Source organism: Acidocella sp. (assembly GCF_027352905.1).
GTDB lineage: Bacteria > Pseudomonadota > Alphaproteobacteria > Acetobacterales > Acetobacteraceae > Acidocella.
In genome coordinates, this window is record NZ_DAIEIF010000029.1 from 1 (window position 1) to 112,781 (window position 112,781).

Here is a 112,781-nt window from a genome sequence, read left to right on the forward strand (position 1 = left end):
GCCCGCCGGCGCGGGCGCGGCGGAGGCGGGGGCGGCGGCAGGCGCGGCGCCCGGCGCCGGGCCGCGCTTTTTGCGCACCTCCACCTGCACGACCTTGGAGCGGCCATGCGAGAAGCTTTGCCGCACGGAACCGGCATCGACCGTGTGTCCGGCATCGCCGCGCGCGGCAGGGCGCAGCGAAAGCCGGCCCTTGGGTTCATTTTGTTCTTTGCCGTCACTCATGCCTTATCCGGTCCAATCTCACGTCGCGGCCGCACCAACCGGCCTGTTGGCGGGCTTACTGCCCGCTTACTCCGTCCTTCGCAACACCTTGCAGGCGCCGCGTCTCGATTCCGATCATCCGCGCCAGGCGGCCCGGCGCGACAATCGCGTGCACCGCCTGTTCCCGGCCGAAAATCCGCCCCAGCGTGGCGGCGGAAAGCACCGCCGCGCAGGGAATCTCCCGCCCAGCGGCAAAGCGCGCGCGCTCCGCCGGGCTGCCATCCGCGGCCTGGACGATGAGTCCGCCCCGCCCCGCCCGCAGCCATTCCCGCGCCTTCTCGAAGCCGGAGACCGCCGCACCGCCCCGCCGGGCCAAGCCCAGCAGCTCGCCGATGCGCCGGGTGAGCGCGGCCTCCACCTGGGCCCGCAAATCCTGCGGCACGTTCAGCTGGGTTCGCGCCGCCCGGGAAAACACGCCGCGCTTGACCGCCAATTCTATCACATCGCCATCCGCGCTCAACCACAGCCCACGTCCGGGCAGGGTTGCGCCGGGATCGAAAACCAGCCCGCCATCCGGCGCGGCGACGAAACGGAGCATCTCCTCCCGCCGGCCCTGGGCGCGGGTGACGAGGCAGCGCCGGAGCGGCCCGCGCTCCGGTTCCTCCGTCACGGCGGGATCGGGTTCAGGCGGCGTTGCCATCCTCCTCCGCGAACCAATGCGCCCTTGCGGCCATGATGATCTCGTTCGCCTGCTCCTCGCTGATCGCGTCCTCGCCCAGCATCTCCACCAGCTCATCCCCGGCGAGATCGGCGAGATCGTCGAGCGTTTTCACCCCCTTCTCGCCCAGAGTGATGAGATCCTTGGCCGAGAAGGCCTCGATGGCGGCGATCTCGTCCGAGACGCCGAGCGCCTTGCGCTCCTCCTCCTGCGCGACGGCCTGCTGCTCCAAATGGGCGCCGGCGCGGCGCAGCAGCTCGGCGGCGATGTTCTCGTCGAACCCCTCGATGGTGGCGATCTCCTCCTCCGGCGTTCCGGCCAGATCCTCGATGGTCTCGAAGCCTTCCTGCACCAGCAGCCCGGCGATCATATCGTCCACATCCAGCGCCTCGACGAAGAGGCCGGTCTTGCGGCGGAATTCCTCCTGCCGGCGCTCGGATTCCTCGGCCTCGGTGAGGATGTCGATATCCCAGCGGGTGAGCTGTGAGGCGAGCCGCACATTCTGCCCGCGCCGGCCGATGGCGAGCGAAAGCTGGCTGTCCGGCACCACCACCTCAACACGCCCGGCCTCCTCATCCATCACCACCTTGGACACCTCCGCCGGGGCGAGGGCATTGACCACGAAGGTGGCGACATTGGGCGACCAGGGAATGATGTCGATCTTTTCGCCCTGCAACTCGGCCACCACCGCCTGCACGCGCGAGCCGCGCATGCCCACGCAGGCGCCCACCGGGTCGATCGAGGAATCGCGCGAGGTGACCGCCATCTTGGCGCGGGAGCCGGGGTCGCGCGCCACCGCCTTGATCTCGATGATGCCGTCGTAAATCTCCGGCACCTCCTGGGCGAAGAGCTTGGCGAGAAACCCGGGATGGGTGCGGGAGAGAAAGATCTTCGGGCCGCGCGGCTCCTCACGCACATCGTAGATATAGGCGCGCACGCGGTCGCCATTCTTCAAATTTTCGCGGGGGATGCACTCGTCGCGGCGCAGCAGCGCCTCGGCCCGGCCGAGATCCACCATGAGGTTGCCGTATTCGGTGCGCTTGACCACGCCGTTGATGATCTCGCCCACCCGGTCCTTGAACTCGTTGTACTGCTTGGCCCGCTCATATTCGCGCACGCGCTGCACGATCACCTGCTTGGCGGTCTGCGCGGCGATGCGGCCGAAATCGATCGGCGGCAGCGGATCGACGAGGAAATCCCCAACCTCCTTCTCGGGCGCGAATTTCTTGGCGATGGCGACGGGGATCTGCGTCTCCTCATTCTCCACCTGCTCGACGATCTCGGTCCAGCGGGAGAGGCGCACATCCCCGGTCTTGCGGTCGATGACGGCGCGGATGTCCTTCTCATGCCCGTATTTGGCGCGGCCGGCCTTCTGAATGGCCTGCTCCATCGCCTCCAGCACGTCCTCGCGCTCGATCTGTTTTTCCCGGGCTACGGCGTCGGCGACGAGCAGCAATTCCGGGCGGTTGACGGAGGTGTCCATGTAATCCTCTTAATTGGTCACTTTGGGTTGGGAGGTGAAGGCGATCAGCGCGTCGGTGAGGACGAGCCTGGCCTTCCTGATATCGGCGCGGGGCAGCTCGGCGATCTCCCCGCTCTCCAGCCGCAGCCGCGCGGTCTGGGCATCCGCTCCCACCAGCTGGCCGGTGAAGCGCTTGCGGTTGCCCGGGCCGGGGAAATTCAGCTCGATCCGCGCCTCGAACCCCGCATAGGTGTTGAAATCCTTGGTGCGGGTCAAAGGCCGGTCGATGCCGGCGGAGGAGACCTCCAGCGTCCAGGCGCTCTCGATCGGGTCTTCCACATCCAGCACGGCGGAGAGCAGGCGCGAGATTTTCTCGCAATCCTCCAGCGTCAGGGACGCGCCATCGGCACGGTCGGCCATGATCTGCACGGTCGGGTTCTCGGTGCCGATGATCTGCACGCGCACCAGCTCATAGCCTTGGGCTTCCAGCGGCTCGATTATGATCTCGGCGATGCGGCCTTCCAGGCCGGTATGGGTCGGGCGGTTGTCTGACAAACCTAAAATCCAATAAAAAAGGCGGCCGGTTAGGGCCACCCTGCGGAACAGCGGGTCTTTTATTGGTCCTTTAGATAGGCGCATCCCGGCCGGACGGCAAGGGGGTATGGTGAGGATAGTCCGGGTCGAGGGCGAGTTCGTCGCAATCCACGCGCATCGCCTCCTCCATCCGGGCCAGCCGGTCCATGGTAGCGTCGTGAGCCTGGAAGGATTCGCGCGGCGCGGAATGGCCGGTGAAACTAGCGGCGAAGCAGCGCATCACGTGATCCACCCCGGCCGGGGTCACGCTGCGCTGATCCGCGGCGAAGTAATGGGGCGTCGCGGCGCTGGTGATGATCTCGTAGGCGGGGAAATAGGCTGAATCCTCGCGTTGCGCGACGGCCATTTGCGCGGCCACGCGCAGCACCGCCTTGGAATAATCCGAGGCCACCATCACATGCGCATCCCGGCGCGCCGTGGCGACCAGCGGCACGGGCGAGACGGTGAAAATGAACCGGCAGGCCGGGTTCCGCCGCCGGATGGCGTCGATGAACCGCAAAAGATCGGCCATGACCTCATCCACGGTGAAGTTATGGAATTCATGCCGCGCTGGGTCATAGACCCCACCCGCCACTCCGGGGCAGAGCGGAAACACCGCGCCATCCGCCCGGGCCCGCCAGCATTCCGTCAGGCCGAGGGTGAAGATGAACACGTCCATCGTCTCGAAAGCCTCGCGCACGGCGGCGAAATGGCGGTCGCGGTCCGCCTCGTATTCCTGGGCGGTAAGAAAGCCGCGCGGCTGGATACGCGGACGGAACGGATCGATCCAGGCGCCGTCCTGGCCGCTCCACACATCCTCCCGCGGCTGGAACATTCCGTAAACCCGGTCGCAAAGCTGCAATAATTGCCGCGCGGTGTAGAGATTGCCGTAGCGCGCGGAGAATAGCCCGTAGCCGAATCGCGCCGCCAGCGCCGCGGGAAAAATGGGGTGGGCGGGTTCCGTCACCAGAAAATGCAGCCCCATGCCGGGCAGCCGCGGGCTGATGTTTTGGGCAAAGCAGCTGCCGGCGGTGACGATCTTGTCGCGCGGCGAGAGCGTGAAGGGGGCGGGCAGGGCGGGGTTGATGTCACGAGGGTCGTGCGCCGCCACGCCCCGGCTCCAGAACGCCTCGTTGCCTTGTTGCCGGTACGGGTGGCTCATGCGGTAAACTCCAGCAGCGCTTTCAAGACATGGCCGCCATAAAGAGCGTTGCCGTGGGTGGCGTCGGGATGGCAGCCGAAGGGCAGCATGATGCCCGAGGGGTCACGCATGGCCAGGGGCGAGGGCAGGAGATCGACGCCGAGGCGCGCGCAAGCCTCGCGGTAGAGCCCGGAATGGAGCCGCCATATTTTGTAGCGCAGCAGCGCGGGCGCGATGCCCAAGGCGGCGATCTCATCCGCGAACGGCGCGGAGTGGCGCCGGATATGGTCCTCCGGCAGGGGAGGGGGCGACTCGATATGCACGACTCGTCCCGCCACGGCGGCGCGCAGCAGGGCCAGGGCCCGCAAATGCGGCGCGATGCGGCGTTCCAGCTCCTCGCGCAGCATCTCCGCCGGCACCAGTCGGGCCTGGCGGTCGAGCGGCAGATCCGGCTCATCCGGGAGCACGAAATCGAAACCGGGCGGATGCGCCACCAGGCCGATCATCGAATGGTCGTTTCCGCCGAGAACCGAGACATGGATTTGGGCGGCGCTGGTCGCAAGGGCGCGCCCGACCTCCGGATGAAACGCGCCCTCCGGCGTGAAAAGCGGCTCGTAACGCTGGGATTCGAGCTGAAGAAACGTCATCCGCGTGCCGGGCGCCACCAGCGGCGCGTGGGCGTAGGGCTGAGGAGGCGGGCCGCCCGCCTCCGCCTGATTATGCCACGCATACCACAATGCCGTGAGGTGGCTGCGGCCCATCAGGAAGTAGGAGCGGCTCATGACCCTGTTTCTTTAGCAGGGCCGCCCCTGCCCGGCCATCTTGAAACGAAAAAGCCCCGGACCTCCGGCCAACGGCCGAAGAGTCCAGGGCGTTCTTGTCCCGCGCCCGGTTCAGGCGGAGTAGTACATCTCGAATTCAACCGGGTGGGGCGTATGCTCGAACCGGTAGACTTCCTTCCATTTCAGCTCGATATAGCTCTCGATCTGCTCCTCGGTGAACACGTCTCCCGCCAGCAGGAATTCATGATCCGCCGCCAGCGATGTCAGCGCCTCGCGCAGGCTGCCGCAAACGGTGGGGATGTCCTTCAACTCTTCCGGCGGCAGGTCGTAGAGATCCTTGTCCATCGGGTCGCCGGGATGGATCTTGTTCTTGATGCCGTCGATCGCCGCCATCAGCAGGGCCGAGAAGGAGAGATACGGGTTGCAGGTCGGATCGGGGAAGCGGACCTCCACGCGTTTCGCCTTCGGGCTGGTGGTGTAGGGAATGCGGCAGGAGGCGGAGCGGTTGCGCGCCGAATAGGCGAGCAGCACTGGCGCCTCGAAGCCCGGGATCAGCCGCTTGTAGCTGTTGGTGGAAGGGTTGGAAAACGCGTTGATCGCCTTGGCGTGCTTGATGATGCCGCCAATGGCGTAGAGGCAGGTCTCGGAGAGGTCCGCATAGCCATTGCCCGCGAAGAGCGGCTTGCCGGCCTTCCAGATGGAAAGATGGGTATGCATCCCCGATCCGTTATCGCCATAAATCGGCTTCGGCATGAAGGTCGCGGTTTTGCCGTAGGAATGGGCGACATTCTGGACGCAGTATTTATAAATCTGCATCTGGTCGGCCATGGTGGTCAGCGTGCTGAACTTGGTGCCGAGCTCGTGCTGGGACTGTGCGACCTCGTGGTGATGCTTCTCGATCGGCAGGCCCATCTCGCCCATGGCGGAGAGCATCTCGGCGCGCAGATCGCTCTCGCTATCCACGGGCGGCACGGGGAAGTACCCCCCCTTCACGCTGGGGCGGTGGCCCATATTGCCTTCCGGATAGTCCTTCATGTTGGAGCCCGGCCCCTCGATCGAATCGAGTTGATAGGTGCCGAAATTGCCGCCCGTGCCGAATTTCACGCTGTCGAAGACGAAGAATTCCGCCTCGGCGCCGACAAAGGCGGTATCGCCGATACCGGTGGATTTCAGATAATCCTCGGCCTTCTTGGCGGTGGAGCGGGGGTCTCGCGCATAGCCCTGGCCGGTGGCGGGTTCGACGATGTCGCAGAACAGGATGAGGCTCGGCTTGGCCGAGAAGGGGTCCAGCACCGCCGTCTCCAGATCCGGCTGGAGGATCATGTCGGATTCGTTGATCGCCTTCCAGCCGGCGATGGAGGAGCCGTCGAACATGAAGCCATGCTTCAGCGTGTCCTCATCCACGGTGCTGACATATTGCGCGGTATGCTGCCATTTGCCCCTGGGGTCGGTGAATCGCAAATCCACGTACTCAACCCCGTTTTCCTTGATGAGGTTGAGAACCCTCGCGACGCCGTCGCCGCTCTCGGCCTTCTTAGCCATGTGTATCCCCGTTGTGTAAGGTTGCGTTTTTGATACGGGCGCCCGATGCGCCCGGCAGACGCCAAGCCGCCCGGATGTTAATCACACCGGGCGGCTTGGCAATGGGATCGCTCAGACCGCGGCTTCGCCCTTCTCGCCGGTGCGGATGCGGATCGCTTCCTCGATGGAGGAGATGAAAATCTTGCCGTCCCCGATCCGGCCGGTGCGGGCCGCGTTGGTGATCGCCTCGACGGCGCGTTCGACCACGGAATCCTCGCATACGACCTCGATTTTCACCTTGGGGAGAAAATCAACCACATATTCGGCGCCGCGATACAGCTCCGTATGCCCTTTCTGGCGCCCGAACCCCTTGGCCTCGATGACGGTGATGCCTTGCAGGCCAACCTCGTGCAGCGCCTCCTTCACCTCGTCGAGCTTGAACGGCTTGATGATCGCTTCGATCTTCTTCATCTGGTCCACGCCGGGCCGGGGCCCCGCGTCCTCCTCTGTTCGTCGGACAGCACACCGAAACCCCGCCCCGGTCAGCCGGAGGGCAAGTGCGCGCCAGCCACTGGGCTGACGATATTCGCTCTTGCATGCTCCATGCCAGAATGGATTTTTCGCGCCGGCCCTTGGTTGCGTCCGGGGCATCAAAGGCCAAAACCGGCATTTGCTCAAGAGGCGGCGGGCAAAGCTTAATTTTTAAGCAATATTGCCGCGCCCTCCGCGCGCGGGTAAACACGGCCCCTGTCAAGCTCTGGGGATCATCACGTGAAGCCAGCCAATTCCCTGCTCTCGGCCGCCGGCACCACGATTTTCACGGTCATGTCGGCGCTGGCCATGCGGCACCAGGCCATCAATCTCGGCCAGGGCTTTCCGGACACGGAAGGCCCGCGCGATGTGGTGGAGGCGGCCGCCGCGGCGCTTCTCGACCAGCGCAACCAATACCCGCCCTTGACGGGCCTGCCGGAACTACGCGAGGCGGTGGCCGCCGCCAACCGGCGTTTCTACGGGCTGGAGATCGACCCGGCGGCGGGGGTCGTCGTCACCTCCGGCGCGACGGAGGCGATCACCGCCTGCCTGATGGCGCTGCTCAACCCGGGCGACGAGGTGGTGCTAATGGAGCCGCTCTACGATACCTATATGCCAGTGGTGCGGCTGTTGGGCGCCACGCCCCGGCTGGTGCGGCTGCAACCCCCGCATTGGGACCTGCCGCGCGCGGAGCTGGCGGCGGCGTTCGGCCCGCGCACCAAGCTGCTGCTGCTCAACACGCCGATGAACCCCACGGGCAAGGTCTTCACCCCGGAGGAGCTCGGCTTTCTCGCCGGGCTGCTGCAACGGCACGACGCCTATGCCGTGTGCGATGAGGTTTATGAGCATCTCGTCTTCGCCGGAGCGCGGCACGTGCCGCTGATGACCTTGCCGGGCATGGCGGGGCGCTGCCTGCGCATCGGCAGCGCCGGCAAGACCTTCTCCCTCACCGGCTGGAAGGTGGGGTACGTCTCGGGGCCGCCAGACCTCGCCGGGCTGGTCGCCAAGGCGCATCAGAACCTCACCTTCGCCACCCCGCCCAACCTGCAGCGCGCCGTGGCGCTGGGGCTGGCCAAGCCCGAGGCCTATTTCGCGGAGCTGGCGGAGGATCTCCGCCGCCAGCGCGACCTGCTCGCGGCAGGGCTGGAACGGCTTGGTTTTCGCACCCTTCCCGCCCAGGGGAGCTATTTCATCACCGCCGATTTCGCGCCGTTGGGTTTCGCGGGCGGCGATCTCGCCTTTTGCGAGGCGATCACCGCCTAGGCCGGCGTCGCCGCCATCCCTCTCTCCGCCTTTTATGCCGCGGACGCGCCCGGCCATTATGTCCGCTTCGCCTTCTGCAAGCGCCCGGCGGTGCTGGAGGAGGCGCTGGCGCGGCTGGAGGGCTGGCGGGCGGCGCGGCCATTGACGGCCCTGGCTTGACCGCGTTAGACGCCCGCTACCTGGATGGCGGACGTAGCTCAGTTGGTAGAGCGCCGGTTTGTGGTACCGGTTGTCGCGGGTTCGATCCCCGTCGTTCGCCCCAGGCCGCCCTCTTTGTAAAATTTTACGCTGCATGCGCGAAGGCGGTGTAAAATTTTACCTATTTACCCGGTTTTTTCACGAATTCCTCTGACACGCCTTGCCCCGCCGCGTATGTCACCCCCGTGACAATTTCCGGAATTTTAGCGGAGCAGCCAATGTCGTACCAAGATAGCATACGCAGCCTGAATGACCTGATCGCCGCCAAGGGTGGTGCCTGGGATGGAATCTCACCCGAGGCGGTGGCCCGTATGCGGCTGCAGAACCGCTTCAATACCGGGCTGGACATCGCCCGCTACACCGCGAAGATCATGCGGGAGGATATGGCGGCCTATGATGCCGACCCCGCCAATTACACCCAATCCTTGGGCTGCTGGCACGGCTTTATCGCCCAGCAGAAGATGATCTCCATCAAGAAGCATTTCGGCTCGACCAAGGGGCGCTACATCTATCTTTCCGGCTGGATGGTCGCCGCCTTGCGCTCCGAGTTCGGCCCGTTGCCCGACCAGTCCATGCACGAGAAGACCTCCGTGCCGGCGCTGATCGAGGAGATCTACACCTTCCTGCGCCAGGCGGATGCCCGCGAGCTCGGCCTGTTGTTCCGTGACCTGGATGCCGCCCGCGCCGCGGGGGACCTGGCCCGCCAGAAGGAGATCCAGACCAGGATCGACAATTACGAGACCCATGTCGTTCCCATCATCGCCGATATCGATGCCGGGTTCGGCAATGCCGAGGCCACCTATCTGCTGGCCAAGAAGATGATCGAGGCGGGCGCCTGCGCCCTGCAGATCGAGAACCAGGTTTCCGACGAGAAGCAATGCGGGCATCAGGACGGCAAGGTCACCGTGCCGCATGAGGATTTCGTCCAGAAAATCCGCGCCTTGCGCTACGCCTTCATGGAGCTGGGCGTGGAGGATGGCATCATCGTCGCCCGCACGGACAGCCTGGGAGCGGGGCTGACCAAGCAGATCGCCTTCTCCAAGGAGCCGGGCGATATCGGCGACCAGTATAACGCCTTCCTCGATTGCGAGGAGGTCGACCCCTCCGCCATCGGCAATGGCGATGTGCTGATCACCCGCAACGGCAAGCTGATGCGGCCGAAGCGCCTGCCCTCCAATCTCTATCAGTTCCGTCCCGGTACCGGGGCCGAGCGCTGCGTGCTTGATTGCATCAACGCCCTCAATAATGGCGCCGATTTGCTGTGGATCGAGACCGAGAAGCCGCATATCGAGCAGATCGCCGGGATGATGGACAAGATCCGCGAGGTTTGGCCAACGGCCAAGCTGGCCTATAATAATTCGCCGTCCTTCAACTGGACGCTGAATTTCCGCCAGCAGGTTTACGATGCCTGGAAAGAGCAGGGCAAGGACGTCTCGGCCTATGACCGCGCCCGGTTGATGAGCGCCGATTACGACCGGACCGATCTCGGCGCCGAGGCGGATGAAAAGATCCGCACCTTCCAGCGCGACGCGGCCAAGCGGGCGGGCATTTTCCACCATCTCATCACCCTGCCGACGTACCACACCGCCGCCCTTTCCACCGACCATCTCGCCAAGGAATATTTCGGCGATATGGCGATGCTGGGCTACGTGGCCGGGGTGCAGCGCAAGGAGATCCGTGAGGGAATCGCCTGCGTCAAGCACCAGAACATGGCGGGCTCCGATATCGGCGACGATCATAAGGAATATTTCGCCGGCGAGGCCGCTCTCAAGGCGGGCGGCAGCCACAACACGATGAACCAGTTCGCGGCCTGACGCCCCGCGCTGATGCTTGAGAACGGCCCGGGCCAAGCCCGGGCCGTTTGCCGTTCCTTGTCCGGTTTGCCGGTGGGGCACCCCTATGTTATGGCTGGGTAACATGGCGGGCCGGTTCCGCCATCCCTCCGGTGCGGTGGATTGGGCAGACGAGCAATGGCAAAAAAACTGGTTTGGGGCCGGGCCTGGCATGGCCGTTCCTATGATCTCGGGCGCATGTCCCTCGCCGAGCTATGGGGGGCCTATCTCACCAACCCCGCCATCAATCTCTACGCCGCGCTGGCCTTGCTCTCCGGGGCCTATGCGCTGCTCACCGTCCGGCATTGGCCGCAGCTGGCCTGGCCCGCCCTCGCGGTCTTCATCGTCTATCCGCTGGTCTGGTACGGGCTGCACCGCTATGTCCTGCATGGCCGCTGGCTCTACCGCATGCGCTGGAGCGCGGGGTTGTGGAAGCGCATCCATTTCGACCATCATCAGGACCCGCACCGGCTGGAGGTGCTGTTCGGCTCGCCGCTCAACACCATCCCCACCATGGCGGTCATCACCGGTCCCATCGGCTATGCTCTGGCGGGCTGGACCGGGGCCGCCGCCGGCTTCGCCACGGCGCTATTCATAACCTGCGTTTATGAATTCTTCCATTGCATCCAGCACCTCAACTACAAGCCGCGCAACCGCTTCATCCAAAAGCTCAAGCGCGACCATTTGCTCCATCATTTTCAGAGCGAGCAGGTGAATTACGGCATCGTCAGCTTTCTGCCAGACATGCTGTTCCATACCTATGCCAGCCAGGCCAAGGATTGCCCGAAAAGCCCAACGGTTTTCAATCTAGGTTACGATCTTGAGGAAGCGCGGCGATATCCCTGGGTGATGCGGAAAACCGGCGCGCCGCCCCTGGATAAACCCCCGCCCGCCATGGAGGAAACCGCCAGGCGCGGTTGCTGATGCCGGGGGTCGAGATTGTCCCCGTCACGGATAAGCGCCTGCTCTCCCGTTTCATCCGCCTGCCAGAGCGGCTGCACGCCACGGACCCCGCCTATATCGCGCCGCTGCACATGGAGCGCGCGGAGGCATTGAACCCCGGAAAAAACCCGCTTTTCGGCCATGCCGAGGCGCAATACTGGCTGGCCGTGCGGGAGGGGCGGGATGTCGGGCGCATCAGCGCCCAGATCGACCGGCTCGCCCTCAAGCTGCGCCCGGACGAGCCCGGCCTGTTCGGCCTGCTGGCGGCGGAGGACGACGCGGAGGTTTTCACCGCTCTGCTAGACACCGCGGCGGACTGGCTGCGCGTGAGGGGCATGAAGGCGATGCGCGGGCCATTCAGCCTCAACATCAACGAGGAGACCGGCCTGCTGGTGGACGGGTTTTCCGCCCCGCCCATGCTGATGATGCCGCATGACCTGCCTTATGTGGCGGGGCAGGTGGAAAAACGGGGGCTGGTCAAGGTCAAGGATGTCCTCGCCTATCTCTACGATATCCGGGTGGAGCTGCCGGATGCCGTCCGCCGCCTGCTCGCGCGGGAATTGCCGCCGGGGCTGAAGGTGCGCCGGCTCGATCTCAAGCGGATCAAGGAGGAGATTCGCAATGTCACCGCTATTTTCAATGATGCCTGGTCGCAAAACTGGGGCTTCGTGCCGCTGACCGAGGCGGAGACCGATTACCTTGCCAAGGCTCTGAAGCCGCTGCTTCATCCCCGCCTCACTAGCCTGGTGGAGCGGGATGGCGAGCCGGTGGCCTTCATGATCGCCCTGCCGAATCTGAACGAGGCGATCAAGGGCCTCAAGGGCCGCTTGCTGCCTTTCGGCTGGGTCCGGCTGTTATGGCGGTTGAAGGTGGCGGGGGTGAAAACCGCGCGGGTGCCATTGATGGGCGTGCGCCGCGCCGCCGCCCGGGACATGATCGGCGGGCTGCTGCCCTATTTGATGATAGACCAGGTGCGCCGGGAGGGTCTCGCCATGGGCTATACCCATATCGAACTCTCCTGGATTCTCGAGGATAACCTGCCGATGCGCCGGATGATCGAGGGGCTGCGCGCCGCGCCCTACAAGACCTACCGGGTCTACGAAAAGCCGATTTAGAGCCAGCCGCTCGCGCGATACCAGGCGGCGGTCTCGGCGAACCCCGCCGCCAGGCCGTAGCGGGGCGAATAAACCGCGGCGGGCAACAATTCCGCCAGGGGCACGGACCAATCCGGATGCAGGAGTTCCCGCGCCTTGCCGAGGGTGAGGATCGGCGGCTCCGCGCGCAGCCGCCCAGCCAGCCCGCAGGCGAGGCCCGCAGCCAGCACCGCTTGGCCCGGCATGGGAAGCAGCAAGGGCCGTCCGCCCGTGGCCCGCGCCGCTTCCTCGAGCAGGGCGCGCGGGCTGTAGCCCTCCGGGCGGGAATCGGCGAGGGCGAAGCGGCCGGGACGGAAAGCCTCCCCCGCCAGGGCGGCGATGGCCGCCGCCGCGTCCGCGGCATGGATCACCGCCACCCGCCCGGCGCCGAACACCGGCGCCACCCGCCACAGGCTGGCGCGGAAGAGCGCCAGGGTTTCCCGGTCCCATGGCCCGTAAATCGCGGGCGGGCGGAGAATGGCGAGCTGTTCCGCCGCCCCGGCATACGCCTCCCGCGCTGCCTCCTCGCCGGCGCGCTTGCTGGCGGCATAGGCGGAGAGCCCGGCCTCCCGCGCGGCGAGGGAGGAAACCAGCAGGAAGCGCGCCCCCGGCGCGAGGCGCCGCACCGTGCCAGCCAGCAGGGCGGTGCCGTCCCGGTTGACACGGAAGAATTCGGCCCGGCTGCGCGCCTTGATGAGACCCGCCGCGTGGATCACCACATCCGCGCCGCGCACCAGCGCCTCCACCGCTCCAGCATCGGCCAAATCGCCGCGCAGCGTCTCGAAGGCGAGGCCGGCGAAGGCGGGATGCGCGGGGTCGCGCCGCGCCAGCAGGCGCAAGCGGAAGCCGGCGCGCGCCAGAGCGGGGATGAGATGCAGGCCGAGAAAGCCAGTGCCGCCGGTGACGGCGGCGAGGCGCGGGGTCACTCCGCCGCGGTGGCGGCGGGGCGCGGCTCGAAGGCGCCCTCCAGATACATGGCGCGGGCGCGCGAGCGGCTGAGCTTGCCGGAGGAGGTCAAGGGCAGGCTGTGCGGCGGCACCGGCACCACCCGCGTCTCCAGCCCGTGCCGCCCGCGGAAAAACCGGGCGAGGTCGAGGGCCAGGGTCTCGCGCGCGGCGGGGTCGACCAGCCGGCATTGAACGAGGACCACGACCTCCTCCTCCTCCCCGTCATCAACCGAGAACACCGCGACATCACCGCTGCGCAGCGAGGCGAATTCCGCCTCCGCCGCCCATTCGAGGTCTTGAGGCCAGACATTGCGGCCATTGGCGATGATGAGATCCTTCGCCCGACCGGTGATCACCAGCTGGCCATTGGCGAGATAGCCGAGATCGCCGGTATCGAGCCAGCCATCCGGGGAGAGGACGCGCGCGGTTTCCTCCGGTGCGCCGTGATAGCCCAGCATCAGGCTGGGGCCGCGCACGAAAATGCGCCCCACCTGCCGCTCGGGCAGTAAGTTTCCCGCCTCGCCGCGCACCTGCGCCTCGTGCCTGGGCAGCATCTGGCCGCAAATCACGAAGCGGCGGGTGCGCTCACTGCGGCCATTGGCGGGCACGGCGCGGTGCTCGCGTTCCAGGATCATGCCATCCACCGCGTCCTCGCGAGCGCCATGGCCATCCGGGCTGAAGCTGAGCGCCAGCGTCGCCTCCGCCATGCCGTAGCAGGGAATGAAGGCGTTGGGAGAGAAGCCGCTGGCGGCGAAGCGTTCCGCGAAGCGGGTGAGCACGGCGGGGCGGATCATGTCGCCGCCGATCCCCGCCCGCCGCCAGGAGGAAAGATCGAGCTCCTCGGTGGAGACCGTCTGCGCCCGGCGCGTGCAAAGCTCATAGCCGAAGGAAGGGCTGAAGGAGATGCTGCCCCGGTTGCGGGTGATGAGTTGCAGCCAGAGCAGGGGGCGGCGGGCGAATTCCCGCGTCGGCAGAATATCGACCGAGAGCTGGCAGGCCATCGGCATCAGCAGGAAGCCGACCAGGCCCATATCGTGATAATAGGGCAGCCAGGTGGTGCAGCGGTCGCCATCGCCCACCTGCAATCCATATTTCGCCATGTAATGGGCGTTGGCCATGAAGGCGCGCTGGGTGACGGCGATGCCGAGGGGAAAGCGGGTGCTGCCGGAGGAGAATTGCAGATAGGCGAGGGAGTCCGGCGCGGCCGGCGGCGTGGCCTTCGCCAAGGGGGCCTCGGCCAGGGCGGAGATGACCCCCGAGCATTTCAGGCCGAGCCCGGCGACGGCCTGGGCCAGCCAGTCCGCGAGAATGGCGGGGCCAAACACGGCATGCGCGTCCGCGCCCTGGATCATCCGGCGCAGGAAGGCGATATAACCATCCTTGCCGCCGAAGGCGGTGGGAAGAGGCAGCGGCGCGGGAACCAGCCCGGCATATTGGCAGGCGAAGAAGGCGCGGGCGAAATCGCCATCGCTCTCCGCGAGCAGGCCGACGCGCTCGCCGGGTTTGAGCCCCAGGCCGAGCAGCCTCCGGGCGAGCAGCATCGCCTCGGCCCGCAGTCTCGCATAGGGTAATATCTCGGTGAGAACGCCTTTGCCTGAATAGAAGTTGAGGCCGGTCTGGCCTTGGGCGGCGTAATCGAGAGCCTCGGCAATGGTTCCGAAATCGGCGAAGCGCTTGGCCAGACCTGGGTGGCGAGTCGGGGTCGGCTCAGTCATTTTGCCTGGAATCTACCTTTGCCATGATCCATGGGCGCTAACAGAGTCAAAAGAGAATGGCAATGGCTTTGCCGTAAAGGCGCAGGCACTCCTTGCCAAATCGTGCTGAACCGGCTTGGCCTTCCTTCCGCCGGCTTTCCGAGCCCGTAATCTCCCGGCGCATGGGAGCCGAGTCCCGCACCGCGCATTGGGCTGGACCTTTCCAGCTCCGTCATCCGTCCCGGCGAGATCATGGGAGGCGAGGCCGGAGCGCCACGATTCGCGCTTTGCCGCGCATGGCTGCCATACCGGGAACCCGCCAAAACCCGCCATTGACGCGGGCGCGCCGCCCGCCCAGCGCTTCCCCCGCCCTGATCCGCCGGTTGCTCCCGATCTTATCGCCTATTCCCTGTCATGCTTGCGACACATAATGGAAAGAGCTAGGAAACTGACTCACCACGCAGAGTTCGGGCTCGCCCAGATTCTTCCGCGTTAGAGCCTTGAAGCTTCTGGCGCTGTCCCGCGGGGTGCGGCTGCAGGAGGCTTGAGAGCGGTTGATGGATGAGGGTGAGGTTCCGGTCGGAGGGGCAAAGGCGGGGTTCCGCTCTTTCGCTGGTGGTGCAATCCGGCCGGATGGAAAAGCGTTCCGCTCTTCCGGCGGCCTTAGCGACAAACGAGGTTGATGATGGCGAAAAACGGCATCCGCATCGCGATTGCTGGCGTCGGCAATTGCGCGAGTTCCCTGATCCAGGGGTTGTATTATTATACGCCGGAGCGTTGCGCCACCGATGTTGTCGGCCTCATGCACACCGAGATCGGCGGGTACCGGCCCTGCGATATCAGCGTCGTCGCCGCCTTCGACGTGGATGCCCGCAAAGTCGGCCAGGATGTGAGCCGCGCCATCTTCGCCAAGCCCAACTGCACCAAGGTATTCCAGGCGGATATTCCGGAGATGGGGGTGGTGGTGCGGATGGGCCAGGTGCTGGACGGCATCTCTCCCCATATGGCGGATTACGATGACAACCGCACCTTCGTGCGCGCCGGGGCGGCTGAATTGAGCAAGGCGGAGATCGTCGCCAGCCTCAAGGAGAGCCGGGCCGACATCCTGCTGAATTATATGCCGGTAGGCTCGGAGCGGGCGGCCCGGTTCTATGCCGAATGCGCGCTGGAGGCGGGCTGCGGTTTCATCAACAACATGCCGGTCTTCATCGCCAGTGACCCGGCCTTCGCCGCGCGGTTCACCGCCGCCGGGCTGCCGATCATCGGCGACGACATCAAATCCCAGCTCGGCGCCACCATCACCCACCGGGTGCTGACGGATCTGTTCGCCAAGCGGGGGGTGAAGCTGCTGCGCACCTACCAGCTCAATACCGGCGGCAATACCGATTTCCTCAACATGAAGAATCAGGAGCGGCTGGCCTCCAAGAAAACCTCCAAGACCGAGGCTGTGCAAGCCGTGGCCAAGAGCCGGATGGAGAACGAGAACATCCATATCGGCCCCTCGGATTACGTGCCCTGGCAGAACGACAACAAGATCTGCTTCATCCGCATGGAGGGGCTGCTTTTCGGCGATGTGCCGATGGACCTCGAACTGCGTCTCTCCGTGCAGGACAGCCCCAACTCCGCCGGCGTGGTCATCGACATGATCCGCTGCTGCAAGCTGGCGCTGGAGAATGGCATTGGCGGGGTGCTCGCCGGCCCCAGCGCCTATTTCTGCAAGCACCCGCCGGCGCAATACACCGATGACGTGGCCTATGAGATGACGGAGGAATTCATCCGCTCTTGCCGGCCGGCCTTGGCGGCCACCGCCGCCGAATGAAATGCCTCATCGCCGCGGCGGGCCAGGGCACGCGCCTGCGCGAGAAGGGAGAGCTGAAACCGCTCATCCCCATTCGCGGCGTGCCGCTGATCGAGCGGGTGATCATGAACGCCCATGCCGCCGGGGTGGAGGAGTTTCTCGTCGTCACCGGCTACCGGGCGGAGGAGTTGCAGGCGCGGCTCGGCGAATTCTCGCGCCGCACCGGCATCCACGTCACCCGCATCCATAACCGCGCCTGGACACGGGCGAATGGCGTTTCGGTGCTGACGGCCAGGCAATATCTGGACGAGCCGTTTCTGCTGACCATGTGCGACCATCTGGTCGATCCCGAGATCCTGCGCCGCATGATCGAGGCCCGGCAGGAGGCGGACACCGTGATGCTCGGCGTCGATTTCAATATCGACAACCCGTTGAACGACCCGGATGATGTGACCCGCGTGAAAAGCGAGGGCGCGCGGCTCCTGCATATCGGCAAGGTGATCCGCGACTTCAACGGTTTCGATACCGGCGTTTTCCGCTGCACCCCCGTCATGTTCGCGGCGCTGGAGGAATCCCAGGCGCGCGGGGATGACAGTATTTCCGGCGCCATGAACGTGCTGGCCGAATGGGGCAAGGCGCGGGTCTTTGATATCGGCGACCGGCTCTGGGTCGATGTGGACGACCCGGTCGCCTTCGGCAAGGCCGAGGCGCTTCTCGATTCCAAGCGGCTCTGAAGGGGCGGTGAGAATGAGCGATGCCGCTCTGGGCGGGGCTGAGCCGGTTCGCCGGACGGAGGAGATCGAGGATCCCTCCAATCTGTACTTCATCCACCCGCTCTCGGCCCGGCTCGTGCCGCTCTGCGCCCGGCTGGGCGTCAAGCCCAACGCCGTATCGCTCGCCGGCATGGCCTGCGGGCTGCTGGCCGGCCTCTCCTATTATTTTTACCAGAATACCGGCTGCGCCATTCTCGGCTTCGCGCTGATGCTGGCCTGGCATGTGCTGGATGGGGCGGATGGCCAGCTCGCCCGGCTGACCAAGAGCTATTCCGAGCTGGGCAAGGTGCTGGACGGCATTTGCGATTACGTCACCTTCACCGCCGTTTATGCCGGGCTGGCGCTGGCTCTCAGCCATCAGCTCGGCCCCTGGGTCTGGGCGCTGGCGGCGCTCTCCGGCCTGGCGCATGCTGTGCAATCAGCGGCTTACGAGATGCAGCGCCAGGAATATAATTTCTGGGGCTGGGGGCGGAACTCGGCCGCTCTGCCAGAGCTGAGGGCGCGGCCGCGCGGTCTCGCGGGCTGGCTGCATCATCTCTATGCGCGGGTGCAGGTCTGGGCCTCCGGCGGGGCGGCGGAGTTCCACACGCGCTTCGCCAGGATTTTTGCCGCTCGTCCGGCCCAGCAGAAGGCGCTGCGCGCCGCCTACCGCGCGGCCTTCGCGCCGCTGGTCCGGCGCTGGGGGGTGCTCAGCGCCAATTACCGCACGCTGGCCATTTTCATCGCCGCGCTGCTCAAACTGCCGGTGCTCTATTTCGTTTTCGAAATTCTCGGGCTGGGCGCGGCGATGCTGGTGCTGCTGGAGGCCCAGAGGCAACAATACAAGGCGTTTCTGGCGGGACTCACCCGCTGAACAGGGTTTGCAGGCGGTTATGGCCGCGCGCCAGCAACCAGGCGCCCAGCGAGACGAGCAAAAGCGGGGGGGTGAGAGCGGAGATGGCGGGGTTGACCGCCATCAACAGCCCGGCATAGCCGGTGATCTCCTGGATCAGCAGAAACCCTATGCCGATGACCGCGCCGGTCACGGTCTGCCAGCCCGCATGGCCGGAGCGTTGCGTGCCGCCAAAGACGAAGGGCGCGGCGATGAGAACCATGCCGATCAGCGAGACCGGGACCGCCACCATATTCCAGAAGCTTTGCTCGTAAATCAAAGCCTCTTGATGCTGGCGCTTGAGTTCATGGACATAGGCGAACAAAGCCAGAGGCGGCATGGTTTCCGGCGGGATGGCGAGAAGCTGCAATTGCTTGTCGGAGAGAAAAGGCCGCCAGGCGAGCGAGGCGGGATGGTCGGTCTCGATCTGGCCGTTAGAGACGGCGTCCCGCTCGACCCCGGTGAGTTGCCATTCTCCATCCGGCAGGGGGCGGGCGGTTTCCGCCCGGATATGGCTTTGCAACGTGCCATCCGGATTGAACGCGAAGATCTCCACCCCCCGCAGCGTGTGCCGCCCGGTGTAATTCTGCACGTTGAGGAAGACGCCGTTTTTCTGGGCCCAGAAGCCGCCATTCGAAAGCCCGGGCAGGGCATCGCCCAGCGCGGCGGCCTGCTCGCGCTGGGCTTTTTGCTGGGCTGGGGGGACGACGAATTGCGCGATGAGAAACAGGCCGAGGATGACCGGCAGGCAAAGCTTGACCACCGCGCCCATCATCCGCGCCTCGGAGACGCCGAAGCTGCGCCAGGCGGTGAGTTCCGAATACCGGGCGAGGCCGCCCAGGCCGATGAGGCTGCCCAGCAGCATGGCGATGGGAGCGATTTGTAAAAGCCGGTCGGGCGCGGTGAGGAGGGCGCTGCTCAGCGCATCGCGCAGCTGGTAGCGCCCGTAGCCGATCAGGCTCAGCTGCTCGATGAAGTCGAGCAGGCTGAACAGCGCGGTCAGGCCAATGGCGACGAGCAGGAAGGCACGAAACACCGCCCAGCCGAGATAGCGGTCGAGCAGGGTCATGCTAACCCGCTAAGGAGCGCAAGGCAGCGGGGTGCAGGCGCCGGGCCGAAGCCGCGCCGGGCGGCGGCCGCCGCGCTTGCCGCCGCCAGACCGGCACGTACCAGATGATGGCGATGGCCAGGGCGAGCATGGCGGGCGCCCACCATAAGCCGGGGAAACCGCCGATCAAGCCGTGCTGCACCCAGCTTCGCGCCGTGCTGCACGCGAAAAAATAGGCGGAATAGGCGAGGATCGCCGGACCGAATCTGGTGTAGCGGCCCTGGCGCGGCTGCCCCCGGCTGAGCAGCGCGCCCAACAGCGCCAGCAGCATGGTGGAGACGCCGGTGGACAGGCGCCATTGCCGCTCGGCCACATCGGGAGGGCTGGAGGAGGAGAGCAGATGCTCCATGCCCGCCGCCACCGAGCTATATTTGTAATTCGTCGTAATCTCGCTATCGGGGCTGACATTGATCTGAGCCGCGTCGAGAACCTGGTCTTTGGCCGGGGCGTCCGGGTAAAACTGATAGACATGGGCGCCGAAGAGATGGACGACGCGGCGTCCATCCGTCCCGGTGGCGGCGGGTGTCGCGTTATCGGCGTAGATCACCTCGATATGATCACGCTCGCGCTGCGCCACGAAAACCCGCAGGGCCGGGGCGTGCGGCCCGGCGCGGCTGCCGAGGAAAATGACACGGTCGCCATCGGAGCTGGCGTAGAACGTTCCCGCCTCCATGGCGTTTACATTCATCATCGCCGCGGCGCGGTGGGAGATGTCATGCGTGGCCAGATAGGCTTTGGGCCGGGCGAAGACCGAGAGGCCGACGACGAGCAGGGCGAGCGCCAGCGCCACCCCCATGACGGGGGCCAGGAATTCGCGCGGCCCCATGCCGAGCGCCTGCATGGCGGTCACCTCGTCATCCATTTGCAACCGGCCGAATCCCGTCACCACGGCCATGAACAGCGAGACCGGGAGGATGACATCCATGGAGATCAGCAGCTTGAGAAAGGTGAGGGCGAAGATGGAGCCGACCGGCAGCAGGCCGCTCACCGCGTCCGAGAGAATCTGGGCCAGGCTGTAGCCAGAGAACAGCAAGGCGAGAATGCCGAGGATCACCGCGAAGGGCCGTAGAATCTCCCGGATGATATATGCCGTGACGATCAATTTCCTGGACCCATCCATCTTCGCCCGCCCGCGGGTGCCGCGGTTTTGCCCGGCCCCCCGTGACAATGCGATGCCGACTCTTTAATAAGGAGGCTTAGGACTTGTATAGGTTTAAATTTCCGCCCGCCATGGGCCGCCCATGCGGGGCTGGCTTGCGGCGGCGGGACAGAGGAGCGGCGGTCCGCCAGATGCCCGAAGACAATGAGGATATCCGTGAGGTGATTTTCGGCGCGCTGCGCGCGGCCCTGCCGCAGGCGCGCCCGCTCTCGGACGAAACGCATATCATTGAGGATCTCGGGCTGGATTCCGTGGCGGTGATGGATTTTGTCATGGAGATCGAGGACAGGCTCGATATTTCCGTGCCGCTCGACCAGATCGCCGAGGTCGAGACGCTGGGGGATCTCGTCGCGACAGTGCAACGGCTGAAGGCCGCGCGGTGAGCGATGGCCCTGTTCGATAAATACGCGGCCCTGGCTGAACAGTATCGCCGGCTGGAGGAGGCGGGAGCCAACCCCTTCAATGTTCCGTTCGACGAGGTGCTCTCCCCCACCGAGGCGGTGATCGCCGGGCGGCGGACGCTGTTGCTTGGCACCAATAATTATCTCGGACTCACCTACGACCCCGCCGTGATCGAGGCGGCCCGCCAGGCGACGCGGGCGCTGGGCACCGGCACCACCGGCTCGCGCATCGCCAATGGCAGCTATGGCGGCCATGCGCGGCTGGAGCGCGCCCTGGCGGCGTTTTATGACCGCGCCCATGGCATGGTGTTCTCCACCGGTTACCAAGCCAATCTCGGCATCATCTCCGCCCTGGCGGGCAAGAACGATCATCTGCTGCTCGACGCCGATTCCCACGCCAGCATCTATGACGGCGCCCGGCTCGGCCATGCCCAGGTCATCCGCTTCCGCCATAACAGCCCGGAGGATCTCGCCAGCCGGCTGCGCCGCCTGCGGCACGAGCCGGGGGACAAGATCATCGTCGTCGAGGGCATTTACTCGATGCTGGGCGATACCGCGCCGCTCAGGGAATTCGCGGCGGTCAAGCGGGAATATGGGGCCTATCTGGTGGTGGATGAGGCTCATTCCCTGGGCGTGCTGGGGGAGACGGGACGCGGGCTGGCGGAACAGGCGGGGGTGGAGCCGGATGTCGATTTCATCGTTGGCACCTTCTCCAAGAGCCTCGCCGGGGTGGGCGGGTTCTGTGTCACCGATATCGCCGGGGCGGAGATTTTACGGGTCGTCAGCCGGCCCTATATGTTCACCGCCTCGCTGCCGCCGGGGGTCATCGCCGCCGCCGAGGCCGCCTTGCACGAGCTGCGCATGCGCCCCGCCTTGCGCCAGCGGCTGAACGAGAACGCGGTGCGGCTTTATCGGGGGCTGGAGCGGCTCGGCTTCGAGCTGGGGCCAGAGCCGAGCCCGGTGGTTTCCGCGATCATGCCTTCGCCGGATGCCGCCTTCGGCTTCTGGGCGGCCTTGCTCAAGGCCGGGCTCTACACCAATGTCAGCCTGCCTCCGGCCACGCCCGGGGGGCTGGCCTTGCTGCGTTCCAGCGTCAGCGCCGCGCATAGCCCGGCGCAGATCGATCATGCCATCGGCCTGTTCGCCGAGCTGGGCCGCGCGCAGGGGCTGCTGCCGAGCCGGGCCGCCCTGGCGGTGAAATAACGCTTAATCACCCGGCGCCGATGCGTGAGGTCGCGATCTACCGGCACAACCTGTTCAGGGTGTCGGAACCGTTCATCACCCAGCAGGCGCAGGGCCTGCAACGCTACCGGCCGGTTTATCTAGGGCGGCTGCGCATGGGTCCGGCGCCGCCAGGCGCGGAGTTCCTGGCGCTGGAGGATCTCGCGCCGCCGCGGCTGAAGCTGCTGCCCGCCGGCTGGCACCTGCTTTCCGCCAGCCCGCATCCCTATCTCTATATGCTGGAAGGGCGGCGGCCCGCCCTCATCCATGCCCATTTCGGCGTGGACGGTCTGCACGCCCTGCCGCTGGCGGCGCGGCTCGGCGTGCCGCTGGTCACCACCTTTCATGGGTTCGACGCCACGCTCGGCACGCCCGGCCTGCTCGCCAACCCGGCCTGGGCGCGCTATGCGCTGCGGCGCGGGCGGCTGGCGGCGCAAGGCGGGCTTTTTCTCGCCGCCTCGGCCTTTCTGCGCCGCAAATTGCTGGATCTCGATTTCCCGCCGGAGCGGGTGCGCGTGCATTATATCGGGGTGGATACCCGCGCGATCATGCCCCGCGCCCCGGCGGAGGAAGAGGAGGTGATCCTCCACGTGGCGCGGCTGGAGCCGGTGAAGGGAACGGAAATTCTGATCCGCGCCTTCGCCCAATTGGCGCCCCGCTATGCCCAGGCCCGGCTCGTTATCATCGGCGAGGGCGGGCTGCGCAAATCCTTGCAGCGCCTGGCGCGGGAAAGCGGCGCGGGTGAGCGGATCGTCTTTCTCGGGGCGCGCCCTCATCCGGAGGTTCTCGCCTGGATGCGCCGGGCCGCCATGCTCGTTCTGCCCAGCGTGCGCACCTCATCGGGCCGGGAGGAGGGGCTCGGCATGGTGCTGCTGGAAGCCGCCGCCACTGGCGTGCCGGGCATCGGCTCGCGCGTCGGCGGCATCGCCGAGGGCATCGCCGAGGGCAAAAGCGGCTTCGTGGTGCCCGAGCGCGATCCCGACTCGCTGGCCCACGCCATCGCCACCCTGCTTGCCAACCCTGGCTTGCGCCAGCGCATGGGGGCGGCGGCGCGCCAGCAGGTGGAGCGGTATTTCGACCTCAGCCGCCAGACCGCCGCGCTTGAGGATCTTTACGACGCCATGCTGGACGGGCGCGGATGACCCGCGCCGCGCTGGTGGCCGCCCATCCCGATGATGAGATCCTTTGGCTCAGCCCGGCGGTGGCGGCGGCTGACCCGCTGGTGCTCTGCTTCGGCGCGCCATTTGCCAACCCGGCCAGGGCGGCCAGCCGCGCCCGCGCCGTGGCCGCTTTGGGCCTGCCGCGACTCGTCAACCTGAACCTGCCGGAAAGCGGGGCGCGGCCCCATGTGGATTGGACCCCGCCCCATCTCACACCCTTCGGGATCGGGATCACCGACCTCGCCGCGCGGGCGCGCTATGAGGCGAATTTCCATAGCCTCGTGGAGCGGCTGCGGCTGGTGCTGCAAGGGGTGGAGGCGGTCTATACCCATAATCCCTGGGGAGAATATGGCCACCCGGAGCATATCCAGGTGCATCGCGCCGTGGGCACCCTGCAAGCGGAGCTGGGCTTTACGCTATGGTTTTCCGGCTATGTCGCGCCGCTGAGCCTGGGGCTGGCGCGCCAGCTGGGGGCGGAGCCGCTCTGGCGGGAGAAGCGGGTGGCCGCGCCGGATGTGCGCCTCGCGCGGCGTTTGCGCGGCGTGTATCTGCGCTACCGGGCCTGGACGTGGTCGCCTTTTCATGTCTGGCCCGCCTGGGAGACGCTCTATGCCCAGCCGCCCGGCCCGCGCGCGGGCTGGCGGGGCCTGCGTGGCGAAACCTTGCTGGATGCGACGCGGCTGCGCTGGTGGGTGGCGCCGGCGAAGGCGAAATGCTTAATCTAGCCGTCTAAGGAGGGATGCCATGAATAAAACCGGGCTGGATCATCTGCTGCGCGAGGCCGCCGCCAAGGGACGCGTGGCGGGGGTGGTGGCACTGGCCGCCGACCGCAACGGCCCGATTTACGAGGCGGCCTTTGGCGAGCGCGTGCGCGGCGGCGGCGTGGCCATGACGCTGGATACGGTGTTTCACATCGCCTCGATGACCAAGGCCATCACCGCCGCCGCCGCGATGCAGCTGGTGGAGCAGGGAAAAATCTCCCTGGATGAGCCGCTGGGCCGGCTGCTGCCCTATCTGGATCAGCCGCCCGTGCTGGAAGGGTTCGAGGCCGCAGGCCAGCCCCGCCTGCGTCCGGCTCGCGCGCCGGTCACGCTGCGCCAGCTTCTCACCCATACGGCCGGCTTCGCCTATGATATCTGGAACGCCGATCTCAACCGCTATCTCAAAGCTTCGGGACTTCCCGGCGCGCGGTCGGGACGGCTCAAGGGGCTGGAGCAACCGCTCGCCTTCGAACCGGGAACGCGCTGGGAATACGGCATCGGCATAGACTGGGCCGGGCGGGTGGTCGAGGCGGTGAGCGGCCAGGATCTCAATTCCTATGTCCTGGATCATATCCTCCGCCCCCTGGGCATGAAGGATGCGAGCTACGTTCCGGACGACGCGCAGGCCGGGCGCGGGGCCGGGCTGCATGTCCGCCATCCGGATGGCACGCTCTCCGGCCAGGATTTCCGCAAGCCGAGCTTTCCTGAATTTTTTCCGGGTGGCGCTGGCCTCGTTTCCACCGGGCCTGATTATCTGCGTTTCCTCCAGGCTTTATTGGCGGGCGGCGGCGGGGTTCTGCGCCCGGAGACGGTGGCGATGATGCTGCAAAACCAGATGGGCGCGCTCGACGTGCTGCCGCTGCGCACCGCCGAGCCTGGATTGTCTCATGATTTCGAGTTTTTTCCTGGCCAGCCGAAGAAATGGGGGCTGAGCTTTCTCATCAATACCAAGGCGGTGCCCGGCCGCCGGGGGGCGGGCAGCGCGGGCTGGGCCGGGCTGTTCAACTGCTATTACTGGCTCGACCCCGGCGCGGGTGTGGCGGGGGTGATGCTGACCCAGAGCCTGCCCTTCGCCGATCCCGTTCTGCTCGACCTGTTCGGTCGATTCGAAGCCGGGGTTTACGCGGCCTAAACCCCCATCCAGTCACGCAGCCGGTACCACCAGGAGCCCATGACGGTCAGCGGCACACGCAGGCGCTGCCCGCCGGGGAAAGGAAAATAGGGCAGGCTGGCGAAGACGTCGAAACGCGATGGATCACCCGTCACCGCCTCGGCCAGCAGCCTTGCCAGCAGATGCGTGGTCGTTACCCCATGGCCGCTATCGCCATGGGAGAAATAGACGTTCGGGGCGAACCGCCCGATTTGCGGAAACCGCGTGAGGGTGAGGGCGAAATTGCCGCTCCAGGCGAAATCGATGCGCGCTTCCTTGAGGCTGGGAAAGGTCTTGTGCATCAGCGGCAGGATCTTGGCGCGCACGCTCTCCGGATCATGCCCGCCATAGACGGTGCCGCCGCCATAAAGAATGCGGTTATCGGCGGTGCGGCGGAAATAATCGAGGAAGAAATTGCAATCCTCGACGCAGAGATCGGTGGGCAGGAGGGCGGCGGCCTCCTCGCCCAGCGGCTCGGTCGTCAGCACCTGGGTGGAAACGGGCATGATCCGCCCTTCCAGCTCCGGTAGCACCCCGCGCAGATAGGCATTGCCGCAAACCAGCACGGTCTTGGCCCGCACCTCGCCCTGCGCGGTTTTCACCGCCACCGTCTCGCCCGGGGTGACGGCGGTGACCGGGGAATTCTCATAGATCGCGACGCCTAAGGATTCGGCGGCCTCGGCCTCGCCCTGCACGAGGTTGAGCGGGTGCAGATGCCCGCCCTTGCGGTCGATGAGACCGCCGACATAACGCTCGGTTTTCACGTGGCGTTGCAGCCCCGCCTTGTCGAGCAGTTCGAAATCGCGGAAGCCGTACTCCCCCCAGAGTTTCTGATGCCGCTCCAGCCCGCGCAGCTGGGCGTGGTTGAGCGCGGCAAAGAGATTGCCGGGCTTGAGATCGCATTGAATGTTATATTTGGCGGCGCGGGCGCGGATGATGTCGCCGCCCTCGCAGGCCATGGCGCCGATCTTGCGGCCCGCCGCCTAGCCATAACGTTTGGCGATGACATCGAGATCGCGGGAGTAGCCATTGACGATCTGGCCGCCATTGCGGCCCGAGGCGCCGAAGCCGATTTTTACCGCCTCCAGCAGCACGGGCCGCCGGCCACGCTCCGCGAGCTCCAGCGCGGCGTTCACCCCGGTGAAGCCGCCGCCGATGACACAGATATCGGCCTCGATGCCGCCCCGCAGCGGCGGTCTCGCATCCTTCCGGTGCGCGGTGGCGGCGTAATAGGAATTCACATGGTCAGTCATTTTTATCCGGTCCCATCAACATGACGGCGAAGATCGCGCCCAATACGCTCATGGTGATGACCATGAGTCTGATCCGGTAGGCTTCCGCCCTGGCCTGGGCCAGCGCCTCCTGCCGCATATGCCGCTCGGCGGCGGCGACGCGGGCCGCCAGTGGCCCGGCGTCATTGGCGACGATGGCGGCGGTATCCGGGTCCACGGCGTTTGGCAGCGCGGCGATCGCCGCCTGCGCCGCGGCCGGGTTCGGCGCGTCCCGCACCTTATCCAGCGCCGCCTGCTGGTGCAGCAGATCCACCAGCGGGGCGGGAATGGAGAAGCTGGCGAAGCAGCCGATGAGAGCCGGCAGCAGGAAGCAGCACAGCATAAAGCCGATGCGGGAGGGCGAAACCTGGCGGGCCATGCCGCCCCGCATCAGGGGAAAACGCGCCGATGTCAAATGAAAGGATGGCGGCCGGTCAGGCGGCGGTGGCGGCCTGCCGGGAGGCCGGGCCGACGGGAGGATCGTCCGGCGGCGGTTTCAGCGCCGCCAGCAAGGCCTGGCGGAGATGGGTCAGCTTGCGCTCGTTTTCCACCTTCATGCCGAACACGTCCTTGACGTAAAAGACGTCCACGGCGCGCACGCCATAGGTGGTCACATGGGCGGAGGCAATTTGCAGCCCCTCCGCCGAGATCGCCGCCGTCACGTCGTGCAGCAGGCCGGGCCGGTCCCGCCCGTTCACCTCGATGACGGTGTGGCGGTTGGAGGCGCGATTATCCACCACCACCCGCGGCGGCACGTGGATGGCGCGGGTGCGGCCCGGCACCAGACTCTTGGCCGCCTTGCGAATCTCCGCTGCCAGTTTCAGCCGCCCGGTCAGCGCCTGTTCGATCACGGTGGAGAGCCGCGCCAGACGGTGCGGGGATTCGAAAGGCCCGCCGCTGGCGTCTTGAATCCAGAACGTGTCGAGCGCCATGCCGTTGGTGAGGGTGTGAATCCGCGCATCCACGATCGAGGCGCCGGCGATGGCGAGAGCGCCGCTGATGCGGCTGAACAGCCCGGCATGGTCGGCGGTATAAACCACCACCTCGGTCACGGCGCGCTCGGGCAGGGGTTCGGTCTGGATGGTGAGCGGCGCGTGGCGGGCATCGGCGTCCCGGATCATGCGGGCATGACGCTCGATGCTTTCCGGGTCGAAGCCCAGCCAATAGCTCGGATAGCCGAGGGAGAGAAATTCCTCCAGCTCTTCCGGCCGCCAATCGGCCAGCATCGAGCCGACGATCTCCTTCACCCGGGCGATGCGCGCGTCGCGCTCCGTGGTGGAAAGCCCGCCCTCCAGCACCTCCGCCACGCGGGCGTAAAGTTCGCGCAGTAAGGTGGCCTTCCAGCCATTCCATACTTTGGGGCTGACCGCGCGGATGTCGGAGACGGTGAGGATCAGCAGCAGGCGCAGCCGCTCCGGGCTCTGGATCGTATCGGCGAGATCGAGAATGGTCTTGGGATCGTCGATATCGCGGGAGAAGGCGGTCTGGCTGAGCAGAAGGTGGTGGAGCACCAGCCAGGAGACCATCTCCGTCTCCTCCTGGTTGAGGCCGAGCGCGGGGCAGATGGTCAGCGCCAGGTCGGCTCCGAGCACGGAATGATCCCCGCCCCGCCCCTTGGCGATGTCGTGCAGCAGGAGGGCCACGTAAAGCGCGCGGCGCGATTGAATCTGGCCGATCAGCTCGGAGGCCACCGGGGCGACATCCTTCAGCCGCCCGGCCTCGAGATTATTGAGGTTGCGGATGGCCTGGATGGTATGAACGTCCACGGTATAGACGTGATAGGTGTCGAACTGCATCTGCCCGACGATGCGCCGCCAATCCGGCAGATACCGGCCGAGAATGCCGCTATCGTTCAGCACCGCCAGCCAGTCTGCGGAGGCGCGCTGGGCCGCCGGCATATCCTCATCGCCGCCGCAGAGCAGGTCGAGAAACAGGGCGGCCGCCTGCTTGTCGCCACGCAATTCCGCGCCGAGTGGGGCGGAACGGATCAGCGTGCGCCAGCCCAGCGGATGCAGGGAAAGGCCCCGGTTACGCGCCTCGATCAGGATGCGGAAGATCGAGGTCGGGTCAGTGGCCGGGTCATGACCGGGGGCGAAGAGAATCTGCCCGTCCGCCAGCACGAAACCGGCGCTGACCAGCGAGGCGTCGGCGGCGGGGGCGATGGCGGGCGGGCCCAGCGAGGCGCGGATCAGCGCGGGCTCCAGCACGCCGGTGACCCGCGCCACCTCCCGCACCACGAGAAAATAATGGCGCATGAACCGCTCGACCCCGTTCTGGCGGCCATGGCGGGTATAGCCCATGCGCGCCCCCACCACCGGCTGAAGATCGAAGGTCAGCCGCTCTTCCGCCCGGCCGGAAATGTAATGGAGATGAAACCGCACCGTCCAGAGATATTCCCAGGCGCGCTTGCAGGCGCGCGCCTCGGTGACCGTGAGGATCCCGCCCCCCGGCGCGTCCGGCCCCACCAGCTCGGTCATGGCGAAGGTATTGAAAACGTAGCGGGCGAGCCAGTACAGCGTTTGCAGATCGCGCAGGCCGCCCTTGCCCTCCTTCACATTGGGTTCGACCATGAAAGGCGTCTCGCCGAAGCGCTTATGCCGCGCCGCGCGCTCGGCCTGCTTCGCCTGGATATAGGCCGAGGGGCCCTCAGCGGCGCAATCGGCCCGGAAGGCGGTGTGGAAATCGGCGAAAAGGGCGCGGTCCCCGGCGAGGCAGCGCGCGTCGAGCATGGAGGTGCGGATGGTGGCGTCGGCCTGGGCCTCTTCCAGGCATTGGGCCAGCGTGCGGGTGGCGTGGCCAACCTTGAGGCCGAGATCCCAGAGGAAATAGAGGATGAATTCCACCCCGGCCTTGAGCGAGGCGGAGGGCGAGGCGCTGGTGAGAAACAGCAGGTCGATATCTGAGAACGGGGCGAGGGTGGCGCGGCCATACCCGCCCGTGGCGGCCATGGCCAGCCGGTCCTTGGCCGCCAGGGGCAGGATGCGCAGCGTGTAGGCGTAGAGCCCGCCCAGGAGATCATCCATGAGCCTGGCGTGCAGCCGCGCCGCTTGCAGACCGTTGAGCCCATCCGTTTCGAAACAAGTCTGCACGTGAGCCTGGAGGCGTCCCAGCTGGCGGCGGAAGGCGGCGAGTGCCTCATCGCGCGGCGGCGGGGCGTCCGCTTCCAGCAATTCGGCCAGGGCGGCGGCGATGTCGGGCAGTTTCCGGGCGGAGGACATGGGTAACAAGCTAGATCAATCCCAGACAGGAAGGAACGCGGGAACACACGGATCAGCCCCTGCTTTCCATGGGATCGGCGAGGACTTTCCGCGCCTCGTCGCGCAGGCGGTAGAGGCTGGCCAGCGCCTCGCGCGGCGAGAGCGCGTCCGGGTCGAGGCGGGCGAGGCTCGAGAGCAGGGTATCGCGCGCCTCGTCCTCCGGCGGGCGGGAGCCGGCCGCGAAGAGGGGGAGAGGCTGGGCCGCCATCTGCTGGCGTTCGGCGTTTTTCAGCAAGGCGTCGGCGCGGCCCAGCACCGCCTCGGGCACCCCGGCCAGACGGGCCACGTGCACGCCCCAGCTTTTTTGCGCCGCGCCCGCCACGACCTCATGCATGAACACCACATCCCCGCGGAACTCCTTCACCCGCATCGTGTGGGATTTGAGGCGTGGCAGGGCTTCCGTGAGCTGCACTAGCTCATGGAAATGTGTGGCAAATATGGCGCGGCAGCGATTGCCGCCATGCAGGCTCTCCAGCACCGCCTGGGCGATGGCGAGGCCGTCGCGCGTGCCGGTGCCCCGGCCGATTTCATCGACGATGACGAAGCTGCGGGGACCAGCCTGATGGAGAATGGCGGCGGTTTCGGTCATCTCGACCATGAAGGTCGAGCGCCCGGAGGCGAGATCATCCGCCGCGCCGACACGGGAGAACAGACGGTCCACGAGGCCGAGCCGCATCGCCTCGGCGGGCACGGGCAGCCCGGCCTGGGCCAGGACCACCAGCAGCGCGTTCTGGCGGAGAAAGGTGGATTTGCCCGCCATGTTGGGGCCGGTGAGCAGCATCAGGCGGCGGGCGGAAGAAAGATCGCAGTCATTGGCGATGAAGGCGGCGCCGGGCGGCAGGGCCGCCTCCACCACCGGGTGCCGCCCCGCCCGGATGCAGAAAGCCTCGTCCTCGCTGAGGTCCGGGCGGACATAGCGGCCCGTGGCGGCGAGATGCGCCGCGGATTGAAGCACATCCGCGAGGGAGAGCGCCCCGGCGCAGCGGGCCAGCGCCTCGGCCTGATCCAGCACCTTCTGAACGAGCCAGGAGAAGACCAGCCTCTCCCGCGCGGCGGCGCGGGCGGCGGCCTCGGTGATGCGCCGGTCGAGATCGGCGAGCTGGGGGTGGGAAAAGCGCGCGCCATTGGCCATCCCCTGGCGCAGCTGCAATTCCGGGCGTTCGCGCAAGGCTGCCACGGCCCCCGCCGGGGCTTCCAGCACATAGCCAAGCTGGGCGTGATGGCGGATTTTAAGGGCGGCGACGCCGTAATGCTGGGCGAGTTCGGCTTGCAGCGCGGCGATGACTTGGCGGGTGTCGTCGCGCAGCCGCCGCTCGGCGTCGAGTTCGCCATCGAAACCGGGGGCGATGGCCCCGCCTTCCTCCAGGCGCAACGGAGCGGGCTCGGCGAGGGCGGCTTGCAGCGTGGCGAGCAGCTCTGGCGCCGGGGTGAGGGCGGTGGCGGCCTCCTCCAGCAACGCCGCGCCCGGGGGCAGGAGGGGCGCCAGGCTGGCCGCAGCCTCCAGCCCGGCGCGGATGGCGACGAGGTCGCGCGGGCCGGCGCGGCCGATGGCGATGCGGCCGAGGGCGCGCGCCATATCCGGCACGCCGCGCAACGCTGCCCGTACCGGCTCCGCTTGGCCGGAATCGCGCAGCAGCACCCAGCCCTGTTGCCGGGCGAGAAGCGGCGGCAGGGTATTGAGCGGGGCCGTGATCCATTCCGCCAGCAGCCGCGCCCCGGCCGGGGAGACGGTGCGCTTGATCGCGCCCAGCAGGCTGCCCGCCTCCGCCCCGCCCCGCGCCGCGGCCAGCTCCAGGCTGGCGCGGGTGGCGGCGTCCATGGCGAGCCGCCCGGCCAGCCCGGCGCTCACCGGGCGGGCGAGGCGCGGCGTCGCCCCCATCTGGGTCGCCTGGATATAAGCGAGAACGAGGGCGGCGGCGCGCGCCTCCGCGCCGGAAAAATCCCCGAACGCGTCCAGGCTGGCGGCGCCAAAGGCGCGGGCCAGCTCCCGCCGCGCTATCGCCTCGTCGGCGGTGGAGGCAAGGGCGAGGCGCTTTGCCTCCACCCGCCGGGCGGCAAATGACCCGAGGGGAATGTCCGCCGGGGCGAGAATTTCCGCCGGATCTAGCCGCCCAAGAATGGCGGCGAGCCCCTCCGGCCCGGCTTGCTCGGTTTCGAACTGGCCGGTGGAAATATCCGCCCAGGCGAGGCCAAACCGGCCCTCATGCGTGACGATGGCAAGGCAGAAATTGGCCCGGCCGGCCTCCAGCAGCGCCTCCTCGGTTAGCGTGCCGGGGGTGACGAGCCGCACCACCCCGCGTTTGAGCGGCCCCTTGGCGCCGCGCGCCCGGGCGGCGGCGGGATCTTCCAACTGCTCGACGATGGCGACCCGGAAGCCCCGGCGGATCAGCCGGGCGAGATACATCTCCGCCTGGACTACCGGCACGCCGCACATCGGCACCTTCTCTCCCTGATGCTGGCCGCGCGCGGTGAGGGCGATATCGAGCGCGGCGCTGGCGGCCACGGCATCGGCGAAGAACAGCTCATAAAAATCGCCCATGCGGAAAAACAGGAGCGCGTCCTCATGCTCCGCCTTGAGAGCGAACCATTGCGCCATCGCCGGCGAGGCTCCCGCTGCATCCTTCATGGAAAGGTAATTTAGCCGCGCCCCGCCCCGCAGGCCAAGAGCGGAAGAGCGGAAGCTAAACCCCATCCGGCATGCGCCGTGGCGAGGCCGTTTCCCGCGATGCGACGAGCCGGGCGAAATCCTGCCCGCTCATCGGTTGATAAAACAGGAACCCCTGGGCTTGGGCGCAGCCATAGGAACGCAGCAACTCCGCCTGCGCCGCGGTTTCCACACCCTCCGCGGTCACCAGCATGTTCATCTGCTCGGCCAGCCGGATGATGGTCAGGACGATGGAATCGTCCCGGTCCTCCTCGCCGAGGTCACGGATGAAGGAGCTGTCGATCTTGAGCTTGCCGAAGGGAAAGCGGCGCAGATAGGAGAGGGAGGAATAACCGGTGCCGAAATCATCCAGGGCGATGCGTACTCCGAGCCGGTGCAATTGGCGCAGCGTTTCCTCGGTCGGGCTGCCTGATTCCAGCATGGTGTTTTCCACCACCTCCAATTCCAGCCGGGAGGCGGGCAGGCCGGAGGATTTGAGAATGCCCGCGATGAGGGGAACAATCCTCGCCTCGCCGCTTTGCAGGGGGGAGAGATTGACGGCGACGGTGAGCTCAGGCGGCCAGGCGGCCGCCTCGCGGCAGGCCTCGCGGAGAACGAACTCACCGATCTCCTCCATTATTCCCCCTGCCTCGGCAAGGGGAATAAATTGCGCTGGCGGAATGTTGCCGCGTTCGGGATGGGTCCAGCGGAGCAGCGCCTCGGCCCCCGCGATGCGCTGATCCACCAGGTTGACGATGGGCTGGTAGACTACCGAGATCTCGCCCCGCGCCAAGGCCTGGTGCAGAGAGGTTTGCAGAACATGGCGGACTCGCATGGTCTCGTCCATTGCCGGGTCGTAGACGCGTACCGTGCCGCGCCCGTCTCCTTTGGCGCGGTAGAGGGCGAGATCGGCATTCTTCAAAAGTTGAGTGGGGGTGGAGCCGTCAACCGGCGCCATGGCGATGCCGACGGAGATGCCGATCTGCAGGGTCTGGCCGTCGAACCGAAATGGGCGGCTGACCCTCTCGATGATGCGGCCGGCGACGGCTAAAGCCTCATCGATGTCCGTGGTGAGGACGATAATGGCGAACTCATCGCCACCCAGCCGCGCGGCGATGTCGAAGTCGCGGATGCAGCTGCGCAGCCTCTCCGCTACGGTGACCAGCAGGGCATCCCCCATGGCATGGCCGAGCGTGTCGTTGATGGCCTTGAACTCATCGAGATCCATGCAGAGCAGGGCGAAACCCGCCTCATGGGCCGTCTCGCAGAATTGAGAGAGGGTTTCCGAGAACAACACCCGGTTGGCGAGGCGGGTCAGGCTGTCGTGGCGGGCGAGAAAGGAAATATGCTCCTGCTGGCGGCGCTGGCGGGTGATGTCGGAACCGACGCCATGATAGCCGCTGAAGCGGCCCTGCCTGTCGAGTATGGGCTTGCCGGTCAAGGACCAGTAGCGCTGCTCGCCGTCCAACACGACCGGGACGACGAGATCGCGGAACGGAGCGCGATCCGCGATGGCTTGCCGCAGGCGGTCCAGAGCCGAGCCCGGCAAACTATCCCGCAACGCTTCCTCTCCCAGCAGGGCCTCGGGAAACCGGCCCCGCAGGCTCTCCGCCGGGCGGCGTGCCACTTGCACCAGGCGCTGGCTGGCGGGCTGCATCTCCATTTGCGCGTTGGTTTCCCACAGCCAGTCGGAGGCGTTTTCCTCGAAGTCGCGCAGCAGCAGCCGGATAAGCTCGGCGTTTTCCTCGAGACGGATGGCGCTGATCGCCCGCTCGTTCATCCGCCGGTTGAGATAGAGGATGCAAAACCCGGTGAGCCCCGCGAAAGCCAGCAGATCGCTGATGGCGTAGATATCCGGGTTGAACAGCACCAGGCTGAGCAGGGCGCCCAGCGACATCGGCGCCCAGAAGGCGATGGCGCTGGCAGGGGGGGAGACGAGAACGGAGGTGGAGATGCTGCCGACGGCGATAGCGTAGAGCAACGCCCGCTCTTCCGCCGGGCTGGTCTGCATGAGCAAAATGACGAGGACGCCCCAAAGCACGCCCAGGCCGAAAAGGAGACCGCAGGCGACACGAAAATAACGCCGCGCATCTGCGCCTGAGGCGTCACTCCGGCGGAGCCAGCGCCAGCCATGCCAAATAATGAGGGTATATATACAGGCGAGCCCGAGCAAGACGCTGTTACGGTAAAAACCATATGGGTTGTGGCGAAAATAGAAAAAAAGGAGCCCGAGCGTGGTAAGGCCCATCACGGAAATGGCGCGGATGACGTAGCTGAAATCCCTCGCCTGGTCGAGAAACAACCTTTGGCTGAACTCTGGCGGGATATGAGAGACCAAAGATAACCGTTCAAGCATCTTACGCCACCGCCGCCGCAAATTTCCCAGCCAGGAACGGCTTTGCGTCTCGGAAGCAGAATGGGGAAACGAATCGGTCATAGGAAGGCGAGAGGCTTTTCGTGCAAAAAATAACACCCCGCGCCGGGTAAGGGACGCAACCTCCCGTAATATATATTTTTTTGGAAATTGCCACCGTTAATTGATTAATTACCGCTTGCTGGCGCTTCTGGTCATGCCAGAGTATCGAAAGCGTTTTACTTTGTAAACGCGGCGAAAATTGTAACGATAAAAAAATGTGGGTGCCTTTCATATTCATAGAGGTAAAGGCTTTATCAGAGTTTTTTTACGCCATGGACGAAGCGGAAAGAATAGCCCATCCGCCGGCCGGGTTTTACTTTGAAGTTTTTCAATCATTTATCGAGAGTTTTCTCTACATATTTTTGGGAAATTCGTTTCTACTCTCTCCCGTTTCCTCTTATAAAAAGGAGTTTTGCCTTGAGCACACTTAAATCTCACACCGCCGGGCTGGTACGCGGCGAAATGATGCGCCAATCCCCCAGCGGGCTGACGGCCCGCCTGGCTCTGGATGAGCAAACGAAAGCGGATGCCTATGCGATCCGCCATGCGAGCTATCTGGCCGGCGGCTATATCGATCCGATGCCGGGCGGCTTGTTTTCCGACGCGGATGATTTGCGGCCCAATAACCGCTCCGTCGTCATCTACCGGCACAATCGTCCCGTGGCCTCGGTGCGCATGTCGGTCTACGATCGTGATCGCGGCCTCGCCGGGTTTGACGAAATTCCGGCCTCGCGCATATTTCCAGACGAGGTGGCGGCGCTGGCGGATGAGGTAGCGACCGGCCGGCCAGCCAAATTCATCGAGATCAACCGGCTGGTGCGTCACCCGGATTTCGCCACGGATTACGAGCTGGTCTTCGTTCTTTACCGCTTCGTCGGGTTTTTCGTTGCGGAGGAAAAGGCGGATATGACGCTCTCCTGTGTGCGGCGCAACCATACGCCGTTTTATAAACGGCTTCATTTCGAGTATGTCGCCGGGCCGCGCCGCTATGCCGGAGTGAAATTCGAGACCAATTTGATGCGCTGCCCCAACTCCTCCTATGCCAACGTGCTGAAGGATATTCCCGTGGTCAATGCCGGGGCCGGTCCTGGCAGCGCCTATGCCGGGTTGCTGCGGGGCGAAACCGTGCGGGTCTTCGCCTGACCCTTCGCATCCCGCCGGCCTGGCTGAAAAAAACTCAATCATATTCACCAAAAGGTGCCAAAATGCATATCATCTCCACGAGTCTCACGATCTCCGACGCCTCCCTCTGCTTTGCCGCCTTCTCCTGGGGGGTGAAAAAGCATTTCCGCTCCACCGGTGCGATGCCGCTGGGCATGAAAATCACCAGCCTGCTCAGCTTGGCTTTATTCGCCGCGTTTCTCTGGCGCGCCGCCCAGGGCGTATCCTTCACTTGGGTCCTCGCCATCGCCTTGTTCAGCGCCTCGCTCGCGGTATTCGCGGCTGCCATCGCCGCCAGCCGCCGGACACCGCCCACACTGGCTTTTGACACGGACCGCCCGGCTTTTCTGTTGCAAAACGGTCCCTATCGTTTCGTCCGGCACCCCTTTTATCTTGCTTATGTCCTGTTTTGGCTGGGCACCGCAGCGGCAACGAACGGCTGGCTGGGCTGGCTCGCTCCCGCCGTGATGACCGCTCTTTATATCGAGGCCGCCGCGCGCGAGGAGCGCAAATTCGCCGATTCCAGCCTGGCCCAGGCCTACCGGGCCTATCGTATCCGGGCCGGCATGTTCTGGCCGCGGCCGCTGGCGCTGCTCGCCGGTTGAAAAGCCGCCTGGCCGGGGGCGCAAGACCGTCCCCGGCGTGAGGCCAACGAAAAACCCGGCCTTCGCCGGGTTTTTTTGAAAATCACAGGAAGAGCCAGCTCAGCCCTGGCGGGCCTTCATGCGCGGGTTCTTCTTATTGATGACGTAAACCCGGCCGTGACGGCGGACGACGCGGCAGTTCTTGTCGCGAATCTTCGCGGATTTCAGGGAGTTGCGGATCTTCATCACGGGTCTCGGGGTTGGAAATGGAACAATGGGTGGCCGATATGCCGCCCTGGCGCGCGCCTGTCAACCGCCGCCGGGGGCGGGCGGGGGAGGGCCGGGGTACTGCCTGCGGATGATATAGGCTGGGCGTTGCTTGGTCTCCACATAGATGCGCCCGATATATTCACCGAGAATGCCGATGGAGATGAGCTGCACCGAGCCGAAGAAGGTGACCGCGACGAAAAGCGAAGGATACCCCGGCACCGGATTGCCATAGATGAGCGTGCGCAGGAGGATAAGCGCCCCATAGGCGAGGGCGAGGGCGGCTCCCGCCAGGCCCAGATAGGTCCAGACCCGCAGCGGTGCGGTGGAGAAGCTGGTGAATCCCTCGAGGGCGAAATTCCACAAGGCGAAGCCGGAAAATTTCGTGTTGCCCGCCGCCCGGGAAGGCCGGACGTAATCGATGGTCACGGTGCGGAACCCGACCCAGGCGAACAGCCCCTTCATGAAGCGCTGACGCTCCGGCAATTGTCTCAGCGCCTCGACCACGCGACGGTCCATGAGGCGGAAATCGCCGACATTCTCCGGAATCCTGGTTTTGGAGAGGGCGTTGTGCAGCTTGTAGAACAAGGCGGCGGTCTGGCGTTTGAGAAGGCTGTCAGTGGAACGGTCCATACGCCGGGCCAGCACCACCTCCGCTCCAGCGCGCCAGGCCTCGACCATCGCCGGAATGAGTTCCGGCGGGTCCTGCAGATCGGCGTCGATGGGAATGACCGCCTCGCCCCGGGCCACGTCCAGCCCGGCGGTCATCGCCGCCTCCTTGCCGAAATTGCGGGAGAATTCCACGATTCGGAAGCGCGGGTCGGTCTCCGCCAGGGCGATGAGCTGGCTCAGCGTGTCGTCCCGGCTGCCATCATCCACGCAGACGATCTCCCATTCCGTTCCCGGAATCGACTCTAGCACCGGCAAAACCGCGGCGGTGAACACCGGGAGGGATTCGCTTTCGTTATGGCAGGGAACGATGAGGGATAGGAGCTGGGTCATGCGGTGGTGTCACTGGTCTGAGGAGGTGGCGCGGTAAATTCGCCAATCTCCAGGCTTCTCGGCTGCCAGGCGGTAATAGGGTTCAGGGGTCGAGCGCGGCAGCGTCCATAAAGCATCGCCCGGCGTCACGAGCAATGTGCGGCACTCATAAACATCCCGCAGCGTTTTGAAATCTTCCGGCTGCGGTGCGCCATTAAAGACCGTTTGCGCCAGGGCTGACAGCTCCGCCTGCTGTTGCGGCGGAACGCCCGAGGCAAACGCGGCGAGATAGGCGGCAGGCGGCGTGCAGCTGCTCCGGTTGCTGAGCATGGCCCAGGAAATATTGCCCGCCCAGGGTGTCAGGCTTTGCTCGTAAAGCGGGTTGCTCGCCACGGCCTCGCGCGGCGGCGTCAGGGCATCCACCGCGCGCCACATCTCCCGGTCGACGGCGCGAAACCGGCGCGCATCCGGGCTGGGCGTGCCGTACAGGGCCTGGGTGGCGGTCATGCCGGTGGCATAGGCGAGGCCGGAAACCAGGCCAGGGCCGAGCAGTGCCGCGCCGAAGACCAGCACCCAGGCCTTGCCGCGCAATTCGGCAAGCCAGGCGGCGGAGACGATGGTCATTGCCAAAACGCTGACGAGAACGCAGCGCCAGCCCAGATCATTGGTGGCGATGACGCTGTGCAAACTCTCCGCCACCAGAAGCGGAACGAAGCAGGCGGCGACCAAGCCCCGTTCAGCCGGGCGCATCCGGCCCTTGCGTGCTAGCCGCGGTGCGGCCCAGGCTAGGGCGCCGATATAAAGGGCGCCGAAGAACAGGGGCAGAAGCAAAAACCAATAGCCGAATAGATTGAGAAGGGTGTTCGCGGATGCCGCAAAAACGGGAAACAGCCAGAAGCCGATCACCGGGCCGGTATGGAGCCGCCCCGCCTCCTGAAGGGCGAGAGCGGCGGCGGCGGCGAGACAAAAACCGCCCGCCAGGCTCATCTGAGCCAGCCAGAGGCCCCGCCGGTTCCAGGTGAAACCGGCCAGGGCGGTGACGGCCAACACGGGCAAAAGCCCGGTCAACCCGACCCAAACCGAGGCGTTATAAGAGAAGCCGACCAGCGCGCCGATCAACAGGCAAAGAACCGGGTCCACCCGCCGGCTTTCCATCAGCCGCAGCAACGCGATCAGCGCCAAACCGGCCAGAACGGCGGCGAAGAGATGTTGCGGCACCCAGGCGCTCTGGATGATCCAGCTTTCCAGGCCGTGCTCATTGGCAAAGATGTGGCCGAAAGCGGGGCCGATGATGAAGCCGAGGATGGGAAACAGGGTCGAGGTGAGGCTGAGCGGCAAGACCAGCCAGGCGGCTAGGGCGCGGCCGCTCAAACGCAGCGCCGCCCAGCCCATGAAGACAAGGGAGACAAAGGCGGTGAGGCCGGTGAAGACGATATCCGCGCTCCAGCCATTGACACCGGTGAGGAGCGCCGCCTGCGCCGCCAGGAAATACCAGCCATAATAATAGCTGAGCCAGGGCGAAACACCGGTTTTGGAGAAAAACGGATTGAGCGGAGGGATGCCGGTCCTGACCATCGCGTCGATCAGCGCCGCTTTTTCATGGTCGAAAATCGGCGCGGCAAAGCCGATTCCGTCATGAAAGACATGGGGCGCGACGCTGTAAGCCGGAATCAGGCTCACCAAACCGGCGATGGTGATCCACGGCCAGCTCAAGCGCGGCGAGGCTGTCTCCGCTGGCATGGACGGCTTGATCCAACCCCCCAGGAGCCAGGCGCTGGCGGCCACCAGCAAGGTCACCAGCGCCACGGCGGCGGGCCGGAACGGAACGAGCATGAAGACCGGCAAGGAGATGGCGCCGAGCACGGCCCAGCCCAGGGCGGGCGCGAGAAGCAGACGATGCCGGGGGATCGTGTCGAAATAACGGGAGAAGGGATAGCCGGCGAGCAAGCCGGCGAGGATGAGATAGAAAAGGGCGCTGAACAGCCGCGCCGGTTCAGAAATCATGATTTCAGGAATCCCATCCGTCAGGGGCGACACTCTCATTCCTGGCTCGGGCCCGCAAGGCCAGCCCCAGGGAAAGCACCAGCGCGCCTACCTCCATCATCCTTGATGGGGTAGAGCAGCGCCACGACGATGGTGGTGAAATCCATGAGTCTGGCGATGACGGCAGCGCCGCCCACCCGGTTGAAGCCCGCCGCAAGGCGTGTTTATGCCCCTCCGGGCCCGGCTGCATGCTCAGCGCGGGCTGCCGCTGACGCCCGTGGCGGGAGGATCACCGAGCCGGTGCGCAGCAGATGGGCGGCCCAGCGGCGCGACTGCCCGGCCCAGGCCAGGGTTTGCGCGCGGCCCCATAGGCCCGGGCGCGGGCTGGAGGCCATTTCCTGCCATGTCTCGATCGCGGCGATGAGTTTCACCGCGCGCGCGGCCCAGCTGTAATCAAGGCTATCGGCTCCGGCCTGGGCGGCAAGCCGGGCGGCCAGGGCCTCGTCGGCAGTGAGACGGCGCAGCCCCTCGGCCAGCGCCTCCGGGGAATCCGGCGGGCAGAGCCAGGCGTTCTGGTCGTGGCGGAGGATCTCGGTTACGTCCGGTGTCTGCCCGGCCAGAATCGGCCGGCCTGAGCCCAGGTAAAGAAAAAGTTTTAACGGCAGTACGGTCGAGCCGAACTTGGCCAGAGGTTGCAGAGAGGGCGGGATGAGCAGCACATCGGCGGCCTGGATATAGCGGCCGAGCGTGGCTTCCTCCTGCCAGGGGATGATGCGGATATTCGGCACGTCCCGCGCCAGTTCCTCGATCGGTCCCTCCCCATAGGAGCCGACAAAGACGAAAACCAGATCCGGCAGGCGTTTCGCCGCCTCGATCACGAGCTCCAGCCCCTTCTTTTGATTGACCCGGCCCGTATACACCACGGTTTTGGCGGTCTCCGGCAAGCCGGTGAGACGTTTGGCCGCCGCGGGAGAAAGGGGCTCGGCGAATCGGATGGGGTCGAAGCCATTATGGACGCAGCGCAGTTTCTCGGGCGGCACGCCGAGGGCGATATATTTCCGCCTTGTATATTCCGAGTGGCAGATGCCGCCGAGAAAACGCGGATGGCTGAACAGCTTGTAGAGCCAGTGCTGCAGGGGGGGGATCTGGTCCGGCCAGGGGCGGTAATGGTCATAGACCACGCGCTGGCCGGCGAGGATGGCTGTCCACGCGACCCAAAGATTGCGGGTATACACCAGATCCGCCTGATGAAAGGCCCCGCGCAGCCCCAGCGTCGCGCCGCAGGCGAAATGCCGCAGGAAAGCCGGTTGCGCCGGCGCCCGGGCGGGAATGACCGGCATGCCCGCCTGTCCGCTGATCAGCGCGGGATCGCCCGTGGCGATGGGGACATGCAGCCAGGCGGCCTCCAGATGGGGCCGCAGATGCCGGGCCGTGGTGATGAACACCTCCGCATCGGCCTCCGCGCTGGGCAGGGGATTCTCGAAGGCAAACAGGATCTTCATTTTAACTTGCAGCACCCCGGCCTCGCGGGGCGAGGCGGTAAAGCGAATGACGACGAAGCCGGACGGCCGGCGGCGCAAACTAGGCCCAATGGCCGCGCCGGATCAATAACCCGGCGGAAGAAAATTGCCGGCTGGCAACCAAACGGTAAATCATCTACCATCCCGTAAAGCGGCCTCCCTTGCGCGCCAAGACAGGATCACCATGGATACACCCCCCGGCCCCACGCCTTTCCGCAACGCCGGAGAACGGGAACAGGAGCGGGCGGCGAAGCGGGATGCCGTGCTGCGCGCCGCCGTGCGCATGTTCAACGAGCGTGGCTTTCATACCACCTCGCTTGATGATGTCGCGGCCAGCCTGCAGATCTCGAAGCCGTTGATCTACCATTATCTCGGCGCCAAGGACCAGGTGTTGTTCGAGTGCCTGCGCCTGGGGCTGACGCGGCTGCGCGAGGCCGCGGAGGCGGCCGCCGCCCAGCCCGGCACGGGGCTGGAGCGGCTGAAGTATTTTCTCCGCCGCTACGGCGAGGTGATCATGGATGATTTCGGCCGTTGCGTCGTGCGTACCGATGACGAGGCCCTTTCCACCGCGAGCCGGGCCAAGGTTCGCGCCATGAAACGGGAAATCGACCAGGGGTTGCGCCGCCTGATGGAGGAGGCGGTGGCTGATGGCTCGGCCTGCATCGGGGATATAAAGCTGACGACCTTCGCCTTTACCGGCGCGCTGAGCTGGACGATGCGCTGGCACAAGCCGGAGGGCGGGATGCCGCCCGGCGAAATCGCCGGGCGGCTGGTGGATATTTTGATTCGCGGCATAGAACCCCGTGGCTGAAGGGCCGATTCCAGGCGCGCTCAGCTGGTTGCCGCGAGCGGGCGTGGCCGCGCCGCGGCGAGCAGGTAGTAGAGAATGCCCGCGACCGGAAAGGACCAGATCCAGCCAAAGCTGTAGATATTGGTGAGAAGGGTGGGGTGCGCCGGAATCCCGCCCGGCGTGGTGGAAGCGGCGATGAAGCCCGGCAGCATCGGCAGGATCGAGACGAGGACCGCGATCATGGCGGGGCCGTTCCATTTCGGGTAGCGGCGGCCTTCCAGATAGAGCGATTCGAGATCGAGCGTTTTGCGGCGGATGAGCCAGTAATCGACGATCATGACCGCGCCGACCGCGCCGAGCAGGGAGCCGTAGCCCGACAGCCAGGTGAAGACATAGGCGGCGGCGTTGCCCATGAGGTACCAAGGCTGCATGAGAATGCCGATGACACCCGTGATGAACACGCCCGTGCGAAAGCTGATGAGATGAGGAGCGAGATTGGAGATGTCATTGGCCGGTGAAACCACATTGGCCGCCATGTTGATGCTGAGCTGCGCCACCATCACCGCCACGAGGGCCACCACCAAAATCAGAGCATTGTGGGTGAGGTACGGAATGAGGTCGATGGGATTCCAGATGACTTGATGAAAGACCATGAAGGCGGTGGCGGTGACGAAGATGCCCACGAAGCTCGTGGCCATCATGCCGATGGGCAGGCCGATCGCCTGGCCGATAAGCTGCGCCTTCTGGCTCGTGGCATAGCGGGTGAAGTCCGGGATGTTGAGGCTGAGCGTGGCCCAATAACCGATATTGGCGGCGAGGCTGGGCCAGAAAAGCTGCGCGAAACTATGCTTGGCGCCGATCATGTTCGCGGAGACGGCGAGCGGCGCCTCAAGGCCACCTCCCGCCGCCACCGCCCAGCCGAACAGCGCCGCCAAAACGAGCATGAGCAGCGGCGCGGCCCAGCGTTGCAGCGAACGGATCGCCTCCATGCCCTGCGCCATAATCGCCATCTCAAAAACCCAGAACACGGCGAAGGCGATGAATGCATGCCCCGGTATTTGCGGCCAGGCCGGCCATAGCCGCCCGACAATGCCTGAAAGCGCGAGCGCGCCCAGCCAGGTTTGAATGCCGAACCACCCGCACGCCACCAGCCCGCGCGCCATCGCCGCGACCTTGGCGCCGGTGGTGCCGAAAGAGGAACGCACGAAGACGGGAAACGGAATTCCATATTTGACGCCGGCATAGGCGTTGAGAACCATCGGAATGAGAACAATGACATTGCCGAGCCCGATGGTGAAAATCGCCTCCTGCCAGGTCATTCCAGCCTCGATCAGACCTGAGGCGAGGGTATAGGTCGTCAGCACGATTGACATGCTGATCCAGAGAAACAAGATATTGCGCCCGCGCCAGTCCCGTTCCGAAGCCCGGATGGGCCGCAGATCGTCATTATACAAGGGAGAGTCCCGCACCCGCGAAATCAAGCTCTCGTAAGCCGTGCCATCCGGCACGGCAATCTCAAACGCGCGGCCCGCCTCGTTCTGAATCATTATGGTCTCCCCGGTTAAGCTGCTTTCGAGGTTTCATACAACCAGCCAATCCCGCCCGCGCCAAATAAAAAATGGCATGCTTGTTATTTTATCTTCGCGTCTTGTCCCAGCCGCGCATCGGTTTCGAGCACGGCCTGCAGCAGCACATCCGCGCCGGCGGTCAGTTGCTCCGGCTCGGTCTTTTCCATTTCGTTATGGCTGATGCCTTTCTCGCAAGGAATGAAGATCATCGTGGTTGGTGCGACCCGCGCGATATAGGCGGAATCATGCCCGGCCCCGGCGACGATGCGCCGTGCCGGATGGCCGAGCGCCGCCGCCGCCCGCTCCACCGCGGCGATGCATCCGGGGTCAAAATGAACCGCGGGCGAATCCCAGATGCGCTCGAAATTCAAGGTGACGCCGCTCTCCGCGGCGATGGTCGCGAGCGCCGCCCGCAGCTCGGCCTCCATCGCCGCCACCACCGCATCCTCGGGATGGCGCAGATCGATGGTGAAAAACACCTCGCCGGGGATGACGTTGCGGCTGTTGGGGCGCGCCTCGATCAGCCCGACCGTGGCCACCGCATCCGGCGGATGGGCGAGCCCGGTCGCTTGCACCGCCTGGATCATCCGCGCCGTGGCCGCCAACGCGTCGCGGCGCAGATGCATGGGGGTGGAGCCGGCATGGCAATCCATTCCCGTCACCGTCGCCTCATACCAGCGCATGCCCTGCACACCGGTGACGATGCCGATGGTCTTGCCTTCATCCTCCAGAATCGGGCCCTGCTCGATATGCAGCTCGAAATGGGCGGCCAGCGGATGCACGCCGCAAGGCTCCTCGCCCTGAAAACCGATGCGGCGCAGCTCGTCGCCGAATTTCAGCCCGTCCCGGTCCTCGCGCGAATAGGCGTAATCGCGGGTAAAGACGCCAGCAAAAACGCCGGAGGAAAGCATGGCCGGGGCGAAGCGCGAGCCTTCCTCATTCGTCCAGTCGATCACCTCGATGGGCGCGCGGGTCTCGATGCCGGCATCGTTGAGCGTTCGCAACACTTCCAGCCCGGCGAGCACCCCGATGACGCCATCGAATTTGCCGCCGGTGGGCTGGGTGTCGAGATGGCTGCCGATGGCGATCGGCGGCAGGGAATTATCCCGCCCCGGCCGGCGGGCGAAAATATTGCCCATGTCATCGAAACGAACCTCGCACCCCGCCCGCTCGCAGGCGGCGATGAACCAGCGCCGGACCTGCGCGTCCAGATCGGTCAGCGTCAGGCGCTTGATGCCGCCTTTTGGCGTCGCGCCGATCTTCGCCGTTTCCATCACGCTGTCCCATAACCGCGCGCCGTCCACGCGCAGGTTGCGGCTCATTCCGCCGCCTCCGCCACCCGCAACGGGTTGTTGGGATGTTGCTTCCAGGTGAGGTGTTGGCTTGCTTGTTGCGGCTTCATGGTGATGCAGCCATCCACGGGGCAAATATGGGAGCAAAGATTGCAGCCCACGCATTCATCCTCAATGATCTCATAAACTCTTTTGGCGTCCCCCGGGCTCAGGCGAATCGCCTGGTGCGCGGTATCCTCGCAAGCGATATGGCAGAGTCCGCAACCGATGCAGGCCTCGGGATCGATGCTGGCGATGGTCTTCCAGGCCAGGTTCAAATCCTGCCAATGCACGAATTTCGGTATGGCACGGGCGGTGACATCGGCGATCCGCGCATAGCCCTTCTCGTCCATCCAATCGGAGAGGCCGTTGATCATGTCATCGACGATGCGGAATCCATAATGCATCGCCGCGGTGCAAACCTGCACGCAGCCCGAACCCATCGCCAGAAACTCGGCGGCGTCACGCCATGTGCCGATGCCGCCAATGCCGGAAACCGGCAGGCCCGGCATGGCGCGGGCGATCTCGCCCACCATGCGCAGGGCAATCGGCTTGACCGCGGGGCCGCAATACCCGCCATGCGTGCCAACCCCGTCCACCGTGGGCAGCGGCGCCATATTATCGAGATCGACGCCGATGACCGATTGCACGGTATTGATGAGGCTGACCGCGTCCGCCCCGCCCGCCTGCGCGGCGGCGGCGGGTTTGAGAATATCCGTGATATTGGGCGTGAGCTTGACGATGACCGGCATGCGGCTGTGCTGTTTACACCAGCGCGTGACCATCTCGACATAGTCCGGCACCTGGCCCACCGCTGCTCCCATGCCGCGCTCGCTCATGCCGTGCGGACAGCCGAAATTCAGCTCCACGCCATCCGCGCCGGTTTCCTCCACCTGCCGCAGGATGCGCCTCCAGCTTTCCTCCTCGCAAGGCACCATCAGGCTCACCACCACGGCGCGGTCCGGCCATTTGCGCTTGACCATGGTGATCTCTTCGAGATTGACCTGAAGGGGCCGGTCCGTGATCAGCTCGATATTGTTGAGCCCCATCAGCCGTTGGCCGTTATAGCCGATGCCGCCGTAACGGGAGCTGGCATTGACCACGGGCGGGTCCTCGCCCAGCGTTTTCCACACCACCCCGCCCCAGCCCGCGGCGAAGGCGCGCTCGACATTATAGGCTTTGTCGGTAGGCGGGGCGGAGGCCAGCCAGAACGGGTTGGGGGCCTTGATGCCCGCGAAATTAATGCTGAGATCAGCCATGGTTCCGGCCTTTCAAATATTCATCGATACGCTGGGCGGCGCGCTTGCCATCCGCCACCGCCTGCACGGTCAAATCCTGCCCGGAGATGCAATCCCCCCCGGCGAAAACACCGGGCAGGCTCGTCTCCAATGTGTCCGGATTCACCACGATCCGCCCTTGCGCGATGGCGGGCAGGGCCTCGCTCTCCGCCACATCCAGGCTCTGGCCGACGGCCTTCAGCACCATATCCGCCGCCAGAACGAAACCGTCTTCGAGCAAAGCGAGCCGCCCCCCGGCGAGGGTGGTGCGGGCGAAGCGCACGGCGCGCACGCCCTCGCCGCCCTCGATCGCCACCGGCGCCGCCCAATGGCGGAAGGCGACACCGTTCATCAGCGCCCAATCCTGCTCGACCGTGGTGGCCGGCATATCCTCGCGCCCGCGCCGGTAGACCAGCGTCACCAGCTCCGCCCCCAGCCGCTTGGCTTGCACCGCCGCGTCTATGGCGGTGTTGCCGCCGCCGATCACCACCACATGCCGCCCCACCGGCACGCTCGCCTTATCCTCGGCCTGGCGCAACGTTTCGATGAAGCGCACCGCATCCATCACGCCGGGCAAAGCCTCGCCGGGAACGGCGAGGGATTTGACCCCGGCCTGACCGATGGCGAGGAAGACGGCGTCAAAATCCCGGCGCAGCGCGCCCAGATCCAGCTCGCGTCCCAGCGCCTGGTTGGTGAAAACCCTGATCCCGCCGATGCCTAAAATGAAATTCACCTCGCGCGCCGCGAAGCCGTCCGCCATTTTATAGGCGGCGATGCCGTATTCATTGAGCCCGCCCGGTTTCGGCCGGGCCTCGAAGAGATCGACCGCATGGCCGGATCTCGCCAGCTCATGCGCGCAGGCGAGACCGGCTGGCCCCGCCCCCACCACGGCGACGCGCCGGCCGGTGGCCGCGGCGCGCTGGAACGGGTGCACGCCCGTCGCCTCGGCGCGGGTGATGACGGCATCTGTCGCCACGCGCTGCAACGCGCCGATCTCGACGGGCTTGTGCTGCTGGGCGTTGCGCACGCAAGCGCCCTCGCAAAGAATCTCGGTGGGACAGACCCGCGCGCAGGCGCCTCCCATAATGTTCGCCTCAAAAATCCGCCGCCCCGCGCCGGGAAGATTGCCGGTGGCGATGGCGCGAATGAAGCCGGGAATGTCGATGGCGGTGGGGCAGGCGGTCACGCAAGGCGCGTCGTAACAAAAATAGCAGCGATTCGCCTCGATATCCGCCTGGTCGCGGGTGAGCGGCGGGTGGGCATCGGCGAAGCAGGCGGCCAGGGCTTCCCCGGGCAGCCGCCCCGCCTTGATATCGGGAGAACTGCCTGAAAAAACGTCATCGAGAAGATCGGACATCGAAACTCTCCGGTTTCTGATTGTATATTCAGCTTGACCAAAGCTGATGAAGCAGTCAAGTTGTTTGTCACGTCCGCCAAATATAAAAGTGAGGCTGGAGAACGGATCATAATTTATGCAGATTGTGCCGAAAAATCCGGATATGGCGCGCGCGCGCCAGCAGCGCAGCGCCCAGGCGGAGCAACGCATTCTTGCCGCAGCGGAGCGGGTCTTCGCGGAATCCGGGTTCGGCGGTGCCACGATGGCGGCCCTCGCCGCCGCCGCCGGCCTGCCCGCCGCCAATCTGCATTATCATTTCGGCACCAAAAAGCGCCTTTATGAGGCGCTGCTGGAGAACATTCTTCATCTCTGGCTGGAAGCCTCGGACAGCATCACCGCCGACGCCTCGCCCGCCGCGGCGCTGAGCGCCTATATCGCCGCCAAGATGCGCTATTCCCGTACCCGCCCTTACGCCTCCAAAGTGTTCGCCAATGAGGTGCTGCAGGGCGGCGTGCATCTCCATTCCTTTCTCGGCCTGGAGCTGCGCCGCCGGGTCGATGAAAAAGCCGAGATCCTGGAAGGCTGGATGCGCAAGGGGCTGATGGAGAGGGTGGATCCCCGCCATCTCTTCTTTCTGCTCTGGGCGATGACGCAGACCTACGCCGATTTCGAGACGCAAATCCGCGCCGTCCTTGGCCGGGCGGCGGTTCTGGCGCCGGAGGATTACGCGGTGGGCGAGGCGCTGATCAAGCGGCTCGTCCTGCGCGGCTGCGGTCTTTCCTTTTCTGAAACGGAGATAAACCCATGAGCCTTCTCATTCGTGGCGGCACGGTGCTGACCGCCGAGCATGGTTTCGCCGCCGATGTGCTCTGCATCGGGGGCAGGATCGCCGCCATCGGGGAAGGGCTTGAGGCACCCGCCGGCGCCGAAACGGTGGACGCGGGGGAGGCCTATGTCATTCCGGGCGGCATCGACCCCCATACCCATATGCAGCTGCCCTTCATGGGCACCACCGCGTCGGATGATTTTTATACCGGCACGGCGGCGGGGCTGGCGGGCGGCACGACGATGATCATCGATTTCGTCATTCCTGGCCCGGAAGATTCGCCACTCGAATCTTACCATCTCTGGCGCGGCTGGGCGGAAAAATCCGCCGCCGATTACTCCTTCCATGTCGCCATCACCTCATGGTCCGAAAGGGTGCATGCGGATATGGGCGAACTGGCGCGCGACCACGGCGTCAACAGCTTCAAGCATTTCATGGCCTATAAGGGCGCCATCATGGCGGATGACCATGTGTTGCTCAACAGCTTCGCCCGGGCGCTGGAGCTGGGCGCGATTCCCACCGTGCATGCCGAGAATGGCGAGGCGGTCTATTATCTGCAGCGCGCCCTGCTCGCCCAGGGCATCACCGGGCCGGAGGGGCATCCGCTTTCACGCCCGCCCGCCGTGGAGGGCGAGGCGGCGGAGCGCGCCATCGCCATCGCAGGGGTGCTGGGCGTGCCGGTCTATATCGTCCATGTCTCCACCGAGGAAGCCGCCGCCGCCATCGCCCGGGCGCGCGCCGCCGGCCAGCGCGTCTATGGCGAGGTTCTGGCCCAGCATCTGGTGGTGGATGACAGCGTGTACCGGAACCCGGATTGGGATTTTGCCGCCGGGCATGTGATGAGCCCGCCCTTCCGGCCGCGGCATCATCAGCGAGCGCTCTGGGCCGGGCTGGTCTCCGGCCAATTGCAGACCACGGCGACGGATCATTGCTGTTTCCGCGCCGCGCAGAAGGCGATGGGGCGGGAGGATTTCACCGCCATCCCCAACGGCACTGGCGGCATCGAGGACCGGATGAGCGTGCTCTGGCATCACGGGGTGGGCGCCGGGCGGCTGACCCCTTCCGAGTTCGTGCGCATCACCTCCACCAACACCGCGCAGATTTTCAACATCTATCCCCGCAAGGGCGCGGTGGCGGTGGGGGCGGATGCCGATCTCGTGGTGTGGGACCCCAAGGCGAGCCGCGTCATCTCTGCCAAGACCCAGCATCAGCAGGTGGATATTAACGTGTTCGAGGGAATGGAGGTGACCGGTCTCGCGCGCCACACCATCGCGGGCGGCAGGCTGGTTTATACCGAGGGGGATTTGCGGGCCGAGCGCGGCGCTGGCCGCTACGTCAACCGCCCATGCCACGCGCCGGTGCTGAAAGCTCAGGAAATCCGTAATCTGCTCAGCCAGCCCGGCCCCGTGCCGCGCCGCGCGGCGGGGGCGGTGGCGCCATAAGCGTCAGCGGGGGTCTTCGCAGTAAGATTAGGAGCGGCTGAACAGTTTTTCGAGATCGGCGCGGGTGAGCCTGAGAAACGTGGGGCGGCCATGCGCGCAGGTGGCGGCGCGGGGCGTCGCCTCCATCTCGCGCAGCAGCGCGTCGATCTCCTCGCGCTGCATGCGCCGCCCGGCGCGGATGGAGCGATGGCAGGCGAGGCGGGCGAGGGCCGCGTCCAGCTTCGCTTCGAGCGCCACCGGCGCGCCGGTCTCGGCGAACTCCTCGGCGAGGTCGCGGATGAGCCCGGCGGCGTCCGGCTCCCGCAGCGCCGCGGGAACGGCGCGGACCAGCACCGCGCCGGGGCCGAACGCCTCGATCTCCAGCCCGAGCCGGGCGAGATTGGCCGCCTCCGCCAGAACCCCCGCCGCCTGGAAGGGGGGCAGATCCACCACCACCGGCACCAGGAGAGGCTGGGCGGGGATGGCGCCGGCGTTGAACTGGGCGCGCAACTTTTCCTCGGTCAGCCGCTCATGCGCGGCGTGCTGGTCGACGATGACGAGGGAGCCATCCGCCGCCAGGGCGAGCAGGTAGGTATCGAGAATCTGGGCGAGGGGCGCGCCGAGCGGATGGGGCGGGTCGGAAGGGGCGGGGAGCGCGGCCGCCTCATCCTCCGCCGGCGGCGCGAAGGCGGGGCGCAAAGCCGGCGGCGCGGCGAAGCCCAGCTCCGCCTCGGCGAAACCCCGCGCGGCGGGGCCGGGCGGCCGCGGCCGAGGGTAGGCGGCGGGCATGGCGCTGGGGGCGGCGGCAAGGCTGATGGGCCGCGCCAGCGCCCGGCTGATCGCGCCGATGAGCAGGCTGCGCACGCCGTTGGGTTCGGCGAAGCGCAGCTCGGTCTTGGCGGGGTGGACGTTCACGTCCAGCGTCTCGTCCGGCAGGTCGAGCCGCAGCGCCGCCACCGGAAACCGCCCGGCGGGAATCACCTCCCGATAGGCGAGGCGCAGCGCGGTCTTGAGCAGCGGGTCCTGCACCGGGCGGCCATTGACCACGAAGCTTTGCAGCTGGGTGGTGGCGCGGTTGAGGCTGGCGGGGCCGATGAGACCGGTGAGGCGCACCTCCTCGCGCGCCGCTTCCAGGGGCAGCAGAGCCTGAGCCGCCTCGCGCCCGAACAAGGCGGCGATGCGCGAGGACTCGTCCTGGGCGGGCAGGTCGAACAGCACCCGCTCCTCCGCCACCAGGCGGAAGGCGGTGGCGGGCGCGGCCAGGGCGAGGCGCCAGACGGCGCGGGCCGCCGCCTCCGCCTCCGCGCGGGGGCTGCGCAGGAATTTACGCCGGGCCGGCGTGGCGTAGAACAGATCCTCGACGATGGCGCGGGTGCCCGCCGGGCCGGGCGCGGGCCGGGGCGGGGTGACGGCGCCGCCCGCGACCTCGATCCGCCAGGCGGAGTCCTGCCCCGCCGGGCGGCTGATGAGGCTGAGCCGGGCGGCGGCGCCGATGGAGGGCAGGGCCTCGCCCCGGAAGCCGAGCGTGGCGATGCGCACCAGCGTCTCGTCGCCGAGCTTGGAGGTGGCGTGACGCTCGATGGCCAAAGGCAATTCTCCGGCGGGGATGCCGCAGCCATCGTCGATCACCTCGATCCGCTCGATCCCGCCCCCGGCGAGGATGACCTCGATGCGCCGCGCCCCGGCATCGAGCGCGTTTTCCACCAGCTCCTTCACCGCGGCGGCGGGGCGCTCGATCACCTCGCCGGCGGCGATGCGGTTGATGGTGGTTTCGGCGAGGCGGCGGATGGGCATGGCGCGTCTATAGCATGGGCGCCCGCGAGTCTCCTGCCTCAGCCCAGGAGGATGCCGCCAATCCCGCCCAGCACGCCGAACCCGCATGTGACAAGGCACACCGCCGCCACCACCCAGAGATACCAGCCGCGTAGGCGCCGCGCGGGGGGCAGCGTCACCATCGCCAGGCGGACGAGAAAGCCGAGCACCAACGGCAGCAGCAGCGCGTTCATCACCTGCACACCAACATTGAGGTTGACGAGGTTGGGGGCCAGCCCCACTCCCAGCGCACCGCCGATGACGCAAAACGCGTAGACGCCGTAAAACCACCGCGCCTTGAGCGGGTGATGCTCGAGCGAGCGGCGGTAGCCCGCCACCTCGCCCAGCCCCCAGGCCAGCGCCAGAGAAGCGACGATGGCGGCGACCAGCCCGGCCCCCAGCACGCCGAGGGCGAAGATGATTTTGCCCGCCCCGGCTCCGAGATAGGGCGTCATCGCCTTGCTGACATCGCCGACGCTGGCGAGGGTGGCGCCGGCCGCGTGCGGTCGGATGGAGGCCGCCGCCGCGATGAGCACGGCGGCCATCACCAGCTGGGTGATGACCGAGCCGATGGCGGTATCCCACCGCGCCGCGGTGAAATGGGCGGGGCCGAGGCGTTTATCCGCCACCGCCGATTGCTGGTAGAACACCATCCAGGGCATGATGACCGCGCCGATATTGGCGGCGACGAGATATTCGTATCGCGGGTTGAATACCGGCACCCGCGCCGCCTCCCGCGCCATGGCCGCCAGGTCGGGCTTGGCCGCCCAGGCGACGAAAAAGAAGGCGAGCTCGAACAGGCCGATGATGAGGGCGGCGCGCTCGACCCGCTTATAAGAGCCGGTGAGCACCACGGCGAGCAGGGCGGCGGCGGCGAGGCTGAGCGAGGCGTAATGCGGCACGCCGAACAGATCCCCCACCCCGGCGACGCCCGAAAACTCCGTCAGCAGCGCCCCGGTGGTGGCGATGGCGAGACCCGCCGCCGACACCCAGGCCCAGAACGGGCCGAATGCCGAGCGGATCAGCTCGCCATGCCCCTTGCCGGTGAAGATGCCGAGCCGCACCGTCAATTCCTGGACAATATAAAGCACCGGCATGAGGATGAATTGCGGCAGCAGGAGCTTGTAGCCCCATTGCACGCCGCTCTGCGCGGCGGTGATGATGGAGCCGACATCCGTATCGGCGAGCATGACGACAAGGCCCGGCCCGAGCACGGCGAGACTCAGCGCCAGGCGCTGCCGGCGGATCGGGGCGGGCGGCTGAGACGGGCGGGGCTGGGACATCGTTGGAGGCCGCTTTGCAAATAAGAATTTTTCGCGAATTTCGGTTCGCACTCTTATGGCAAGGCGCGCGGCGAGGCAAGCGCGGGGGTGTCAACGATGCTTTCCGGGGCGGTTATCCTCTGGCATATGTCTCGTCCGGCAGAGGCACAAAAAGGGGGCGTACTTTTTGAACATTCTGGTTTTTCAACATGTGGCCTCGGAGCATCCCGGCAGTTTGCGGGAGGTGATGAGAGAGCGCGGCTGCGCCATGCGGGCGGTGGAATTGGATGAGGGCGAGGCGATCCCGCCGCTGGAGGATTTCAACGCGCTGTTGGTGATGGGCGGGCCGATGGATGTGTGGGAAACGGATAAGCATCCCTGGCTGGTGGAGGAGATGGCGGCGATCCGGCAGTGGGTGGAAGGCGGGCGGCCTTATCTTGGCATCTGCCTCGGCCATCAGCTTCTCGCTCAGGCGCTGGGCGGCGAGGTGGGGCGCATGGACAAGCCCGAGGTGGGGATGAGCCGTGTGCAGGTGGCGGATGACCCGATTTTCGCCGGGCTGCCCGCGCTGTGGCCCTGCATGCAATGGCATGGGGCGGAGGTGAAGCGCCTGCCGGAGGGGGCGGTGGCGCTGGCCACCTCGCCGGGTTGCGCCATTCAGGCCCAGCGCTGGGGCCGCGCCGCCTATGGGCTGCAATTCCATATCGAGCCCACGCGGGATACCACCGCCGAATGGTCGCGCATGCCCTCCTATAAAAAGGCGCTGGAGCGGGCGCGCGGGCCGGGCGGCTTCGCGGCGATGGCGGCGGAGGTTCAGGCGGAGATCGCCGGGCTGAATGGCGCGGCGCGCGTCATTTTCAGCAATTTTCTCGATATCGCGTCGGGCTGAGCCTCAGCCGCCGAAGCGCCAGATGACGAGGCGCGCCTTGCCATGGGTCCGCTCGGCCAGCGGCGACGGAACATCCAGCCGGTCATCCGGCCCCAGCTCGGCGAGGATGATCGCCCCAGGCGCGGCCCAGCCCGCCGCCGCCAGCGCCGCCAGGGCCGGCCCGGCCAGGCCCGCGCCATAGGGCGGGTCGAGACATAATAAATCATGCGGCGCGCCAGGCGGGGGGTTGAGCGCGTCGGCGGCGATGATCCGCCCCGCCTCCGCCCCGCAGGCGGCGAGATTGGCGCGCAGGGCCGCCAGGGCGGCGGGCGCGTTCTCGATGAAGCTGGCCAGGGCGGCCCCGCGCGAGAGCGCCTCCAGCCCATAGGCGCCGGTGCCCGCGAACACATCCAGCACCCGCTTGCCTTGCAGCCCGCCCCAGGGCGCATGAGCGAGGATGTCGAAGGCCGCCTGGCGGGCGCGCAGGCCGGTGGGGCGGGTGGCGAGCCCGGCGGGGGCTGTCAGCTTGCGGCCCCTCCAGCGCCCGGCGATGATGCGCGGCGGGCTCATTTGCCGGGGCTGGGCAATTGCTCGCGCAGGATTTTGCCCGGCACCTCCTCCACCGCGCCCCGCGGCAGATGACCCAGCTGGAACGGCCCGTAGGCGACACGGATGAGGCGGGTGACCGGCAGGCCGAGCGCCTGCATGAGGCGGCGGATCTCCCGGTTCTTGCCCTCGCGCAGGCTGACCGAGAGCCAGGTATTGGAGCGCTGCACGGAATCGATCGCCGCCTCGACCGGCCCGTATCTTACCCCCTCCACCACCATGCCTTCGGCGAGGCGGGTGAGCGCCGCCTGGGGGACGCCGCCATGCACCCGGACCCGGTAGCGGCGCATCCAGCCGGTTTGCGGCAATTCCAGCTGGCGGGCCAGGCCGCCATCATTGGTGAGCAGCAAAAGCCCCTCCGAGGTGAGGTCGAGCCGCCCCACCGAGACCACGCGCGGCAGGCCGGGCGGCAGGCTGGCGAAGACGGTGGGGCGGCCCTCCGGGTCCTTATGCGTCGTCACCAGCCCTTCCGGCTTGTGATAGCGGAACAGCCGGGTGCGCTCCGGCGCCGCCACCGGCGCGCCATCCACCAGCACCGCGTCCCCCGGCCGCACGAAGGCCGCCGGGTGGGTCAGCGCCTCGCCATTCAGCCGCACGCGCCCGGCGGCGATCATCGCCTCCGCGTCGCGGCGGCTCGCCACCCCGGCGCGGGAGAGGAATTTGGCGATCCGCTCGCCGCGCGGCCCGGGCGCCTCATCCGCCATGGCAAGCCGCGATGAAGGCGCGGTAGAGCGCCCGGTCTCCCGCATCGACGAAATATTCGGGATGCCATTGCACGCCGATGAAAAAGCGCTGGTCCGGGTCCTCGATGCCCTCGATGACCCCATCCGGGGCGAGGGCGTTGACCACCGCGCGGCCCGGCGTTCTCACCGCCTGGTGGTGGGAGGTGTTGACCCGCATCACCGGCCCGGCGATGGCGAAGAGGCGGCTGCCGGCGAGAATCCGCACCTCATGGCCCGGCTCGTAATGGCTGGTCTTCTGCTCATGCTCCAGCGCGCCGGGAATCGCATCCGGGATATGCTGGTGCAGCGTGCCGCCCAGCGCCACCGCCATCAATTGCTGGCCGCCGCAAATGCCGAGGCAGGGCAGGCCGCGGGCCATGGCGCCGCGCAGCAGGGCGAGTTCCGCCGCCGTGCGGTCCGCCTTGAGCTCCACCGAGGCGTGGCGCGTATCCTCGCCATACAAGACCGGGTCCACATCGAAGGCGCCCCCGGTGACGACCAGCCCATCCAGCCGGTCGAGATACTCCTCCGCCAGAGCCGGATCATGCGGCAGGGCCACGGCCAGCCCGCCATGCGCCGCCACCGCCTCGGCATAGTTCTGGCGCAGCGCGTACCAGGGATAGCGGGACCAGCCGCCCGCCGGTTCCGCGTCGAGGGTGAGGCCGATCAAAGGGCGCTTGCTCATGCGCCCCAACTAGACCTGCCGCCGGGGTTGAGGCAAATACGGGCCGATGACCAGCCCCATGGAGATCGCGCTCGGCGAGGCGCGCCGCGCCGCAGCGGCGGGCGAGGTGCCCGTGGGCGCGGTGGTGACCGACGCCGCCGGGGCGGTGCTGGCGGCGCGGGGCAATGCTGTGGAGGCCGGGCGCAACCCGCTCTATCATGCCGAATTTCTCGCCCTCAGCGCCGCGCGGGCCGGCCGGGATGAGAAATACCTGGCTGATTGCACGCTGACGGTAACGCTGGAGCCCTGCGCCTTCTGCGCCGGAGCCATCGCCGCGCTGCGCCTCGGGCGGCTGGTCTTTGGCGCCTATGATCCCAAGACCGGGGCGGTGGAGCATGGGCCGCGCCTCTTCGCCCAGCCCACCACCCATCACCGGCCGGAAATCATCGGAGGCGTGCGCGAGCAGGATTGCGCCGCCTTGCTCAGGGAGTTTTTCGGAGCCCGGCGCGATGCCTGACCTCTCGCACGAACGCGCGATCGGCGGGCGGGTCGCCGGGGTGGATGAGGCGGGGCGCGGCCCGCTGGCCGGGCCGGTGCTGGCCGCCGCGGTGGTGCTGCCCGCGCGGCTGCCGAGGGGGCTGGCCGGGCTGCTCGACGATTCCAAGGTTTTGAGCGCCAAGCAGCGCGGGGCGGCGCTGGCGGCCTTGCGGTGCTCGAAGGCGGAGATCGGCATCGGCGCCGCCTCGGTCGCCGAGATCGGACGGATCAATATTTTTCACGCCTCGTTACTGGCGATGCGCCGGGCCATCGCCGCCTTGCCCGCCGCCCCCGCCCATGTGCTGGTGGACGGCAATAAAACGCCCGGGCTCGCCATGCCCTGCACGGCGCTGGTGGGGGGGGACGGGTTGTCGCTCTCCATCGCCGCCGCCTCCATCGTCGCCAAAGAAACCCGCGACGCGCTGATGCGCCGACTCGCCACGCGCTACCCGCATTACGGCTGGGAGCGCAATGCCGGCTATGCCGTGGAGTTTCACCGTGCCGCGCTGCTGGCGCATGGCCCCACCCCTCATCACCGCCCCGGCTTCGGCATGATCTTGCGGGAGGAGCTGCCCTTGCTCGCCGGGCTGTTGGACTAACGCGCGCAGGGTTGGCGTGGCGGCTGCGCGCCAAAGAAAACTCCGCGCAGGGCTGGCGTGACGGCTGCGCGCCAAAGAAAACTCCCCGCGGGGCTGGCGTGGCGGCTGCGCGCCAAAGAAAATCCGCGCGGGGTTGGCGTGGCGGCTGCGCGAAATGATGTTTTAAGCGGCGTCCGGCTCCGCCACCACCCCGGCGGCGATGAGGGCGTCGATCTCGCTCGCCGTTTTGCCCAGCACCTCATGCAGCACCGCCCGGGTGTTCTGCCCCAGCAAGGGGGGCGCGGTGGGCGCGGCGGGCATCCCCTCCAGCCGCAGCGGCGAGGCGACGACGCGAACCTCTCCCGCCGTGGGGTGCGGGATGGTCTGCACATTGCCGCGGGCGACGACCTCCGGCGCGGTGAGGGCCTGGGGCACGGTTCTGACCACGGCGGCGGGCACGTCCGCCGCCATCAGCCGCCGCACCCAATGCGCGGCCGGCTGCCGCGCGAATAGGGCGGCGAGGGTTTCCTCAAGCTCGGCGCGATGGGTGTGGCGACCGGCATTGCGGGCGAATCGGGGGTCGTCCGCGAGATCCGGCCGCTCCAGCGCCTGGACACAGAGAATGCGGAACTGACGGTCATTGCCGCAGCCGAGCACGAAGGGCGCGTCGCTGGCCTGATAGATGCCATAAGGTACCACGGTGGGGTGGCGGTTGCCGAAACGCGTCGGCGTGAGCCCGGCATTGAGATAGGCGCTGCCGACATTCACCAGCAGGGCGAGCCCGCCATCGAGCAGGGCGATGTCGAGAAACTGGCCAACCCCCGTCCGCTCCCGGAGCAGCAGCGCCGCGAGAATGGCCTGGGTCGCGTTCATGCCGCAGACCACGTCCGTCACCGCGATGCCCAGTTTCATCGGCTCGCCCCTCGCCTCGCCGGTGATCGACATCAGCCCGCTTTCCGCCTGGATCACCGCGTCATAGCCCGGATCCGCCGCGCGCGGGCTGTGGCGGCCATAGCCGGAGATCGAGCAATAGATCAGCCGGGGGTTGAGGCCGCGCAGCGCCTCCACGCCGAGACCGACCCGCTCCAGCGCGCCGAAGCGCATGTTCTCGATGAACACATCGGCTTGTTTCGCCAGTTCGAGGATGATCTCCTGCCCTTGGGGGGATTTGAGATCGAGGGCGATGCTTTTCTTGTTGCGGTTGGCGCAGAGGTAATAGGTGCTCTCACCGCCAACTTCCGGCGGCCGCCAGCCCCTCGTGTCGTCACCGCTCGCCGGATGCTCGATTTTCCAGACCTCCGCGCCGAGATCCGCCAGGGTCATCGTGCACCATGGCCCGGCGAGCACGCGGGTGAGGTCCAGCACTTTTATTCCGTCGAGCGGACGAATCATTTTGCATACTCCGGCAAAGCTAAAGCGTAACGGGCGCGGGCTAGCGCCGCGGCCTGCCATCCAGCACGGCGCCCTTCGCCACCATCCGCTCGATCTCCTCCGGCGAGTAGCCGGTTTCCTCCAGAAGCTCGACACTGTGCTGGCCGAGAAGCGGGGCGGGGCGGGACGGGGCGGGGTGTCGCTCCATTGCCCAGGCACGCGCACGGAGCGGATGCGGCCCTCGCTCGGGTGCTCCGTCCATTCGAACATGCCCACCGCCTGCAAATGCGGGTCTTGCAGCAGGCTTTCGGGCGTGTTGAGCGGCATGGCGGGAATATCGAGGCGCTGGAAGATTTCCAGCCATTCCGCCGTGGTGTGCTGGGCGAGAATTCCGCCGAGAAACTCGTAGACATGGTCGATATGGGCGTTGCGCGACGTGAGATCCTTGAAACGCGCATCCGCCTTCACATCCGCGCGGCCGAGATGGGAGAGGAAACGGTCCCATTGGCCATCATTATAGACGAGGGCGCAGATATAGCCGTCCTTGGTGCGGTGGGGACGGCGGTTGGGCGAGAGCAGGCGGACATAGCCGGGGGGGGCGAGCGGCGGGTCGAAGGCCTCGCCATAAAGATGATCCGAGAGGACCGTGCTGGTCATCGTCTCGAACATCGGCAGGTCGATGCGCTGGCCGCGCCCCGTGCGCTCGCGGTTGAAGAGCGCCATGCCGATGCTGAACACGGCGTTGAGCCCGACCATACGGTCCGCGATGTTCAGGGGCACGTAGCGCGGCTCGGCCCCGGAGGCGCGGGCCATGAGGGAGGGAATGGCGACGCTGCCCTGGATGAGATCGTCATAGGCGGGGCGGCCCGCATAGGGGCCCTCCTCTCCATAGCCATAGGCGCTGCAATAAATGATGCGTGGGTTGAGGGCGGAGACGGCCTCGTAGGAGAGGCCGAGGCGCGACATCGAGGCGGGGCGCAGATTCTGGATCATCACATCGGCGGTGGCGAGCAGCTTGAGCGCGAATTCCCGCCCTTCCGGCGTTTTGAGCTCCACGGCGACGCTGCGCTTGCTCCGGTTGAGGCCGAGGAAGAGCGGACCCATGCCGGGGCTGCGGGACGGGCCGATCCAGCGCGTGGTGTCGCCGGCGGGGGACTCCACCTTGATGACGTCGGCTCCATGGTCGCCGAGAATCTGCGTGGCGTAGGGACCCATCAGCACCGAGGAGAAATCGACGATTTTTACTCCGGCCAGTGGTCCGCTCACGCTATCATCCTCCCATATCCGCTTTTTTGTGCCGGGCTTTTATCGGACCGCCAAATCGCATATGTCAATATGATGCAGGAACCCCCGGCGCATGCCGGGGTTGAGCCAACCTATCATTGTGTCTGCGGGAGGGAAATGAATGGCTGACATGATCAGCGAGAGCGCGGCGCGGCTCTTCGCGGGCACGGCGCGGCGGGCCGCCACAGAGGCGTGGTCCCCGGACCTGTGGCAAGAGATCGAGGAAGCGGGCTATCCTCTCTCGCTCCTTTCGGAGGAAAAAGGCGGGTTCGGCCTGGAGGGCGAGGAGGCCTTCGCCGCCCTGCGGATCGCCGCCCGCCACGCCGCCCCCGTCCCCCTGGCCGAGACGATGGTGGCGAACTGGCTGCTGGCCGAGGCCGGCCTGCCGCTGGCGGAAGGGCCGGCGGCGGTGGATGACGGGACGGGGCGGATTCCCTGGGGCCGCCATCTCGCCGTGCTGGTGCGGGTGAGCGCCGGGGCGGAGCCGAGGCTTCAGCGCCTGGCGCTGGCGGACGCCTCCTGGCGGGAAGGGCGGAACCTCGTGGGCGAGCCGCGCGACGAGCTGCTCTCCGCCCCCGGCGTGGCGGTGGAAGCGAGGCTGGGGGTGGCGGCGGAGGTGCCGCAAGCCCTGGCGGCGCTGGCCCGCGCCCAGCAGCTGGCGGGGGCGATGGAAAGTGTGCTCGATATGACCGTGCGCTACGCGACGGAGCGGGTGCAGTTTGGGCGGCCCATCGCCAAGTTCCAGGCAATTCAGCAATATCTGGCGGTGATGGCCGAGGAGACCGCCGCCGCGAGCGCCGCCGCCGCCATGGGGGCGCTGGCGCTGAGCCTGGCGCGTACCGCCCCCGCGCGGTTCCGCCTGCTCGCGGGCGCGGCCAAATTGCGCGCTGGCGAGGCGGTGGGCAAGGTGGCGGATCTGGCCCACCAGATCCACGGCGCCATCGGCTTCAGCCAGGAATATCCGCTGCATGAACTCACCCGCCGCCTCTGGTCCTGGCGCGACGAGGACGGGCGGGAGGATGATTGGGCGGAAATTCTGGGCCAGGCGGTTCTCGCCGGGCGCGCCCGGGGGCTGTGGCCCCAGATCACCCATTTGCAATCGGATCGGTTCTGATGTCCTCCCTCGACTTTCCCCTGCCCGCCCCGCTGGAGGGCCACGCCGCGCTGCGCGCGCAAGTCCGCGATTTTCTCAAGGAGACCCTGCCGCCCGGCTATTCGGCGGCGGAGCGCGCCCGTAGCTGGATGGGCTTCGACCCCGAATTCAGCCGCGCCTTGGGCGCGCGCGGCTATATCGGCATGACCTTGCCGGTGGAATATGGCGGGCATGGGCGCAGCGCCATCGAGCGGCATGTTGTCGTGGAGGAGTTGCTGGCGGCGGGCGCGCCTGTCGCCGCGCATTGGATCGCCGACCGGCAAAGCTCGCAGATGATCCTGCGCTGCGGCACGGAGGCCCAGCGCCGGGAGATCCTGCCGCGCATCGCGGCGGGCGAGTGCTATTTCTGCATCGGCATGAGCGAGCCGGATAGCGGCTCGGACCTCGCCTCCGTGCGCAGCCGGGCCGAGCGCGTGCCCGGCGGCTGGCGGCTCACCGGCACCAAGCTCTGGACGACCTTCGCCCATAAATCTCATTACATGATCTGTTTCTGCCGGACCGGCCCGGCGGAGGAGCGCCATGCGGGCAACAGCCAGTTCATCGTCGATCTGAGCCTGCCCGGCATCAGCATCCGCCCGGTGCTGGACATCGCGGGCGAGCACCATTTCAATGAGGTCAGCTTCGATGATGTCCTGCTCCCCGAGGACGCGCTGCTCGGCCGTGAGGGGGAGGGCTGGACGCAGGTGATGTCCGAACTCGCCTTCGAGCGCAGCGGGCCGGAGCGTTTTCTTTCCTCCTTCGCCCTGCTTGAAGAAACATCGCGCTTGGCCGGGGCCGATGACGCGGGCGCGGCGCGGGCGCTGGGACGGCTCACCGCGCATCTTCTCGTGCTGCGCCACATGTCCCAATCCGTCGCCGGGCGGCTCCAGCAAGGCGAGAAGCCCGATCTGCACGCCGCCATTGTCAAGGATCTCGGCGCCACCTTCGAGCAGGAGATCCCCGAGCGCGCCCGCCAGCTCATCGCGCCCGCCCAGGGAGACGCGGATTACGCCGCCGCTTTCGCCCGCACGCGCCTGGCCGCGCCCTGCTTCTCCCTGCGCGGCGGCACGCGGGAGGTGCTGCGCGGCATCATCGCGCGGCATCTCGGCGTGAGGTGAGGCTACATCATCCGCTGGCGCAGATTGATCATGATGACCAGCGTGCCGCCGACCATGAAGGCGATGATGAGGGTGGAAAACAGCACCAGCATCAAATCGGCGCGGGCGGAGCGTTGCAGGCTCATATGGAGGAAGCAGCGCATATGAACGATGATCTGCACCAGCCCGAGGATGAGAATGGCGGCGAACGCCGTCTCCGGCGCGGCCAAATGGTAATAGACCAGGGCGAAGGCCGCGCCGGTGAGGAGCATGGCCAGCCCATAGCCGGTGGCATAGGTGAGAAAATCCCCGCGCAGCGCCTTCATGCCAGCAGCCCCCGCAAATACACCACAGAGAAGATGGCAACCCAGACCACATCCAGGAAATGCCAGAACAAGCCGAGCCGGATGAGATTGATCTTCACGCGGTCGTCCAGCCCGTACACCGCCATCTGCGCCGCCATCAGCACGATCCAGATGAGGCCGCTGGTGACATGCAGCCCGTGCGTGCCGACGAGCACGAAGAAGGAGGAAAGCGCCCCGCTGGCCTCCGGCGTGGCGCCATGGGCGAACATGTCGAGAAAATCGCTTACCTCCAGGACGATGAACCCGGCCCCCAGGCAGAAGGTGACGCCGAGCCAGAGCGCCACCCAGCGCCGCCGCAAGCCGAGCTTGAGGCTGAGCGAGACCATGCCGTAGGTGAAGCTGCTGGTGAGCAGCAGCCAGGTCTCCTGAAAGGCGGGGCCGATCTTGAACTGGGAGTCCGCCGAAGGCGCGCCGCCCAGCATCGTGCCATAGACCGCGAAGAGCAAAGCGAAGAGCAGGGCGTCGCTCATCAGGAACACCCAGAAGCCGAACACGTCGCTCTCCAGCCGCCTCAGCGCGGCGGGAGAATGATTGCGCAGGTTTAGCCCGGCATGGATCAGTTCCGGTTCGCTTACTCGCGCCATAGGGCCAATCCTTCATTCAAGGGGCTCGCTTCGAGGTCGCGCGTCACCGGGGTGGCGGCGGCCACCCGGGCGAGCCAGGCGCGATCCTGCGCTTCCACCTCCGCCGCCGGGATGATCCGCTCGAGATCCCGCCGGAAGCTGCGGATGATGCCGGCGACAAGGGTCACCAGGAAGAACAGGATCGCCATCCACCAGATATGCCAGACCAGGCCGAAGCAGCAGCCGCAGAGCGCGAGGCCGAAGACGAGGCCGCAGGCGCTGTTCGCCGGCATCTCGATATCACGGTAGCGCGGCGCGGGCTGATACGCGCCGCCATGCCGTTTTTTCTCGTGAAAGGCGTTGAGATGGGTGATTTGCGGGAGGACGGGGAAATTATATTCGGGGGGCGGCGAGGGGGTTGACCATTCCAGCGTGCGGGCGTTCCAGGGGTCGCCGATGGGCGAGGCGAGCTGCTCGCGCTTGGCGATGCTGGACCAGACCTGCAGGACCAGGGCGCCGAACCCCGCGACGATGCAACAGACGCCGAGCAGCGCGACGGCGAGCCAGGGCTGAAAAGCGGGGTTGAACAATTCCTGCGAGCGGCGCGGCACGCCGGAGGCCCCCAGCACATAGAGCGGCATGAAGGCGAGATAGAACCCGGTGACCCAGAGCAGCGCGGCCACCTGCCCCCAGCGCTCCTCCAGCCGGAAGCCGAACGCCTTGGGAAACCAGTATTGATACCCGGCGATCATGCCGAACAGCGTGCCGGGGATCAGCATGTTATGAAAATGCGCGACCAGGAAGAGCGTGTTGTGCACCTGGTAATCCAGCGGCGGCGTGGCGAGGATTATGCCGCTCAGCCCGCCGACGACGAAGGTGACCATGAAGGCGATGGAAAACAGCATCGGCGCGGTGTAGCGCACCCGGCCGCGAAACATCGTCCAGATCCAGTTATAGATTTTCACGCCGGTGGGAATGCCGATCAGCATGGTGGCGATGCCAAAAAACGCGTTCACCGCCGGAGCCTGGCCCATGGTGAAGAAATGATGCAGCCAGACGGTGAAGGACAGCACCGCGATGGCCACGGTAGCGATGACGAGAGAGACATAGCTGTAGAGCGCCTTGGCCGAGAAGGTGGAGACCACCTCTGAAAACACGCCGAAGGCGGGGAGAATGAGGATATACACCTCCGGATGGCCGAACAGCCAGAACAGATTGACGAAATTCATCATGTCGCCGCCGCCGTCATTGGTGAAGAAATGCATGCCGAGATAACGGTCGGCGGCCAATAGCAGCGTGGCGACGGTGAGCGGCGGCATAGCGAAAATCATCAGGATGGAGGTGCAGAGCGCGGTCCAGGTGAACATGGGCAGGCGCATCCAGGTCATTCCCGGCGCGCGGAGCTTATAGATCGTCACGGCGAAGTTGAGGCCGGTGATCGTCGAACTCATCGAACTCAAGGTGAGCGCCCAGATCCAGTAATCCGGCCCGACCCCGCCATTGAAAGCCAGCTCCGTGTAGGGGGGATAACCGCTCCAGCCGCCGGTGGAGAATTCGCCGATGACGAGGGAGATCATCACCAGCAACGCCCCCGCGACCGAGAGCCAGAGACCCATGGAATTGAGGAAGGGGAAAGCGACGTCCCGCGCGCCGATTTGCAGCGGCATGGCGAAATTGATGAGCCCCGAGAGCAGCGGCATGGCGACGAAAAAGATCATGATCGTGCCATGGGTGGTGAAGAACTGGGCGAAATGGTCGGGCGTGAGAATGCCCGGCGAATTCACTGCCAGGTCCTGCTGGAGACGCATCAGCGCGGCCTCGATCAAGGCGCGGCTCAGCATCACCACCGCCAGGCAAACATACATGATGCCGATGCGCTTATGGTCGAGGCTGGTGAACCAGACGCTCCAAAGATAGCGCCATTTGCCGAGATAGGTGATGAGCCCGAACACCGCGACGGCGCCGAGGACGGCGATGACGGCGGCCCCCGCGGCGATGAGGCTGCTCACGGTGGGGTGATTCCAGGCGATGACCATGGGCAGATCGCCCCAGACGAACCGCCCCAGGAGAAGCCGCCATAGCGGGGAATTATCCATGTCCGGCCTCGTGGTGCTGTTGCGCGTAGCCAGGCGTGAGCTTCTGGCTGAGAATGGCCCCGAACAGATCCGGCTGAACCCTGCCGAAAATCAACGGCTCGGGCACCACCGATTGGCGGGAGAGGGTTTGATAGGCGGCGGCGTCGAGCGAGGCGGCGCTGGTGCTGGCCGCGGCCATCCATCGCGCGAAATCCGGCGGCGCCAGGGCGAGAACCGAGAATTTATCCTGGGGAAAGCCGTCGCCATTATATTGGGTGTTTTCTCCCATATACGCGCCCGGCCTGGCGGCCTGCAGATAAAGCTGGGTGCGCATCCCGTTCATCACATAGATTTGCCCGGCCAGGCGGGGGATGAAGAAGGATTGCATCACCGTGCCGCTGGTGAGCGAGAGATGCACCGGCTGCCCCGCTTGCATCACCAGCTGATTGACGGTGGCGATGTTCTGGGCGGGATAGATGAACAGCCATTTCCAATCGAGGGCGACAACTTGCACCTCCAGCGCGGGCGCCGCGGCGGCGATGGGGCGGTAAGGGTCGAGCCGGGTGGTATAGATGATGACGAAATAGCTCAGAAGCACCACGATGCCGGTGGGCGGCACCCAGATCAGCACTTCCAGCAGCCAAGAGAAGGACCATTCCGGGCGGTAGAGAGCCTTGCGGTTGGTGCGCCGGTAGTACCAGGCAAAAAGCGGAGTACAGAGCGCCACGGGCGCGAAAACGAAAAGCAGAATGAAGCCGAGAATGAGGAATTCGTGGCGCTCCGCCGCGGCGATGCGCCCGGCGGGAGACAGGAGAAATCCGCTGGAGAGGCTGGCGCAGCCCCCAAGGGGAAGAATGCCCGCCAGCGCCCAAATTTTCAGGTGGATCTTCTTCACCTTTCACCTTCCCCGCGCGGCCCTCAATAAGGGTTAAGTGGGTACCGGTTTCAAAGAGTAAAGATGATTTACCTTTTGTAATCCTAGGCTTGGCGCGCGCCGGGACTTGGCGGGGATGAAAGAAGGCGGGGTTTCCGCCGCCCCCGCCTTGGATTATTGCCCGATAGTTTATTGCCCGGTGGAGAGGCTCGCCACCTGCGCGGTGGGCGGCTGGTCGGTCACGAAGGCGTCAAGCTGCTCCGGAGTCTTGAGAGCCAGAACGGCCTTATACTCGGCCTGATTGTTCAGGCAGAAGGTGGAGCCCTGGTTGATCCCGGCGACGGATTGGTTGTTGGCGAGGAGGGTGATGAAGCTGTCCTCCATCTTCTGGCCGCTGGTGGGGCCGCTCGCCTTGTGAAAATAGGCGTCGAGTTCATGCTGCGCCTCCAGAACATGCGGCTGGAAGGTGGTCATGAAGATATCGTATTGGGCGCGTTGGTCACAGGATAGCGCCGCCACCATCAGCGCCGATTTCAGGCTGATGATATTGAAGGCCCGCTGGATCTCGGCGCGTTCCGCTGGGCTGAAATGGATCTTTGGGGAGACCGGCGGCGGCACACTCACCGCGACGGGATAAACATGACCGACCGGCGCCGCGGTCGTCACCACCTGCGGGGCGGGTTTTGAGCAGCCGGCGAGCATAAGGGCGGCGGCGCCCAGCCCGAGAGCGAGCCTGCCATAGGCCGTGGCCTTGCGTGATGTATCCAACATGAGAATCCTCAACCTGTCCCAGCTTAATCCGCCCTTAAATACAGAAATACGCTTATTCGGCCAAGCCGGATAAATCTGCAATGATAGACGGCAAAGCACTCATAATAAAACATTTGATAAAAGACTAGCGAAAAGTAATATCCAACGGCTCACAGCGCGGCCACGCGGAGCGCGTTGGTGGTGCCCGCCTGGCCGAATGGCATTCCCGCGACGACGACGATTTCCTCCCCCTTCGCGGCGAAGCCCTCCCGCCGGGCGATTCTGCGCGCGTGTTCCACCGCCTCCGTCATGGAATGGACGCTGCTCGTCACCACCGCGTGCACGCCCCAGACGGCGGCGAGGCGCCGCGCGATGGGCGGGCTCACCGCCATCCCGATCACCGGACAATCCGGCTTTTCCCGCGCCACGCGCAGGGCCGTCGCCCCTGATTCGGTAAAGGCGACGATGGCCCGGGCGTTGATGGTGTGCGCCACCTGCACGGCGGCGGCGGCGATAGCGTCGGCGGAGGTTTTTTCCGGCTGCGGCCGCTTGGCGTCCAGCCCCGCCCGCCAATCCTCGTCGCGCTCCACCCGGGTGATGATACGGTCCATCATATTCACCGCCTCGCGGGGGTATTGCCCGGCCGCGCTCTCGGCCGAGAGCATCACCGCATCCGCCCCGTCGAACACCGCCGTCGCCACGTCGGAGGCCTCGGCGCGGGTGGGGGCGGGGGCGGAGATCATGCTCTCCAACATCTGGGTGGCCACCACCACCGGCTTGCCGCGCAGCTGGGCGGCGCGGATGATGCGCTTATGGGCGATGGGCACCTCCTCGGGCGGCAATTCCACGCCGAGATCCCCGCGCGCCACCATCACCGCCTCGGCGCGGTCGAGAATCGCGTCGAGATTGTCGAGCGCCTGGGGTTTTTCGAGCTTGGCTAGCACCAGCGCCCGCCCGGCGGCGATCGCCTTGGCTTCCTCGACATCCTCCGGACGCTGCACGAAGGAGAGGCCGATGTAATCGATGCCGAGCGGCAGGGCAAAGGCCAGATCCGCGCGGTCTTTCTCCGTAAGCGCGGGGATGGGCAGCACCACATCCGGCACGTTCACCCCCTTGCGGTCGGAGAGGACGCCGCCGGTGACCACCTCGGTTAGCAAATGGTCGTCGCGCTTGCGCAGCACCCGCAGGCGCAGCTTGCCGTCATCCAGCAGCAGGGTGGCGCCGATTTCGGCGGCGGCGATGATCTCCGGATGGGGCAGGCAGACCCGCCGCGCATCGCCCGGGGCGGGGTTCATGTCGAGCGTGAACTGGCTGCCGGTTTGCAGTTGCACCCGGCCGGACTGGAAGGTGCCAACACGCAGTTTAGGCCCCTGCACATCGGCGAGGATGCCGACCGGCCGGCCGGAGCGCTTTTCCACGGCGCGGATCATCTCGATCCGGGCCGCGTGATCCGCATGCGCGCCATGGGAAAAATTCAACCGGAATACGTCGGCGCCGGTCTGAAAGAGCTGCTGGATCATCTCCGGCGTGGAACTCGCGGGGCCGAGGGTGGCGATGATCTTGGTGCGGCGGTGGCGGCGGAGACGTTCCATGGCGAGACCTCAAAGAATCAGCAGGGCGCGGATGTCGTTGACATTGGTAAGGGTGGGGCCGGTGATGACGAGATCCTCCAGCGCGGCGAAGAAACCGTAGCTGTCGTGCCGGGCGAGATGCGCCGCCGCGTCCAGGCCGCGCGAGCTGGCGCGCGCCAGCGTGTCCGGGCCAGTGACAGCGCCCGCGGCGTCTCCCATGCCGTCGATCCCGTCCGAATCCGCCGCCAGCGCGTAGATGCCGGGCGCGCCTTCCAGCGCCAGGGTGAGGCTCAGCAGATATTCCGTGTTGCGGCCGCCTTGCCCGGGCGTGGTCTGGCCCAGGCTAACCGTGGTCTCGCCGCCGGAGAGCAGCAGCCTCGGCCCCTTTATGGATCTGGCGAGGGCGGCGTGGGCGCGGCCGAGCTCCGCCGCCTCGCCCTCCAGCGCGTCCCCGAGATTTTCGGTGGGTAGGCCCGCCTGGCGGGCCATCGCCTCCAGCGCGAGGCGGGGCGTGGCGATGAGCCGGTAATCAGCGCCCTCCACCCAGGTGGGCCCGGAGCCGATGATCGCGGGGTCGTCGCCCGGCACGTCCGAAATGGCGAGGGTGACCAGCCGGGCGGGGGCGCAGGCGGCGGCAAGCTTGCCGCCCTTCACGGCGGAGAGCGCCTTGCGGATGCGGTTCATCGCCGAGATCGGCGCGCCGGAGGCGAGCAGCGCCTTGTTGACGAAAATCTTGTCCTCCAGGGTAAGCCCGGGGGCGGGCAGGGCGAGCAGGGAGGAGGCACCGCCCGAGATCAGCGCCACCACCTGGTCGCGCGGGCCGAGCCCGCGCACGGCGGCCAGCATTGCCCGCGCCGCCGCCTCGCTATTGGCGTCCGGCACCGGGTGGGCGGCTTCCAGCACCCGGATCCGCCGGGTCGGGACTTTATGGCCGTAGCGCGTGACCACTATGCCTTCATAATCCGCGCCGTCCCAGGCGGCCTCGAGTGCCGCGGCCATGGCCGCCGCCGCCTTGCCCGCGCCGATGACGATGTTGCGCCCCGGCCCGGGCGGGGGCAGGCAGGGGGGCAGGCATTTTGCCGGTAGGGAGGCGGTGATGGCGGCGTCCAGCAGGCCGCGCAGATATGGCTTGGGGTCCTTCGGAGGGGCGGTCTCCATGGGCGGGACTATGGTCGGGGCGGCTCGTCCCGGCAACCCCGCCCCCGGTTGACCGCGCCGCTGGTCGGTTCTATCCCCGCCGCCCCGGGAGGATGTGTGGATGACAGAGACATATTTTATGCGCTTGATCCCAGGGAATATGTTTCCGTGTTGGTCTGGTTGAGATGAGGAGTGCCTAGCGTGGCGGACCAGCAAGCGGCGGCGAGCCGTGCCCGTCAGGAAGCCAGCCCGGCCCCCAAGGTCGGCGGTGTCGCCGCCGACCGGCTCCGCAGCATCATTGAACGTATCGAAAGGCTGGAGAAAGAGAAGAAGGCTTTGGCGGGAGGCATTTCGGGATATCTTCGCGGAAGCCAAATCAGCAGGTTTCTTCCCCCTCTGTCATTTGTATTCTTTTTGAGAAATCAATAGGTTAATGGAAGTTATTGTATCGCCTATCTGTATTGCTCGCCAGTTTCCACAATATGGATATGCTTGAACGTGATGGAGAACGTCATGGACGATAATTCTGCTGAAGCCAGCGCGGCCCAAACCAGGGACGTGAGAACCTCGAAGACGGAAACGGGTGGAGTAGCCGCGGAGCGCTTGCGTTCCATTGTGGAGCGGATCGAACGCCTCGAAGAAGAGCGGAAGGCTCTGGGCGCGGATATTAAAGATATCTTTAATGAGGCTCGCTCGGCGGGGTTTGATGTCGCCGTTTTAAGACAGGTCATTAAATTAAGAAAGAAAGAACCGGCAGAGGTTGAGGAGCAGGAGACGCTCCTTGATATCTATCGAAGAGCATTAGGAATGTAACGATACATTACTACCCTGAATTTGTTCGCTTGGCATGTATTGGCGAAATAATTCAGTGACGGCGAGGAGTACCTTCATCTCGTTTGGCTTGATGAGACTCGTTCGCGGCCTAATTTTCTGTCTTAAGCTAAGGCCGTCGATTATATCGTATTACGATATATAAACCCGCGCATTCTCGATCATATCGATGATCAAACTGGGCGGCGGGGATGGCTGTATCTGACGGTGGACATAGGCTTTTAGAAAGCTCGGGGATTTTACGGTCGAGCCGCGGGTATGGGAGTCGTGGCCAGGACCGGAGGCGTCGCTGGGGCTGGGTGCTCGCACTTGATTGCCCTGGTGACAAATTTCGCCTATTTTGGCCATTTACGATAATGGCGCGGCATCCAGCCATTTACCGCTCTGGACCGTCCTGGTGCCTGTCATAGGCGCGGTGATCATCGGCCTGATGGCCCGGTATGGCAGCGAGAAGATACGCGGGCACGGGATGCCCATAGGGGAGGGCCATTGCCGTCTGGTGGATTGCGTCTTCCTCATGCCAAAACGCCATGCCGCCATGAACGCGGCGGCATGGCGCGTTCCGCGGCTCAGTCCAACGCTTCCGCCGGGCCGAAGAACTCATAGCGGCGCCTCTCGTCCGGCAGCCCCAGCGCGCCGAGAAACTTTTTGATGGCCGCCATGAATGGTTTGGGACCAAGGAAATAGACATCGTAATCAAGACCGGCCGGCAACCAGCGCTGAAGATGTTCGATCACCGGCCGGCCCAGCGCATGAGCCTTGTCTTGCTCGCCCTGCTCATAGACAGTGACATTCCGGAACCGGGGATGACGCGACGCCCAGTCTTCCAGCACCTTGCCGAAGGCGTGGACATCCTTGTTGCGCGTATAGTGGAGAAAGATCACATCCCGCTGTCCTCTGGCGAGCGCTGCTTCGGCCATGGCGAGGGTCGGGGTGATACCGACGCCGCCACTAATCAGTACCAGCGGGCTTGCGCCGTCTTGCAGGACGAATTCCCCGGCAGGCGGAAAAACGTCCAGAGTATCGCCTTCCTTTACGCGGTCATGCAGAAAATTTGAGACGAGGCCACCGGGTTCGCGCTTCACGCTGATGCGATAGGAACGGCCGTTGGGTGCGGCGGAGAGAGAGTAGTTGCGGCGCACCTCCTGCCCGTCGATAAAAACGCGCAAGCCGAGATATTGGCCCGGAGTGAAGCTGACGACGGGTTTCCCGTCCGTAGACTCAAGATAGAATGAGGTGATCTCGGCACTCTCCGGCACCTTGCGGCGGACGCGGAAGGCCCGTGCCCCGCGCCAGCCGCCGGGCGCCGCCGCAAGCTGGTCGTACACGCCCGCCTCGGCGCGAATGAGTATATCCGCGAGTTGCTGATAGGCCGCTGCCCAGGCGTCGATCACCGCGTCAGTGGCAATATCCGGCCCGAGCACTTCGCGGATCGCGCGCAGCAGGCACGCGCCGACGATGGGGTAATGCTCGGGCAGCACCTGCAACGCCACATGCTTGTTAACGATCTGCGCGGCAAGCGGCCCTAGCGCCTGCAACTGATCGATATTCTTGGCGTAGAGCAGCACCCCGTTGGCGAGGGCGCGCGGCTGGGCGCCGCTGGCCTGGTGAGCCTGGTTGAATAGCGGCCGCACCTGCGGATATTCGCCCAGCATGATCTTGTAAAAATGCGTGGTCAGCGCTTCGCCGCCGGTTTCCAGAATAGGAACGGTGGCTTTGATGATCGCGGTTTGGTCGTCTGTCAGCATGAAGAGGCTCCTGTTAAAATTCCGATGAGACAGACACTTTCGGCGTGGGCGCCGCGGCTCGCGGGTCCATGTCCGTCTTGTCGAAAGCGAGATGAAGAGATGCGATCAGGACTTAAGTGGTCGCCGGCGGGCTTTGCGCGCGGGGCACCAGAGGTTTCAGGGTGCCGGGAAAGAGTGCCATCCGCAGGCTGGCGGCAATGTGGTGCGCCTTAGCGATGACCGCTGTGGCCGCATCCGGCGGTAGACAGGACGCGGCACTAGCTTCCCATAAAGCCAGCCAGCGTTCGAACATTTCCGGCGTGATCTCGTCCTGGTGGCGGAGATGAGCGGGCAGCGGCTGGCCTTTGTATCGTCCCGACGTGAGCATGACTGAAGACCAGAAGGCGGTCAGCCGTTCGAGATGTTCGGGCCAATCATGAATCGCGCGGTTGAAGACCGGACCCAGCAGTTCATCATCCCGGACCTGGGCATAGAACTGGTCAACGAGCCGGGCCAGGGCTGCTTCGTCGAGATCTTCAAGAATTTGCATGGCGATGGACTCTAAAACATGTATGATGGATACCTATTTAGGCCACGGAAGAAAAACATGCAAATTAAATACATCTATGGAATTGCCGGTGCGGCTGACACGCTTCACTGATTTCGCCGTGCGGGTCCTGCTCTATCTCGGGGCGCATGATGGCCGGCTCTGCACGATCGCGGAAATCGCCGGGTCATACGGCATTTCGGAAAATCATTTGATGAAGGTCGTGAATGATCTGGCGGGGGCTGGCTACGTGCATAGTGTGCGCGGCCGTGGTGGCGGCATTCGCCTGGCCAGGCCCGCGAGTCAGCTCAATATCGGCCAGATCGTGCGTCACACCGAGGGCAAGGTCGATGTCGTGGGTTGCGGAGAATGCGCGCTGGCGCCGGCATGTGGAATGACATGCACCTTCAAGGAGGCCGTCGAAAGCTTCTTCAGGACGCTGGACAAGTACAGCCTGGCCGACATCATGACCAAGGGTCAACCGGAGCGATTGCGCAAAATGCTTGTAACAGGAACCCTCTCGTCCCGAGAGTCTTAAAAAGTGTGGTTTCGGTCGTGTAGCTGGGTATGTGAATGGTGCCCGCCTGCTCGGGCTGACCGGACCGTTGCCGCATCGACGGACAAGACTGAACCTGGTATTGTCATGACGGACCGCCTTAACCCCTAAAAGCCGCAGCCAAAAACCGCTGTTTACTTTAATTTGGCTGCTGCGATACACGGCGGTTTTCCTGTAAAGCAACAGCTACGAAATCGCTCGATATTGATCTAAATCATATCGCTCGTCCCGAATTGGGACTGCATACTCTCATTATATCGTTGAACGATCCTTTTGGATGTGAGACCATGCGCCAGGCTTTCAGCCCCTGATCTATCTGATACAGACCTGTACGGTGGCATACGCCGAGGGAGGGCCTGATGGTTTGTCACGGGCAAATTATGGCAAGTACCGCGCCGTTGGTGATGACCAATCGTAGAACCGTGTGAGGCCAGAGATGAATGTGAGCAGCTTACAGACGGCCCCCTCCACCAAGGACGAAGATAAAGTCGCATTTTATCTAAAGTGGATTCTGCTCGCTGTCGCAATTATCACCTTTGCATTGCTCGCCTGGGCGACGGTCGTCACATATCATTTGGCCCCGCCCCAGCCGGACCGTTTCGTAGGAACCGACGGTACTGTCCTGATGACCGATGCCGACATTATTGCCGGCAAAGGTGGCTTCCAAAAAGCCGATTTGATGGATTACGGTAGCCTCTACGGCATGGGGTCTTATTATGGTGAAGACTATACTGCATCGACGCTCGTGCAGCTTGGCACGACCGTGCGCGACAACATAGCACAGTCCGGCGGCCGGGCATTCGCGGACCTTGCGCCCGACCAACAAGCTTCTGCCACCGCCGCGATGCAGCATGATCTACAGGCGATAGATCTCACTTCATCCACAGTGATTTTGCCGCCGGCGGTCGCGGCAGCGATCACTAATGTACGCGACCAGATCGCCAAGACGCTGGTCACAGCTGATCCGGCGAAGGGCTGGACAACGGCCTACAGCCTTGATCCTCAGCTTGCCCGCCAGACAGCGGATTTCCTGGTCTATTCTGCTCTCACAACAGTCGCGCGGCGCCCCGGAACAACATGGTCCTGGACGGAAAACTGGCCCTATGAGCCATTGGTGGGGAACACGCCGACCACGAATACCTTCATCTGGACCTGGCTCAGCTTCTGCTTCACGTTTTTTGCTTTTGGTGTCGTGCTTTTCGTCTACGAGTATTTTTTGAATGACCCCGATGACGCGCCTATGGACCCGGTGCTTGCGGTGTTCCGGCCACTGACGCCGAGCCAAAAGCGTGTCTGGAAATATTTCCTTGTCGTGGCGGCGCTGCTTCTCGTGCAAATCCTCGCCGGCTCGATCATGGCCCATTCCTACTACGACCGGACAAGCTTTTATGGCATCGCCATCAATGATTGGTTCCCCTTCAACTTCCTGCGCGACGTGCATATTCAGGCACCGATCGTCTGGATCGGCTTGTCATGGATCGGCGCCGCGCTATTCCTCGCGCCGGCGATCGCCGGGGGACAAGAGGCAAAGGGCCAGCATTGGCTCGTCGATTTCTTGTTCTGGGTAACTTTGTTCGTCGTTGCTGGTGCGCTCATCGGCGACTATTTGGGCATCAGGGGCATTATCAATCAGGATTGGTTCTGGTTCGGCAATCAAGGGCTTTCCTATATTCAGCTTGGCCGCTTTTGGCAGATCGGCTTCTTCATCGGACTTGCCCTCTGGAGCCTGTTGGTGATGCGGGCACTTTGGCCAAGCGCCACGCAGTGGCGGCGGGCCGCCGGGCAATTCTGGTCGGGCCATATCCGCCTTGAACACCTGATTTGGGCCTCGACGGTCAACATAGCGGTACTTTACGTGTTCGGTATGATCCCTCTGACGGGAATCGAGAAATCGTTCACCCTCACGGATTTTTGGCGCTGGTGGGTTGTCCATCTTTGGGTCGAGCAATCATTCGAATTTTTCGCCGCTTGCATGAGCGCCTATCTGCTGATGGCGGTCGGTCTCGTCTCCCGCAAACTTGCCGAGCGAGCCACCTATTTCGAGATCATCCTGATTTTCCTGGGCGGCGTGCTTGGCACTGGCCATCATCTATATTGGGCAGGTGCGCCGGGGATGTGGATACCGATGGGCAGTATGTTCTCGTTCATCGAGATTCTGCCGTTGGTTCTGCTGATTATGGAGGCAATCAACAACTACCGTCTCATCAAGGCACATCAGGAGTTCAACTATCGCCTGGCCTATACCTACGTGATTGGCGCCGCATTCTGGAATTTTGTTGGCGCCGGCGTATTTGGTGGCGGTACGCTGAACGCGCCGCTGGTCAACTACTATGAGCATGGGACATTCCTGACGCTCAACCACGCCCATACGGCGCTCTTCGGAGCATTTGGTGAGCTGGCAATCGGGCTGATCTATTTCTGCCTCAGATATGCGGCGTCAGATCGTCAACCCTTTAACGAAAGACTTGGGCTTTGGGCCTTCTGGCTGTATAACGGCGGGATGGTGCTGTGGATCGTGCTCAATTTCTTTCCGATCGGCTGGCCACAGCTCGCTGCGGTCTATGAGCATGGGCTTGCCTACGCCAGGAGCACGGATTTCTACGATAAGGTGCTGCTGTGGCAGTGGATGCGTCTTCCCGGTGATGTCGTGTTCGCCGCAGGGGCTCTGGTGATGGCGTGGGATTTTATCGTCAAGCTGCGTCCCCTTTATCCGCGAAACATTGACAGGCTTATCTTCCGCAAGCCTCTGCCGATGCCAGGCGAACGATCCGCAGCGGAATAAATATGGCCAAGAGCATTCTTCAAATTCGGACTAAGCGCATTTACGATCCCCCGGATCCGAGTGATGGGACGCGCGTACTGGTGGACCGGCTCTGGCCCCGTGGCCTGAGCAAAGAGAGTGCTGCATTGACTCTATGGCTGAAGGAGATCGCGCCGAGCCCGGAGCTCCGGCGATGGTTCAATCACGATCCTGCGCGGTGGCAGGAGTTTATCCATCGCTATCGCGCCGAACTTGCCAGTAACGAGACGGCCGTGAACGAGATACGAGACCTTTTGAAACATGGGCCGTTGACTTTACTCTATGGAGCACACGACACGGAGCACAATCATGCAATCGTGCTCGCCGATTACCTCCGCCATCACGGAAAGGAAACGCAACATGGCTGACGAAGACGAAATAAGGGAATATGCGTCGCCCGCCTGTTTTGCTCACGAAATAGTTGGCCCCTATATGGGCTTCATCGGCCAGGAAGAACCCGCAACGGCTCCAAATAACTTATTGGAGCCGAGCGCGCTGGTGCCCAAGCGCACACTGCGTGAGGTTCGACAGATAGGAAATATAGCTACCCGCGGGTCATCGACGGTCATGGAACCATTGCCGGAATAGAACTGGCCTACTTGCCTCTGGCCATGTCCGCGACCTTTCCTTATCCTCTTGTCCACCAAACCGGCAGCAGCTCAGTCCCCGGCTTTGGTCAGTAGCTCAGCCAGTGGTAATCTATCTCCGGTCATCGGGTTCTCCAGGTTCAGGTTGAAGTCTCACAACTCCACCATAGCCGACTGATCCGATGGCCACCTCAAACTACACCATTACAGGGCCCAAAAGTCACCACGACCCCGGACACTACCTCTAGCGGCAACGAACGACATGAAATCCTGGACGGAGGCGACCTGCTCGAAAGAAGCGCTGCATGACCGTCCGCCAGTGCCCTGACTCCCCCCGCCTTCCGTTATCGTCATAATTGGAGTCGTTTGCCTCTCCGGATATCATCCAGAAACACATGACTCACAGATCAGGGGCGTTTTGGAAGACACGATTCCAACCGGCGTGACTTGGCTCTAGCTTTCCTGACCAGTCAGGCAAGTATCACGTATCGAGATTCGCCACCTTCAACGCATTATTGACGATAAAATCGCGGCGTGGCTCGACCACATCGCCCATCAGCGTCGCGAAGATCTGGTCGGTCTCCTCCGCGTCGGCGACCTTGACCTGCAAGAGCCGCCGGGCCTGGGGGTCGAGCGTGGTCGCCCAGAGCTCCTCGGGGTTCATCTCTCCCAACCCTTTGAAGCGGCTGATGACCAAGCCTTTGCGCCCATGTGCCAGCAGCGCGTCCCACATCGCCACCGGCCCATGCACCGGGCGCGGCGCGCCGCCATCCAGGCTCAGCGTTGCATCCGGCCCAAAGAGTTCCGCCAGCCGCTCCGCCCGCTCGGCCAGGTAGCGCGCCTCGGCGGTGCGCAAGCTCGCCGCGTCCAGTGTGAAATGCTCGGCCACGCCCCGGACCGTGCGGCCAATCCGCACGCCCGTCTCGTCGGAGGTGGCGATCCAGCCGCGTTCGGCGGGGCGGGAAATGCCGTTCAACCGCGCCGCGAGCGTCGCATCCCGCCCCGCATCACCCAGCGCGGCGGGGGTCATCAGCCCGGCAATGGCGATCTGCTCCAAATAGGGCATCGGTAACGTGTTCCCGAGCCCCCGGAGCCGGTGCACCACCTGGCCGATCCAGGCGGCGGTCTGGCGCAATTCGTTCCCCGCCAGTTGCCCCACGCCAGTGCTCAGCACGGAATCGCCCAAAGCCCGTTCGAGCAGAAACGCCTCTAGCGCCTCGTCATCTTTGAGATAGCGCTGCTCATTGCCACGCTTGGCGCGGTAGAGGGGCGGCTGGGCGATATAGAGATAGCCTTGGGCGATGATCTGCGGCATCTGCCGGTAGAAGAAGGTGAGTAGCAGGGTGCGTATATGCGAGCCGTCCACATCCGCATCCGTCATGATCACGATGCGGTGGTAGCGCAGCCGCGAGGCGTCGAACCCGCCCTGGTCAGGCTCGGCGCGGCCAATGCCCGCGCCCAGCGCCGTGATCAGCGTGCCGACCTCGGCGCTGCTCAGCATCTTGTCGAACCGCGCCCGCTCGACATTCAAGATCTTGCCTTTCAGCGGCAGAATCGCCTGGTATTTACGGTCCCGCCCCTGCTTGGCCGAACCGCCGGCGGAATCGCCCTCGACCAGAAACAATTCGCATTTGGCGGGGTCGCGCTCCTGGCAGTCGGCGAGCTTGCCCGGAAGGGAAGAGATATCAAGCACCCCCTTGCGCCGGGTGAGTTCGCGTGCCTTGCGGGCCGCCTCGCGCGCCGCCGCCGCATCCAGCACTTTCTGAACGATCAGCTTGGCCTCTTTCGGGTGCGTCTCGAACCAATGGCCGAGCGCATCGGCCACCGCCGCCTGCACCACCGGCTGCACCTCCGATGAGATGAGCTTGTCCTTGGTCTGGGAGGAAAATTTAGGGTCGGGCACCTTCACCGAGAGCACGGCGGTCAGGCCCTCACGCATATCCTCGCCCGAGATATCGGCCCCCTCCTTTTTGCCATTCATGGCGCGGGCGTAATTGCTCACCACCCGCGTCAGCGCCGCGCGGAAACCGGCGAGATGGGTGCCGCCATCCCGCTGGGGGATGTTGTTGGTGAAGCAGAGCATGGTTTCGTGATAGGAATCGTTCCAGGTACAGGCGAACTCCACCTTGATGCCCGTGCCCGCCGCCTCGGACAGGGCGGTGATCGGCGCGGGCAGGAGAGAATTCTTGGCCCGGTCCAGCCAAAGGCAGAACTCCCGCACCCCGCCCTCATAATGAAACTCGGTCTGGCGGAAAGGCTCGTGCCGCTCGTCGCGCAGAACGATGGCGAGGCCGGAATTAAGAAAGGCCAGCTCGCGCAGCCGCCGCTCGAACACGGCGTAATCGAATTCCGTATGGGTAAAAGTGGCGGCGGAAGGCTTGAACGTCACCTCGGTGCCGGTCGGATGGTCCGAGGGGCCGGCCAGCCGCAGCGGCTCGACCGTCTCGCCATGCTCGAAGCGGATGAAATATTCCTCGCCGTGCCGCCAGATGCGGACCTCCATCCACTCGGAAAGAGCGTTGACCACCGCCGCGCCCACGCCATGCAGCCCGCCCGAAACCTTGTAGCTGTTCTGGTTGAATTTGCCGCCCGCGTGCAGCTTGGTCAGCACCACCTCGGCGGCGGAGATGCCCTCCTCCGGATGGATGTCGGTGGGGATGCCGCGGCCATTGTCGCGAATGGTCATCGAGCCATCACCGTTCAGCACCGCTTCCACCCGGGTCGCGAATCCGGCCTGGGCCTCGTCGACGGCGTTGTCGATGATTTCGAAGCCCATGTGGTGCAGGCCCGAGCCGTCATCCGTATCGCCGATATACATGCCGGGCCGTTTGCGCACGGCATCCAGCCCCCTGAGAACGCTGATGGACGCGGCGTCGTAGGCGTCGTCCTGCGGCGCGGTTTCGGGTGTTTCAGGCATGCGGGATACGAACTCCGGAGTCAGCGAGGGAGATCGTCTTTATATAGGATTTTCCCTGAAAAACCTAATCGCCCCGGCGGCATGTCACCCCCGCAGCACGGCGCCGGTCTTCTTCGCCACCTCCGCGACAATCCGCGCGCATACCGCCTCGATCTCGGCATCCGTCAGGCTCTTTTCCACCGGTTGCAGCGTCACCGCCACGGCTAGTGAAACCTTGCCCTCCGGCACGCCCCCGCCCCGGTAGCGGTCGAACAGCACGGCATCGGCGATCAGCCGGCGCTCCGCGCCCTTGACGGCGCGCAGAACCGTCTCCGCCCCCACGGCCTCATCCACCAGGAAGGCGAAATCCCGCCGCAAGGGCTGCAAGGCCGGCAAGAGGGGCGGCGCCTTGCGGCGGCGCTTGGGTTCGGGGATCGCGTCGAGAAACACCTCGAAACCCACCACCCCGGCGGGCAGATCGAATTGCCGCGCCACCGCGGGATGCAGCGCGCCGAAGCGGGCCAGAACGGTTTTCGGTCCCTGCATCAGCGCGCCGCTCTGCCCGGGATGATAATAATCCGGCCCGCCCGGCTGGGTGGTCACCGCCTCCATCGGCACGCCGAGCGCGGCGAGCGCCTCCATGGCGTCGCCTTTGGCGTCCAGCGCGTCGAACTCACGCGCCGGTTCCAGGGCGGAGAGCGGCGTGCCGCCCGCCCGCAGGCCAGCCGCGACCAGAAGCTGAGAAAGATCAGGCAGATAGGCCGGGCCGATCTCGAACAGGCCGAAACCGGTGCCGCCCCGCGCCAGGTTGCGCGCCGCCGCCCGCGCCAGCGTCACCAGCGGGGTGGGGCGCATCTGGTCGAGATCCGCGGCGATGGGATTGGCCAGACGCAAGCTCTCCGGCGCGCCGCCGAAGCGGGCGCAATCCGCCGCCGCGGCAAAGCTGAAGGTGACGGCTTCCAGCAGCCCGCGCGCGGCGAGCACCCGCCGGGCCAGGGCCGCGCGGGCCTGTTTGGGGCTGAGCGCCGGGGCGGGGATGCCAGCGGGGGCGGAGAGAGAGACGGGTGGGATCGCGTCCAGACCGTGCAGGCGCAGCACCTCCTCGATGAGATCCGCCTCCGGCTCCATTTCCGCCGCGCCCTCGGCGGCGGCCTGGGCGCCAGGCAGATCGGGGGCCTGATCCAGCGCCTGCGGCTGAGCGACGTCGTTACGCCAGCTCGGCACGGCGACGGTGACGCTCTCCTCAGTTTCGGCGATGACGCCGAAACCCAGCCGCTCGAGCGAGGCCACCGCTTCCGCCGCCGGGATGTCCACGCCGCCGAAGCCGCGCAGCCGCGCGAAGCGCAGCCGCGCCTGCCGCCCCCATTCCGGCCGTGCCCCCGCCTCGGTCACCTCGCTCGCCACCCCGCCGCAAATCTCCATGATCATGGCGGTGGCGGCGGCGAGCGCCTCGGGCAGGATCTGTCCGTCAATGCCGCGTTCGAACCGCGCCCGCGCATCGGAGACGATGCCGGTGCGCTGGCCGGTGCGGGCAATCCGCACGCGGTCGAACAGCGCGCATTCGATGAATACATCGGTGGTGGCGAAATCGCAGCCCGTGGCTTCCCCGCCGGTGATGCCGGCGAGGGATTGCGCCCCCGCCCCATCGGCGATGACGCAATCCTCCGGCCCGGCTTGCACCTCCCGCCCCGCGAGGCCGGAAAATTTATCGCCTTCCCGCCCCCGGCGCAGGGTCAGCGTCTCTCCCGTCACCTTGCGCACGTCGAACACGTGGAGAGGCCGGCCGAGATCGTAGGTGAAGAAATTGGTGATATCCACGAGCGCGTTGATCGGCCGCAAGCCGATGCTCTCCAGCCGCCGCGCCAGCCAGGCAGGGCTGGGCCCGTTGCGAACCCCGCGCACGGTGCGGCCCAGCACCCAGGGCGCCGCCTCGGCAAACTCGTTCACCCAGCGCAGGGCGGAAGCTCCCTCACCCTGGATCAGCGCGGGCTGGAAGGGCTTGAGCCGCCCCAGACGCGCCGCCGCGAGATCGCGGGCGATGCCGCGCACCGCCAGGGCGTCGCCCCGGTTGGGGGTGACGGCGATCTCGACGAGGGGATCGTCCAGCCCGGCCCAGGCGGCATAATATTCGCCCACCGGCGCGTCGGCGGGCAGTTCGATGATTCCTTCATGGTCCTCTCCCAGCGCCAATTCGCGATAGCTGGTGAGCATGCCTTCCGAGCGCGCGCCGCGAATCTCCCCCACCTTCAATTCCATGCCGGTGGCGGGGATGATGGCTCCCGGCGGCGCGAAGACCGACTTCAGGCCGGTACGGGCGTTGGGCGCGCCGCAGACGACGGAATATTCGCCGCCTCCCGCGCGCACGCGGCATAAGCGCAGCCGGTCCGCATTGGGGTGGGGCGCCGCCTCGATGATCTCGGCGATGAGAAACGGGCGCAGCGCCTCGGCCTTATTCTCGACGCTTTCCACCTCAAGGCCGATCCGGTTGAGTGTAGCGAGAATCTCTTCGAGCGCCGCCCCGGTTTCGAGCCAGGTCTTCAGCCAGGACAGTGTGAATTTCATCGGCTCACAATCCTTCGTGCAGGCTGGCCGGGGCAAGGGGCGAGACGCCATAATGGCGCAGCCAGCGCACATCGCTTTCATAGAACAGGCGCAGATCGTTGATGCCGTGCTTGAGCATGGTGAGCCGCTCCAGCCCCACCCCGAAGGCGAAACCCTGGAAGCGGCGCGGATCGATGCCGCAATTGGCCAGCACATTGGAGTGCACCATGCCGGAGCCGGCGATCTCCAGCCAGTCCGTGCCCTCGCCGATCTGCCCGGTTTGGCGGTTCCAGCCGATATCCACCTCCATCGAGGGTTCGGTGAAGGGAAAATAAGAGGCCCGCAGGCGCACCGGAAGTTGCGGAACATCGAAATAGGCGCGCAGGAAATCGATGAGGCAGCCCTTGAGATGGGCCAGGGTGATGTCATGACCGATCACCAGCCCCTCGCATTGATGGAACATCGGGCTGTGGGTGGCGTCATGATCCGCCCGGAAGGTGCGGCCGGGAACGATGATGCGGATCGGCCCGGGCTGGTCCTTGAGCCCCTCATCCAAGGCCCAATCGAGCATCGTGCGGATCTGCACGGGGGAGGTATGGGTGCGCAGCACCGGCGGCCGGGCGGTCTCCGGGGCGCGTAGATAAAACGTATCCATCATCGCCCGGGCGGGGTGGTGGGCGGGAATGTTGAGCGCGGAGAAATTATACCAATCGGTCTCGATATCCGGCCCCTCGGCGATGATAAAGCCCATGGCCGAGAAAATCGCGGCCAGTTCCTCCTGCGTGCGCGAGAGCGGGTGGATGGCTCCGCGCGGCGCCGGGCGCGGCGGCGCCGTCACGTCAATGCGCTCCGCCGCCAGCCGCGCTGCCAGGCTTTCCGCCTCCAGCCCGGCCCGCCGCTCGGCCAGCGCCTCGGCGATACGGGTCTTGGCAGCGTTGATTTCCGCGCCGGCCGCCTTTCTTGCCTCCGGCTCCATGCCGCCGAGAGATTTCAGCAAGGCGGTGACCTTACCGTTTTTACCAAGCAGCGAGATGCGCAATTCCTCAAGCGTGGGGAAATCCGCCACCGCGATGGCGGCAAGCGCGTGTTCCACCAGAGTCTTCAAAGTCTCGCCCTGCATTTTGAATCCGCCTCTATCTTGTGCCTGTGGGCAGACCGCGCATGGGTGAAAATGTCAAGGCGGCCTCATTCTTCAACAGGCGGGGCGGCCCAGCCGGGCTAAAGGAGAAAGTGTTACAAATAATCAACAGACGCAAATAAAACGACCATAAGGGTGGAATTGCCAGCGAGATGAACAAATTACATTAACGCGGCGCTTGACCCTTGCTATAGTGAAAGAGTACAGCCCGCAAGGCGCGGTAACCATTTTTGGTTGCGCAACTATCGGCTAAGTTTTTGCTCACTTACTTCGGACAGGGATCGGTTCCTAACATGAAAATCAAAGTTTTGGGCGCTCTCGCCGGCCTGGCCCTGCTGGCAGCCTGCTCTTCCACCCCCACGAATACCGCCACCAATACCGGGACCGGCGCGGAGACCTCCACCGGTCCGGCTCCGGGGTCTGAGCAGGATTTGGTCGCCAATGTTGGCGATCGCGTATTTTATGCTTTCGACAAATCGGACCTCAACACGGACGCGCAGGCGACCCTGGGCAAGCAGGCCGCCTGGCTCGCCAAATATCCCTCGGTTGACGTGCTGATCGCGGGCAATTCCGACGAGCGTGGCACCGAGACCTACAACCTCGCCCTTGGCCAGCGCCGTGCCAACGCCGCGCGGGATTATCTGGTGGCTCAGGGTGTGACGTCCTCCCGTATTCAAACGATCTCCTACGGCAAGGACTGCCCGGTTGCCCCCGGCCACGATGAATCCGCTTGGGCGCAGAACCGCAACGCGATTACTTCGGTTCAGGGCTTCAACCCGCAGAACTGCAAGTAATCCAGCAGCCATTTCCCGGCCTTTGCCGGAGCGTGAACGAACCGGCGGTCCTCAGGCCGCCGGTTTTATTTCGTGCCATAAAAAGGCTATACCGGCTTACCAAAAGATCCTGACCGGAGTTTCAATGCGCACCCGAATTCCGCTCCTCGCCGCTGCCCTGCTCCTGCCGCTGGGGGCTGCCGCTCAGCCGTTGATTCAAAGCCAGGAAGGCATCGCCCTGCAGAACGAGATTCTGCAACTGCAGCAGCAGATCCAGCAATTGCAGGCTCAGGGAGGAGGGGGCGGCTCGGCTCTCGGCAATAATAATTTACCGCCGCCGCCCTCCGGCTCGGGCGACACCTCGCTCACCGCCAGCCTGCTCACCCAGGTGCAGCAATTACAGTCCCAGGTGCAGAGCCTCAGCGGGCAGGTTTCCAACCTCCAGCATCAGGTGGATACCCAGAACGCCCAGCTGCAAAAAGAAATCGGCGATCTGCAATTCCAGATGAATAATGGCGGCGCGGCGGCGGGGACGGCCGGGACCAGCGCCGCCGGCGCCGCTGCCGGAGCGGCCGCGTCCAGCCCGCAAGCATCGGCGGCGCCCGCCGCCAGCACGACGTCGAACGACCCGAAATCCGCCCTCGCCGCCGCCCTCGCCGCGTATCAAAAACATGATTACGCCACCGCCCAAAGTTTGGCCCAGAGCATCGTCACCAATCATAAATCGGCGCCCCAAGCGTATCGCGCCCAATATCTGGTGGCCCAATGCCTTGCCGCGCAGGGCCAACCCCAACAGGCCGCCATCGCCTTCGATAATACCTATAATATGAACCATACCGGCACCTATGCGCCCCGCGCCTTGCTCGGGCTGGCCTCCTCCCTCGCCGCGATCCAGCAAAACCAGGCCGCGTGCGACACGCTCGCCTCGCTCAATAGCCAGTTCCCTGATGTCGCGGCGAAAATGCAGGCGGATGTTTCGGCGGTCTCCAAGCGCGCCCATTGCGGGTAGAGCAGGCTTTCTCAGCGGCGCTGGAGGCGCTGCTGCCCCTCGGTCTCCCGCCCCGCCTGGCTTTGGGCGTTTCCGGCGGGGCGGACAGCACGGCACTCGCCCTCCTCGCGCATGAATATTGCCGGTCGCGGGGTGGAGCCGTGCTGGCCCTCATCGTTGATCATGGGTTGCGTCCCGAAGCGGGCAGGGAAGCCCGGCTCACCGCAGGCCGGCTCGCGGAGCGGGGCATTCCAAGCCGGATCTTGCCGCTTGCCCTCTCGCCTGGCTCGGGCTTGCAACACCGCGCCCGCCAAGCCCGCCAGACGGCGCTGGGCCAGGCGGCGGCGGCGGCGGGGTTTCTTTATCTGGCGCTTGGCCATCACTCAGCCGACCAGGAAGAGACGGTGGCGATGCGCGCCCGGCGCGGCCCCGGTGGCGGCGAAGGTATGCCCGGCTGGGCGGCGCGCGGCGAGGTCGTGCTGCTGCGGCCGTTGCTGGGCGTCGCACCGGCGGCGCTGCGCGGCTATCTGCTGAATCGGGGAATGAGGTGGGTAGAGGATCCCTCCAATCAGTCCCGTGCGTTTGAGCGGGTGCGCATTCGCCAGGATGGCAAGGGTTTGCCCCCAGCCGGGCCGGCGGCGCGCCAGGAACAGGAGGAGGAAGCCGCCTCCTTCCTGGCCGCGCGGGCGCAGCTTTTTCCGGAAGGCTATGCGGTACTGGACGCGGAATCCGCCCCGCCCCCAGCGCTGGCGGCGGTGATCCGCACGATCGGAGGGGGCCTCTATCCGCCCCGGCGCGCGGCGGTGAGACACCTGGCGGGAGGGTTGCGCCCCGCCACACTGGGCGGTGTGCGCATTCTCCCAGCGGGGCGGCTGGGGCCGGGCTGGCTGCTGGCGCGTGAGCCAGCCGCTTGTGCCCCGCCCGTTGAGGCCGCCTGCCATGCGCGATGGGATGATCGCTTCACGCTGGTAGAGGAGGTCCCCGAAGGGCTGAGTTTGGGCGCTCTCGGCGATGATTCCGCCCGTGTTCCGCCATTTAACGGCTTGCCCCGGCTCATCTTGCGGGCCCTGCCCGCCTTGCGGGGCGAAGGAGGGGGGCTCCGTTTCCCCGCCCCGGCGCGTTTCGAGCCCCGCTTGCCCGCCGCCCCTCGCCCCTTTCAACCCTGAACCTCGCGCGGCTTTTGTTGTAATGGGCTGGGATTTTATTGCATGATACCCAAGTGAGCTCAGGAAGAGGGGTTCCATGCCGCGAGCGGGTGGAGCGTCTCGGTGTAAGATTGGAAAAGTCTAGATGAATAATCTGGGTCGGAATATTGCGCTGTGGGTCGTGGTGGCGCTGTTTCTCGTCGTTCTGTTCAACGTGTTCCAGCCCTCGAACACGCAAGGCGATACCTCGCAGATCGCTTATTCGACCTTCCTCGACGAGGTTAAGAACAACCAGGTGCAAAGCGTCACCATCGCCGGGCATGACATCACCGGCTCGACCCGGGACGGCAAGAGTTTCGAGACCTACGCGCCCGAGGATCAGACCCTCGTCGCCAAGCTGACGGATGCGGGCGTGAATGTCACCGCCAAGCCGGAGGGGGATCAGATGAATCCCCTGCTGCGGGCGCTGCTCAATTGGGCGCCGATGCTGCTCATTCTCGGCGTGTGGATTTTTTTCATGCGCCAGATGCAGTCCGGCGGCGGCCGCGCCATGGGCTTCGGCAAGTCCCGCGCCCGGCTGCTGACCGAGAAGCAGGGTCGCGTCACCTTTGAGGATGTCGCCGGGATCGACGAAGCTAAGGGCGAATTACAGGAAATCGTCGAATTTTTGCGCGATCCGCAGAAATTCCAGCGGCTGGGCGGCAAGATCCCCAAGGGCTGTCTGCTGGTCGGCCCGCCCGGCACCGGCAAGACGCTGCTGGCCCGCGCGATCGCGGGGGAGGCCAATGTTCCCTTTTTCACCATTTCCGGCTCTGATTTCGTCGAGATGTTCGTGGGCGTCGGCGCCTCGCGCGTGCGCGATATGTTCGAGCAAGGCAAGAAAAACGCCCCCTGCATCATTTTTATCGATGAGATCGACGCGGTGGGCCGCCATCGCGGCGCGGGGCTGGGCGGGGGTAATGACGAACGTGAGCAGACCCTCAACCAGATGTTGGTGGAAATGGACGGGTTCGAGTCGAATGAGGGCGTCATCCTCATCGCCGCCACCAACCGGCCGGATGTCCTCGACCCTGCCTTGCTGCGCCCCGGCCGGTTCGACCGGCAGGTGGTGGTGCCAAACCCGGATGTGACCGGGCGGGAGAAAATCCTGCGGGTGCATATGCGCAAGGTGCCGCTGGCCTCGGATGTGGACCCCAAGGTGATCGCCCGCGGCACGCCGGGATTTTCCGGCGCTGACCTCGCTAATCTAGTGAACGAGGCGGCGTTGCTCGCGGCGCGTATCGGCAAGCGGGTCGTCGCAATGGCCGAGTTCGAGCACGCCAAGGACAAGGTGCTGATGGGCGCGGAACGGCGCTCCATGGTGATGTCAGAGGAGGAGAAGCGGATGACCGCCTATCATGAGGGCGGGCATGCCATCTGCTCCATCACCCTGCCGGAATGCGACCCGGTGCATAAAGCCACCATCATTCCCCGTGGCCGCGCCCTGGGCATGGTCATGTCCCTGCCGGAAGGCGACCGCTATTCGATGAGCAAGATCAAACTCTTGCAACAGTTGATCATGGCCATGGGCGGCCGCGCGGCGGAGGAGATCGTCTTCGGCCCGGATAAGGTCTCCAACGGCGCGGCCGGTGACATCAAAATGGCCACGGACACCACCCGCCGCATGGTTACGGAATGGGGTATGTCTGAGACACTCGGCATGGTCTCCTATGTCGATAGCGGCCAGGAGGTTTTCCTCGGCCACTCGATGGGCGGAGCCAAGAATGTCTCCGAGGCGACGGCGCGCGAGATCGATGACGAGGTCCGCCGGATCATCGATCATGCCTATGCCGAGGCCAAGCGTATCCTCACTGAACGGAAAGACGATCTGGAGCGGCTGGCGCGAGGCTTATTGGAATATGAAACCCTCTCCGGCGAAGAGATCCAGATGGTGCTGCGTGGCGAGAAGATCATACGCAAAGTGGTGGACGAGCCGATGCCCGATAACCGCCGCGGCTCCGTACCCACCGCCACGCCGAAGCCTGAACTGCCTGGCCTGGGACCTGTGCCGGCGTAACATACGGGCGGGCGGCTCAGCTTCTGGCTGGCTGGTTGGGGCAACCGGAGCCAATACCATATGGCTACTTATCTTCGCCAACGGGTGTTTCAACCGTGCGCGAAGGGGTAGGTTATGCCCTCGGCGTGTCCCGTCAGACGTCTTAAAGAGGCTTTCTTACATAAATTCCGGAGGGGTCCTATGCCATGCGGCCCGTTCCAGACGGATAAGACATTCAGCCGAATGTTATCGCACCTGCGATGCCACGCGCGATTCAGGATGCCGTCCTGGCCGTTGCGGCAAAACCAGAATAAGCACAACGATTATAGCGAGGATCACCCCAGACGCCAGGGGCCGGCTCAGCGCCAGGCCGCCGTGGTTCGTCGGTTTGTCGAGAAAATCTCCCACGGTCGCGCCGAGCGGTCTCGTTAATATGAAAGCGGCCCAGAACAGAAACACGTGTGAGATTTTGGTCCAAAAGTACAGGGCGGCCAGTAGGGCCAGCCCCGCACAAAACACGAGCGCGCCGCCATCATATCCCAATCCGGTGCTGTCGGCCATCCAATCCCCGAGTGCCGTCCCCAAGGTCTGAGAAAATGTGATCGTCACCCAATAGAAGATCTCCACTCTCGGCGCCGTTACCGTCTCAACATTTATCGAGCCGAGAGAGAGGTACCAAACTGCGAGCGAGCACAGGACGCACGCTAATAAGATCGACGAGCCTCCTGTGTAGCCGATGCCTAACGAGCGATCAAAAAAATCAGCCATGGCCGTGCCCACAGTCGTGGAGGCTATAATGGCCAGCCAATAAAACCACGCGTTGAACCTGCGTATCGAGATTTGAGCAATCACCGCCACTACGAACACCGCCAGGAATATGGCGGTGCCGATTAAATAACCCCCATTGTGAGCATTTTGATCGGCGTGCAGCCAGGTCATCGTTACTGAGTCGCCGCCTGTTTCACCCAGAGTGGTGGCAAGAATCTTGATCACCCAGAAGCCGAGGGTTACCGCAGGGACCTTACTCAGGATCTCATCTGAGGTTCGCATTATGCCTCTCGCAAAGGTTAACCGACATTCCCTTTATGCGCCCCATCCGCCTCGGCCCGCGAGGCAGGGCGATTCCTAAAGTTTGTGATAAGCCAATTAGGCAAATGAGGGAACGAGCATGGCCACCACGACCAGGGCCATCAGCCCCGTCGCCAGCCAGCCGAAGACTTTAAGCGTGCCCCGCACCGCGAAGGGACCCATGATGTCGCACCGGGCGGCGAGCAGCATCATCACCGCCATCACCGGCACCGCCACCACGCCGTTGATCACGGCGCTCCAGACCAGCGCCTTGATCGGGTTGACCGGCGCGAAATTGATGATCATGCCGATGATCGTGGCGATGATCAGCGTGGCGTAAAAGGCCTGCGCCTCCTTTGGCCGGCGGCCGAGCCCGGTTGGCCAGCGGCGCGCCTCGCCAATGGCATAGGCGGCGGAGCCCGCCAGCACCGGCACGGCTAATAGGCCCGTGCCGATAATGCCCAGCGCGAAGATGGCGGAGGCGAACTTCCCCGCCAGCGGGGCCAGCGCGGCCGCGGCCTGGGCGGAACTCTGAATATTGGTGACGCCGTGCGGGTGCAGCGTCGCCGCGGTGGAGACGATGATGGCGAGCGCCACCAGATTGGAAAACCCCATGCCGATGAACGTGTCCAGCTCGATCCGCCGCAGCGCCGCCGGGCCCTGGCCCGGCGCGTGGACCAGATCGGTCCGCCGGGGATAAACGCGCAGATCCTCCACCTCCTCGGAGGCCTGCCAAAAAAACAGGTACGGGCTGATCGTCGTGCCAAAAATCGCGACCAGCGTGGTGAAATACGCCCCGTTCCACTGAATATGCGGCCATAGCGTGTGGGTCAGTAATTTCAGCCAGTCCACATGCACGATCACCAGCACCCCGAAATAGGCCAGCAGCGCGGCGGTTAGCCATTTCAGGACGGAAACATAGCGCGTATATTCCAGAAAAAGCTGCATGGAGACGCATATGGCGGCGAAGAGCAGCACGTAGAGCGCATGCGGCGCTGGGAGGAGCAAGGTCATGGCGTCCGCCATCGCCCCGAGATCGGCGCCGAGATTGATGATATTGGCGGTCAGCAGCAAAACCACGATGATGGTGAGCAGCCATTGGGGGTAATGCAGGCGCAGCACCCCGGCAATGCCATGGCCGGTGGTGCGGCCGATGCGGGCGCTGATCATCTGCACCGCCACCATCAGCGGATAGGAGATCAGCATCGCCCAGCTCAGCCCATAGGCGAATTGCGCCCCAGCCTGGGAGTAGGTGGCGATGCCGCTGGGGTCATCGTCGGAGGCGCCGGTGATCAGCCCCGGTCCAAGGAGATGAAAAAGCCGCGGGCGGCTTGGCCCCACGGTAGGGCTTGGCCCTTCTTCTGGATCGTTCCTGTCTTTGGGCTTGCTTCTTGTCATGCCGAACGCTTCTGCCCGCTGGGGGCTTGGCGGTCAAAGGGAAATATGCCATGCAATTGCATCATTCTTGCCCCATGAGAGACGCATGGATCTGACCGCACCCACGCCTTGCGGCATGCCGGCTTCCGCCCGGCGCCGCTTCGCGCCTGTTCTGGCCACGCTCCTTCTCGCCGGGCTGGCGGCCTGCGCCTCATCGCGCCCGCCCGCCTTGGCGCCGCAGGCCATGGCGGTTGCCGCCCCGGTACCCGCCTCACCCCCGCCGCCCCGCGCCCCCGCCTTGGTGGCCACCGGTCCGGAGCTTTCCGGTACGGCCTCCTGGTACCGCCCCGGCCGTGGCCTGCATCGCACCTGCACCGGCGAATCCTTCAATGGCGAGGGAATGACCGCCGCCTCCCACACCATTCCCGTCGGCACGCGCGTGCGGGTGGCGCTGGCGGATGACACCGCTCATTCCATCGTCGTGCGGGTGAATGACTGCATGCCGCGCGGAAGCCGCTTGCTGGATCTCTCCCGCGGGGCCGCCGAGGAGCTGGGGCTGGTGGATCTCGGCGTCGCGGAGGTGAGCGTCACCCCGGTCATGCTGGTGGATAACCGCTAAGTCCGCGCCTCCCGTTTGACCTCCGCGCCATAGCGCCTAAATCTGGGGTCAGCGACTCAGAGCGGAGCAGGCATGGACGAGTATCACATCGCGCGCCACCCGGATGGAGCGGCGGCGGCCGGGGCCGCCTTGCCCAGCTGGGATCTCGGCGATCTTTACGCCTCGCCCCAGGACCCGCGCATTGAGGCCGATCTCGCCGCCGTCCGCGAAGGCGCGGAGCGCTTCGCCGCGGCCTATCAGGGCAAGCTGGCGGAGCTTTCCGGCGCGGAATTGGCGGCGGCCATTCAGGACTATGAGCGGTTGCAGGAGATCGCCGGGAAGATCATGTCCTACGCCGTGCTGCTCTTCTCGGCGGAATCCTCCAACCCCGCCCATGGGCAATTCTACCAGACCATGTCGGAGCGCGTCACCGCGCTTGGCACCCTGACCCTGTTCTTCACGCTCGAACTCAACCGGGTGCCCGAGGCGGCGCTAGCGGAGAAGCTGAAAGACCCCGCCCTCGCCCATTACGCGCCGTGGCTGCGCGATTTGCGGGTGTTCTTGCCCCATCAGCGCGAGGATGTCATCGAGCGGCTGTTCATGGAAAGGGAGGTTACCGGCCATTCCGCCTGGACACGGCTGTTCGACGAAACCATCGCGGGCCTGCGGCTGGAGGTGCGGGGCGAAGACCTCACCCTCTCCGCGGCGCTCAACAAGCTCTCCGACGCCGACCGCGCGGTGCGCGAGGCGGCGGCCAAGGCCATAGCCCAGGCGATGGAGGCGAATGAGAAGCTGTTCGCCCTCATCCTCAATACCATCGCCAAGGATAAGGCGATCGACGATGACTGGCACGCCTATCGGCATCCCTGGTCCTTCCGCAATCTCGCCAACATGGTCGAGGATGAGGTGGTGGACGCGCTGGTGACGGCGGTCAAATCCTCCTATGCCCGCCTCGCCCACCGCTATTACGCGCTCAAGGCCAAATGGCTCGGCCTGCCCAGGCTGGAGCATTGGGACCGCAACGCCCCCCTCTCCGCCGGAGACGACGAGCCGGTGACCTGGGAGGAGGCGCGGGAGATCGTGCTTTCGGCCTACCGGAATTTCAGTCCGGAGCTGGCCGAGACCCTCCGTCCCTTCTTCGAGCGTCACTGGATCGACGCCGCGCCGCGCCCCGGCAAGGCCGGCGGCGCCTTCTCCCATTCCACAGTGCCCTCGGCGCATCCCTATGTGCTGATGAATTTCCACGGCAAGACGCGCGACGTGATGACCCTGGCGCACGAGCTGGGCCATGGCGCGCATCAAAGCCTCGCCTCCCGCCAGGGCTATTTATTGGCGGGCACGCCGCTCACCCTGGCGGAAACCGCGAGCGTTTTCGGGGAGATGCTGACCTTCCGCTCCCTGCTGGACGCGGAAAGGGATCCCGCCCGCCGCCGCGTCATGCTGGCGCAAAAGGTGGAGGACATGCTGAACACGGTGGTGCGGCAGATCGCCTTCCACGAATTCGAGGTCATGTTCCATACCGAGCGCCGCGAGGGAGAGCTGCTCCCCGCCCGCATCGCGGAACTCTGGCTGGACGTGCAGAGCCGCAGCCTCGGTCCCGCCTTTCACTTCACCCCGGATTACCGGGTGTTCTGGGCCTATGTCTCCCATTTCTACCACAGCCCGTTCTACGTCTATGCCTACGCCTTTGGCGATTGCCTGGTGAATGCGCTCTACGCCGTCTATCAGGAAAGCCCGGACAAGGCGGCATTCGCCGTCAAATACCGTGAGATGCTGGCGGCGGGGGGCATCCGGCGGCATAAGGAATTGCTGGCCCCGTTCGGGCTGGACGCGTCCGATCCGGAATTCTGGCAAAAGGGGCTAAATGTGATTTCGGCATTTATCGACGAGCTGGAAATGTCATGAGCGAGCGCGGCGGCAATCTATTGGGCGAGGTGCGGCGCATGGCTCGCACTTCCGGCGCGGTGGGCGGCATCGCCGCCCGCATCGCCGGCGAGCGCGTCTTCGGCATCAAGACCGACCAGGCCCGCCATGCGGAGGATCTCAAGGCGCTGCTGGGCGGGCTGAAAGGCCCGATGATGAAGGTGGCGCAGTTTCTCTCCACCGTGCCGGATGCGCTGCCGCCGGAATACGCCAAGCAACTGGCGGAGCTGCAATCCAATGCGCCGCCCATGGGCTGGTCCTTCGTGCGCCGGCGCATGGCCGGCGAGCTGGGGCCGGATTGGGAGAGCCGTTTCCAATCCTTCAGCCGCGAGGCGGTGGCCGCCGCCAGTCTCGGCCAGGTGCATCGCGCCACCCTGCCGGATGGGCGCGAGGTGGCGGTGAAGCTGCAATACCCGGATATGCCGAGCGTGATCGAGGCCGATCTGCGCCAGGTCAAGCTGGCGATGGCCGTCTATAAGCGCATGGATAACGCCATCATCCAGGATGATATCTATGTCGAGCTGGCCGAGCGGTTCCGGGAGGAGCTGGATTACCAGCGCGAGGCGGCGCATATGCGGCTCTACCGGCTGATGCTGGCGGATGTGCCGGATGTGGGCGTGCCGGAGCCGGTGGAGGCTTACACCACCACCCGGCTGCTGACGATGAGCTGGCTGAACGGCCGCGGCTTCCACGCCTGGATGGAAGGCAATCCCTCCCAGGAGCAGCGCGACGCTCTCGCCGCCGCCCTGTTCCGCGCCTGGTACGTGCCCTTCTACCGCTACGGCGTCATCCATGGCGACCCGCATCTCGGCAATTATCAGGTTGGCGAGGCGGGGGGGCTCAATCTGCTCGATTACGGCTCCATCCGCGTGTTCCCTCCCCGTTTCGTCTCCGGCGTTCTGGAGCTCTACGCCGCGGTGCGCGACGATGACGAGGCCCGCGCCCGCCACGCCTATGATATCTGGGGGTTCAAGGACATCACCGCCGAGCAGATCGCGGTACTCAACGACTGGGCCAGATTCCTCTACCAGCCTTTGATCGAGGACCGCGTGCGGCCGATCCAGGAGGGTGAGGGCACCGAATTCGGGCGCGAGGTGGCGCAAAGGGTGCATGCCGGGCTGCAACGCACCGGCGGCGTGCGGCCGCCGCGCGAATTCGTGCTGATGGACCGCTCCGCCATTGGGCTGGGGGCGGTGTTCATGCGCCTCGGCGCCCGGCTCAACTGGAGCCGGCTGTTTCAGGAAACCGTGGCGGATTACGACGAAGCGCGCCTCGCCGCCCGACAGGCCGAGGCGCTGGCCGCCGCCCGCGTGCCGGAAGCCAGATAGGCGGGGAGATATTCATGGCGATTCTGTCGCGCGGCTTCTTCCGCTCGGGTTTTTACGCCCGCGCCTACCGCAAGCTGCTCCATTCCATTTACGCCAATGACCTTTGGATCGATCTGCGGCTGCACGCGAAGCGCGAGGCGGTGGAATATGTCATCGCCCATATGGGCGAGGCGATGGTGTTGACCGACCGCGACGAATTGCTGCGCTTCGCCTTCGCCCGCGCCCCGCAGGAGGGGCTGGTGGCGGAATTCGGGGTGGCCGGCGGCGCCTCCCTGCGCAACCTCGCCCGGCTGACCAGCCGCCAAGTGCACGGGTTCGACAGTTTTGGCGGCCTGCCGGGAGATTGGAGCGGCACGCGCGAGGCGGCCGGCGCTTTTACCCAGAAGGGCCGCCTGCCGAAAGTACCGGCCAATGCGGTTCTCCATCCCGGCTGGTTCGAGGAAACCTTGCCCGCCTTTCTCGCCGCCCATCCCGGCCCGGCCGCCTTCATCCATGTGGATTGCGACATCTACACCAGCACCAAGACGGTCTTCATGGCGCTGCGGGGGCGAATCGGACCCGGCACCGTGCTGCTCTTCGATGAATATTTCAACTACCCCGGCTGGCGGGCGCATGAATACAAGGCTTTCCAGGAATTCATCGCCGGCACCGGGCTTTCCTACGAATATATCGGCTTCTCGGCGGAAAAGGGGCATGTCGCGGTGAGGATCGGCGCGCCGGGCGAACTGCCGGAGCCGCGCGCCACGAAATGAACCGTCCACGGCCCCTGTAAAACCCGCTTGAATTGTGCCAAGCGCTTCCCCATGGTGCGGAACAATTCACTAAAGGGTTAAGGGACAGGTTGATGCGTCTAGCGGTTTTGAAGGAGCGCCGTGCGGGAGAGGCCCGGGTGGCGGCCACGCCGGATACGGTAAAAAAGCTGATCGGGCTGGGGTTGACCGTGGCGGTCGAGACGGGGGCGGGCATCGCCGCCGCGATCCCGGATGAGGATTTCGCGGCCGCCGGGGCGGAGATCGCGCCGGATGCCGCCAGCGCGCTCGCGGGGGCGGGCATCGTCTTCGCCGTCAACGCGCCGGATGAAGCCGTGCGCGCCCTCATCGCCCCCGGCGCGCTGCTCATCGCCACTCTGGGCGCCGCCGCCGACCCGGCGCTGGCGCCGGCGCTCGCCGCCGCGCGCATCGACGCGGTGGGGCTGGAATTACTGCCGCGCATCACCCGCGCCCAAAGCATGGATGTGCTCTCCTCCCAGGCCAATCTCGCCGGCTACCGCGCCGTCATCGAGGCGGCCTACGCCTTTCCCCGCGGCTTTCCGCTGATGATGACGGCGGCGGGCACCGTGCCTCCGGCGCGCGTGTTCGTCATCGGCGCCGGGGTGGCGGGGTTGCAGGCCATCGCCACCGCGCGGCGGCTGGGCGGCATCGTCTCCGCCACGGATGTCCGCCCGGCCGCCAAGGAGGAAATCCGCTCCCTGGGCGCGGCCTATGTCGGGGTGGATGATGAGGAGAGCGCCCGCCAGACCGGCCCTTATGCCGGGCAGATGTCGGATGAGTTCCGCCGCAAGCAGGCCGAGCTGATGGCCAGCACCATCGCCAAGAACGATATCGTCATTTGCACCGCCCTGGTTCAGGGGCGCAAGGCGCCGGTCATCGTCACCGCCGAGATGGTCGCAGGAATGAAGCCGGGCTCCATCATCGCGGATCTCGCCGCCGAGGCGGGCGGCAACTGCGCCGCCACCGTGCCGGGCGAGACGGTGACAACCGCCAACGGGGTGACGGTCATCGGGCATCGCAACTGGCCCGCGCGTATCGCCGTGGCGGCGAGCCAGCTCTACGCCCGCAACCTGCTAACCTTCCTTACCACCTTCTGGGACAAGGAGGCCAAGGCCCCCCGCCTCAAGCCCGATGACGATCTGATCAAAGGCGCGCTGGTGACCCAGGGCGGCGAGATCGTCCACCCGTATTTCAAGCCAGCCGCTTAAACCGCCAGGGAGGCTTTACCATCATGACACCCGCAGATTTGGCCGCCCAGGCGGCGGACCTCGCCCATCAGGCCTCGGTTCTGGCGCAGAATGCCGCCGGGCTGGCCGCGGTGGCGGCCGAGCACGCGCCGCCCGCCGCGCCTTTCGTCTATTTGTTCAGCATCTTCGTGCTGGCGGTCTTCGTCGGCTATTATGTCGTCTGGTCCGTCACGCCCGCGCTGCACTCGCCGCTTATGGCGGTCACCAACGCCATCTCCTCCGTCATCATCGTCGGCGCCATGCTGGCCACGGGGCTGCATGGAAGCCTGGTCGCGCATATCTTCGGCTTCCTCGCCGTCGTGCTGGTCAGCGTTAATATTTTCGGCGGCTTCGCGGTTACCCATCGCATGCTCTCAATGTTCAGGAAGAAGTAGGCGCAGATGAACCAGTCCCTCACCTCCTTCGCGTATCTCATCGCGGCGGTTCTGTTCATCCTGGCGCTGCGCGGCCTCTCCCACCCCGCCACCTCCCGCCAGGGCAACCGGTTCGGCATCATCGGCATGTTCATCGCCGTGGCCGCCACCTTCCTGCATGGCGGCATGGATTGGAGCTGGGCGCTTCTCATCCTGGTTGGCATCGCCATCGGCGGCGGCATCGGTCTCGTAGTGGCGCAGAAAATCAAGATGACGGCGCTGCCGCAGCTGGTCGCCGCCTTCCATTCGCTGGTGGGCCTGGCCGCCGTCTTCGTCGCCGCCGCCGCGCTCAACGCGCCGCAGAGCTTCGGCATTGGCACGCCGCATCACATCCATGTCGAGAGCCTCATCGAGATGTCGCTGGGCCTCGCCATCGGCGCCATCACCTTCACCGGCTCGCTCATCGCCTTCGCCAAGCTGCAAGCCCTTATGAAGGGCACGCCGATCATTTTTCCCGGCCAGCACAAGCTGAACGGCGGTATCGGCATCCTCATCGTGCTGCTCATCATCGCCTTCGTCGCCTCGGGCGGCAGCCCGGCGCTGTTCGCGCTCATTGCCCTGCTCTCCCTGGCGCTGGGCTTCCTGCTCATCATCCCCATCGGCGGCGCGGACATGCCGGTCGTCGTTTCAATGCTCAACTCTTATTCCGGCTGGGCTGCCTCGGGCATCGGCTTCACCATCGGCAATATGGCGCTGATCATCACCGGGGCGCTGGTCGGCTCCTCCGGCGCCATCCTTTCTTATATCATGTGCAAGGGCATGAACCGCTCGATCATCAACGTCATCGCGGGCGGGTTCGGCACCTCCAGCGAGGCGGCGCAGGCGGGCGGCCCGGCCGCGGGCGACAAGGCGGTGAAGGCCGGCTCCGCCGAGGACGCCGCCTTCATCATGAAGAACGCCTCCAAGGTGATCATCGTCCCCGGCTATGGCATGGCGGTGGCCCAGGCCCAGCACGCATTGCGCGAGATGGCGGATATTCTCAAGAGCAATGGCGTGGAGGTGAAATACGCCATCCACCCGGTGGCCGGGCGCATGCCGGGGCACATGAACGTGCTGCTGGCCGAGGCGAACGTGCCCTATGATGACGTGTTCGAGCTGGAGCAGATCAATAACGAGTTCTCGACCGCGGATGTCGCCTATGTCATCGGCGCCAATGACGTCACCAATCCCGCCGCCAAGACCAACCCCGCCAGCCCGATCTTCGGCATGCCCATTCTGGAGGTGGACAAGGCCAAGACCGTTCTTTTCGTCAAACGCTCCATGGCGTCCGGCTATTCCGGTGTTGAGAACGAGCTATTCTACCGGGACAATACAATGATGCTTTTCGGCGACGCCAAGAAAATGACCGAGGAGATCGTCCAGGCGCTAGGCCATTGAGGTTCCGCCAAACGACAAAAGAGAGGAAACATGGAAATCAAGCGCGCCGGCTCGCAGCCCTCCGGCAAAGGACCTGACGACTATTTCACCGGCGCGGTCCGGATGGACCCGCTCCACAGCCCGGACGAGCCGGCGCGGGCGGTGGCGGTGCTGGTGACGTTTGAGCCCGGCGCCCGCACGGCTTGGCATACCCATCCGCTCGGCCAGATTCTCATCGTCACCTCTGGCTGCGGCTGGGTCCAGCGTGCGGGCGGCCCGGTGGAGACGATCCGCCCCGGCGACGTGGTCTGGTTTCCCCCGGGCGAGAAGCACTGGCACGGCGCCACTGCCCGCACGGCGATGAGCCATATCGCGATACAGGAAAAGCTGAACGGCGCGACCGCGGCTTGGGCGGAGAAGGTGAGCGACGAGGAATACGCGCGGGGCGGGGAATAAGCCGACATTTTTAGGTAAGCGTCCCGTCCGGCCTTGGAATGTATACAGCGGTTAGGTTCCGCCGCCCAAAGCGGGAGGCGGGGTGGCGCGGCGGTAGCCTTCCTGTCGTTCGCCAGTGCCGATGATCTCGGCCATCATCATCATGGTGATGGCTTTCATGGCCGACGAGGGCGGGGCCGCACCCAGAACTGCCATCAGGCAGAAACGCGACATTAGCCTTATTCTGTCAGACAGTATGAAATGGTGTCCCCGGCGGGATTCGAACCCACGGCCCCAGGATTAGGAATCCTGTGCTCTATCCTGCTGAGCTACGGAGACGGCGCGTCCTTCCTAGCCCACCCCGCCACCCCCGCCTAGAGTGTTTCATCAAAGGGAACGCTCTTCACGGTCTCGGCAAGTCGCCAATGAAGTGGCGGCTGATCGCTCTCGCTTACCACTGCCGGGGGCTCGCGCCCCTCCACGCAGCCTGACACGCTCAAATCAGCACCATCCGTTATCAATCAAATCGGATAGGCCGCTAGCGGGGCGTTTATTCCTTCGTGTTTTTTGCGGCGGCCTGGAGGTCGGCGGCGCGGGCCAGAATGCGATCCTCAAGACCGGCGGCGAGCGAGGGGTCGGCCGGAACGTCGACCCATTGTCCGTTCTGCTGCGTTTGCTCGAACACGCTGACCTGGATGGCGTTCGCCGTCAGGGTTTTGCTGAGGATATAGGCATTGGCCTTAAAGCGGGTGCCGGGCTCGGAGGGCGGGCTGTACCAATCGGTAATAATGACGCCGCCAAAGGGGTCAGCCGAGACGAGGGGCATGAAGGAGAGGACATCGAGTGTCGCCCGCCAAAGATAGGCGTTGACCTGAATGTTGCTGTTCCCCGCGCCCCCGCCCGCGCCCTTGCCTAAAGTGAACAGGGACCCAGAGCCGGAGGCGGGCGCGCCGACGCTGCCTTGCTCATAATTATTAATATCGGGGTTGGAGGTTTTTACCCCGCCGCAAGCGCTCAAGGAGACCAGGCAGAGCGTCAGGCCGGCGGGGACGGCGATATGCTGAATGATCCTCAATTCTCTCTCCAAGCCCTAAGCTGCCGTGCTGTTTAGCCTTCAACCTTCATTCCGCCAAGGGACCCGCAACGAAAAGGGCGGCGGAAACCGCCGCCCTTCCGTAAGGGCTCTATACGCGCCGGATCACCATCCTACCATTTGATGGTGGCGCCGATGGCGATGAGCTGGACTTGGGCGTTGCCGTTGGCGCCGAAGTAATTGGAGACGGAGCTAACCGTCTGCGCGCCGGGCTGGTGCTTATGGCCGTACATATATTGAATGAACAAGTTCAACGGCTTGGCGACAATGTAATTCGCGCCGGCGGCGACGCCGTACTCGCTCAACGTGCGGGCCACTTTGGTGCTGCCGGGCGTGTAGACGCCGGAGGTCTGGCCGTTGAAGTAGCTGACGCCGAGGATATATGGCCCCATCATGTAAGAGGCGCCAACGATATAGGTGAGGCCGTTGCGGGTGCCCTTGGGTTTGAGGTTGTAGCCATCCTCGACCTGGCCGGTCTTGATGTTCGCGCCCACGGTCAGGCCCGCATAGGTGGTCTGGGCGCCGGCCTGGAACACGCTCAGCTCATCGTACCCATAGGGCGCGGCGGGGTGAGAGGAGACCGGGCCAAGAATGCCGAGCGGCGACCCGTGCAGATAGCCGATGGAGATCTTGTTTTCAAAGCCATTGGCTTTGAGGCCATAGGTGACGGCGAGATCCAGCGTGTTGCGGCGGCGGCTGTTGCTGCCACCGTAAATGGAGCTGTCATTCGCGCCGGTATTGCTGCCAGGGCTGGCATAGCCTTCCTTGAGACCATTGGAATTGGGCTCGAAGCTGATGCCCGCCGAGAAGAAGCCGCCCAGCATGCCATCCGAGACGGTGGGGGTGAGGTAGACGATCTTGTCGGTGGCATAGAGCGCCCCGGTATCCGCGTAGATGAAATTACCGGGCGCGGTGCCGGGGAACATCAACACCGGCGTGCCGTCGCCATTCCACTGCGCTCCATCACCGAAATTTTCAATCACGCCCGTCTGCATGAGGGAGAAAACGCCATCCGTCTGGCCAAAGCGGGCGTAGCCATAATTGGGCGTGCCGAGATAGCCGTAAGCGCGGCGGACATAAATGCCGCTGAAGCCGCTGGTGGAAGAATTGCTGACGCCTTTGCCGGCAGGGGTGGTGGCGGTACGCAACTCAGCCTGGAAGCCATACCAGATGCCATTGACGGTCTGCGCATCAAAGCCGGGGAAAAGGCGGAAATCACCCGCTGTGGCGACGTTGTTGAGTTTATAGGCCGTGCCCGCCGCAACGCTGCCACCCTTCATGTTGGTGGAGCCGAAATCACCGACCGAATACTGGAAATAGCCGTTCAGATGAACGACGATGGTGCCAGGCGCGGCCACCTGCTTGGCCGGCTGCGCCCAGGCCGTGCCTGCCGCGAGCAGCGAGACCGCGGAGGCCATAAGTAATTTGCGCATCAGTTCATCTCCTTATCCGCCAGTTGATGGTCTCAATTTTCGGGCCCGGAAGGCCCCCCTGAACTCCAAAGGCATCGGCTGGAAGCCGGGTGCTGAACGCGTTTAATCGTCATCTTTACGCATCCGCAATCGGCGAAAAGGGGCGAGGCCGCATATTCGCGGGCCTGTGGCGGGAAGGCCACATCTATATGACAACTATGTGAAATTAACCTCCGGTAATATGATGACTGAATAAGGGAAAATGACAAATCCGTGACAAAATCTGCTCATATTCCCCATTATTTTTATATAGTTTTTGGCGGTGATTTTCGGACCCCTCGCGCCCGGTTTAATCGGGCCAGCGCGCTCAAGAAAACGCGTCAATCGCGCCCGCCCCGGCGCAAGCCGGGCCGAGCGTGGCGGCGCGGGCGCCGTTAATTCCTCCCAGGGCGAAGGGTCTTAGCGGTCTGGCCAGGCGGGCGAGGCGCCGCCAGCCCGCCGCACCCAGGCTGGGTGCCCCGGGATGGCTGGCCGTGGGAAAAACAGGTGAGATGAAGACGAAATCGGCCCCGGCGCGGCGGGCTTGGCGAAGCTCGGCGTGGTTATGGGCCGAGGCGCCGCGCAACCCCCGCCGCCGCCTGGGCGGCCCCTTGCCGCCGCGCACATACAGCCCCGCGCCGAGGCTGGCGGCGAGCCGCGCATCGCCGGCGATGAGAAGGGTAAGGCCGCGGGCGCGGCATAGCCGCGCCGCCGCCTTCGCCAGGGCCAGACGGTCGGGGCGGTCGTCGTCCCGTAAAATCACGCCGCACAGACCCGGGGGCAAGCGCGCCAATACCGCTAGCGGGTCCGGCGCGCGCGCCGCGCCAGTGAAAAACCAGAGCGGCGGCAACGGCTTGGCATCGGCCCGGGCGGCCCGGCGCTTTACCCTGCGCCCCCAGGCGATTAAGCGTGAATCCATGCCCGAACCTAACCTGATCGCCCGGAATCTCGAAGCCGTGCGCGCCCGCATCGCTGAGGCAGCCCGCGCCGCCGGGCGAGAGGCGGCGGAAATCACCCTGATCGCGGTCAGCAAAACCCAGCCGAAAGCCGCGGTGGAGGCGGCAATGGCGGCGGGTCAGAGCGTATTCGGGGAAAACCGGGTCCAGGAGGCGGCGGAGAAATTTCCCGTCGCTGGGGCGAGGCTGCACATTATTGGCGGCCTCCAGACCAATAAGGCCGAGCAGGCGGTGCGGCTGGCCGATTCCATTGACAGCCTGGACCGGCCGCGGCTGGCGGAGGCCATTGCCCGCGCCGCTGACCGGGCCGGGCGGCTGCCCGATTTGCTGGTGCAGGTGAATATCGGCGACGAACCGCAGAAATCCGGCATTCCCGCCGCCATGGCGGATGGGTTCATCTGCGAAATGCGCGCTCGCTTCCCGGCGGCGCTCAAGGGGCTGATGTGCATTCCGCCCCTCGGCCTTGACCCTGCGCCGTTTTTCCGCCGTCTCGCCGCCATGGCGGACGCGCATGGGCTGCCGGTGCGCTCGATGGGAATGTCCGGGGATTTTCCCGCCGCCATCGCCGCCGGGGCCACCCATATCCGCGTCGGCACCGCCATTTTCGGCGCGCGGTGAGGCCTGCTGATGCGCCCGCCCCGCACGCTCTCAAGCATCAACGACTGTCACCGGGGTCTGACATGACGGCGAAGCTGCTCGATGACGCGGGCGCGATTTTAGGAGAGGGGCCGGTTTGGCACCAGGAGGAGGACGCCCTGTATTGGGTGGATATCAAAGGGCATAGGCTGAACCGCTACGCGCCAGGCGGGGCCGAAGCGCGGCGCTGGGAATTTCATGATAACCTCGCCTGGGTGGTGCCAAGGCGGGCGGGAGGCTGGCTGGCCGGAGCGCGGCACGAGATTGGGGAGTTGCGGCTTGACCCGGAGCTACGCTTCACGCCGCGCTTGACGATAGAGGCGGACAAGCCGGGAAACCGGCTGAACGATGCCAAGGCCGATTTCGATGGCAGTGTCTGGTTCGGCACGATGGATGATGCCGAGGCGCAGGTGGCGGGCGCGTTCTATCATCTCCTGCCGGATTTTTCGCTCGAACGGGTGGATGAGGGCTGGGCCATCCCCAATGGGCCGGCGATCTCGCCGGATGGACGTTATATTTATCATACGGATAGCGCCAGGCGTAGCGTGTACCGTTACGCCAAGCGGCCCGGCGGCGGATTGGCCGCGCGCGAATTGTTCATCCGTTTCAAGGAGGATGACGGATATCCCGACGGCATGACGGTGGATGCCAAGGGCGGGCTTTGGATCGCCCATTGGGGCGGAGGGCGGGTCAGCCGTTTCACCGCCGAGGGGGTATTCGACCGCGCATTGGCGTTGCCGGTTTCGCAAGTGACGAGTTGCTGCTTTGGCGGCCCGCGGCTGGACCGGCTGTTTGTGACCACCGCCGCCATCGGGCTCGATGAAGCGCAGCGGCAACGCGAACCCATGGCGGGCGGGTTGTTCGAGCTTGATCCCGGCATCGAGGGGTTGCCATGCCCAGGTTTCGCGGGATGAGGGCAGCAACGGGCATGTATTTAACCATTCGAAAATGAAATCGCTATAATCCTCCCATGCGCCCCTGGGCGGCGAAGCAAATTGGCTGTATGGGCTGGTCATTGGTGTGTCCCCCTCTTCAAAGATAGGTTTCCGGTGATCAGATTATCGGTCCCGTTCCGCCAGGCCTTATCGCGTCTCACCCTGCCCGTGATGCTGATCTTCTCGCTCGGCTGCGTGCTAATCGGGCGCGCGGACCAGAATATCGCGAACCGTCTGCGCGCCGCGCTCGACGATATTCTCGCCCCCGCCTATATGCTGGTTTCTGGGCCGATCCGCGCCGCTGAACATGGTACTGGCGAGATCGGCCATCTCTTCGAATTGAGCGCGGAGAATGCCCAGCTCCGGGCGCAGAACGCCGAATTGCTGCAATGGCAGGAGGTGGCGATGGCGCTCCAGGCGCAGAATGACGCGCTGAAGGCGGAGCTGCATTACGTGCCCGCCCCCACGCCGGAGTTCTTCACTGGCCAGGTGGTCGCGGATTCGGGCGGCATTTACGCCCGCTCCGTATTGGCGCTCGTGCCGCCCGCCAATGGCGATCCGCATAGTCTGATCGGCGCGGTGGCGATGGATGGGCGGGGACTCGCCGGCCGGGTGGTGGATGCGGGAAGCCGCTCCGCCCGCGTATTGCTGATCACCGACATCAACAGCCGCGTCCCCGTGGCGATTGGCGCGGCGGGCGCGCCCGCGCTGATGGCGGGCGTTAATGGCCCTGACCCGTCCCTGCTCTACTGGGTGCCCGGGCAGCCTCCGGCCGAAGGGGCGATGGTTCTGACCAGCGCCGAGGGCGGAGCCTTCCCGCCCGGCCTGCCGGTGGGGGTGGTGCATTACAACGCCCAGAACCAGCCGATGGTGCTGCCCCTGGCCGATCTCGGCGCGTTGCGGGTCCTCCGCCTGTTCAGCTACCCGGATAATCTGCCCGCTCTCACGCCGATCCCCCACATGAGGCCGGACACGGCGGCGGTGAGGCATCGCCGGAAGCGTTGAACCATGGCCAGCGGACCCGTTCTACGCCGCCCCCTCAACGCGTGGCGGCAACTCGACGCGGCCTCGCGCTGGTTTTTTCCCTGTGCGACGCTGATCTTCGGCCTCTTCGTGCTCGGCATGCCCTTCGGCATAGCGGGACAGGCGGCGCTGCGCCCGGTCTATGCCATGGGATGCATTTATTTTTGGTCGCTTTACCGGCCGGCCTCGCTGCCCGCGCCGCTGGTCGTGCTCTGTGGCCTGCTGCTGGACGTGATGGGTCTCTCCTCCTTTGGCGTGTGGGCGGTTCTTCTCCTGGGGTTGCAATGGACGACCCTGGCGCTGCGCCGCCAGCTGGTCCCGGCGGGTTTTCTTCTGGTCTGGGCCGCGTTCATCGCCTTGGCATCGCTCAGCGCCTGCCTCTCCTGGGCGGCGGAATCCGCGCTTAACCTGATGCTTTTGCCATTGGGGCCGGTCTTGATGCAGGCGCTGCTCGCCGCCGGCCTCTACCCCGGCCTGGCGGCGCTGCTTATCCGGGCGCATCGCGGCCCGGCGGCGGTAGAACTGGCATGAGACGCCACGCCCGCGCCCGCGCGTCCTTCACTCGCCGGGCTTTGCTGATCGGCGTGGGGCAGGCGGCGGTTTTCGCCGGTATCACCGCCCGGCTCTACCATTTGCAGGTGGGCGACCACGACAAATACGCGACGATGGCGAAGCAGAATTCCATCTCCGAGCGGCTCGTAGCACCCGAGCGGGGGGTGATGACCGACCGGTTCGGCGCCATCATCGCGGGAAATCAGCAGCATTGGCGCGCCTTGTTCATGAAGGCGATGGCGCCCGAACCGGATGCGGTGCTGGAAAACTTCTACCGCCTGGTGCCGCTCTCGGATGAGGAAAAGACACGCATCGCCCAGGATCTGGCTGACCGGCCGGGCTATATTCCGGTGCTGCTCAAGGATTGGCTGGATTGGCCGGATATGGCGCTGATCGAGGTGAATACGCCGAACCTGCCCGGCGTGGTGGTCGAGGAAGGGTCGAGCCGGGTCTATCCGCTGGGGGCGGTGGCGGCGCATGCGGTGGGTTACGTCGCCCGCCCGGACCAGCAGGAGGCGAAGCAGGACCCGGTTCTCGCCCTGCCGGGCATGCGGGTGGGGCGGTCGGGGGCCGAGGATGCGAATGATCTGGCGTTGCGCGGCAGCCCCGGCTTTGTCCAGACCGAGACGAATGTGCATGGCGAGGTGGTGCGCGTGGTGGCCCAGGACGCGGGAACGCCGGGCAGGACCGTGGCCCTGGCTCTGGATGCCGGGTTGCAACAATTTGCCATGCAGGGCCTGGGAAACCAAACCGGCGCCGTGGTGATGCTGGACGCCACCAATGGCGAGGTTCTGGCGCTGGCGAGCACGCCCGCCTTCGACCCGGCCCTCTTCGACAAGGGCGTGCCGAAGGATGTGTGGAATGCCTGGATGCAGGATCCCCACCACCCGCTGCTCAACAAGGCCGCCGCCGGCTTGTTCGCCCCCGGCTCGACCTTCAAGCCCACCGTGGCGCTGGCGGCGTTGAAGTGCGGCGCGCTCACACCGGACACCATTCTGACCTGTCCCGGCTCCCTGCAGCTGGGTGATCACGTGTTCTGGTGCGATAATCACGTTGCCCATGGCAGCATCAACCTCGTCACCGCCCTGCAGGTGAGCTGCGACGTGTTTTTCTACAAAACCGCCTTGATGACCGGCATCAACCGGATCGCCGAGATGGCGGGGCTGATGGGCCTGGGCGTGGATCTGGGTTCGGACATACCCCATGCCCAAACCGGGTTGGTGCCAACGCTGGACTGGGCGCGCGGCCACCATATCCACTGGGTGCAGGGCAGCACGGTGGTGCAGGGCATCGGCCAGGGTTACACCCAGCTCACCCCGCTGGCTCAGGCGACCATGATCGCCCGCATCGCCAGCGGCAATGCCGTCACGCCTCATTTGACCCGGCGTGTGGGCGGCGCGCTGCACCCGGATTCCGTGCCCGGCGCCGCGCCGCCTTTGGGGGTTGACCCGCGCCACCTCGCCATTATCCGCCAGGCCTTGTTCGATGTGGTGAACACCCCGGCCGGCACGGCCTATGCCTCGCGTTTGACCCTGCCTGGGGTGCAAATGGCGGGGAAGACCGGCACCGCCCAGGTGCACAACAACAGCGCCGCCGAGAAGATGAAAAACTTCGATGATATGACGATGGCCTGGGAAAGGCGGCCCCATGCCTGGTTCGTGGCCTATGCGCCTTACGACAACCCGCGCTACGCGGTTTCGGTGCTGATCGAACATGGAAATTTCGGGGCGCAGACCGCCGCCCCCCTCGCCCATGACCTGATGACCTATGCGCTTTTGCATGACCCCGCAGGGCGCGACGTGCCCCTTGCCAACCCGCCGCCGGAGCCGCCCTCCACCATGCCGCAGGGGGAGAGCGCATGATCGGGCAGAGCGAGATCGGTCTGCGCCGCCCGTTCAGGGAACGTTCCTTTGGCCTCGCCCGCAAGCTGGGGCGGGTGAACTGGCTGTTCGTGCTTTGCCTCTGCCTGCTGGCGGGGGTAGGTTACGCCGCGCTCTATTCCGCCGCGGGCGGTTCTTCCTCCCCTTACGCTCTCAGCCAGCTCACCCGGTTCTGCACCGGGCTGGCGCTGATGCTGTGCATCGCCATGGTGGATATCCGGATCTTGGAGAAATTTTCCTGGCCTGCCTGGGTGCTGGGCGTCGTATTATTGGTCGCGGTGCTGAAGTTTGGTCATGTCGGGCTGGGAGCGCGGCGATGGATGACCGTGGGAGGCGTTGAGATCCAGCCCTCGGAATTAATGAAGCTGTTTCTCGTCATGGCGCTGGGCAGCTATTTCAAGCGCGCGACGCCGGAACAGACGGGCAGCCTGTTGTTCGTGGCGCCCGCCATCGCCGCCACATTGCTTCCCATGGTGCTGATTCTCAAGGAGCCCAATCTCGGCACCGCGGTGATCACCGGGGCGGTGGGCGCCACGGTGATGCTGGGCGCGGGGGTGCGCTGGTGGTGGTTCGCGCTCGTGGCCGTGGTCATCGGCGTCTGCGCCCCTGTGATCTATGATCATCTCCACGCTTACCAAAAGGCGCGCATCGATATTTTTCTCAACCCTGGCTCCGACCCGCTCGGGGCGGGATATAACATCATTCAGAGCAAGATCGCGCTCGGCTCCGGGGGGTTTTTCGGCCAGGGGTTTCTGCACGGCACGCAGAACCAGTTGAATTTCCTGCCCGAGAAGCAAACCGATTTCGTTTTCACCATCATCGCCGAGGAGTTCGGCTTCTTTGGCTCGGTCGCCGTGCTGGGGCTGTTGATGGCCATCGTCGCGCTCGCCTACTACACCGCGCTGTCTTGTGACCATGTGTACGGGCGGCTGGTGGCGCTCGGCATCGCCACCAATTTCTTCCTGTATTGCTTCGTCAACCTTTCGATGGTGATGGGTTTGATCCCGGTCGGGGGCGTGCCCTTGCCGTTGATCTCCTATGGAGGTTCGGCCCTGACGGCGGTGATGCTGGGGTTCGGCGTGCTGATGTCCATTCATGTCCATCGCGACGTGGAATTCGCCGAGCGCGAGGATTTCTAAATCCCATGGCCATTCTCGTCTTCGATTCCGGCATTGGCGGGCTGGGCGTCGTCGCCGCGCTGAACGATCTCGCCCCCGGCCTGCCGCTTCTTTACCTGGCCGATAACGCCTTCTTTCCCTATGGCGAAAAATCCGATGAGGTGCTCCTGCCGCATCTTCTCGGCGTCATCGGCGAGGCGATCCGCCGGGACGCGCCGGAGGCGGTGGTGCTTGCCTGCAACACCGCCAGCACCATTGCCCTGCCGGCGCTGCGCGCGGCCTTTTCTTTGCCCTTCATCGGGTGCGTGCCGCCCATCAAGCCCGCCGCCGCCGCCAGCCATACCCGCACCATCGGCATATTGGCCACCGCCGCCACGGTGCGCCGGCCCTATCTGAATGGGCTGATCGAGCATTATGCGCCTGATTGCGCGGTGCTCAGTCTGGGCACGCCCAATCTCGCGGCGCTGGCGGAAGATAAATTCCGGGGCGGGGAGGTGGAGGTGGAACCGGTCATCGCCCCGCTTTTCATCCAGCCGGGCGGGGAGCGCATTGACGCCATAGCCCTGGGCTGCACGCATTATACGTTTCTTTTGCCCGAATTTCTGCGCCTGCGCCCGGATATTTCCTGGCACGACCCTGCCCCGGCCGTGGCGCGGCAAACCCTGAAAATTGCCATGCCGCTGGGGCTGGCTCCCGGGCGGCGCGCGGCGCGCTTCACGGGGGAGGCCCTCCCCCCCGCATTACTGGCGCCTTACGGGCTGACCCCTGGCGACTGAAAGGTTGCTGGTCAGGCCTACAGGGTTTTGCCATCAGGGACTGGCGCTGGGCCGCTCTCCGCCCCGGCGGGCTGGGTGCCGGGCAAGGGCTGGACCTTGGGCTGGTATGGCGGGGGCAGGAAGCTGGTGAGCCATTTCGCCCCGTCATAGGCGAGAGGCAGGAGGCGGGCCTGCGCCACCGGGGCGGGCCAGGCATTGGCGGGTTCGGCCATGCCGAGCGCGATATAGGCGAGCACGATGATCACCGCGCCGCGGGCGAGGCCAAACAGGATGCCAAGCGAGTGGTCCAGCCCCGAGAGCGGCGAGGCCCGCACCAGCCCGGCGATGAGGCTGACGATGAGACTGAGCACGATGAGCGCCACCAGAAACACCACCCCCATAGCCCCATACACCGCGAAATGCTTGAGGCCGGCCGGCAAAAGCGAGGCGATATAGGGCTGGAGCGGCGCGTTGAATTGCAAGCAGGCGAGCAGCGCGCCGATCCAGGCGCCGAGGCCCAGCATTTCGCGCACGAAGCCGCGCACCATGGAAAACAGGGCGGATAGTGCCACCACGCCCAGAATTACGGCATCCACCCAGGTCATCCGGCCTCCTTTTGTTTCGCCGTCCCGCGCGGGCGGGCGGCGATCACCCCTACAAGGTCGGTCAGGTGGCCGATTTCAATCAGCGTCAGCGATTTTGGCACGTTCATCCGCGCCGCGCCCCCCGCCACCCGTTTCGGCCCGGCGGCGCGGGTGAAGCCCAGCTTCGCCGCCTCCTTCAGCCGCAGCTCGGTCTGCGCCACTTGGCGGGCCTCGCCGGAGAGACCGATCTCGCCAAAGAACACCATCTCCGGGTCGGTCGGCACGTCCGCCGCGGCGGAGATCAGCGCCGCGGCCACCGCCAGATCCGCGGCGGGCTCGGTAACCCGCAACCCCCCCGCGACATTCAGATACACGTCGTTCATGGCGAGCTTGAGCCCGCAGCGCGTCTCTAGCACCGCCAGCAGCATGGAAAGCCGGCCGGCATCCCAGCCAATGACCGAGCGCCGGGGCGCGCCGCCAGGGTTGGGGGCGAGCAGGCATTGGATCTCGACCAGCACGGGGCGCGAGCCTTCCAGCCCCGCCAGCACCGCGCTGCCCGCGACATTGCCGCGCCGCTCCGCCAGGAACAGGGCGGAGGGGTTGGCGACCTCGGCCAGGCCCCGCCCGGTCATCTCGAACACGCCGATTTCATCCGTGGCGCCAAAGCGGTTTTTCATGCCGCGCAGAATGCGGAACTGGTGGCCGCGATCACCTTCGAAATGCAGCACCACATCCACCATGTGCTCCAGCACGCGCGGCCCGGCCAGGGCGCCCTCCTTGGTGACATGCCCCACCAGCAGCAGGGCGAAGCCCTGGGTCTTGGCGGCGCGGATCAGCTCGAAGGCGCTGGCGCGCACCTGGGTGACCGAGCCGGGGGCGGAATCGACGCTCTCCGTCCACATCGTCTGGATGGAATCGATGACGACGAGCGCCGCCTCCGGAAATTGCGGCAGGCTGGCGAGAATATCGCCGAGCTGGGTGGCCGCGGCCAGGCGCAGCGGCGCCGCGGTGAGGCCGAGCCGCGCGGCGCGCATGCGGATCTGGCCGATGGATTCCTCGCCCGAGATATAGACGACCTCCCTCCCGGCGCGGCCCAGCGCGGCGCTGGCCTGGAGCAACAGGGTGGATTTGCCGATGCCGGGATCGCCCCCCACCAGCACTACCGAGGCCGGGACCAGCCCGCCTCCCAGCACCCGGTCGAACTCGGCGATTGTGGTGGGCACGCGCGGCGGCGGCGGGGTGGTGCCCTCGAGCCCGACGAATTCAATGCGCGTTCCCGCCCGGCGGGATTCCTTGAGCCCGCCCGGCAAGGGGCGGGGCGCGGCCTGCTCCTCCAGCGTGTTCCAGGCGCCGCAGGATTCGCAGCGCCCGGACCATTTGGCGGTGACGGCGCCGCAGGCGGTGCAAGCATAGAGGGTGACGGGTTTCGCCAAGCGTTCAGCCCGGCTGCCAGCCATAGGCCTTCGCCAGGAAGGCCATGAGCTGGCTCTGCTCGGCGGGGATGATGGAGAGGGTGGTGAGCGAATTGGCCAGCACCGTGGCCGGCTGCAGGGAGACGGAGCTGGCCTCGGCCGCCGCTTGCACCGCCGGGCTGGCGGCGGCCGCCTGGGCGGCAACGCGCCAGCGCGCCACGGCGGCGGGGTCGGTGAGACGCGGCAGCACAAGCAAAAAATCCAGCCGCGCGGCGGCGGCCGCCGCCTCGTAGGCGGAATCCAGGAGCGGACTGACGGCGGGGCCGAGTGCCGGGACCAGAGGCAGGCCGGGAAATTGCGGGTCGGGCAGGGCGGCGCCATCCGGGCCGGGCGCGCCGATGCAGAAAACCGGCCTTGCCCCGGAGGCCTGGAGAGGGGTGAGATCCTCGGGCGTGCCCTCATCGCAGATGAACACCGCATCCACCGCCCCGGCGATGAAAGCCTGGGTTTTCTCGGCGCTGCCATGCAGGCCGAAAACCGGCTCTGTGCGCACGCCGAGCCGGGCCAGCCCCAGCAGTGCCGCGAGATCCGTGCTTTGCGGCTGCGCCGCGCCGAGACGCAGCGGCGCCATGGCTTGCAGCGTGGCGAGGCTAGGGGGGCTACCGCTGGGCGCGCGTAGCATCAGCACACCGGAATTGCACCCCGCCAGCAGAGAGGTCCAGCGCGTCGGGTCGAAATGAACGCGCGAATCGCCGGTGAGATAGGCGATGAGGGCGGCGCCGGGCAGCAGGGCGGCGGTGCGCCCGTCCGGCATCACCTGGGTGTCGAGCCGGTTGGCGCAGGAGACGCCGTCCAGCCCGCCCACCGGCTCGGCCACGATGTTGGGGGAACCGGGATAGGCATTGGCCATGGCGAGGGCGAAGGCATTGCCCCAGCGGCTGGCCTGGCCGGCCTCCGGCCCGCCGACCAGCAGGTTGAGCGGCCCCGACGCGGCCAGTGCCTGGGCACGAGCCCAACGCGGCAGCATCGCCGCTCCGGCCAAAGCGCTGAGAAAATAGCGGCGGTCCATTCTGCGCGGTTTCCGCGTCTCCTCAAAGACCCGGAGATGACGCATGTTGCTCACCGCGTCAATCTTCGTATTGCATCAGCGCTTCCACAGGCACGTCCAGCCGCTCCCGCCCGCGCAGGGCGGTGAGTTCTATCATCACCGCGGCAGCCACCACCTCCGCCCCCACATTGCGCAACAACTTGATCCCGGCCGCCATGGTGCCGCCGGTGGCGAGCAGGTCGTCCACCACCACCACGCGGTCACCGGGCGAGACCGCGTCCGCCTGGATCTCGATCCGGTCCGTGCCATATTCCAGCGCGTAATCCAGCCCCACCGTGCGGCCAGGCAGCTTGCCGGGCTTGCGCAGCATGACGAACCCGCAGCCGAGCTTGAGCGCCAGCGGCGCGGCCAGCAGAAAGCCCCGGCTCTCCACCCCGGCCAGGATGGCGGGGTTATAAACCCGCACCCGGTTGGCGAGGCGCCCCATGGCCACCTGCCAGGCATCCGCGTCCCGCAGCAGGGTCGAGATGTCGTAGAACAGGATGCCCGGCTTGGGAAAATCGGGGATGCCGCGAATATGATCTTTGAGGTTCATGGTGGCGCTCCTATAACCGAGCTTAGCCGGGTGGCAAATTCACCGTCTCGCCCCAGGCGGCGGCGGCGGCCTCATCCGCGGCGCGGGCTTCCACCCAGCGCAGCGTGCCATTCCTGTATTCCTCTGCTTTCCAGAACGGCGCGCGGGTCTTCAACTGGTCGATGAGATAGGCGGTGGCGGTGAGGGCCTCCGCGCGATGGGCGCTGGCAGTGCCTGCAAAAACAATTTTTTCCCCGGGCAGGAGCCGCCCGGTGCGGTGGATGATCACCACGCCCCGCAAGCGCCAGCGCGATTGCGCCTCCGTGGCGAGGCGCGCCAGGGCCGGCCCGGCCAGGCGGGGGTGATGTTCCAGCCGCAGCGCGGCGAGGGCGTCATCGTCAGCGGGGCGGACGATGCCGATGAAGCTGGCGATGCCGCCCACCC

At 65.5% G+C, this 112,781-nt stretch carries 99 protein-coding genes, 2 tRNA genes and 2 pseudogenes (1 of these 103 running past the window's edge); 48 read left to right on the plus strand and 55 right to left on the minus strand.

The features are described from left to right. From M7H45_RS04295 to M7H45_RS04330, 8 genes are all read right to left on the minus strand, one after another. Positions 1-222: translation initiation factor IF-2 associated domain-containing protein (locus tag M7H45_RS04295; protein ID WP_298215017.1), on the minus strand; the 222-nt coding region annotated here is incomplete at its 3' end. Between the two features lie 55 nt (positions 223-277). After that, a complete protein-coding gene (locus M7H45_RS04300) occupies positions 278-901 on the minus strand; it encodes an RNA-binding protein (protein ID WP_298215018.1) in 624 nt (207 codons plus the stop codon). Further along, positions 885-2,402 (minus strand): transcription termination factor NusA, encoded by a 1,518-nt coding sequence (nusA, locus tag M7H45_RS04305; protein ID WP_298215019.1) that lies wholly within the window; start codon positions 2,400-2,402, stop codon positions 885-887. The genes M7H45_RS04300 and nusA overlap by 17 nt, the downstream gene beginning before the upstream one ends. A gap of 9 nt (positions 2,403-2,411) precedes the next feature. After that, positions 2,412-2,936: a ribosome maturation factor RimP gene (gene rimP, locus M7H45_RS04310; RefSeq protein ID WP_298215020.1), complete on the minus strand. Its 525-nt coding sequence runs from the start codon at positions 2,934-2,936 to the stop codon at positions 2,412-2,414. A 70-nt stretch (positions 2,937-3,006) separates the two neighbouring features. Then, positions 3,007-4,116 (minus strand): GSCFA domain-containing protein, encoded by a 1,110-nt coding sequence (locus tag M7H45_RS04315; RefSeq protein WP_298215021.1) that lies wholly within the window; start codon positions 4,114-4,116, stop codon positions 3,007-3,009. Continuing rightward, a complete protein-coding gene (locus M7H45_RS04320) occupies positions 4,113-4,877 on the minus strand; it encodes a hypothetical protein (RefSeq protein ID WP_298215022.1) in 765 nt (254 codons plus the stop codon). The genes M7H45_RS04315 and M7H45_RS04320 overlap by 4 nt, the downstream gene beginning before the upstream one ends. Before the next feature lie 111 nt (positions 4,878-4,988). Next, entirely contained in the window at positions 4,989-6,419 is a 1,431-nt protein-coding gene (gene glnA / locus M7H45_RS04325; protein ID WP_298215023.1) for a type I glutamate--ammonia ligase, read from the minus strand. 111 nt (positions 6,420-6,530) lie between these two features. Beyond that, positions 6,531-6,869: a P-II family nitrogen regulator gene (locus tag M7H45_RS04330; protein ID WP_298215024.1), complete on the minus strand. Its 339-nt coding sequence runs from the start codon at positions 6,867-6,869 to the stop codon at positions 6,531-6,533. A gap of 300 nt (positions 6,870-7,169) precedes the next feature. On the opposite strand from M7H45_RS04330, the pseudogene M7H45_RS04335 reads away from it, so the two are divergent. The 5 genes and pseudogenes from M7H45_RS04335 to M7H45_RS04355 all read left to right on the plus strand — a co-directional run bounded on the left by M7H45_RS04335 (position 7,170) and on the right by M7H45_RS04355 (position 12,279). Further along, positions 7,170-8,351: pseudogene (locus M7H45_RS04335) on the plus strand (aminotransferase). A gap of 27 nt (positions 8,352-8,378) precedes the next feature. Beyond that, positions 8,379-8,454 (plus strand) — tRNA-His (locus tag M7H45_RS04340). 154 nt (positions 8,455-8,608) lie between these two features. Next, entirely contained in the window at positions 8,609-10,204 is a 1,596-nt protein-coding gene (locus M7H45_RS04345; protein ID WP_298215025.1) for an isocitrate lyase, read from the plus strand. Positions 10,205-10,360: 156 nt separating this feature from the next. Next, the gene (locus M7H45_RS04350) at positions 10,361-11,146 is read left to right on the plus strand and encodes a sterol desaturase family protein (protein WP_298215026.1); all 786 of its coding nucleotides are present in this window, start codon (positions 10,361-10,363) and stop codon (positions 11,144-11,146) included. Further along, complete coding sequence (locus M7H45_RS04355; protein ID WP_298215027.1) at positions 11,146-12,279, plus strand: dATP pyrophosphohydrolase; 1,134 nt, start codon at positions 11,146-11,148, stop codon at positions 12,277-12,279. The genes M7H45_RS04350 and M7H45_RS04355 overlap by 1 nt, the downstream gene beginning before the upstream one ends. Here the strand turns inward: M7H45_RS04355 and M7H45_RS04360 are convergent. Together M7H45_RS04360 and M7H45_RS04365 are read right to left on the minus strand one after the other, a co-directional pair. Then, positions 12,276-13,223: an NAD(P)-dependent oxidoreductase gene (locus tag M7H45_RS04360; protein WP_298215028.1), complete on the minus strand. Its 948-nt coding sequence runs from the start codon at positions 13,221-13,223 to the stop codon at positions 12,276-12,278. The two genes, M7H45_RS04355 and M7H45_RS04360, sit on opposite strands and share 4 nt — an antisense overlap. Beyond that, the gene (locus tag M7H45_RS04365) at positions 13,220-14,959 is read right to left on the minus strand and encodes a fatty acyl-AMP ligase (RefSeq protein WP_298215029.1); all 1,740 of its coding nucleotides are present in this window, start codon (positions 14,957-14,959) and stop codon (positions 13,220-13,222) included. Before M7H45_RS04365 ends, M7H45_RS04360 begins: the two co-directional genes overlap by 4 nt. 661 nt (positions 14,960-15,620) lie before the next feature. Between M7H45_RS04365 and M7H45_RS04370 the strand changes: the two genes are divergently transcribed. From M7H45_RS04370 to M7H45_RS04380, 3 genes are read left to right on the plus strand one after another with little or no spacing between them, the layout of a single operon-like run. Beyond that, positions 15,621-16,757, plus strand: a complete 1,137-nt coding sequence (locus M7H45_RS04370) for an inositol-3-phosphate synthase (RefSeq protein WP_298215030.1) — start codon at positions 15,621-15,623, stop codon at positions 16,755-16,757. Next, a complete protein-coding gene (locus M7H45_RS04375) occupies positions 16,754-17,470 on the plus strand; it encodes an NTP transferase domain-containing protein (protein WP_298215031.1) in 717 nt (238 codons plus the stop codon). Before M7H45_RS04370 ends, M7H45_RS04375 begins: the two co-directional genes overlap by 4 nt. A 13-nt stretch (positions 17,471-17,483) precedes the next feature. Beyond that, positions 17,484-18,362, plus strand: a complete 879-nt coding sequence (locus M7H45_RS04380) for a CDP-alcohol phosphatidyltransferase family protein (protein ID WP_298215032.1) — start codon at positions 17,484-17,486, stop codon at positions 18,360-18,362. Here the strand turns inward: M7H45_RS04380 and lptG are convergent. Together lptG and lptF are read right to left on the minus strand one after the other, a co-directional pair. Continuing rightward, on the minus strand, positions 18,352-19,449 hold the full coding sequence (lptG, locus tag M7H45_RS04385) for an LPS export ABC transporter permease LptG (RefSeq protein ID WP_298215033.1): 1,098 nt from the start codon (positions 19,447-19,449) through the stop codon (positions 18,352-18,354). The two genes, M7H45_RS04380 and lptG, sit on opposite strands and share 11 nt — an antisense overlap. Before the next feature lies 1 nt (position 19,450). After that, complete coding sequence (lptF, locus tag M7H45_RS04390; RefSeq protein ID WP_298215034.1) at positions 19,451-20,590, minus strand: LPS export ABC transporter permease LptF; 1,140 nt, start codon at positions 20,588-20,590, stop codon at positions 19,451-19,453. A gap of 188 nt (positions 20,591-20,778) precedes the next feature. Between lptF and M7H45_RS04395 the strand changes: the two genes are divergently transcribed. From M7H45_RS04395 to M7H45_RS04415, 5 genes are read left to right on the plus strand one after another with little or no spacing between them, the layout of a single operon-like run. Beyond that, positions 20,779-21,030, plus strand: a complete 252-nt coding sequence (locus tag M7H45_RS04395) for an acyl carrier protein (protein WP_298215035.1) — start codon at positions 20,779-20,781, stop codon at positions 21,028-21,030. 3 nt (positions 21,031-21,033) lie between these two features. Then, the gene (gene spt, locus M7H45_RS04400) at positions 21,034-22,251 is read left to right on the plus strand and encodes a serine palmitoyltransferase (protein WP_298215036.1); all 1,218 of its coding nucleotides are present in this window, start codon (positions 21,034-21,036) and stop codon (positions 22,249-22,251) included. A 20-nt stretch (positions 22,252-22,271) separates the two neighbouring features. Next, on the plus strand, positions 22,272-23,411 hold the full coding sequence (locus M7H45_RS04405; RefSeq protein WP_298215037.1) for a glycosyltransferase: 1,140 nt from the start codon (positions 22,272-22,274) through the stop codon (positions 23,409-23,411). Continuing rightward, a complete protein-coding gene (locus M7H45_RS04410; protein WP_298215038.1) occupies positions 23,408-24,154 on the plus strand; it encodes a hypothetical protein in 747 nt (248 codons plus the stop codon). Before M7H45_RS04405 ends, M7H45_RS04410 begins: the two co-directional genes overlap by 4 nt. Positions 24,155-24,173: 19 nt before the next feature. Then, positions 24,174-25,322, plus strand: coding sequence for a serine hydrolase (locus M7H45_RS04415; protein ID WP_298215039.1), 1,149 nt, complete (start codon positions 24,174-24,176; stop codon positions 25,320-25,322). On the opposite strand, the pseudogene M7H45_RS04420 reads toward M7H45_RS04415, so the two are convergent. The 5 genes and pseudogenes from M7H45_RS04420 to M7H45_RS04440 form a co-directional block, all read right to left on the minus strand. Beyond that, positions 25,319-26,593 (minus strand): annotated as a pseudogene (locus M7H45_RS04420) (NAD(P)/FAD-dependent oxidoreductase). The gene M7H45_RS04415 and the pseudogene M7H45_RS04420 overlap by 4 nt on opposite strands. After that, entirely contained in the window at positions 26,586-26,990 is a 405-nt protein-coding gene (locus tag M7H45_RS04425; protein WP_298215040.1) for a hypothetical protein, read from the minus strand. The pseudogene M7H45_RS04420 and the gene M7H45_RS04425 overlap by 8 nt, the downstream one beginning before the upstream one ends. A gap of 55 nt (positions 26,991-27,045) precedes the next feature. Further along, complete coding sequence (locus M7H45_RS04430) at positions 27,046-29,829, minus strand: [protein-PII] uridylyltransferase (protein WP_298215041.1); 2,784 nt, start codon at positions 29,827-29,829, stop codon at positions 27,046-27,048. Positions 29,830-29,881: 52 nt separating this feature from the next. Then, positions 29,882-32,464 (minus strand): DNA mismatch repair protein MutS, encoded by a 2,583-nt coding sequence (mutS, locus tag M7H45_RS04435; protein ID WP_366145511.1) that lies wholly within the window; start codon positions 32,462-32,464, stop codon positions 29,882-29,884. Between the two features lie 85 nt (positions 32,465-32,549). Further along, a complete protein-coding gene (locus M7H45_RS04440) occupies positions 32,550-34,553 on the minus strand; it encodes a bifunctional diguanylate cyclase/phosphodiesterase (protein ID WP_298215043.1) in 2,004 nt (667 codons plus the stop codon). A 792-nt stretch (positions 34,554-35,345) separates the two neighbouring features. On the opposite strand from M7H45_RS04440, the gene M7H45_RS04445 reads away from it, so the two are divergent. Together M7H45_RS04445 and M7H45_RS04450 are read left to right on the plus strand one after the other, a co-directional pair. Next, positions 35,346-36,071 carry an N-acyl amino acid synthase FeeM domain-containing protein gene (locus tag M7H45_RS04445; RefSeq protein WP_298215044.1) on the plus strand — a complete coding sequence of 242 codons (726 nt, stop codon included), beginning with the start codon at positions 35,346-35,348 and terminating at the stop codon, positions 36,069-36,071. Between the two features lie 62 nt (positions 36,072-36,133). Then, positions 36,134-36,694 (plus strand): isoprenylcysteine carboxylmethyltransferase family protein, encoded by a 561-nt coding sequence (locus M7H45_RS04450; protein WP_298215045.1) that lies wholly within the window; start codon positions 36,134-36,136, stop codon positions 36,692-36,694. Positions 36,695-36,793: 99 nt separating this feature from the next. On the opposite strand, the gene ykgO is transcribed toward M7H45_RS04450, so the two are convergent. The 4 genes from ykgO to M7H45_RS04470 all read right to left on the minus strand — a co-directional run bounded on the left by ykgO (position 36,794) and on the right by M7H45_RS04470 (position 41,484). Next, entirely contained in the window at positions 36,794-36,919 is a 126-nt protein-coding gene (ykgO, locus tag M7H45_RS04455) for a type B 50S ribosomal protein L36 (RefSeq protein WP_183266312.1), read from the minus strand. Positions 36,920-36,982: 63 nt separating this feature from the next. Next, the gene (locus M7H45_RS04460; protein ID WP_298215046.1) at positions 36,983-37,942 is read right to left on the minus strand and encodes a glycosyltransferase family 2 protein; all 960 of its coding nucleotides are present in this window, start codon (positions 37,940-37,942) and stop codon (positions 36,983-36,985) included. Positions 37,943-37,951: 9 nt separating this feature from the next. Further along, positions 37,952-39,925, minus strand: a complete 1,974-nt coding sequence (locus M7H45_RS04465) for a hypothetical protein (RefSeq protein WP_298215047.1) — start codon at positions 39,923-39,925, stop codon at positions 37,952-37,954. Positions 39,926-40,128: 203 nt separating this feature from the next. After that, positions 40,129-41,484: a glycosyltransferase gene (locus tag M7H45_RS04470; protein WP_298215048.1), complete on the minus strand. Its 1,356-nt coding sequence runs from the start codon at positions 41,482-41,484 to the stop codon at positions 40,129-40,131. Positions 41,485-41,608: 124 nt separating this feature from the next. On the opposite strand from M7H45_RS04470, the gene M7H45_RS04475 reads away from it, so the two are divergent. Continuing rightward, positions 41,609-42,235, plus strand: a complete 627-nt coding sequence (locus M7H45_RS04475) for a TetR/AcrR family transcriptional regulator (protein ID WP_298215049.1) — start codon at positions 41,609-41,611, stop codon at positions 42,233-42,235. 20 nt (positions 42,236-42,255) lie between these two features. On the opposite strand, the gene M7H45_RS04480 is transcribed toward M7H45_RS04475, so the two are convergent. From M7H45_RS04480 to M7H45_RS04495, 4 genes are all read right to left on the minus strand, one after another. Beyond that, positions 42,256-43,761 carry an NCS1 family nucleobase:cation symporter-1 gene (locus M7H45_RS04480; protein WP_298215050.1) on the minus strand — a complete coding sequence of 502 codons (1,506 nt, stop codon included), beginning with the start codon at positions 43,759-43,761 and terminating at the stop codon, positions 42,256-42,258. An 83-nt stretch (positions 43,762-43,844) separates the two neighbouring features. Then, entirely contained in the window at positions 43,845-45,104 is a 1,260-nt protein-coding gene (locus M7H45_RS04485) for a Zn-dependent hydrolase (protein ID WP_298215051.1), read from the minus strand. Further along, positions 45,101-46,372, minus strand: coding sequence for an NAD-dependent dihydropyrimidine dehydrogenase subunit PreA (preA, locus tag M7H45_RS04490; protein WP_298215052.1), 1,272 nt, complete (start codon positions 46,370-46,372; stop codon positions 45,101-45,103). Before preA ends, M7H45_RS04485 begins: the two co-directional genes overlap by 4 nt. Beyond that, positions 46,365-47,747, minus strand: coding sequence for an NAD(P)-dependent oxidoreductase (locus tag M7H45_RS04495; protein WP_298215053.1), 1,383 nt, complete (start codon positions 47,745-47,747; stop codon positions 46,365-46,367). The genes preA and M7H45_RS04495 overlap by 8 nt, the downstream gene beginning before the upstream one ends. A 115-nt stretch (positions 47,748-47,862) precedes the next feature. On the opposite strand from M7H45_RS04495, the gene M7H45_RS04500 reads away from it, so the two are divergent. Both M7H45_RS04500 and hydA read left to right on the plus strand, forming a co-directional pair. After that, complete coding sequence (locus M7H45_RS04500; protein ID WP_298215054.1) at positions 47,863-48,534, plus strand: TetR family transcriptional regulator C-terminal domain-containing protein; 672 nt, start codon at positions 47,863-47,865, stop codon at positions 48,532-48,534. Further along, positions 48,531-49,994: a dihydropyrimidinase gene (hydA, locus tag M7H45_RS04505; RefSeq protein WP_298215055.1), complete on the plus strand. Its 1,464-nt coding sequence runs from the start codon at positions 48,531-48,533 to the stop codon at positions 49,992-49,994. The genes M7H45_RS04500 and hydA overlap by 4 nt, the downstream gene beginning before the upstream one ends. Positions 49,995-50,021: 27 nt before the next feature. Here the strand turns inward: hydA and mutL are convergent, their stop codons facing one another. Then, a complete protein-coding gene (gene mutL, locus M7H45_RS04510; RefSeq protein WP_298215056.1) occupies positions 50,022-51,767 on the minus strand; it encodes a DNA mismatch repair endonuclease MutL in 1,746 nt (581 codons plus the stop codon). A gap of 38 nt (positions 51,768-51,805) precedes the next feature. Continuing rightward, positions 51,806-53,068 (minus strand): NRAMP family divalent metal transporter, encoded by a 1,263-nt coding sequence (locus M7H45_RS04515; protein WP_298215057.1) that lies wholly within the window; start codon positions 53,066-53,068, stop codon positions 51,806-51,808. 166 nt (positions 53,069-53,234) lie between these two features. Here M7H45_RS04515 and M7H45_RS04520 point away from each other — a divergent pair, with 166 nt between their 5' ends. Further along, complete coding sequence (locus M7H45_RS04520; RefSeq protein WP_298215058.1) at positions 53,235-53,936, plus strand: type 1 glutamine amidotransferase; 702 nt, start codon at positions 53,235-53,237, stop codon at positions 53,934-53,936. Positions 53,937-53,939: 3 nt separating this feature from the next. Here M7H45_RS04520 and M7H45_RS04525 read toward each other — a convergent pair whose 3' ends face one another. Genes M7H45_RS04525 through M7H45_RS04535 form a run of 3 tightly spaced genes read right to left on the minus strand, consistent with a single transcriptional unit; the run spans position 53,940 to position 55,928 of the window. Further along, positions 53,940-54,485, minus strand: a complete 546-nt coding sequence (locus M7H45_RS04525; RefSeq protein WP_298215059.1) for an RsmD family RNA methyltransferase — start codon at positions 54,483-54,485, stop codon at positions 53,940-53,942. Further along, a complete protein-coding gene (locus tag M7H45_RS04530; RefSeq protein WP_298215060.1) occupies positions 54,482-55,225 on the minus strand; it encodes a pseudouridine synthase in 744 nt (247 codons plus the stop codon). The genes M7H45_RS04525 and M7H45_RS04530 overlap by 4 nt, the downstream gene beginning before the upstream one ends. Continuing rightward, complete coding sequence (locus M7H45_RS04535; RefSeq protein WP_298215061.1) at positions 55,215-55,928, minus strand: gamma-glutamyl-gamma-aminobutyrate hydrolase family protein; 714 nt, start codon at positions 55,926-55,928, stop codon at positions 55,215-55,217. Before M7H45_RS04535 ends, M7H45_RS04530 begins: the two co-directional genes overlap by 11 nt. 46 nt (positions 55,929-55,974) lie before the next feature. Here M7H45_RS04535 and M7H45_RS04540 point away from each other — a divergent pair, with 46 nt between their 5' ends. After that, positions 55,975-56,424 carry a nucleoside deaminase gene (locus tag M7H45_RS04540; protein WP_298215062.1) on the plus strand — a complete coding sequence of 150 codons (450 nt, stop codon included), beginning with the start codon at positions 55,975-55,977 and terminating at the stop codon, positions 56,422-56,424. After that, the gene (locus M7H45_RS04545) at positions 56,417-57,043 is read left to right on the plus strand and encodes a ribonuclease HII (protein WP_298215063.1); all 627 of its coding nucleotides are present in this window, start codon (positions 56,417-56,419) and stop codon (positions 57,041-57,043) included. The genes M7H45_RS04540 and M7H45_RS04545 overlap by 8 nt, the downstream gene beginning before the upstream one ends. Before the next feature lie 162 nt (positions 57,044-57,205). On the opposite strand, the gene M7H45_RS04550 is transcribed toward M7H45_RS04545, so the two are convergent. Continuing rightward, complete coding sequence (locus M7H45_RS04550; RefSeq protein ID WP_298215064.1) at positions 57,206-59,659, minus strand: CaiB/BaiF CoA-transferase family protein; 2,454 nt, start codon at positions 59,657-59,659, stop codon at positions 57,206-57,208. Positions 59,660-59,798: 139 nt separating this feature from the next. Between M7H45_RS04550 and M7H45_RS04555 the strand changes: the two genes are divergently transcribed. Beyond that, positions 59,799-60,791 (plus strand): acyl-CoA dehydrogenase family protein, encoded by a 993-nt coding sequence (locus tag M7H45_RS04555; protein ID WP_298215065.1) that lies wholly within the window; start codon positions 59,799-59,801, stop codon positions 60,789-60,791. Continuing rightward, on the plus strand, positions 60,791-61,927 hold the full coding sequence (locus M7H45_RS04560; RefSeq protein ID WP_298215066.1) for an acyl-CoA dehydrogenase family protein: 1,137 nt from the start codon (positions 60,791-60,793) through the stop codon (positions 61,925-61,927). Before M7H45_RS04555 ends, M7H45_RS04560 begins: the two co-directional genes overlap by 1 nt. 2 nt (positions 61,928-61,929) lie before the next feature. On the opposite strand, the gene M7H45_RS04565 is transcribed toward M7H45_RS04560, so the two are convergent. The 7 genes from M7H45_RS04565 to M7H45_RS04595 all read right to left on the minus strand — a co-directional run bounded on the left by M7H45_RS04565 (position 61,930) and on the right by M7H45_RS04595 (position 69,262). Then, on the minus strand, positions 61,930-62,232 hold the full coding sequence (locus tag M7H45_RS04565; protein ID WP_298215067.1) for a cytochrome o ubiquinol/quinol oxidase subunit IV: 303 nt from the start codon (positions 62,230-62,232) through the stop codon (positions 61,930-61,932). Further along, positions 62,229-62,855 (minus strand): cytochrome c oxidase subunit 3, encoded by a 627-nt coding sequence (locus tag M7H45_RS04570; protein ID WP_298215068.1) that lies wholly within the window; start codon positions 62,853-62,855, stop codon positions 62,229-62,231. The genes M7H45_RS04565 and M7H45_RS04570 overlap by 4 nt, the downstream gene beginning before the upstream one ends. Then, complete coding sequence (locus M7H45_RS04575; RefSeq protein ID WP_298215069.1) at positions 62,843-64,930, minus strand: cbb3-type cytochrome c oxidase subunit I; 2,088 nt, start codon at positions 64,928-64,930, stop codon at positions 62,843-62,845. The genes M7H45_RS04570 and M7H45_RS04575 overlap by 13 nt, the downstream gene beginning before the upstream one ends. After that, the gene (locus M7H45_RS04580) at positions 64,923-65,804 is read right to left on the minus strand and encodes a cytochrome ubiquinol oxidase subunit II (protein ID WP_298215070.1); all 882 of its coding nucleotides are present in this window, start codon (positions 65,802-65,804) and stop codon (positions 64,923-64,925) included. The genes M7H45_RS04575 and M7H45_RS04580 overlap by 8 nt, the downstream gene beginning before the upstream one ends. A gap of 168 nt (positions 65,805-65,972) precedes the next feature. Beyond that, positions 65,973-66,554, minus strand: a complete 582-nt coding sequence (locus M7H45_RS04585) for a hypothetical protein (RefSeq protein ID WP_298215071.1) — start codon at positions 66,552-66,554, stop codon at positions 65,973-65,975. 149 nt (positions 66,555-66,703) lie between these two features. After that, entirely contained in the window at positions 66,704-68,125 is a 1,422-nt protein-coding gene (gene pyk, locus M7H45_RS04590) for a pyruvate kinase (RefSeq protein WP_298215072.1), read from the minus strand. Positions 68,126-68,134: 9 nt separating this feature from the next. Then, entirely contained in the window at positions 68,135-69,262 is a 1,128-nt protein-coding gene (locus tag M7H45_RS04595; RefSeq protein WP_298215073.1) for a glycerate kinase, read from the minus strand. A 180-nt stretch (positions 69,263-69,442) separates the two neighbouring features. Here M7H45_RS04595 and M7H45_RS04600 point away from each other — a divergent pair, with 180 nt between their 5' ends. Both M7H45_RS04600 and M7H45_RS04605 read left to right on the plus strand, forming a co-directional pair. After that, positions 69,443-69,670, plus strand: coding sequence for a GapR family DNA-binding domain-containing protein (locus M7H45_RS04600; RefSeq protein WP_408832473.1), 228 nt, complete (start codon positions 69,443-69,445; stop codon positions 69,668-69,670). Between the two features lie 84 nt (positions 69,671-69,754). Beyond that, positions 69,755-70,054, plus strand: coding sequence for a DUF2312 domain-containing protein (locus tag M7H45_RS04605; protein ID WP_298215074.1), 300 nt, complete (start codon positions 69,755-69,757; stop codon positions 70,052-70,054). 587 nt (positions 70,055-70,641) lie between these two features. On the opposite strand, the gene hmpA is transcribed toward M7H45_RS04605, so the two are convergent. Further along, positions 70,642-71,820 carry an NO-inducible flavohemoprotein gene (hmpA, locus tag M7H45_RS04610; protein WP_298215075.1) on the minus strand — a complete coding sequence of 393 codons (1,179 nt, stop codon included), beginning with the start codon at positions 71,818-71,820 and terminating at the stop codon, positions 70,642-70,644. A gap of 112 nt (positions 71,821-71,932) precedes the next feature. Continuing rightward, on the minus strand, positions 71,933-72,349 hold the full coding sequence (locus M7H45_RS04615) for a group III truncated hemoglobin (protein ID WP_298215076.1): 417 nt from the start codon (positions 72,347-72,349) through the stop codon (positions 71,933-71,935). 76 nt (positions 72,350-72,425) lie between these two features. Here M7H45_RS04615 and M7H45_RS04620 point away from each other — a divergent pair, with 76 nt between their 5' ends. The 4 genes from M7H45_RS04620 to M7H45_RS04635 all read left to right on the plus strand — a co-directional run bounded on the left by M7H45_RS04620 (position 72,426) and on the right by M7H45_RS04635 (position 76,290). Beyond that, the gene (locus tag M7H45_RS04620) at positions 72,426-72,884 is read left to right on the plus strand and encodes an Rrf2 family transcriptional regulator (protein WP_298215077.1); all 459 of its coding nucleotides are present in this window, start codon (positions 72,426-72,428) and stop codon (positions 72,882-72,884) included. A gap of 454 nt (positions 72,885-73,338) precedes the next feature. After that, on the plus strand, positions 73,339-75,684 hold the full coding sequence (locus M7H45_RS04625) for a nitric-oxide reductase large subunit (RefSeq protein ID WP_298215078.1): 2,346 nt from the start codon (positions 73,339-73,341) through the stop codon (positions 75,682-75,684). Between the two features lie 2 nt (positions 75,685-75,686). Continuing rightward, the gene (locus M7H45_RS04630) at positions 75,687-76,070 is read left to right on the plus strand and encodes a DUF488 domain-containing protein (RefSeq protein WP_298215079.1); all 384 of its coding nucleotides are present in this window, start codon (positions 75,687-75,689) and stop codon (positions 76,068-76,070) included. Next, positions 76,063-76,290, plus strand: coding sequence for a hypothetical protein (locus tag M7H45_RS04635; RefSeq protein ID WP_298215080.1), 228 nt, complete (start codon positions 76,063-76,065; stop codon positions 76,288-76,290). The genes M7H45_RS04630 and M7H45_RS04635 overlap by 8 nt, the downstream gene beginning before the upstream one ends. A gap of 480 nt (positions 76,291-76,770) precedes the next feature. Here M7H45_RS04635 and gyrB read toward each other — a convergent pair whose 3' ends face one another. The 3 genes from gyrB to pheS all read right to left on the minus strand — a co-directional run bounded on the left by gyrB (position 76,771) and on the right by pheS (position 82,846). Then, positions 76,771-79,206, minus strand: coding sequence for a DNA topoisomerase (ATP-hydrolyzing) subunit B (gyrB, locus tag M7H45_RS04640; RefSeq protein WP_298215081.1), 2,436 nt, complete (start codon positions 79,204-79,206; stop codon positions 76,771-76,773). Positions 79,207-79,290: 84 nt separating this feature from the next. Further along, positions 79,291-81,747, minus strand: coding sequence for a phenylalanine--tRNA ligase subunit beta (pheT, locus tag M7H45_RS04645; protein WP_298215082.1), 2,457 nt, complete (start codon positions 81,745-81,747; stop codon positions 79,291-79,293). Between the two features lie 4 nt (positions 81,748-81,751). Then, complete coding sequence (pheS, locus tag M7H45_RS04650) at positions 81,752-82,846, minus strand: phenylalanine--tRNA ligase subunit alpha (RefSeq protein WP_298215083.1); 1,095 nt, start codon at positions 82,844-82,846, stop codon at positions 81,752-81,754. A 311-nt stretch (positions 82,847-83,157) separates the two neighbouring features. Here pheS and pal point away from each other — a divergent pair, with 311 nt between their 5' ends. From pal to ftsH, 4 genes are all read left to right on the plus strand, one after another. Then, the gene (pal, locus tag M7H45_RS04655; RefSeq protein WP_298215084.1) at positions 83,158-83,658 is read left to right on the plus strand and encodes a peptidoglycan-associated lipoprotein Pal; all 501 of its coding nucleotides are present in this window, start codon (positions 83,158-83,160) and stop codon (positions 83,656-83,658) included. A gap of 124 nt (positions 83,659-83,782) precedes the next feature. Next, positions 83,783-84,646 carry a tol-pal system YbgF family protein gene (locus M7H45_RS04660; RefSeq protein WP_298215085.1) on the plus strand — a complete coding sequence of 288 codons (864 nt, stop codon included), beginning with the start codon at positions 83,783-83,785 and terminating at the stop codon, positions 84,644-84,646. Then, positions 84,637-85,791: a tRNA lysidine(34) synthetase TilS gene (tilS, locus tag M7H45_RS04665; RefSeq protein ID WP_298215086.1), complete on the plus strand. Its 1,155-nt coding sequence runs from the start codon at positions 84,637-84,639 to the stop codon at positions 85,789-85,791. Before M7H45_RS04660 ends, tilS begins: the two co-directional genes overlap by 10 nt. Positions 85,792-85,915: 124 nt before the next feature. Then, a complete protein-coding gene (gene ftsH / locus M7H45_RS04670; RefSeq protein ID WP_298215087.1) occupies positions 85,916-87,826 on the plus strand; it encodes an ATP-dependent zinc metalloprotease FtsH in 1,911 nt (636 codons plus the stop codon). A gap of 225 nt (positions 87,827-88,051) precedes the next feature. Here the strand turns inward: ftsH and M7H45_RS04675 are convergent, their stop codons facing one another. Continuing rightward, positions 88,052-88,855 carry a hypothetical protein gene (locus M7H45_RS04675; protein ID WP_298215088.1) on the minus strand — a complete coding sequence of 268 codons (804 nt, stop codon included), beginning with the start codon at positions 88,853-88,855 and terminating at the stop codon, positions 88,052-88,054. Between the two features lie 96 nt (positions 88,856-88,951). After that, entirely contained in the window at positions 88,952-90,271 is a 1,320-nt protein-coding gene (locus tag M7H45_RS04680) for an NRAMP family divalent metal transporter (protein WP_298215089.1), read from the minus strand. A gap of 85 nt (positions 90,272-90,356) precedes the next feature. On the opposite strand from M7H45_RS04680, the gene M7H45_RS04685 reads away from it, so the two are divergent. From M7H45_RS04685 to M7H45_RS04720, 8 genes are all read left to right on the plus strand, one after another. After that, a complete protein-coding gene (locus M7H45_RS04685) occupies positions 90,357-90,869 on the plus strand; it encodes a septal ring lytic transglycosylase RlpA family protein (protein WP_298215090.1) in 513 nt (170 codons plus the stop codon). A 72-nt stretch (positions 90,870-90,941) separates the two neighbouring features. Next, on the plus strand, positions 90,942-92,753 hold the full coding sequence (locus M7H45_RS04690; protein WP_298215091.1) for a M3 family oligoendopeptidase: 1,812 nt from the start codon (positions 90,942-90,944) through the stop codon (positions 92,751-92,753). Continuing rightward, positions 92,750-94,099 (plus strand): AarF/ABC1/UbiB kinase family protein, encoded by a 1,350-nt coding sequence (locus M7H45_RS04695; protein WP_298215092.1) that lies wholly within the window; start codon positions 92,750-92,752, stop codon positions 94,097-94,099. The genes M7H45_RS04690 and M7H45_RS04695 overlap by 4 nt, the downstream gene beginning before the upstream one ends. A gap of 14 nt (positions 94,100-94,113) precedes the next feature. Further along, positions 94,114-94,851: a class I SAM-dependent methyltransferase gene (locus tag M7H45_RS04700; RefSeq protein ID WP_298215093.1), complete on the plus strand. Its 738-nt coding sequence runs from the start codon at positions 94,114-94,116 to the stop codon at positions 94,849-94,851. A gap of 92 nt (positions 94,852-94,943) precedes the next feature. Next, on the plus strand, positions 94,944-96,077 hold the full coding sequence (locus M7H45_RS04705) for a Re/Si-specific NAD(P)(+) transhydrogenase subunit alpha (RefSeq protein WP_298215094.1): 1,134 nt from the start codon (positions 94,944-94,946) through the stop codon (positions 96,075-96,077). Between the two features lie 23 nt (positions 96,078-96,100). Beyond that, complete coding sequence (locus M7H45_RS04710) at positions 96,101-96,490, plus strand: proton-translocating transhydrogenase family protein (RefSeq protein ID WP_298215095.1); 390 nt, start codon at positions 96,101-96,103, stop codon at positions 96,488-96,490. 6 nt (positions 96,491-96,496) lie between these two features. Then, complete coding sequence (locus M7H45_RS04715) at positions 96,497-97,906, plus strand: NAD(P)(+) transhydrogenase (Re/Si-specific) subunit beta (protein WP_298215096.1); 1,410 nt, start codon at positions 96,497-96,499, stop codon at positions 97,904-97,906. 30 nt (positions 97,907-97,936) lie between these two features. Next, on the plus strand, positions 97,937-98,341 hold the full coding sequence (locus M7H45_RS04720) for a cupin domain-containing protein (protein WP_298215097.1): 405 nt from the start codon (positions 97,937-97,939) through the stop codon (positions 98,339-98,341). A gap of 51 nt (positions 98,342-98,392) precedes the next feature. On the opposite strand, the gene M7H45_RS04725 is transcribed toward M7H45_RS04720, so the two are convergent. The 5 genes from M7H45_RS04725 to M7H45_RS04745 all read right to left on the minus strand — a co-directional run bounded on the left by M7H45_RS04725 (position 98,393) and on the right by M7H45_RS04745 (position 101,783). Continuing rightward, positions 98,393-98,554 carry a hypothetical protein gene (locus M7H45_RS04725; protein ID WP_298215098.1) on the minus strand — a complete coding sequence of 54 codons (162 nt, stop codon included), beginning with the start codon at positions 98,552-98,554 and terminating at the stop codon, positions 98,393-98,395. A 28-nt stretch (positions 98,555-98,582) separates the two neighbouring features. After that, positions 98,583-98,659, minus strand: a tRNA-Arg gene (locus tag M7H45_RS04730). A 211-nt stretch (positions 98,660-98,870) separates the two neighbouring features. Further along, entirely contained in the window at positions 98,871-99,395 is a 525-nt protein-coding gene (locus tag M7H45_RS04735) for a DUF3576 domain-containing protein (protein WP_298215099.1), read from the minus strand. A gap of 131 nt (positions 99,396-99,526) precedes the next feature. Then, on the minus strand, positions 99,527-100,846 hold the full coding sequence (locus M7H45_RS04740; protein ID WP_298215100.1) for a porin: 1,320 nt from the start codon (positions 100,844-100,846) through the stop codon (positions 99,527-99,529). Positions 100,847-101,192: 346 nt separating this feature from the next. Beyond that, complete coding sequence (locus M7H45_RS04745; protein WP_298215101.1) at positions 101,193-101,783, minus strand: thiamine phosphate synthase; 591 nt, start codon at positions 101,781-101,783, stop codon at positions 101,193-101,195. On the opposite strand from M7H45_RS04745, the gene M7H45_RS04750 reads away from it, so the two are divergent. From M7H45_RS04750 to murI, 7 genes are all read left to right on the plus strand, one after another. Beyond that, positions 101,782-102,438, plus strand: coding sequence for a YggS family pyridoxal phosphate-dependent enzyme (locus M7H45_RS04750; protein WP_298215102.1), 657 nt, complete (start codon positions 101,782-101,784; stop codon positions 102,436-102,438). The two genes, M7H45_RS04745 and M7H45_RS04750, sit on opposite strands and share 2 nt — an antisense overlap. 62 nt (positions 102,439-102,500) lie before the next feature. After that, complete coding sequence (locus M7H45_RS04755; protein WP_298215103.1) at positions 102,501-103,370, plus strand: SMP-30/gluconolactonase/LRE family protein; 870 nt, start codon at positions 102,501-102,503, stop codon at positions 103,368-103,370. A 135-nt stretch (positions 103,371-103,505) separates the two neighbouring features. Further along, positions 103,506-104,396: a rod shape-determining protein MreC gene (gene mreC / locus M7H45_RS04760; RefSeq protein WP_298215104.1), complete on the plus strand. Its 891-nt coding sequence runs from the start codon at positions 103,506-103,508 to the stop codon at positions 104,394-104,396. Positions 104,397-104,399: 3 nt separating this feature from the next. After that, complete coding sequence (locus tag M7H45_RS04765) at positions 104,400-104,945, plus strand: rod shape-determining protein MreD (protein ID WP_298215105.1); 546 nt, start codon at positions 104,400-104,402, stop codon at positions 104,943-104,945. Next, positions 104,942-106,828 (plus strand): penicillin-binding protein 2, encoded by a 1,887-nt coding sequence (gene mrdA, locus M7H45_RS04770; protein ID WP_298215106.1) that lies wholly within the window; start codon positions 104,942-104,944, stop codon positions 106,826-106,828. The genes M7H45_RS04765 and mrdA overlap by 4 nt, the downstream gene beginning before the upstream one ends. After that, entirely contained in the window at positions 106,825-107,985 is a 1,161-nt protein-coding gene (gene rodA / locus M7H45_RS04775; RefSeq protein ID WP_298215107.1) for a rod shape-determining protein RodA, read from the plus strand. Before mrdA ends, rodA begins: the two co-directional genes overlap by 4 nt. 5 nt (positions 107,986-107,990) lie before the next feature. Further along, positions 107,991-108,740, plus strand: a complete 750-nt coding sequence (murI, locus tag M7H45_RS04780; RefSeq protein WP_298215108.1) for a glutamate racemase — start codon at positions 107,991-107,993, stop codon at positions 108,738-108,740. A 17-nt stretch (positions 108,741-108,757) separates the two neighbouring features. On the opposite strand, the gene M7H45_RS04785 is transcribed toward murI, so the two are convergent. The 5 genes in view from M7H45_RS04785 to M7H45_RS04805 are tightly spaced (at most 58 nt apart) and all read right to left on the minus strand, a layout consistent with a single transcriptional unit that may run on beyond the window. Then, positions 108,758-109,324 (minus strand): CvpA family protein, encoded by a 567-nt coding sequence (locus tag M7H45_RS04785; protein WP_298215109.1) that lies wholly within the window; start codon positions 109,322-109,324, stop codon positions 108,758-108,760. Continuing rightward, a complete protein-coding gene (radA, locus tag M7H45_RS04790) occupies positions 109,321-110,736 on the minus strand; it encodes a DNA repair protein RadA (protein WP_298215110.1) in 1,416 nt (471 codons plus the stop codon). Before radA ends, M7H45_RS04785 begins: the two co-directional genes overlap by 4 nt. Before the next feature lie 4 nt (positions 110,737-110,740). Next, positions 110,741-111,784 (minus strand): hypothetical protein, encoded by a 1,044-nt coding sequence (locus tag M7H45_RS04795; protein ID WP_298215111.1) that lies wholly within the window; start codon positions 111,782-111,784, stop codon positions 110,741-110,743. A gap of 58 nt (positions 111,785-111,842) precedes the next feature. Beyond that, positions 111,843-112,358 carry an adenine phosphoribosyltransferase gene (locus M7H45_RS04800; RefSeq protein ID WP_298215112.1) on the minus strand — a complete coding sequence of 172 codons (516 nt, stop codon included), beginning with the start codon at positions 112,356-112,358 and terminating at the stop codon, positions 111,843-111,845. A 22-nt stretch (positions 112,359-112,380) separates the two neighbouring features. Next, positions 112,381-112,781, minus strand: the 3' portion of a protein-coding gene (locus M7H45_RS04805; protein WP_408832481.1) for a molybdenum cofactor biosynthesis protein MoaE. The gene runs 70 nt beyond the window's last position; 401 of the gene's 471 nt are visible here — the last part of the coding sequence; its start codon lies beyond the right edge, outside the window; the stop codon is at positions 112,381-112,383.

What these genes read in the sequence shown, in the direction of transcription:
- M7H45_RS04415 (WP_298215039.1), top strand. Translation starts at nt 24,174, where the DNA reads ATGAATAAAACCGGGCTGGATCATCTGCTGCGCGAGGCCGCCGCCAAG.
- lptG (WP_298215033.1), bottom strand. Translation starts at nt 19,449, where the DNA reads ATGACCCTGCTCGACCGCTATCTCGGCTGGGCGGTGTTTCGTGCCTTC.
- M7H45_RS04710 (WP_298215095.1), top strand. Translation starts at nt 96,101, where the DNA reads ATGACACCCGCAGATTTGGCCGCCCAGGCGGCGGACCTCGCCCATCAG.
- mutL (WP_298215056.1), bottom strand. Translation starts at nt 51,767, where the DNA reads ATGCCCATCCGCCGCCTCGCCGAAACCACCATCAACCGCATCGCCGCC.
- M7H45_RS04425 (WP_298215040.1), bottom strand. Translation starts at nt 26,990, where the DNA reads ATGGCCCGCCAGGTTTCGCCCTCCCGCATCGGCTTTATGCTGTGCTGC.
- M7H45_RS04515 (WP_298215057.1), bottom strand. Translation starts at nt 53,068, where the DNA reads ATGTCCCAGCCCCGCCCGTCTCAGCCGCCCGCCCCGATCCGCCGGCAG.
- M7H45_RS04680 (WP_298215089.1), bottom strand. Translation starts at nt 90,271, where the DNA reads ATGACAAGAAGCAAGCCCAAAGACAGGAACGATCCAGAAGAAGGGCCA.
- M7H45_RS04755 (WP_298215103.1), top strand. Translation starts at nt 102,501, where the DNA reads ATGACGGCGAAGCTGCTCGATGACGCGGGCGCGATTTTAGGAGAGGGG.
- murI (WP_298215108.1), top strand. Translation starts at nt 107,991, where the DNA reads ATGGCCATTCTCGTCTTCGATTCCGGCATTGGCGGGCTGGGCGTCGTC.
- ftsH (WP_298215087.1), top strand. Translation starts at nt 85,916, where the DNA reads ATGAATAATCTGGGTCGGAATATTGCGCTGTGGGTCGTGGTGGCGCTG.
- spt (WP_298215036.1), top strand. Translation starts at nt 21,034, where the DNA reads ATGGCCCTGTTCGATAAATACGCGGCCCTGGCTGAACAGTATCGCCGG.
- M7H45_RS04500 (WP_298215054.1), top strand. Translation starts at nt 47,863, where the DNA reads ATGCAGATTGTGCCGAAAAATCCGGATATGGCGCGCGCGCGCCAGCAG.
- pal (WP_298215084.1), top strand. Translation starts at nt 83,158, where the DNA reads ATGAAAATCAAAGTTTTGGGCGCTCTCGCCGGCCTGGCCCTGCTGGCA.
- mutS (WP_366145511.1), bottom strand. Translation starts at nt 32,464, where the DNA reads ATGGCGCAATGGTTCGCTCTCAAGGCGGAGCATGAGGACGCGCTCCTG.
- M7H45_RS04540 (WP_298215062.1), top strand. Translation starts at nt 55,975, where the DNA reads ATGACCAGCCCCATGGAGATCGCGCTCGGCGAGGCGCGCCGCGCCGCA.
- ykgO (WP_183266312.1), bottom strand. Translation starts at nt 36,919, where the DNA reads ATGAAGATCCGCAACTCCCTGAAATCCGCGAAGATTCGCGACAAGAAC.
- M7H45_RS04765 (WP_298215105.1), top strand. Translation starts at nt 104,400, where the DNA reads ATGGCCAGCGGACCCGTTCTACGCCGCCCCCTCAACGCGTGGCGGCAA.
- M7H45_RS04630 (WP_298215079.1), top strand. Translation starts at nt 75,687, where the DNA reads ATGGCCAAGAGCATTCTTCAAATTCGGACTAAGCGCATTTACGATCCC.
- M7H45_RS04560 (WP_298215066.1), top strand. Translation starts at nt 60,791, where the DNA reads ATGTCCTCCCTCGACTTTCCCCTGCCCGCCCCGCTGGAGGGCCACGCC.
- M7H45_RS04410 (WP_298215038.1), top strand. Translation starts at nt 23,408, where the DNA reads ATGACCCGCGCCGCGCTGGTGGCCGCCCATCCCGATGATGAGATCCTT.
- M7H45_RS04475 (WP_298215049.1), top strand. Translation starts at nt 41,609, where the DNA reads ATGGATACACCCCCCGGCCCCACGCCTTTCCGCAACGCCGGAGAACGG.
- M7H45_RS04620 (WP_298215077.1), top strand. Translation starts at nt 72,426, where the DNA reads ATGGAATTGCCGGTGCGGCTGACACGCTTCACTGATTTCGCCGTGCGG.
- M7H45_RS04725 (WP_298215098.1), bottom strand. Translation starts at nt 98,554, where the DNA reads ATGTCGCGTTTCTGCCTGATGGCAGTTCTGGGTGCGGCCCCGCCCTCG.
- M7H45_RS04330 (WP_298215024.1), bottom strand. Translation starts at nt 6,869, where the DNA reads ATGAAGAAGATCGAAGCGATCATCAAGCCGTTCAAGCTCGACGAGGTG.
- nusA (WP_298215019.1), bottom strand. Translation starts at nt 2,402, where the DNA reads ATGGACACCTCCGTCAACCGCCCGGAATTGCTGCTCGTCGCCGACGCC.
- M7H45_RS04785 (WP_298215109.1), bottom strand. Translation starts at nt 109,324, where the DNA reads ATGACCTGGGTGGATGCCGTAATTCTGGGCGTGGTGGCACTATCCGCC.
- M7H45_RS04660 (WP_298215085.1), top strand. Translation starts at nt 83,783, where the DNA reads ATGCGCACCCGAATTCCGCTCCTCGCCGCTGCCCTGCTCCTGCCGCTG.
- M7H45_RS04715 (WP_298215096.1), top strand. Translation starts at nt 96,497, where the DNA reads ATGAACCAGTCCCTCACCTCCTTCGCGTATCTCATCGCGGCGGTTCTG.
- M7H45_RS04525 (WP_298215059.1), bottom strand. Translation starts at nt 54,485, where the DNA reads ATGAGCCCGCCGCGCATCATCGCCGGGCGCTGGAGGGGCCGCAAGCTG.
- M7H45_RS04695 (WP_298215092.1), top strand. Translation starts at nt 92,750, where the DNA reads ATGAGCGAGCGCGGCGGCAATCTATTGGGCGAGGTGCGGCGCATGGCT.
- glnA (WP_298215023.1), bottom strand. Translation starts at nt 6,419, where the DNA reads ATGGCTAAGAAGGCCGAGAGCGGCGACGGCGTCGCGAGGGTTCTCAAC.
- M7H45_RS04800 (WP_298215112.1), bottom strand. Translation starts at nt 112,358, where the DNA reads ATGAACCTCAAAGATCATATTCGCGGCATCCCCGATTTTCCCAAGCCG.
- M7H45_RS04575 (WP_298215069.1), bottom strand. Translation starts at nt 64,930, where the DNA reads ATGGATAATTCCCCGCTATGGCGGCTTCTCCTGGGGCGGTTCGTCTGG.
- M7H45_RS04300 (WP_298215018.1), bottom strand. Translation starts at nt 901, where the DNA reads ATGGCAACGCCGCCTGAACCCGATCCCGCCGTGACGGAGGAACCGGAG.
- M7H45_RS04615 (WP_298215076.1), bottom strand. Translation starts at nt 72,349, where the DNA reads ATGCAAATTCTTGAAGATCTCGACGAAGCAGCCCTGGCCCGGCTCGTT.
- M7H45_RS04745 (WP_298215101.1), bottom strand. Translation starts at nt 101,783, where the DNA reads ATGGATTCACGCTTAATCGCCTGGGGGCGCAGGGTAAAGCGCCGGGCC.
- hydA (WP_298215055.1), top strand. Translation starts at nt 48,531, where the DNA reads ATGAGCCTTCTCATTCGTGGCGGCACGGTGCTGACCGCCGAGCATGGT.
- preA (WP_298215052.1), bottom strand. Translation starts at nt 46,372, where the DNA reads ATGGCTGATCTCAGCATTAATTTCGCGGGCATCAAGGCCCCCAACCCG.
- M7H45_RS04370 (WP_298215030.1), top strand. Translation starts at nt 15,621, where the DNA reads ATGATGGCGAAAAACGGCATCCGCATCGCGATTGCTGGCGTCGGCAAT.
- M7H45_RS04450 (WP_298215045.1), top strand. Translation starts at nt 36,134, where the DNA reads ATGCATATCATCTCCACGAGTCTCACGATCTCCGACGCCTCCCTCTGC.
- M7H45_RS04315 (WP_298215021.1), bottom strand. Translation starts at nt 4,116, where the DNA reads ATGAGCCACCCGTACCGGCAACAAGGCAACGAGGCGTTCTGGAGCCGG.
- M7H45_RS04535 (WP_298215061.1), bottom strand. Translation starts at nt 55,928, where the DNA reads ATGAGCAAGCGCCCTTTGATCGGCCTCACCCTCGACGCGGAACCGGCG.
- M7H45_RS04545 (WP_298215063.1), top strand. Translation starts at nt 56,417, where the DNA reads ATGCCTGACCTCTCGCACGAACGCGCGATCGGCGGGCGGGTCGCCGGG.
- M7H45_RS04380 (WP_298215032.1), top strand. Translation starts at nt 17,484, where the DNA reads ATGAGCGATGCCGCTCTGGGCGGGGCTGAGCCGGTTCGCCGGACGGAG.
- M7H45_RS04395 (WP_298215035.1), top strand. Translation starts at nt 20,779, where the DNA reads ATGCCCGAAGACAATGAGGATATCCGTGAGGTGATTTTCGGCGCGCTG.
- M7H45_RS04405 (WP_298215037.1), top strand. Translation starts at nt 22,272, where the DNA reads ATGCGTGAGGTCGCGATCTACCGGCACAACCTGTTCAGGGTGTCGGAA.
- M7H45_RS04485 (WP_298215051.1), bottom strand. Translation starts at nt 45,104, where the DNA reads ATGAGCCGCAACCTGCGCGTGGACGGCGCGCGGTTATGGGACAGCGTG.
- M7H45_RS04700 (WP_298215093.1), top strand. Translation starts at nt 94,114, where the DNA reads ATGGCGATTCTGTCGCGCGGCTTCTTCCGCTCGGGTTTTTACGCCCGC.
- M7H45_RS04465 (WP_298215047.1), bottom strand. Translation starts at nt 39,925, where the DNA reads ATGATTTCTGAACCGGCGCGGCTGTTCAGCGCCCTTTTCTATCTCATC.
- M7H45_RS04705 (WP_298215094.1), top strand. Translation starts at nt 94,944, where the DNA reads ATGCGTCTAGCGGTTTTGAAGGAGCGCCGTGCGGGAGAGGCCCGGGTG.
- M7H45_RS04605 (WP_298215074.1), top strand. Translation starts at nt 69,755, where the DNA reads ATGGACGATAATTCTGCTGAAGCCAGCGCGGCCCAAACCAGGGACGTG.
- M7H45_RS04320 (WP_298215022.1), bottom strand. Translation starts at nt 4,877, where the DNA reads ATGAGCCGCTCCTACTTCCTGATGGGCCGCAGCCACCTCACGGCATTG.
- M7H45_RS04355 (WP_298215027.1), top strand. Translation starts at nt 11,146, where the DNA reads ATGCCGGGGGTCGAGATTGTCCCCGTCACGGATAAGCGCCTGCTCTCC.
- M7H45_RS04480 (WP_298215050.1), bottom strand. Translation starts at nt 43,761, where the DNA reads ATGATTCAGAACGAGGCGGGCCGCGCGTTTGAGATTGCCGTGCCGGAT.
- gyrB (WP_298215081.1), bottom strand. Translation starts at nt 79,206, where the DNA reads ATGCCTGAAACACCCGAAACCGCGCCGCAGGACGACGCCTACGACGCC.
- M7H45_RS04350 (WP_298215026.1), top strand. Translation starts at nt 10,361, where the DNA reads ATGGCAAAAAAACTGGTTTGGGGCCGGGCCTGGCATGGCCGTTCCTAT.
- pheT (WP_298215082.1), bottom strand. Translation starts at nt 81,747, where the DNA reads ATGAAATTCACACTGTCCTGGCTGAAGACCTGGCTCGAAACCGGGGCG.
- M7H45_RS04585 (WP_298215071.1), bottom strand. Translation starts at nt 66,554, where the DNA reads ATGTTGGATACATCACGCAAGGCCACGGCCTATGGCAGGCTCGCTCTC.
- hmpA (WP_298215075.1), bottom strand. Translation starts at nt 71,820, where the DNA reads ATGCTGACAGACGACCAAACCGCGATCATCAAAGCCACCGTTCCTATT.
- M7H45_RS04625 (WP_298215078.1), top strand. Translation starts at nt 73,339, where the DNA reads ATGAATGTGAGCAGCTTACAGACGGCCCCCTCCACCAAGGACGAAGAT.
- M7H45_RS04460 (WP_298215046.1), bottom strand. Translation starts at nt 37,942, where the DNA reads ATGACCCAGCTCCTATCCCTCATCGTTCCCTGCCATAACGAAAGCGAA.
- M7H45_RS04345 (WP_298215025.1), top strand. Translation starts at nt 8,609, where the DNA reads ATGTCGTACCAAGATAGCATACGCAGCCTGAATGACCTGATCGCCGCC.
- M7H45_RS04675 (WP_298215088.1), bottom strand. Translation starts at nt 88,855, where the DNA reads ATGCGAACCTCAGATGAGATCCTGAGTAAGGTCCCTGCGGTAACCCTC.
- M7H45_RS04750 (WP_298215102.1), top strand. Translation starts at nt 101,782, where the DNA reads ATGCCCGAACCTAACCTGATCGCCCGGAATCTCGAAGCCGTGCGCGCC.
- M7H45_RS04495 (WP_298215053.1), bottom strand. Translation starts at nt 47,747, where the DNA reads ATGTCCGATCTTCTCGATGACGTTTTTTCAGGCAGTTCTCCCGATATC.
- pyk (WP_298215072.1), bottom strand. Translation starts at nt 68,125, where the DNA reads ATGGAACGTCTCCGCCGCCACCGCCGCACCAAGATCATCGCCACCCTC.
- M7H45_RS04595 (WP_298215073.1), bottom strand. Translation starts at nt 69,262, where the DNA reads ATGGAGACCGCCCCTCCGAAGGACCCCAAGCCATATCTGCGCGGCCTG.
- M7H45_RS04795 (WP_298215111.1), bottom strand. Translation starts at nt 111,784, where the DNA reads ATGGACCGCCGCTATTTTCTCAGCGCTTTGGCCGGAGCGGCGATGCTG.
- M7H45_RS04530 (WP_298215060.1), bottom strand. Translation starts at nt 55,225, where the DNA reads ATGGCGGATGAGGCGCCCGGGCCGCGCGGCGAGCGGATCGCCAAATTC.
- pheS (WP_298215083.1), bottom strand. Translation starts at nt 82,846, where the DNA reads ATGCAGGGCGAGACTTTGAAGACTCTGGTGGAACACGCGCTTGCCGCC.
- rodA (WP_298215107.1), top strand. Translation starts at nt 106,825, where the DNA reads ATGATCGGGCAGAGCGAGATCGGTCTGCGCCGCCCGTTCAGGGAACGT.
- M7H45_RS04570 (WP_298215068.1), bottom strand. Translation starts at nt 62,855, where the DNA reads ATGGCGCGAGTAAGCGAACCGGAACTGATCCATGCCGGGCTAAACCTG.
- M7H45_RS04555 (WP_298215065.1), top strand. Translation starts at nt 59,799, where the DNA reads ATGGCTGACATGATCAGCGAGAGCGCGGCGCGGCTCTTCGCGGGCACG.
- M7H45_RS04685 (WP_298215090.1), top strand. Translation starts at nt 90,357, where the DNA reads ATGGATCTGACCGCACCCACGCCTTGCGGCATGCCGGCTTCCGCCCGG.
- mrdA (WP_298215106.1), top strand. Translation starts at nt 104,942, where the DNA reads ATGAGACGCCACGCCCGCGCCCGCGCGTCCTTCACTCGCCGGGCTTTG.
- M7H45_RS04430 (WP_298215041.1), bottom strand. Translation starts at nt 29,829, where the DNA reads ATGTCCTCCGCCCGGAAACTGCCCGACATCGCCGCCGCCCTGGCCGAA.
- M7H45_RS04565 (WP_298215067.1), bottom strand. Translation starts at nt 62,232, where the DNA reads ATGAAGGCGCTGCGCGGGGATTTTCTCACCTATGCCACCGGCTATGGG.
- M7H45_RS04740 (WP_298215100.1), bottom strand. Translation starts at nt 100,846, where the DNA reads ATGCGCAAATTACTTATGGCCTCCGCGGTCTCGCTGCTCGCGGCAGGC.
- M7H45_RS04375 (WP_298215031.1), top strand. Translation starts at nt 16,754, where the DNA reads ATGAAATGCCTCATCGCCGCGGCGGGCCAGGGCACGCGCCTGCGCGAG.
- M7H45_RS04720 (WP_298215097.1), top strand. Translation starts at nt 97,937, where the DNA reads ATGGAAATCAAGCGCGCCGGCTCGCAGCCCTCCGGCAAAGGACCTGAC.
- M7H45_RS04635 (WP_298215080.1), top strand. Translation starts at nt 76,063, where the DNA reads ATGGCTGACGAAGACGAAATAAGGGAATATGCGTCGCCCGCCTGTTTT.
- M7H45_RS04690 (WP_298215091.1), top strand. Translation starts at nt 90,942, where the DNA reads ATGGACGAGTATCACATCGCGCGCCACCCGGATGGAGCGGCGGCGGCC.
- M7H45_RS04365 (WP_298215029.1), bottom strand. Translation starts at nt 14,959, where the DNA reads ATGACTGAGCCGACCCCGACTCGCCACCCAGGTCTGGCCAAGCGCTTC.